Source organism: Cohnella mopanensis (assembly GCF_022352055.1).
GTDB classification, from domain to species: domain Bacteria; phylum Bacillota; class Bacilli; order Paenibacillales; family Paenibacillaceae; genus Cohnella; species Cohnella mopanensis.
On record NZ_JAKRWM010000001.1, the window covers coordinates 516,620 to 631,962 of the forward strand.

The 115,343-nt window shown below is 49.7% G+C and carries 95 protein-coding genes (2 of these 95 running past the window's edge); 75 read left to right on the forward strand and 20 right to left on the reverse strand.

From position 1 onward, the window contains the following. Positions 1-27: the beginning of a pyridoxal phosphate-dependent aminotransferase gene (locus tag L3D05_RS02415; protein ID WP_239614256.1), read on the reverse strand. Its footprint begins 1,149 nt before the window's first position; 27 of the gene's 1,176 nt are visible here — the first part of the coding sequence; its start codon is at positions 25-27; its stop codon lies off the left edge, out of view. Positions 28-258: 231 nt separating this feature from the next. Between L3D05_RS02415 and L3D05_RS02420 the strand changes: the two genes are divergently transcribed. Next, the gene (locus L3D05_RS02420) at positions 259-1,056 is read left to right on the forward strand and encodes a carbon-nitrogen family hydrolase (RefSeq protein WP_239614257.1); all 798 of its coding nucleotides are present in this window, start codon (positions 259-261) and stop codon (positions 1,054-1,056) included. 1,041 nt (positions 1,057-2,097) lie between these two features. On the opposite strand, the gene L3D05_RS02425 is transcribed toward L3D05_RS02420, so the two are convergent. Further along, positions 2,098-3,000: a LysR family transcriptional regulator gene (locus L3D05_RS02425; protein ID WP_239614259.1), complete on the reverse strand. Its 903-nt coding sequence runs from the start codon at positions 2,998-3,000 to the stop codon at positions 2,098-2,100. 147 nt (positions 3,001-3,147) lie between these two features. Between L3D05_RS02425 and leuC the strand changes: the two genes are divergently transcribed. From leuC to gyrA, 13 genes are all read left to right on the forward strand, one after another. Continuing rightward, positions 3,148-4,569: a 3-isopropylmalate dehydratase large subunit gene (leuC, locus tag L3D05_RS02430; RefSeq protein ID WP_239614260.1), complete on the forward strand. Its 1,422-nt coding sequence runs from the start codon at positions 3,148-3,150 to the stop codon at positions 4,567-4,569. A 63-nt stretch (positions 4,570-4,632) separates the two neighbouring features. Continuing rightward, positions 4,633-5,235, forward strand: coding sequence for a 3-isopropylmalate dehydratase small subunit (gene leuD / locus L3D05_RS02435; RefSeq protein ID WP_239614262.1), 603 nt, complete (start codon positions 4,633-4,635; stop codon positions 5,233-5,235). Between the two features lie 204 nt (positions 5,236-5,439). Continuing rightward, positions 5,440-6,927, forward strand: coding sequence for an N-acetylmuramoyl-L-alanine amidase family protein (locus tag L3D05_RS02440; protein WP_239614263.1), 1,488 nt, complete (start codon positions 5,440-5,442; stop codon positions 6,925-6,927). 61 nt (positions 6,928-6,988) lie between these two features. Further along, complete coding sequence (locus L3D05_RS02445) at positions 6,989-9,697, forward strand: S-layer homology domain-containing protein (RefSeq protein ID WP_239614265.1); 2,709 nt, start codon at positions 6,989-6,991, stop codon at positions 9,695-9,697. 142 nt (positions 9,698-9,839) lie between these two features. Next, on the forward strand, positions 9,840-10,508 hold the full coding sequence (nth, locus tag L3D05_RS02450; protein ID WP_239614741.1) for an endonuclease III: 669 nt from the start codon (positions 9,840-9,842) through the stop codon (positions 10,506-10,508). Continuing rightward, positions 10,505-14,227 (forward strand): dynamin family protein, encoded by a 3,723-nt coding sequence (locus L3D05_RS02455; protein ID WP_239614267.1) that lies wholly within the window; start codon positions 10,505-10,507, stop codon positions 14,225-14,227. The genes nth and L3D05_RS02455 overlap by 4 nt, the downstream gene beginning before the upstream one ends. A 258-nt stretch (positions 14,228-14,485) precedes the next feature. Continuing rightward, on the forward strand, positions 14,486-16,300 hold the full coding sequence (locus L3D05_RS02460) for an ABC transporter ATP-binding protein (RefSeq protein WP_239614268.1): 1,815 nt from the start codon (positions 14,486-14,488) through the stop codon (positions 16,298-16,300). Then, positions 16,297-18,096, forward strand: a complete 1,800-nt coding sequence (locus L3D05_RS02465) for an ABC transporter ATP-binding protein (RefSeq protein ID WP_239614270.1) — start codon at positions 16,297-16,299, stop codon at positions 18,094-18,096. The genes L3D05_RS02460 and L3D05_RS02465 overlap by 4 nt, the downstream gene beginning before the upstream one ends. A gap of 204 nt (positions 18,097-18,300) precedes the next feature. Then, positions 18,301-19,116, forward strand: a complete 816-nt coding sequence (locus tag L3D05_RS02470; RefSeq protein ID WP_239614271.1) for a GDSL-type esterase/lipase family protein — start codon at positions 18,301-18,303, stop codon at positions 19,114-19,116. Between the two features lie 23 nt (positions 19,117-19,139). Next, complete coding sequence (locus L3D05_RS02475) at positions 19,140-20,105, forward strand: ABC transporter ATP-binding protein (protein WP_239614273.1); 966 nt, start codon at positions 19,140-19,142, stop codon at positions 20,103-20,105. Next, on the forward strand, positions 20,098-21,087 hold the full coding sequence (locus tag L3D05_RS02480) for an ABC transporter permease (RefSeq protein ID WP_239614274.1): 990 nt from the start codon (positions 20,098-20,100) through the stop codon (positions 21,085-21,087). Before L3D05_RS02475 ends, L3D05_RS02480 begins: the two co-directional genes overlap by 8 nt. 58 nt (positions 21,088-21,145) lie before the next feature. Next, positions 21,146-23,119: a DNA topoisomerase IV subunit B gene (gene parE / locus L3D05_RS02485; RefSeq protein ID WP_239614276.1), complete on the forward strand. Its 1,974-nt coding sequence runs from the start codon at positions 21,146-21,148 to the stop codon at positions 23,117-23,119. Positions 23,120-23,404: 285 nt separating this feature from the next. Then, positions 23,405-25,888 carry a DNA gyrase subunit A gene (gene gyrA / locus L3D05_RS02490; protein ID WP_239614278.1) on the forward strand — a complete coding sequence of 828 codons (2,484 nt, stop codon included), beginning with the start codon at positions 23,405-23,407 and terminating at the stop codon, positions 25,886-25,888. 5 nt (positions 25,889-25,893) lie between these two features. Here the strand turns inward: gyrA and L3D05_RS02495 are convergent, their stop codons facing one another. Further along, positions 25,894-26,070 carry a hypothetical protein gene (locus L3D05_RS02495; RefSeq protein WP_239614279.1) on the reverse strand — a complete coding sequence of 59 codons (177 nt, stop codon included), beginning with the start codon at positions 26,068-26,070 and terminating at the stop codon, positions 25,894-25,896. A gap of 197 nt (positions 26,071-26,267) precedes the next feature. Between L3D05_RS02495 and L3D05_RS02500 the strand changes: the two genes are divergently transcribed. After that, a complete protein-coding gene (locus tag L3D05_RS02500) occupies positions 26,268-26,774 on the forward strand; it encodes a MarR family winged helix-turn-helix transcriptional regulator (protein ID WP_369417929.1) in 507 nt (168 codons plus the stop codon). Positions 26,775-26,831: 57 nt separating this feature from the next. Here L3D05_RS02500 and L3D05_RS02505 read toward each other — a convergent pair whose 3' ends face one another. The 3 genes from L3D05_RS02505 to L3D05_RS02515 are packed head-to-tail and all read right to left on the reverse strand — an operon-like array spanning position 26,832 to position 29,764. Further along, entirely contained in the window at positions 26,832-28,127 is a 1,296-nt protein-coding gene (locus L3D05_RS02505; RefSeq protein ID WP_239614281.1) for a CapA family protein, read from the reverse strand. Beyond that, positions 28,127-28,996: a class I SAM-dependent methyltransferase gene (locus L3D05_RS02510; protein ID WP_239614742.1), complete on the reverse strand. Its 870-nt coding sequence runs from the start codon at positions 28,994-28,996 to the stop codon at positions 28,127-28,129. Before L3D05_RS02510 ends, L3D05_RS02505 begins: the two co-directional genes overlap by 1 nt. Positions 28,997-29,020: 24 nt before the next feature. After that, on the reverse strand, positions 29,021-29,764 hold the full coding sequence (locus tag L3D05_RS02515) for a response regulator transcription factor (protein ID WP_239614282.1): 744 nt from the start codon (positions 29,762-29,764) through the stop codon (positions 29,021-29,023). A gap of 138 nt (positions 29,765-29,902) precedes the next feature. Here L3D05_RS02515 and L3D05_RS02520 point away from each other — a divergent pair, with 138 nt between their 5' ends. After that, the gene (locus tag L3D05_RS02520; RefSeq protein ID WP_239614284.1) at positions 29,903-32,005 is read left to right on the forward strand and encodes a sensor histidine kinase; all 2,103 of its coding nucleotides are present in this window, start codon (positions 29,903-29,905) and stop codon (positions 32,003-32,005) included. A gap of 10 nt (positions 32,006-32,015) precedes the next feature. On the opposite strand, the gene L3D05_RS02525 is transcribed toward L3D05_RS02520, so the two are convergent. Then, positions 32,016-32,363: a helix-turn-helix domain-containing protein gene (locus L3D05_RS02525; protein ID WP_239614285.1), complete on the reverse strand. Its 348-nt coding sequence runs from the start codon at positions 32,361-32,363 to the stop codon at positions 32,016-32,018. 209 nt (positions 32,364-32,572) lie between these two features. On the opposite strand from L3D05_RS02525, the gene L3D05_RS02530 reads away from it, so the two are divergent. Further along, positions 32,573-32,839, forward strand: a complete 267-nt coding sequence (locus L3D05_RS02530; RefSeq protein WP_239614287.1) for a hypothetical protein — start codon at positions 32,573-32,575, stop codon at positions 32,837-32,839. Positions 32,840-32,921: 82 nt separating this feature from the next. On the opposite strand, the gene L3D05_RS02535 is transcribed toward L3D05_RS02530, so the two are convergent. Together L3D05_RS02535 and L3D05_RS02540 are read right to left on the reverse strand one after the other, a co-directional pair. After that, entirely contained in the window at positions 32,922-33,230 is a 309-nt protein-coding gene (locus tag L3D05_RS02535; RefSeq protein ID WP_239614288.1) for a Dabb family protein, read from the reverse strand. Positions 33,231-33,282: 52 nt separating this feature from the next. Next, on the reverse strand, positions 33,283-36,105 hold the full coding sequence (locus L3D05_RS02540) for a glycoside hydrolase family 3 protein (protein WP_239614290.1): 2,823 nt from the start codon (positions 36,103-36,105) through the stop codon (positions 33,283-33,285). Positions 36,106-36,299: 194 nt separating this feature from the next. On the opposite strand from L3D05_RS02540, the gene L3D05_RS02545 reads away from it, so the two are divergent. The 7 genes from L3D05_RS02545 to L3D05_RS02575 all read left to right on the forward strand — a co-directional run bounded on the left by L3D05_RS02545 (position 36,300) and on the right by L3D05_RS02575 (position 47,352). Continuing rightward, positions 36,300-38,084: a sensor histidine kinase gene (locus L3D05_RS02545; protein WP_369417930.1), complete on the forward strand. Its 1,785-nt coding sequence runs from the start codon at positions 36,300-36,302 to the stop codon at positions 38,082-38,084. After that, positions 38,077-39,615, forward strand: coding sequence for a response regulator transcription factor (locus L3D05_RS02550; protein ID WP_239614291.1), 1,539 nt, complete (start codon positions 38,077-38,079; stop codon positions 39,613-39,615). Before L3D05_RS02545 ends, L3D05_RS02550 begins: the two co-directional genes overlap by 8 nt. Positions 39,616-39,818: 203 nt before the next feature. Next, the gene (locus L3D05_RS02555) at positions 39,819-40,775 is read left to right on the forward strand and encodes an ABC transporter permease (protein WP_239614293.1); all 957 of its coding nucleotides are present in this window, start codon (positions 39,819-39,821) and stop codon (positions 40,773-40,775) included. A 28-nt stretch (positions 40,776-40,803) separates the two neighbouring features. Then, the gene (locus L3D05_RS02560) at positions 40,804-41,694 is read left to right on the forward strand and encodes a carbohydrate ABC transporter permease (RefSeq protein WP_239614744.1); all 891 of its coding nucleotides are present in this window, start codon (positions 40,804-40,806) and stop codon (positions 41,692-41,694) included. An 88-nt stretch (positions 41,695-41,782) separates the two neighbouring features. Further along, entirely contained in the window at positions 41,783-43,513 is a 1,731-nt protein-coding gene (locus L3D05_RS02565; protein ID WP_239614295.1) for an ABC transporter substrate-binding protein, read from the forward strand. A gap of 76 nt (positions 43,514-43,589) precedes the next feature. Further along, positions 43,590-45,956, forward strand: coding sequence for a glycoside hydrolase family 95 protein (locus L3D05_RS02570; protein ID WP_239614296.1), 2,367 nt, complete (start codon positions 43,590-43,592; stop codon positions 45,954-45,956). A 151-nt stretch (positions 45,957-46,107) separates the two neighbouring features. Further along, positions 46,108-47,352 carry a serpin family protein gene (locus L3D05_RS02575; protein WP_239614298.1) on the forward strand — a complete coding sequence of 415 codons (1,245 nt, stop codon included), beginning with the start codon at positions 46,108-46,110 and terminating at the stop codon, positions 47,350-47,352. Positions 47,353-47,374: 22 nt separating this feature from the next. Here the strand turns inward: L3D05_RS02575 and L3D05_RS02580 are convergent, their stop codons facing one another. Further along, positions 47,375-48,259, reverse strand: coding sequence for a LysR family transcriptional regulator (locus L3D05_RS02580; RefSeq protein ID WP_239614300.1), 885 nt, complete (start codon positions 48,257-48,259; stop codon positions 47,375-47,377). A 107-nt stretch (positions 48,260-48,366) separates the two neighbouring features. On the opposite strand from L3D05_RS02580, the gene L3D05_RS02585 reads away from it, so the two are divergent. Both L3D05_RS02585 and L3D05_RS02590 read left to right on the forward strand, forming a co-directional pair. Beyond that, complete coding sequence (locus L3D05_RS02585; protein ID WP_239614301.1) at positions 48,367-48,738, forward strand: CidA/LrgA family protein; 372 nt, start codon at positions 48,367-48,369, stop codon at positions 48,736-48,738. After that, a complete protein-coding gene (locus L3D05_RS02590) occupies positions 48,738-49,412 on the forward strand; it encodes an LrgB family protein (RefSeq protein ID WP_239614303.1) in 675 nt (224 codons plus the stop codon). Before L3D05_RS02585 ends, L3D05_RS02590 begins: the two co-directional genes overlap by 1 nt. A gap of 73 nt (positions 49,413-49,485) precedes the next feature. On the opposite strand, the gene L3D05_RS02595 is transcribed toward L3D05_RS02590, so the two are convergent. Next, a complete protein-coding gene (locus L3D05_RS02595; protein ID WP_239614304.1) occupies positions 49,486-50,118 on the reverse strand; it encodes a hypothetical protein in 633 nt (210 codons plus the stop codon). 161 nt (positions 50,119-50,279) lie between these two features. Between L3D05_RS02595 and L3D05_RS02600 the strand changes: the two genes are divergently transcribed. From L3D05_RS02600 to L3D05_RS02610, 3 genes are all read left to right on the forward strand, one after another. Next, entirely contained in the window at positions 50,280-50,990 is a 711-nt protein-coding gene (locus L3D05_RS02600; RefSeq protein WP_239614306.1) for a response regulator transcription factor, read from the forward strand. A gap of 1 nt (position 50,991) precedes the next feature. Then, positions 50,992-52,413 carry a sensor histidine kinase gene (locus L3D05_RS02605; RefSeq protein WP_239614308.1) on the forward strand — a complete coding sequence of 474 codons (1,422 nt, stop codon included), beginning with the start codon at positions 50,992-50,994 and terminating at the stop codon, positions 52,411-52,413. A gap of 187 nt (positions 52,414-52,600) precedes the next feature. Beyond that, complete coding sequence (locus tag L3D05_RS02610) at positions 52,601-54,022, forward strand: ankyrin repeat domain-containing protein (protein WP_239614310.1); 1,422 nt, start codon at positions 52,601-52,603, stop codon at positions 54,020-54,022. Positions 54,023-54,063: 41 nt separating this feature from the next. Here L3D05_RS02610 and L3D05_RS02615 read toward each other — a convergent pair whose 3' ends face one another. After that, entirely contained in the window at positions 54,064-54,786 is a 723-nt protein-coding gene (locus L3D05_RS02615) for a Crp/Fnr family transcriptional regulator (protein ID WP_239614311.1), read from the reverse strand. Positions 54,787-54,956: 170 nt separating this feature from the next. On the opposite strand from L3D05_RS02615, the gene L3D05_RS02620 reads away from it, so the two are divergent. After that, a complete protein-coding gene (locus L3D05_RS02620; RefSeq protein WP_239614313.1) occupies positions 54,957-56,474 on the forward strand; it encodes a DHA2 family efflux MFS transporter permease subunit in 1,518 nt (505 codons plus the stop codon). 68 nt (positions 56,475-56,542) lie between these two features. Further along, on the forward strand, positions 56,543-57,136 hold the full coding sequence (locus L3D05_RS02625) for an acyl-CoA-like ligand-binding transcription factor (RefSeq protein WP_239614314.1): 594 nt from the start codon (positions 56,543-56,545) through the stop codon (positions 57,134-57,136). A gap of 63 nt (positions 57,137-57,199) precedes the next feature. Here L3D05_RS02625 and L3D05_RS02630 read toward each other — a convergent pair whose 3' ends face one another. After that, positions 57,200-57,613, reverse strand: a complete 414-nt coding sequence (locus L3D05_RS02630) for a VOC family protein (RefSeq protein WP_239614316.1) — start codon at positions 57,611-57,613, stop codon at positions 57,200-57,202. Between the two features lie 294 nt (positions 57,614-57,907). On the opposite strand from L3D05_RS02630, the gene L3D05_RS02635 reads away from it, so the two are divergent. The 7 genes from L3D05_RS02635 (at position 57,908) to L3D05_RS02665 (ending at position 68,439) form a co-directional block, all read left to right on the forward strand. Next, positions 57,908-59,362: a sensor domain-containing protein gene (locus tag L3D05_RS02635; protein WP_239614317.1), complete on the forward strand. Its 1,455-nt coding sequence runs from the start codon at positions 57,908-57,910 to the stop codon at positions 59,360-59,362. A 211-nt stretch (positions 59,363-59,573) separates the two neighbouring features. Further along, on the forward strand, positions 59,574-61,262 hold the full coding sequence (locus L3D05_RS02640) for a methyl-accepting chemotaxis protein (RefSeq protein WP_239614319.1): 1,689 nt from the start codon (positions 59,574-59,576) through the stop codon (positions 61,260-61,262). Between the two features lie 28 nt (positions 61,263-61,290). Further along, complete coding sequence (locus L3D05_RS02645; RefSeq protein ID WP_239614320.1) at positions 61,291-62,271, forward strand: aldo/keto reductase; 981 nt, start codon at positions 61,291-61,293, stop codon at positions 62,269-62,271. A gap of 302 nt (positions 62,272-62,573) precedes the next feature. Continuing rightward, complete coding sequence (locus L3D05_RS02650; RefSeq protein ID WP_239614322.1) at positions 62,574-63,497, forward strand: ABC transporter permease; 924 nt, start codon at positions 62,574-62,576, stop codon at positions 63,495-63,497. 12 nt (positions 63,498-63,509) lie between these two features. Continuing rightward, complete coding sequence (locus tag L3D05_RS02655; RefSeq protein ID WP_239614323.1) at positions 63,510-64,403, forward strand: carbohydrate ABC transporter permease; 894 nt, start codon at positions 63,510-63,512, stop codon at positions 64,401-64,403. 76 nt (positions 64,404-64,479) lie between these two features. After that, the gene (locus tag L3D05_RS02660) at positions 64,480-66,075 is read left to right on the forward strand and encodes an extracellular solute-binding protein (RefSeq protein WP_239614325.1); all 1,596 of its coding nucleotides are present in this window, start codon (positions 64,480-64,482) and stop codon (positions 66,073-66,075) included. A 114-nt stretch (positions 66,076-66,189) separates the two neighbouring features. Then, the gene (locus L3D05_RS02665; protein WP_239614326.1) at positions 66,190-68,439 is read left to right on the forward strand and encodes an AraC family transcriptional regulator; all 2,250 of its coding nucleotides are present in this window, start codon (positions 66,190-66,192) and stop codon (positions 68,437-68,439) included. Between the two features lie 48 nt (positions 68,440-68,487). Here the strand turns inward: L3D05_RS02665 and L3D05_RS02670 are convergent, their stop codons facing one another. Continuing rightward, on the reverse strand, positions 68,488-68,766 hold the full coding sequence (locus L3D05_RS02670; RefSeq protein ID WP_239614328.1) for a DUF2653 family protein: 279 nt from the start codon (positions 68,764-68,766) through the stop codon (positions 68,488-68,490). 6 nt (positions 68,767-68,772) lie between these two features. After that, positions 68,773-69,204, reverse strand: coding sequence for a hypothetical protein (locus L3D05_RS02675; RefSeq protein ID WP_239614329.1), 432 nt, complete (start codon positions 69,202-69,204; stop codon positions 68,773-68,775). Between the two features lie 154 nt (positions 69,205-69,358). Between L3D05_RS02675 and L3D05_RS02680 the strand changes: the two genes are divergently transcribed. Then, complete coding sequence (locus L3D05_RS02680; protein ID WP_239614331.1) at positions 69,359-69,919, forward strand: DUF309 domain-containing protein; 561 nt, start codon at positions 69,359-69,361, stop codon at positions 69,917-69,919. On the opposite strand, the gene L3D05_RS02685 is transcribed toward L3D05_RS02680, so the two are convergent. Together L3D05_RS02685 and L3D05_RS02690 are read right to left on the reverse strand one after the other, a co-directional pair. Further along, positions 69,882-70,442 carry a beta-class carbonic anhydrase gene (locus tag L3D05_RS02685; protein ID WP_439647930.1) on the reverse strand — a complete coding sequence of 187 codons (561 nt, stop codon included), beginning with the start codon at positions 70,440-70,442 and terminating at the stop codon, positions 69,882-69,884. The two genes, L3D05_RS02680 and L3D05_RS02685, sit on opposite strands and share 38 nt — an antisense overlap. A 42-nt stretch (positions 70,443-70,484) precedes the next feature. Then, on the reverse strand, positions 70,485-70,826 hold the full coding sequence (locus L3D05_RS02690) for an iron-sulfur cluster biosynthesis family protein (protein ID WP_239614334.1): 342 nt from the start codon (positions 70,824-70,826) through the stop codon (positions 70,485-70,487). A 124-nt stretch (positions 70,827-70,950) separates the two neighbouring features. Here L3D05_RS02690 and L3D05_RS02695 point away from each other — a divergent pair, with 124 nt between their 5' ends. The 19 genes from L3D05_RS02695 (at position 70,951) to glnA (ending at position 94,945) form a co-directional block, all read left to right on the forward strand. Beyond that, positions 70,951-72,477, forward strand: a complete 1,527-nt coding sequence (locus L3D05_RS02695; RefSeq protein ID WP_239614335.1) for a carboxypeptidase M32 — start codon at positions 70,951-70,953, stop codon at positions 72,475-72,477. Between the two features lie 33 nt (positions 72,478-72,510). After that, entirely contained in the window at positions 72,511-73,488 is a 978-nt protein-coding gene (locus L3D05_RS02700; RefSeq protein WP_239614337.1) for an aromatic acid exporter family protein, read from the forward strand. A 142-nt stretch (positions 73,489-73,630) separates the two neighbouring features. Further along, a complete protein-coding gene (locus L3D05_RS02705; protein WP_239614338.1) occupies positions 73,631-74,194 on the forward strand; it encodes an outer spore coat protein CotE in 564 nt (187 codons plus the stop codon). A 189-nt stretch (positions 74,195-74,383) separates the two neighbouring features. Next, on the forward strand, positions 74,384-75,808 hold the full coding sequence (locus L3D05_RS02710) for a putative amidoligase domain-containing protein (protein ID WP_239614340.1): 1,425 nt from the start codon (positions 74,384-74,386) through the stop codon (positions 75,806-75,808). 107 nt (positions 75,809-75,915) lie between these two features. Further along, a complete protein-coding gene (gene fni, locus L3D05_RS02715) occupies positions 75,916-76,974 on the forward strand; it encodes a type 2 isopentenyl-diphosphate Delta-isomerase (RefSeq protein ID WP_239614342.1) in 1,059 nt (352 codons plus the stop codon). A 128-nt stretch (positions 76,975-77,102) separates the two neighbouring features. Beyond that, positions 77,103-79,781: a DNA mismatch repair protein MutS gene (gene mutS / locus L3D05_RS02720; protein ID WP_239614343.1), complete on the forward strand. Its 2,679-nt coding sequence runs from the start codon at positions 77,103-77,105 to the stop codon at positions 79,779-79,781. Beyond that, positions 79,781-81,202, forward strand: a complete 1,422-nt coding sequence (locus tag L3D05_RS02725; RefSeq protein WP_239614345.1) for a S41 family peptidase — start codon at positions 79,781-79,783, stop codon at positions 81,200-81,202. Before mutS ends, L3D05_RS02725 begins: the two co-directional genes overlap by 1 nt. Before the next feature lie 19 nt (positions 81,203-81,221). Next, positions 81,222-83,201 carry a DNA mismatch repair endonuclease MutL gene (gene mutL, locus L3D05_RS02730; protein WP_239614346.1) on the forward strand — a complete coding sequence of 660 codons (1,980 nt, stop codon included), beginning with the start codon at positions 81,222-81,224 and terminating at the stop codon, positions 83,199-83,201. Beyond that, complete coding sequence (locus L3D05_RS02735; RefSeq protein WP_239614348.1) at positions 83,198-83,974, forward strand: class I SAM-dependent methyltransferase; 777 nt, start codon at positions 83,198-83,200, stop codon at positions 83,972-83,974. The genes mutL and L3D05_RS02735 overlap by 4 nt, the downstream gene beginning before the upstream one ends. After that, positions 83,967-84,956, forward strand: a complete 990-nt coding sequence (miaA, locus tag L3D05_RS02740) for a tRNA (adenosine(37)-N6)-dimethylallyltransferase MiaA (protein WP_239614349.1) — start codon at positions 83,967-83,969, stop codon at positions 84,954-84,956. Before L3D05_RS02735 ends, miaA begins: the two co-directional genes overlap by 8 nt. Before the next feature lie 28 nt (positions 84,957-84,984). Next, a complete protein-coding gene (gene hfq / locus L3D05_RS02745) occupies positions 84,985-85,227 on the forward strand; it encodes an RNA chaperone Hfq (protein WP_041065833.1) in 243 nt (80 codons plus the stop codon). 203 nt (positions 85,228-85,430) lie between these two features. Beyond that, entirely contained in the window at positions 85,431-87,938 is a 2,508-nt protein-coding gene (locus L3D05_RS02750; protein ID WP_239614351.1) for a transglycosylase domain-containing protein, read from the forward strand. A 191-nt stretch (positions 87,939-88,129) separates the two neighbouring features. Then, positions 88,130-88,690: a ribonuclease FAU-1 family protein gene (locus L3D05_RS02755; protein WP_239614353.1), complete on the forward strand. Its 561-nt coding sequence runs from the start codon at positions 88,130-88,132 to the stop codon at positions 88,688-88,690. After that, a complete protein-coding gene (locus L3D05_RS02760; protein WP_239614354.1) occupies positions 88,690-89,358 on the forward strand; it encodes a YdcF family protein in 669 nt (222 codons plus the stop codon). Before L3D05_RS02755 ends, L3D05_RS02760 begins: the two co-directional genes overlap by 1 nt. Positions 89,359-89,432: 74 nt before the next feature. Next, a complete protein-coding gene (locus L3D05_RS02765; protein WP_239614356.1) occupies positions 89,433-90,413 on the forward strand; it encodes an AAA family ATPase in 981 nt (326 codons plus the stop codon). 60 nt (positions 90,414-90,473) lie between these two features. Continuing rightward, positions 90,474-91,763, forward strand: a complete 1,290-nt coding sequence (hflX, locus tag L3D05_RS02770) for a GTPase HflX (protein ID WP_239614357.1) — start codon at positions 90,474-90,476, stop codon at positions 91,761-91,763. A 36-nt stretch (positions 91,764-91,799) separates the two neighbouring features. Further along, complete coding sequence (locus L3D05_RS02775; RefSeq protein WP_239614359.1) at positions 91,800-93,068, forward strand: methionine gamma-lyase family protein; 1,269 nt, start codon at positions 91,800-91,802, stop codon at positions 93,066-93,068. 103 nt (positions 93,069-93,171) lie between these two features. Next, entirely contained in the window at positions 93,172-93,585 is a 414-nt protein-coding gene (locus L3D05_RS02780) for a MerR family transcriptional regulator (RefSeq protein WP_169278832.1), read from the forward strand. A 31-nt stretch (positions 93,586-93,616) separates the two neighbouring features. Next, positions 93,617-94,945, forward strand: a complete 1,329-nt coding sequence (gene glnA / locus L3D05_RS02785) for a type I glutamate--ammonia ligase (protein ID WP_239614360.1) — start codon at positions 93,617-93,619, stop codon at positions 94,943-94,945. A gap of 735 nt (positions 94,946-95,680) precedes the next feature. On the opposite strand, the gene lexA is transcribed toward glnA, so the two are convergent. Then, positions 95,681-96,304, reverse strand: coding sequence for a transcriptional repressor LexA (lexA, locus tag L3D05_RS02790; protein WP_239614362.1), 624 nt, complete (start codon positions 96,302-96,304; stop codon positions 95,681-95,683). A gap of 160 nt (positions 96,305-96,464) precedes the next feature. Between lexA and L3D05_RS02795 the strand changes: the two genes are divergently transcribed. The 4 genes from L3D05_RS02795 to L3D05_RS02810 all read left to right on the forward strand — a co-directional run bounded on the left by L3D05_RS02795 (position 96,465) and on the right by L3D05_RS02810 (position 98,539). After that, positions 96,465-96,878 (forward strand): LysM peptidoglycan-binding domain-containing protein, encoded by a 414-nt coding sequence (locus tag L3D05_RS02795; protein ID WP_239614364.1) that lies wholly within the window; start codon positions 96,465-96,467, stop codon positions 96,876-96,878. A gap of 123 nt (positions 96,879-97,001) precedes the next feature. Further along, positions 97,002-97,199, forward strand: a complete 198-nt coding sequence (locus L3D05_RS02800) for a DUF896 domain-containing protein (protein ID WP_239614365.1) — start codon at positions 97,002-97,004, stop codon at positions 97,197-97,199. Positions 97,200-97,213: 14 nt separating this feature from the next. After that, the gene (locus tag L3D05_RS02805; protein WP_239614366.1) at positions 97,214-97,732 is read left to right on the forward strand and encodes a hypothetical protein; all 519 of its coding nucleotides are present in this window, start codon (positions 97,214-97,216) and stop codon (positions 97,730-97,732) included. Between the two features lie 12 nt (positions 97,733-97,744). Beyond that, positions 97,745-98,539, forward strand: coding sequence for an HAD family hydrolase (locus L3D05_RS02810; protein ID WP_239614368.1), 795 nt, complete (start codon positions 97,745-97,747; stop codon positions 98,537-98,539). Between the two features lie 107 nt (positions 98,540-98,646). Here L3D05_RS02810 and L3D05_RS02815 read toward each other — a convergent pair whose 3' ends face one another. Next, positions 98,647-99,186, reverse strand: coding sequence for a cupin domain-containing protein (locus L3D05_RS02815; protein ID WP_239614369.1), 540 nt, complete (start codon positions 99,184-99,186; stop codon positions 98,647-98,649). 144 nt (positions 99,187-99,330) lie between these two features. Between L3D05_RS02815 and metH the strand changes: the two genes are divergently transcribed. Further along, on the forward strand, positions 99,331-102,786 hold the full coding sequence (metH, locus tag L3D05_RS02820) for a methionine synthase (protein WP_255807194.1): 3,456 nt from the start codon (positions 99,331-99,333) through the stop codon (positions 102,784-102,786). A gap of 82 nt (positions 102,787-102,868) precedes the next feature. Here metH and tlp read toward each other — a convergent pair whose 3' ends face one another. Next, positions 102,869-103,090 carry a small acid-soluble spore protein Tlp gene (tlp, locus tag L3D05_RS02825; RefSeq protein WP_239614371.1) on the reverse strand — a complete coding sequence of 74 codons (222 nt, stop codon included), beginning with the start codon at positions 103,088-103,090 and terminating at the stop codon, positions 102,869-102,871. A 184-nt stretch (positions 103,091-103,274) separates the two neighbouring features. Between tlp and L3D05_RS02830 the strand changes: the two genes are divergently transcribed. The 12 genes from L3D05_RS02830 to chrA all read left to right on the forward strand — a co-directional run. Further along, positions 103,275-104,246 (forward strand): metal-dependent hydrolase, encoded by a 972-nt coding sequence (locus L3D05_RS02830; protein WP_239614373.1) that lies wholly within the window; start codon positions 103,275-103,277, stop codon positions 104,244-104,246. 291 nt (positions 104,247-104,537) lie between these two features. Further along, on the forward strand, positions 104,538-106,823 hold the full coding sequence (locus L3D05_RS02835) for a DEAD/DEAH box helicase (RefSeq protein WP_305037395.1): 2,286 nt from the start codon (positions 104,538-104,540) through the stop codon (positions 106,821-106,823). After that, positions 106,820-108,130 carry a ribonuclease H-like domain-containing protein gene (locus L3D05_RS02840; protein WP_239614375.1) on the forward strand — a complete coding sequence of 437 codons (1,311 nt, stop codon included), beginning with the start codon at positions 106,820-106,822 and terminating at the stop codon, positions 108,128-108,130. Before L3D05_RS02835 ends, L3D05_RS02840 begins: the two co-directional genes overlap by 4 nt. Positions 108,131-108,139: 9 nt before the next feature. Then, positions 108,140-108,991, forward strand: coding sequence for an HAD-IIA family hydrolase (locus L3D05_RS02845; RefSeq protein ID WP_239614376.1), 852 nt, complete (start codon positions 108,140-108,142; stop codon positions 108,989-108,991). A 54-nt stretch (positions 108,992-109,045) separates the two neighbouring features. Continuing rightward, on the forward strand, positions 109,046-109,864 hold the full coding sequence (mutM, locus tag L3D05_RS02850; protein ID WP_239614378.1) for a bifunctional DNA-formamidopyrimidine glycosylase/DNA-(apurinic or apyrimidinic site) lyase: 819 nt from the start codon (positions 109,046-109,048) through the stop codon (positions 109,862-109,864). Then, positions 109,865-110,713, forward strand: a complete 849-nt coding sequence (locus tag L3D05_RS02855) for a deoxyribonuclease IV (RefSeq protein WP_369417931.1) — start codon at positions 109,865-109,867, stop codon at positions 110,711-110,713. It abuts the gene before it with no gap. A gap of 1 nt (position 110,714) precedes the next feature. Next, positions 110,715-111,053, forward strand: a complete 339-nt coding sequence (locus L3D05_RS02860; RefSeq protein ID WP_369417940.1) for a cyclic-phosphate processing receiver domain-containing protein — start codon at positions 110,715-110,717, stop codon at positions 111,051-111,053. Then, positions 111,046-111,366, forward strand: coding sequence for a thioredoxin family protein (locus L3D05_RS02865; RefSeq protein ID WP_239614382.1), 321 nt, complete (start codon positions 111,046-111,048; stop codon positions 111,364-111,366). Before L3D05_RS02860 ends, L3D05_RS02865 begins: the two co-directional genes overlap by 8 nt. Beyond that, positions 111,363-112,142 carry an ABC transporter ATP-binding protein gene (locus L3D05_RS02870; RefSeq protein WP_239614383.1) on the forward strand — a complete coding sequence of 260 codons (780 nt, stop codon included), beginning with the start codon at positions 111,363-111,365 and terminating at the stop codon, positions 112,140-112,142. Before L3D05_RS02865 ends, L3D05_RS02870 begins: the two co-directional genes overlap by 4 nt. Beyond that, positions 112,139-113,161 (forward strand): SAM-dependent methyltransferase, encoded by a 1,023-nt coding sequence (locus L3D05_RS02875; RefSeq protein WP_239614385.1) that lies wholly within the window; start codon positions 112,139-112,141, stop codon positions 113,159-113,161. The genes L3D05_RS02870 and L3D05_RS02875 overlap by 4 nt, the downstream gene beginning before the upstream one ends. Positions 113,162-113,267: 106 nt before the next feature. Next, entirely contained in the window at positions 113,268-114,887 is a 1,620-nt protein-coding gene (locus L3D05_RS02880) for a serine/threonine protein kinase (protein WP_239614386.1), read from the forward strand. Positions 114,888-114,995: 108 nt separating this feature from the next. Continuing rightward, positions 114,996-115,343, forward strand: partial view of a chromate efflux transporter gene (gene chrA, locus L3D05_RS02885; RefSeq protein WP_239614388.1) — the 5' end (the start) only. It continues 834 nt past the right edge of the window; the window shows 348 of its 1,182 coding nt (coding positions 1-348); its start codon is at positions 114,996-114,998; its stop codon lies off the right edge, out of view.

A 115,343-nucleotide genomic window follows, 5' to 3' on the forward strand; every position in this document is an offset into this window, starting at 1 on the left:
CTTAGCTGGCGAAATGTTAAAGGTCATGCTAAATCGTCACGCTCCGTCATGCAAATAGTAGGATAGGATGAATGTAGCATAATGAAACTCGCTCGGCAACGGAGGTAAGGGTCATTTTGCGAAAATTCGGGGTTAAGGGATAGGAATTGTTAAAGATATGTTCTATCATTGCCTGAATAATCGCTATGCAGTACGATGGATAACAATAGAGAAACAATTTAAGCGATAAGTAAAACTGGAACATTGGAGTGGTAGAACATGACAGCCCCATTGAGATTAGCTATCGTACAAATGAATATCGAAGCCGGAAATCCGGATGCCAACTTTGCGAAAATGAAATCCAAGCTGGAGGAAGCAGCGGCGCTATCTCCTAAACCTGATCTGATTATGTTCCCTGAAATGTGGAACACCGGGTATGCATTAACCGAAATCATGTCTTTAGCCGACCCAGACGGTTCCCGAACGAAAGAAGCGGTCTCGAATTTTTGCCGCGAACACCGAGTGAATGTGCTGGCCGGTTCGATCGCTCAATTACGGGGAGAAGCGGTAACGAATACGATTCATATTTTTGACCGGGATGGATCGATAATCGCGGAATACAGCAAAATCCATCTGTTCCAACTGATGAACGAACACTTGCATCTCGAAGCGGGCGACGCGTTAGGCAACTTCGAACTGGAAGGGACTCCGGCAGCGGCGATGATCTGTTATGACATCCGATTCCCTGAGTTAGCCCGCAAGCTGGCGCTAGGCGGCGCCAAAATTTTGTTCGTCCCCGCGGAATGGCCTCATCCTCGGTTGCATCATTGGAGAACGCTGTTGCAAGCTAGGGCTATCGAAAATCAAATGTACGTCATTTCCTGCAACACGGTGGGAGAGAGCGGAGGGAGTAACTTCTTCGGACACTCCATGGTTATCGATCCGTGGGGAGAAGTGATCGCCGAAGCAGCGGAAGAAGAAACGATTCTGACGGCGGATATCAATCTTGCGCTAGTTGACGAAGTCCGTGGCCGTATTCCCGTATTCGCTGACCGCAGACCTTCGTTGTATGAGTAATTCGGTAGTGGATTCATCTGTACGTGAGTAATCGTACGAGAACGATATATGAGCAACTATAAGTGTTGACGAATAGCGGTGCCGAGCACCGCTATTTTGTTTGGATGCAGGAGAGAGCTGGGTCACTATTCCGAATAAACTAGCCCTCTGCACGAATAGTGCCGCCACGCGGTTCTAATTCGCATAAACTAACCTCCGGACCAAAAATATTGCCGCCACGCGGTTCTAATTCTCATAAACTAACCTCCGGACCACGAATAGTGCCGCCACACGGCTCTAATCCGCCTAAACTAACTTCCGGACCACGAATAGTGCCGTCACGCGGCCCTAATTCGCAAAACCTAACCTTCGTACCACGAATAGTGCCGCCACTCGGCTCTAATCCGCCTAAACTAGCTTCCGGACCACGAATAGTGCCGGCACGCGGCCCTAATTCGCAAAAACTAACCTACGAACCACGAATAGTGCCGCCACACGGCTCTAATCCGCCTAAACTAGCTTCCGGACCACGAATAGTGCCGGCACGCGGCCCTAATTCGCAAAAACTAACCTTCGAACCACGAATAGTGCCGCCACACGGCTCTAATCCGCCTAAACTAGCTTCCGGACCACGAATAGTGCCGTCACGCGGCCCTAATTCGCAAAAACTAACCTTCGAACCACGAATAGTGCCGCCACGCGGTTCTAATTCGCAAAAACTAACCTTCGGACCACGAATAGTGCCGCCACGCGGTTCTAATTCGCAAAAACTAACCTTCGGACCACGAATAGTGCCGCCACACGGCTCTAATTCGCAAAAACTAACCTCCAGACCACGAATAGTGCTGCCACGCGGTTCTAATTCGCAAAAACTAACCTCCGGACCACGAATAGAGCCGCCACGCGGCTCTAATTCGCATAAACCAACCTCCGGTCCACGAATAGAGCCGCCACACGGTACTAATCCGCCGAAATAAGCTCGCTGATCACGAATAGTGCCGACATATGGCGCACTGTGGGTGATACTCTAATTTATCGTTTAAACTCCACAGTTCCATCCACTCACTGAATACTTTTCAAAGTATCGCGAAAAGTCGATATGAACGCTTCGGCGGCATTGGACAAGTACCTGCCTTTGCGATAGGCGATCACTAGCGTACGGGTTGGTTTTCCTTCCAGCTTCAAATAAACGGGAGCACGGCCTTGCCAGTCATTGCGTGTGACCATCTTGGGCAGGAACGCAATTCCCATCCCAGCGGCGACAAGCGATTGCACGGTTTCGATATTGCCGCTTTCGAATACGACGCGCGGATCGAACCCTGCGGATTGGCACAGATCATGGGCTATGGCCCGGAAGCCCTGGCCCTTCTTCAAGAGGACGAACGGTTCATCGCGCAGCATCGTTACCGGAATAACAGCATCCTTATATTCCGGTTCGGCGAGCGGATGATCGGGAGGGACGGCGAGGCAGATCCCTTCTTCAAGAATCGGGAGATAAGCGAGCGACGGCTCGACGAGCGGAAGGGACAATAAACTTACGTCGGTTCCGCCGTTCGCGGTCAATTGCTCCAGCCGTTTCGTCGACTCTTCGATCAGAACGATTTCGATATTCGGATAAGCTTCGCGAAAGACAGGGAGGACGTGCGGCAAAATGTGAGAGCCGGTCATAGGCAGGCTGCCGACGACTAACCGCCCTTTGCGCATCTCGGCGATATCTTCCATTTCCCTGCGGAGCTGATCGGCCATGTCCACGATTTGTTGAGCTTTTTCCACGAACACGGAGCCCGCATAAGTCAACTCGACTGAGTTCGTGCTTCTTTTGAACAAGAGTACGCCTAATTCTTTTTCCAGCTTGGACAATTGTTGGCTTAAGGACGGCTGGGCAATATGCAGCTTTTCGGCAGCGCGCGAGAAGTTTCTTTCCGTTGCGATCTGTATCGTATACAGCAATTGGCGAAATTCCATCACCATAACCTCTTTTCATATAACGGTATCTTGTCAGACTTCATAGTCTGGAACTATTAACCTTATAGATATTATATCTTGGAACAATGAAAGAAGAAATGTTAAGATAAGCTCATATTAAGAAGTCCTATTGGGGTGAACAGAGACATGAGTAAACAAACAATGTTCGAGAAAATTTGGAACAACCACGTCATCGTCGCTGAACAAGGAAAGCCTAGCATCCTTTACATCGACCTTCACTTGGTTCACGAAGTAACTTCTCCACAAGCATTCGAAGGCTTGCGGTTGTCCGGACGCAAAGTAAGACGTCCTGAGCTGACATTCGCGACAATGGATCACAACGTTCCTACGAAAGACCGCTTCAACATCTCCGACCCGATCTCCAAGCAGCAGGTAGATACTTTGACGACCAACTGCCAAGAGTTCGGAGTTAAACTGTACGACCTGAACACGATCGATCAAGGCGTCGTTCACGTTATGGGACCTGAGCTGGGCTTGACTCATCCAGGCAAAACGATCGTTTGCGGCGACAGCCATACTTCCACTCACGGCGCTTTCGGCGCTTTGGCGTTCGGTATCGGAACGAGCGAAGTCGAACACGTTCTCGCAACGCAATGTTTGCAACAATCCAAAGCGAAAACGATGATCATTCGCTTTAACGGCAAACGCAAGCCGGGCATTACCGCGAAAGACATGATTCTCGGTCTGATCGCGAAGTACGGCACGGATTTCGGAACGGGTTATGTTATGGAATACACGGGTGAAGCGATTCGTACCCTCACGATGGAAGAGCGGATGACGGTCTGTAACATGTCCATCGAAGCCGGCGCTCGCGCAGGCTTGATCGCTCCGGACGAAACGACTTTCGAATACTTGCGCGGTCGCGAATACGCTCCTCAAGGCGCGGCATTCGACGCAGCCGTTGAACAATGGAAAGCTCTTGTTACGGACGAAGGCGCGGAATTCGACTCCGTAATCGACTTCGACGTCGATTCCCTGATTCCTCAAGTGACTTGGGGCACGAGCCCTGGCATGGGAACGGGCATTACTTCCACTGTTCCGGTACCTGAGAATCTTCCTACGGAGAACGAGCGCAAAGCAGCTGCAAGCGCTCTGGAATACATGGATCTGAAACCGGGCACTCCGATGACGGATATCGAGATCGACTACGTCTTTATCGGCTCTTGCACGAACGGACGCATCGAGGACTTGAGAGCGGCGGCTTCCGTAGCGCGCGGACACAAAGTCAGCTCGAACGTAACGGCAATCGTCGTTCCTGGTTCCGGTCGCGTTAAAATCCAAGCGGAAAAAGAAGGCTTGGACAAAGTGTTCACCGAAGCAGGTTTCGAATGGCGCGAAGCGGGCTGTAGCATGTGCTTGGCGATGAACCCGGACGTTCTTAAGCCAGGCCAACGTTGCGCATCGACGTCCAACCGTAACTTCGAAGGCCGTCAAGGCCGTGGTGGGCGCACGCATCTCGTTTCGCCGGAAATGGCAGCGGCAGCTGCGGTTCAAGGCCGTTTCGTAGATGTTCGCACATGGGATTTCAAATCCGAAGTGAAGGCGTAACATGCCTACCGAGCGCAACTAACGTTGCGGACTAGCGGTAGCATTTTGAGGAGGAACTACAACATGGAAGCTTTTGTTAAATTAAACGGACTAGTCGCCCCTGTCGACCGGGTTAACGTAGATACGGATGCTATCATTCCTAAACAATTTTTGAAAAGAATCGAAAGAAGCGGTTTCGGCCAGTTCCTGTTCTTCGAGTGGAGATGGGACGAACAAGGCAATGTCATTCCCGAGTTCAATCTCAACAAGCCTCGTTATCAAGGCGCTTCCGTCTTGATTTCCCGCGCTAACTTCGGTTGCGGATCTTCCCGTGAGCATGCTCCTTGGGCGATTATGGACTACGGTTTCCGTTGTATCATCGCTCCGTCGTTCGCGGACATTTTCTACAACAACTGCTTTAAGAACGGCATTCTGCCGATCAAGCTGAGCGAAGAGCAAGTGGACGATCTGTTCAAGCGTACGGAAGCGAAAGAGGGCTACACGCTTAACGTGGATCTGGAGAACAAAGTCATTACGGATAACGATGGCCTTAACATCGCGTTCGATCTTGACGAGCATCGCCGCCAATTTTTGCTGCAAGGATTGGACGATATCGGTCTGACGCTTCAGCATGAATCAGCGATTACGGCATATGAAACGAAACGCGCTGCAGCCGCTAACGCGTAATCCAATAACCTGTAATAAATTGCCGTATTCGGCAGATGGAAAGGCCTTTTGTCTCCGATTCGGCAAATTTCGGGACAATGGGTCTTTTTTTCCTCTATTTCGCAACTTTTATTCCTCCGATGCGTCTAATGATTCGTGGACAAGCCACTAATACGTACATAACTCGGCAACGTTCGCAAATCTTTTTTTACATCGAGGTGAAGCATGAAGAAGTGGTTAGTCTTGTTGTTCGTCGTCATTGGCATGCTGTTCCTAAGTGCTGGCATCGTAAGCGCCGCTAAAACAGAAGCGCTGATTCCAAAGCTGATTCTGGACGGCAAAGCTTTAGAGCCCCCAGTTCCCCCGGTAGTTGTAGGTCAGACGGTTATGATTCCCGTAAGGATCGCAACCTCCAATCTGGGGTACAAGGTGGATTACGACAATAAGAAGAAGCAGGTTACGGTATCGAGCGGTTCCAAGCAATTGGTCATGACATTGGATCAGAAAACGGCTTACCTCGATAACAAACCGACGGAAATGGTAAGGGCGCCCCTGTTAGTATCCCAAAACATACTTATTCCTCTTAGATTTCTAGGCGACTCTTTAGGCGTCCAAGTTTTCTGGGATAATCAAATTAAATCGGCTTTTCTTTTTTCATCGGGAAATGCGGGTAACGGAAACACCGAACAACCCAAACCTACCGATCCGCCGGATGGTGGATTAATTGGCATTGTAGACCCGGAAGAGGGGAATTCCTCGGAAGGCGTTACGGATGGTGGAGGAACGGAAATTCCGCCAACGACGACGGTTCCGCCGGTCATCACCGGCAATCTGCTAGAGGTTCGCTACGAGACCGACGTGGTCGTGCTGAAGTACGATGGCATGATCTCGCCGAACGCTTTTAAGTTGGACAACCCTAAGCGGATAGTCGTTGATATCCCGAATGCTCAATATTCAGACGTTTTTGTGCCAGCCGTCGATCTCACCACGGTGAGCCAAGGCGTGTTTGAAGTAGCGGGACACGAAGCTCTGCAGAAGGTTCGATACTCTTTGTTCGGATCGGCCAAATCGCCACGAATCGTGTTAGACCTTGCTCAGAATTGGGATTACGAGCTAGTTAACGATGCATATGCTAGCGAGCTAAGAATCCTGCTTAAGAAACCGGTAACGGACAAGTCGGTCTACACGGTAGTATTAGATGCGGGGCATGGCGGCTCGGATCCGGGAGCTATTAGCTTGACCAAACGGCCCGAGAAAGACTTTAATCTATCCGTCATTCTCAAAGTCAGAGATATACTTGCAAGAGACGAGAGAATCAAGCTAGTCTTGACGCGTTCCGACGATTCGTTCCCGACGCTTGATTCCAGGTCGGAACTCGCGAATGCCGTACAAGCAGATCTGTTCGTATCGGTGCATGCCAATAGTTATACCGCTGCTACGAATGGTACCGAAACGTATTATACCCGCGAGGAGAGCAAGGAGTTTGCGAATCTCATGCACTCCGTGTTCGCTCCGTCAACCGGGCTTAAAGACAACGGCGTTCGGAATAAAAGCTTAAGCGTTACTAGGAAGACGACGATGCCGGCGATTTTGCTGGAAGTCGGATATCTATCCAGTAAGATCGACGAGCCGAAATTGTGGACGAACGAGCTTCAAGACCGCGTTGCTCAAGCCATTGCTACAGGCATTAAGCTTCAGTTGAAATTATCTTAAATCATCCGGCCCCTACGGGGGCCGGTATATGTGTATCTAGGGAGAGGGGACTATTTTGACGATGAAGAAAAAAGTTTCTAAGAGCATTACCGGTTTGTTGGCTGCATCGCTAGTATGTTCGGGAGTTTCCTTGATCCCGGCTTCAGCGTCGGCAGCTTCTCCCTTCTCGGATGTTAAACCGGGCTGGGCCGAGAAGCATATCGCGAAATTGGCTTTGCAAGGATTACTTAAGGGCGGATCCGATGGAAAGTTTAATCCGACCAAATCATTGTCTCGTCAAGAGGCGGTTATTATCGCACTGAGATTCATGGGAGTCGAACAAGAAGTCAACAAAACCGAAGCGCTTGTATTCCCTAGCGTACTCGTCATTAAGGAAGACTATAAGCCATACATAAAACTAGCATTGAAGAAAAAAATTCTGCTTATCGGCGAAGAAACGGAATTGGCGGAGAAAGAGAAGGGCAAAGAGTGGGGAAATAGTCCGGCAACGCGGGAATGGATGACGCGCTTACTCGTGAGAGCGATCGGCAAGGACGCTGAAGCCGAACTGGCGAAGGCGCAAAACACATCTTTCGGCGATGACGCTAAGATCGACGCCGGGTTGAAAGGTTACGTTAACGTTGCGGTTTCCACCGGACTCGTATCGGGTATCAACGGGAAGTTTGAACCTACCCAACAAGTATCCCGCGAAATGGCATCTACCTTGTTTAGCCGCGCAGAGGATAAAATTTCCGTCGCTTATTCCGGGCAGGTCGTCGGTACGCTGACGGCCGTCTCGTCCGATAAAATCACGTTACGCCATCCGGACGGAGTCGTTAAAGAATATAAGTTGTCTCCGACAGCGTCGATCTACGGCTACAAATCCGAAACGTCAAGCGCGATTACGACTCTGAAGCTATATACTAACGTCATTTTGATTAGTAATAGCGATGGTTCCGTCGGATATGTGGAACAAACGAGCGAATCGGCAAACGTGAAAGATTATGAGGGTACGTTAACTCTCGTGACGGAGTCTGAAAGTAAACTGACTTTCTTGATCAATAACGACTATAAGCCGTTTAATTATGACGCCAAAAACCCGCCGACGATTAAAGACGTTAACGGACAGGTATTGACCATCAGTCAGTTGCCGCTTAACGTTCCGGTTAAATTTACGGTAGAGTCGCCAGCGAACGTAGACGGAAAAATTCTGTCCTTAACCGTGAACCAGTCCGTTACGAACAAAACGGGTGCAGGTACCGTAGCGGCATGGAATGCGGCTGGTCTCTCGCTGCAAGTGAAGGATGCAGCAGGCAAGACGGATACTTATCCCGTAGCGTCGACTGCGACGCTTAAGCATAGCGATGCCAACTTGACGCTTGATCAACTCGTAGTCGGAGACGCGATCACGTACGAGGTCAAGAACGGCACGGTAACGAGCATGGTCGTCACGAAAAAAGTACAGCCTCCGATTACGGGCGTTGTTAGCTTAATTGATAAAGTGGGGAAAACGATTCAGTACACTGTGAACAATAAGCTCGCAGCGGAATATTTGGCGGATAACGTCACAGTTCAAATCGAAGGATTGCCCAACGTAACCTTGGATGACCTCTTTAAGGGGGACACCATATCGATGACAATGAACGATAGCGGCAAAGTTTCCGTTATTTCTGTTACGGGCAGATCGGTTAGTTTCTTGAACGGAGCTACCGTTACTTCCAATGGGATTACAGAAGATCTCTTAGTCGTAACCAGCACGGATAACGTTAGGAAACCACTGCTCATCAACGAGTCTACGCGCTTTGACCTGAACGGCGTGAAAATCACGCAAAAAGAAGCAGCCCAGTACATTACCAAAGGGAAAAAGATTAATGTCGGGTATACGGGTTCGAATGCGGCTTATGTATCCATCGTTTCGCAATACGTTGGAACGGTAGTGGAAAATAATACGACAGCGAGAACGCTAAAAATTTCCCTGGATAATGCGAATACGGTTACTCTTCCTTATTCTAATTTCTATCCTACTGTGGAAATTTACGGACAAAACAACCCGTCTTTCTTGGATGTCCATGCGGGAGACAAGATTACCGCGGTTATGGATTATTTGACGCAAGAGCAGATCGTCTCGGTTCTCGTGCAGAAATCCGTACAATTTGATCTCGTATCGGCTGATGTCGCGACTAACAAATTGCGTGCAAAACGCGCGGACGGCGTCATCGAGGAATGGAACATGAATTTGTCTACGTTGATCACGCTCCAAGACGAGAATGGGACTTCCATCAGCCTTAGCGCGCTCAACCAATCGAACGCGAACATACTGAACGTCACTTTCAAAGGGAAATCGCCGCAAAAAATAAAAGCTACGGCCACGACATACGGAAGAGTATCCAGCGTTAATTCTTCGGCATCTTCGCTGGACATCGTGATCAATAGCGGTGCGACGATCACCAAATCGTTCACGACTGCTCCGATCATTAAGAAGGACAACGCTACTCTGAATTCATTAGCTTCGGTTCAGCCAGAAGATCGTGTGGAAATACGCTTAGACGAGAATGACCGTCCGGTCATTCAGATCATTCCGGCGCTGCGTAAAACGATCCAACTTACGGATAGCAATCAGAAATTCGTCTATATCTTTATAGACACGTTCGGTGAGACGAATAAATACTCGGTAGATCCGAAAGCTTACATTCATCAAGGTTCCAAGACATTGACTTTGTCCGACCTGAAGAGAGATGATGCAGTTTCGCTGTACATTCTTAGAGGGAATGTAATCGAGATTTCCAAGTAAGTAAGACAGAACCGTATAATGGCTTCATCTCGGTACCCTAGTCTACAAGGCTAGGGTGCTTTTTATGGACGGCGTGCATATTGCCGACAAACCGAACTTCCGGTACACTTGTTATGAATTTCATATTCCCGAAGGAGTGCCTATGAACGCCGTAACGATAAGGCAAGTGCTGAATACGATCGCCGAGATGTTCCCGGATGCGCATTGCGAGCTGAACCACCGCAATCCGTTCGAGCTGACGATCGCCGTCCTGCTATCCGCCCAATGCACGGATGAAACCGTCAATAAGGTGACGGCTTCTTTATTTGATAAATATCGAACTCCGCAAGACTACTTGGAAGTACCGCTGGAAGAGTTGGAGAACGACATTCGCAGAATCGGACTTTTCCGAAATAAAGCGGCAAATATCCAGAAGTTATGCAGGCTCGTTATCGATAAGCACAACGGAGAGATTCCCCGTACGCACGAGGAACTAACCGAGCTGCCTGGCGTTGGCCGGAAGACGGCTAACGTCGTGATGTCCAACGCATTCGATGTGCCCGCCATCGCGGTGGATACGCATGTTGAACGCGTTTCGAAACGGCTAGACATCGCAAAGCTGGATGACTCCGTGCTTGAAGTCGAGAAGAAGCTCATGCGCAAGGTTCCGCGCGAAGAGTGGACGATAACGCACCATAGGTTAATTTTCTTTGGTAGGTATCACTGTAAGGCCCAAAATCCGAAATGCGATCTATGTCCGATCTTAGAGCATTGCAAAGAAGGGAAGTCCCGTATGAAGGCGGCTTTGAAAAAAAGGAGCGTAACCTCGTGAGTCATAACGGCATCAGTGCTCCAGTACCGACAGCATCATTTAATGATCAGCAATCATCCGAAATTGCTTTATTTCGAAATTCCCTTACAAAGATGTCTGAACGGGTATCCGTCAACAATGACCCCGTACAAGCCGAGAAGTTCAATGAGCTTTCCGAGAAACTAAAGCTCGGTCGAATGACGGTCGCTTTCTGCGGCCATTTTTCCGCGGGGAAATCAACATTGGTCAACACGCTTTGCGGAGCTTCGTTACTTCCGGCATCGCCGATTCCAACCAGCGCGAACGTCGTCACGGTCGTGAACGGCGAGCCTTATGCGGAGACGGTTTTCCGCGATTCCAACGGTACGGCCTTTCCGTCGCGGACAATCCCTGTCGATCGTCTGCATGATTTCGCCGTGGATGGCGAAGGCGTTACGTCGATCCACGTTTCTTACCCCATCCCGTTACTCGGTGAACGGATGGCGATCGTGGATACGCCGGGCGTCGATTCGACGGACGGAGCGCATCGAGCGGCTACGGAATCAGCGCTGCACTTGGCGGACGTCGTTTTCTACGTTACCGATTACAACCATGTCCAATCCGAGGTTAATTTCCGCTTTTTGCGCAGTATGGCGAGATGGGGCAAACCGACGTACTTGATCGTGAATCAGATCGATAAACATCGCGAAGATCAGATTTCGTTTATGGAGTTCCGGGATAGTCTAGGGCAAGCTCTGAGCAATTGGGATATTCAACCCGCGGCTACGTTGTTCTTGTCCTTAAGAGAACCGGATCATCCCCTCTCCCAGTGGGAGCAATTACTGCAATTGGTTAGAGACCTTCAACCTTTGGCGACACCGCTCATGCTGAGAAGCGCCGATCGATCCGCGCATCATCTTGCGGAGCAATACCGAGAGACGCTGCATTCCCATAACCAGAGCCTTAGAGAATCGTTACAGCGTGAACTTGGCGACAATGGAGAAGAGGAACAGCGGTCCGCTTTAAGAAGCTCTCTTGATCAGAGTATCACCGAGCTCGAGTCTACAGGCGAGAGACGCAGGCATCGCGTTAGAACGGAATTGGAGAAGCTGCTGAACAATGCCAATCTAACGCCGGCCGAAACCCGCGAGAAAGCGCGAGAAGTGCTTGTCGCGATGCAACAGGGCTTCAAAGCGGGCTGGCTCGCCGGCGCGGCGAAGACAGAGGCTGAAAGATCAGCCCGATTAGAGCGGCTTGCGGACGACTTTAACCGTCAAGTATCGGCACACGTAACCGGGCATCTGATCGACATCTTGCGGAAGGAAGCCGAACAATCCGGTTTGCAAGGCGAAGAGCTCGAGTCCTCGATCGCGGCTTGCTTCAAGCCGATTAGTTCAGGCTGGCTGCGGGATCTCGTGAAGCCGGGCGCAGGCGCGGAAGGCCAAGCGACTTTGCACTATTCCGCCGAAATCAGCACGGAGCTCAAATCGGAATATCGCAAATCGGCGTTGCTGTGGATTGATGATCTACAGCTTAGATTTCAAGCGGATATCAACGGAGAAATAGATGATCTTCGCAAGCAACTTGACGATTTGTCCGCAAAGGATGCAATTGCTAATAAAATGACGTTGCTTGAGCAGGAAGAAAAGGCAGAGGAGCAAAGCTTGGTTGCATTGCTGCCGGCTGCCGGCTATGCAGATCTGGAATTGCCTTCCCCGGATGCGGTATCCGCGGATAAGATCAGCAGCGTCGCTAACACTGCCTTGCAACAACCGATAACCGAACAACCATCACATAGCAGTACGACGACCGTTAACGAGCTTGGCAAGGCGGCTACGGAGCCGGAGGAGCATGCGGGTACACTCGGAACTCCTAAAGGCGCTGCAGATATGCTCGAGCGTTCGGCGGCGTTACTGACGAAGGTGCCTGCATTACGCAGCATTGCCGATAGCTTGCAGGCTAAAGCGGAGCGGTTCAAGAATAGAAACTTCACGATCGCATTGTTCGGAGCGTTCAGCGCGGGCAAATCGTCTTTCGCCAACGCACTCGTAGGTAAGTCCGCTCTGCCGGTATCCCCGAATCCGACGACGGCAACGATTAACCGGATCGTTGCACCGACTGCCGAGCATGCGGACGGTACCGCGCTCGTCACGATGAAATCGCTGGACGGCTTCGTGGAAGATATTCGCCATTCTCTCGGGCGAATTGGGGTCGGGAAAGATAAATTGGCTGCGGCAGGGACGGACGTTCCGAAGCTGCTATCGCTCAAGGATCCAATCTCCGCTAGTGAGCTGCATCCGCGCGGGAGGCCTCATTTGGCGTTCCTGACCGCGGCAGCTAAGGGCTGGAGTGAATATGGCCAACTGCTCGGACAGAAGCTTGCCGTGCTAGAAGCGGAGTACCGAAAATTCGCTGCGGAAGAGCAGGCATCTTGCTTCGTTGCGGAGATCGACCTGTTCGTCGACTCTCCGATTACCCGAAGCGGCGCCGTGCTCGTGGATACGCCCGGAGCGGATTCCATTAATGCCCGCCATACCGGTGTTGCGTTCCAATATATCAAGAACGCGGATGCGGTATTGTTCGTGACCTATTACAACCATGCGTTTACGGAAGCGGATCGGGAGTTCCTGAACCAGCTTGGAAGCGTGAAGGACGTATTCGAGCTCGATAAAATGTTCTTTATCATTAACGCCGCTGATCTCGCTTCCTCCGAAGCCGAATTAGATGCGGTACGCGAGCATGTAGGGAAGCAACTGCTCAAGCACGGCATACGTAAGCCAAGGCTGTTTGCGGTGTCCAGTTTGCAAGGTTTGCGGGCAAAGCAATCCCATGACGCGGAATCGTTGAAAGTTTCAGGCGTTCAAGCTTTCGAGCATTCTTTCCGGTCTTTCTCCGAGGAAGAGCTTGGCGGTCTGGCACTCGCATCTGCCAACAAGGAATTAGATCGCGTCGATAAGCTGCTGGACAGCTGGCTGCAATCCGCTAACGAAGATGCGGCTACTAGAGAATCGAAGGCGGTGCGTCTTCGGGAACAAGCGCAGCGCTGGCAAAACGAAGGCGCGGAGAACGTTCCGGCAGCGACGGTTCAGCCTTTGCATCAGGAAATCGGCGAACAAATATACCATTTGCGCCAAAGGCTTAAATTCAGGTTCAAGGAGCATTTTCAGTCGGCTTTTCACCCCTCCGTGCTACAAGACGACGGCCGAGATTTGAAGAAGCTGCTCCTAGCCTGCGGAGATGATCTCAAACGTTCGTTAAGCGAGGATCTGCTGCAAGAGCTTAGAGCAGCGGGACTGCGCTTGGAAGGGACGATTCATGCGCTCGCGGAGAAAGCGCTAGGCGCGTTATCAGGCTTAGCGGATATGGAACGGGAAGGATTCTCGCCAGAGTCTTCGGAACGAAGCCAATTGGAGCTTCCTATGCCGGTTGTATTCGCGAACGGACCGTATTTCGAAACGAAACAGCTATGGAACGCTTTCCGTTCTCCTAAGCATTTCTTCGAGAAGGAAGGATCCGTATCTCTTAGGGAACAACTTAACGAAGACCTCTTCAAAGAGATGGATATAGAGCTTGATGCTCTGCGGTTGAGTTGGAATAGTAATGCTGAGAAGGCGTTACAGGAGGCGGTACGGGTCACATCGCTTCACTGGTCGGAGCAGTTGGCTGCGTTCGCGCTGAGCATGAGCCAATCGCTTCGGGAACCCGGCGAGGAACGGATCTTGGCGGATTTGCAAGAACAGTGGCGGAAAATCAGGCATTAACCAGCGTTATCGGCTCTCTTCTATCTTAAACCGGATAGAAGGGGGCCTTTTCTTTGTTTGCCTTACATTTCCTCCCGTAACCTTATCAAATGGGGGATATACGGTATGAATAACGAAGATTTCGGAGAATTCCGATGGAATCATTGCGCTCTTCCCACTATTCTCCAAAGTAATGCCGAATAGGACCGCATAGCGCGTTTGCCGGGGGATTGCGATTAAGCTACACTGCCGTAGAAAGCAGCGAGAGGAGGACCATTATTGGATATCTTTAGGGCATTGAAATCGTATTACTGGCAAGATAAAGGTTTTCTATGGGGGTCCGTAGTTGGGCTTGCAATCGCAACCGCACTCGGATTGGTGTATCCTCTGCTGCTCAAAACGCTGATCGACGACATGATCGTACCCGGCAAGTATGAGGGAGTTCTTCAATTGTCGCTCGTAGCGGTGGGCATTATTATCGTGAAAGCCGGATTTCAGTACGTACACGGCTTCAGCGGAGGGCGGCTCGGGAACAGGCTTGCTTATCGGCTTCGCAATGGATGTTACGAGAAGCTGCAGCAGTTATCGTTCTCCTTTTATGACAAAGCTAGGACAGGGGATCTGATGTCGCGCTTGACCGCCGATATCGAGGGCATGCGGAACTTTATAGGTTTCGGTTTCGCGCAATTGCTGAACACGGGGTTTCTGCTCATTTTCGGCTTTATGATGATGTTCTTCATCGATTGGAAACTAACGGTGATGACGTTCGCGATGATTCCAGTACTCGCTTACGTAGCCATTCGGTTCGAACAGAATATCCATCCGGTATTCCGTTCTATTCGTTCAGCCGTAGGCCGACTGACGGTTCGTGTTCAAGAGAACATCACCGGGGTTAGAACCGTGAAATCTTTCGCGCGCGAGCCATTCGAAATCAACAAATTCGTGAAAGAAAACGTAGACTATCGCGACAATCATTTACAGTTAGCGGTCGTGTGGGCGAAATATTTTCCGGTAATCGAATTTATCGCCAACTTAAGCGTTGCGGCTTTGCTTCTTGTCGGAGGATGGCGGGTTATCGACGGTTCATTGTCTTTGGGAGATTTGGTCGCGCTTTCAGGGATGCTTGGCCTTATTGTCGCGCCGCTCTGGACGCTCGGGTTTCAGATTAACAACTACACGCAGTCGAAAGCTTCAGGAGAGCGGCTGTTAGAGCTGCTGAACCAACCGATTTCCGTGAAAAATACGAAAAACAGCTTAGAGCTGGATACGAATGCCGTGCAAGGCCATATTCGATTCGAGGACGTAAGCTTCCGTTATACGAATCGGGACGAACTGCCGTCCGCGTTGCTTGGGTTTAATCTCGACGCTCCGGCAGGGGCGGTTATCGGCTTGCTGGGAGGTACGGGGTCGGGTAAGTCGACCGCGGTCGGATTGCTGCTTAGAGCGTATGACGTAGGCGAAGGTTCGGTTACATTGGATGGCGTCGATGTTCGGCACATTGAGCTGGCGAGCTTGCGCAGCCAAATCTCGATCGTCTTCCAAGAGTCGTTCCTCTTCTCGACGACGATCAAAGAGAATATCAGTTACGGGTTTCCCGATGCGACTCAAGAGGAGATCGAAGAAGCCGCGCGGTTAGCGCAGGCGGACGGATTTATCCGTGAGCTTCCTCTTGGATACGACACGATCGTCGGCGAGAGGGGAATGGGGCTATCCGGAGGCCAGAAGCAGCGGATCGCGATTGCTAGGGCATTGCTGGGCAAACCGAAAATTCTTATCCTCGACGACGCGACAAGCGCATTGGATATGGAAACGGAGAATGAAATCCAAACCGCTATCCGTCAAGTTATGGTCGGTCGCACCGTATTCATGATCGCGCATCGGATATCGACGCTTCGCCGAGCGGATGAGATCGTCGTTCTGGATCGCGGTCATACGATCCAACGCGGCACTCATGAGCGGTTAATCCGTCAACCGGGCTTATATCGGGAAACGTACAGGATCCAATATGCGGATCGGCCAGATGAATTGGATCAATCATCGCATGCCTCCGAGATTACACTCGTTAAATCAGCCGAAAGGCGGGTGACGGGATGAGCCGCAAATTCGTCTATCAAGACGATGAATTGATCGAAAAACCTTTTAACTGGAAACAAGTCGGAAGATTAGTCGGATTCGTAACGCCCTATAAGTCCGCGGTAACACGAGTCGTGTTCGTCATGACGGTGTTCGGGATGTTATCCCGTCTAGCGATTCCGTTCCTCATGAGCATGGCCATCGATAAAGCGATCCATCCGAAGGACGGGAATAGCAGCACAAGCTTGTTGGTTAGCCTTGTCGCAGCAATGCTAATCATGTATGGAATGCGCTGGTGGGCCCAAAAGTACACGATCCAGAAAACGAATGAAATCGGCCAGAAGGTTATTTTCGACTTGAGAGCGGCGTTGTTCCGCCATATCCAATCGTTGTCGTTCCGTTTCTTCGATAAGCGACCTGCCGGGTCCGTACTCGTGAGAGTCACGAACGACGTGAATTCGTTACAGGACATGTTCACTAACGGCGTCGTTAACTCCGCCATCGATATCGTTCAATTGATCGGAATCACGATTATTCTTCTGGTCATGGAACCGAAGCTAGGTCTTGCCATCATGATTACCGTTCCATTAATGTTCATCATTTCGTCGGCGTTGCGCAAAAAAATCCGGATGGCTTGGCAAATTGTCCGTATTAAGCAGTCCAGGATCAATTCCCATCTTAATGAGAGCATTCAGGGAATTCGCGTCACGCAAGCCTATGCTCAGGAGAAGGAAAACATCGCTTTCTTCGACGGCATGAACAAAAGCAACATCCGTTCGTGGAATACGGCTTCGGCGCTGAATCAGCTGTTCGGACCGGTTATCGAAATCACTTCCGCAGTGGGTACATTGATCTTGCTGCTATACGGAACGTATTTAATCCAATCGGGAGCGATGACCGTAGGTGTCCTAGTTGCTTTCATTACATATGTGGGCAGCTTCTGGGAACCGATTACGAGACTAGGCAATATGTACTCCCAGCTGTTAATCTCGATGTCTTCGGCAGAACGGATTTTCGAGTTCATGGATGAAAAACCGGCCGTGCCGGAGAAAGATGGCGCGGTGAAGTTATCTAATCTAAACGGAGACGTTAAACTAGAAGGCGTTACGTTCGGGTACGAGTCGGATCGCCCGGCGCTTCGCGGAGTCGACCTGGAAGTGAAAGCCGGTTTGTCGGTCGCGCTCGTCGGACATACCGGTTCGGGCAAAAGCACGATCGTGAACTTGCTGTGCCGGTTCTACGATACGGTAGAAGGACGCGTGCTGCTTGATGGCATTGACGTGAAAGACGCCACAATCGAGAGCTTGCGCTCCCAGATCGGCATCGTGCTGCAGGACACGTTTATTTTCTCTGGTTCGATTAGAGATAATATTCGATACGGCCGTCCAGATGCAACGGATGCGGAAGTAGAAGCGGCGGCGCGTTCCGTCCGCGCTCACGAATTTATCGTTGATTTGCCTAACGGGTACGATACGGAAGTAGAAGAGCGCGGCAATGCGCTTTCCGTTGGTCAGCGTCAATTGCTAAGCTTCGCGAGGGCGCTCCTAGCGAATCCGAGAATTCTCGTGTTGGATGAAGCGACGGCCAGCATCGATACCGAAACGGAACTGAGAATTCAAGAGGCGCTGTCAACGCTGTTACAAGGACGCACTTCCTTCATCGTAGCTCACCGACTGTCCACGATTCGGCATTCCGATCTTATCGTCGTATTGGATCATGGCGAGATCGTAGACCAAGGAAGCCACGACGAATTAATGAAACGTCCCGGCCATTATCGGAATTTGGTCGACGCGCAGTACAGGTACTTATCCGCTTAATCATAGAAGTTGCTCGGAAGTTCCTTTCGAGCAACTTCTTTTTTTATAGTAGGAGATTTGAAAAATGACGACAGAACCGTTATCGTGGAAATCAGTAGAAAAAACGATTGGTGTAAATTGGTTGGAGCAGTAGCGAGGGTTAGTCGGAAAAACCGAGTAATACGAGCATGGAGAGGCGAAAGTCTGAGGATCGGAGGGGACCTGATGAAATCTTCGTGGTTGTGGCGGTTATTAAGTTGGTCTACGTTCGTTTGCTTATTGGTGATGATTACGGGGTTCGGCTGGGCTCTGAAGGATACTTGGTTCCCTAATAAGGGGCTGGAATTGCCTCAGGCGTCCACTAAGCCGGAAGTAGCGACGGGCGGAGATTGGAGCGCCAAAAAGGAGCTGTACGTCGCAGCGCTTGGTGATTCCCTAACGAAAGGAACGGGGGACTCGACGGGAGAAGGTTATGTCACGAGAGTTATCGATCAATTATCGAAACAATTGGACAAGCCGGTCTACTTAGTGAACAATATGGCGATTAACGGCCAAAGGGCGGATCAGCTCGTGAACCGATTGGACGAGGTTGGCTATAAGAACGCAATCGGGAAAGCGGACATTATTCTCATGACGATCGGCGGCAACGATTTGTTCCAAATCGCCCAGAACGGGGGCTCTTTGGCGGAAGGCGGAGATCTGTCCCCGGAGCTTTTGTCGAAGCGATTACCAGAGGCGGAGCCTCGGCTAAAAGCCGTATTTGACAAGCTTCGGGAGCTTAATCCAACCGCGCGTATTATTTACGTCGGGTTATATAATGCGTTCTATGATCTTCCGGAAATGATTTCAATAAGCCAGCACGTAGCGGAATGGAATGATTATGCGTTCTCTTTGGCGAAAGCGGATGGCAACGCAACCGTCGTTCCGACCTATGATTTGTTCGAATTCAGCTTGAAGAAGTATTTGTCGTCGGATCACTTTCATCCTAACGCTCAAGGCTACACCCGAATATCGGACAGAATCGTGCAGGCTTTGCAGTAAATCGAAGGGAGAGTGGCTAAGCGATGGAGGCAAGAACCAAAGAAATCATATTGTCCGTTCAGGGACTAAAGAAAACGATCGGACGAAAACCGATTATACACCAGGTTTCGTTCGACGTTTATGCGGGGGAGATTTTCGGATTTTTGGGTCCGAACGGATCAGGCAAAACGACGACGATACGGATGCTGGTCGATTTAATCAAACCTTCGGCGGGCAAAATCGTCATTTGCGGGGACAATGTCGGTACGCACCCGGAAAAGGCGCTTTCCCACATTGGTTGTATCGTCGAAAATCCGGAAATGTACGGTTACATGACCGGGTGGGAAAACCTTGAGCATTTTGCACGCATGCAAGCGGGAATTACGATAGACAGAATTACGGAAGTCGTCGAGATCGTCGGGCTTGATCAGAGAATTCACGATAAAGTCAAAACGTATTCCCTAGGCATGAGACAGCGGTTGGGCATTGCCCAAGCGTTGCTAGGCAGGCCGAAGCTGCTCATTCTAGATGAACCGACGAACGGCTTGGATCCGAAGGGAATCAAGGAGCTGCGGGAATTTATCCGCAAGCTGGCGGAGAGTGGTATGAGCCTCTTTATCTCGAGTCACTTGCTGAGCGAAATTCAGCTCATGTGCGATCGGGTTGCGATTATAGCCCATGGGGAAGTGATCGCCGTCGGGGAAGTCGAGGAGTTGGTGTCGCAGGCAGGCACCTATACGATATGGCAAGTAGGGGATACGACCGAGGTGAAGCGGATGTTATCGGGTCAACAGGACGTTCAACTGATTCCCGATAACGAGCATCGAATAGACGAATCGATATTGTCTGGCCTTCATCATCCGATAATAACGATCATGGACGAGGACAAAATCAGTGAATGGGTTAGCCGGTTCGTATCGGCGGGAATTGCCATTCATTCCGTCCAACGCGTCGCGCCTTCCTTGGAGGAACTATTCTTGAAGCTGACGGAGGGAGAGAAAATTGGCTAATTTGCTAGCTTTAATCCAGAACGAGACGCTAAAAGTATGGAAGAAGAAACGGTTTGCGGTCGTTGTGCTGATCCTGCTCATTCTAATTCCGATCTTCGTCTATGCGAATTTGAAAATCGCCCAGAACAGCGCCGATAAATTTCACGCGGATTGGCGATCGGAGCTGCAAAGCCGAATTACGGATAATACCAATGCCTTAAGCAGCGATAGAATTCCGGAAGAATGGAAACAGTGGCGCAAAGCGCTTGTGCAGCAATTGCAATATTATCTCGATCACGATATTAATCCGGAATCGCCGAATGCCGTCACTTTCACCCGTCGATTCATGGACAATGCGGTTAGTTTGTTTGTACCTTTGATGGTTCTCGCCATCGCGTCGGATCTCGTTTCCTCGGAACGGTCGAGCGGGACGATCAAGATGCTGCTCACGAGGCCGGTTCGAAGATGGAGAATCTTGTTCGCCAAGCTGGCAGCTCTGACGTTGTACGTATCGCTTATTATGTTCACGACCGTATTGCTCTGTTATCTGATCTCCGGCCTTGTATTCGGCTATAAGGGTTGGGGAGAGCCGGTGTTCGTCGGATTCCAGGTGCAAGGGGCGGACGTGGATACGAGCGGGGTTCATGCGGTAACGCAAGGCGTATATTTACTCATGCAGGCCGGACTGATTTGGTTTTCCGCCATGGTCGTAGCCATAATCGCTTTGATGGTATCCGTTCTCGTTCGCAGCACGGCGGCGAGCTTCGTTACGATGATGGCGACGATTATCGCAGGGACGATATTGTCGAATATGGCTTCATCTTGGCAGAGCGCAAAGTATTTGTTCAACGTAAATCTGGAATTGTCGTCCTATTTAAGAGGCACTCCACCTCCGATTGAGGGCATGACGCTAGGGTTTTCGCTAGCAATATTAGGGATTTGGGCCGTCGCCGCACTCATCGTTTCATTCACTGTCTTTACGAAGCAAGACATCTTGAATTAGAATAAACGGTAGTGCGTTTGCATTTGCAGGCGCAAGAGAGAAGCAAGGAGGTCCATTCGTGACCGAACAAATCGATCTTTTTACTGAAAGCGCGGCTACCGCGGGCAGCGAATATAACGCGGATGATATTCAGATTCTGGAAGGCTTAACCGCGGTCCGCAAAAGACCGGGCATGTACATCGGGAGCACGACGGCATCGGGTTTGCATCATCTGCTGTGGGAAATTGTCGATAACGCGGTCGATGAGCATCTGGCTAGATTTTGCTCGCGCATCGACGTTACCGTTCATTCCGACAATTCCGTTACGGTTGTCGATAACGGACGGGGAATTCCGACGGGCATGCACAAGAGCGGCATCCCCACACCGCAAGTCGTATATACGATCCTGCACGCAGGGGGTAAATTCGGAGGCGGAGGATATAAGAAATCCGGGGGATTGCACGGGGTAGGAGCTTCCGTAACGAACGCCTTGTCCGAATGGTTGGAAGTTGAGATATACCGAGACGGTAAAATACATAAGATGAGATTCGAAACGTGGGTCGACGACAGAGGAATAGAGCACGTCGGAGAACCCGTTACCGGACTCGAAGTGACCGGCAACACGAACCGCACCGGTACGAAGGTTACCTTCAAACCCGATCCTAAAGTATTCCATGGCCACGTCAGCATGAGCTACGATACTTTATCGGAACGATTGCAGGAAATCGCGTTCTTGAACTCCGGCCTTAAGGTCAACATCAAAGACGAGCGCAGCGGTAAATCCGATACGTACCATTACGAAGGCGGGGCGCGCCAATTCGTTGAATTTCTTAACGAGGAGAAATCCGTCCTGCATGAGGTTATCCATTTCACGTCGGAGAAGGACGAGATCGAAGTCGAAATCGCCTTGCAGTATAACGACGGGTATACCGAGACGCTGGCTTCTTTCGTTAACTCGATTCCTACTCGCGGAGGCGGAACGCACGAGACGGGCTTCAAGACGGCGTATACACGGGTGATGAACGAGTACGCTCGCAAAACGGGTCAGTTGAAGGAAAAAGAAAAAAACCTCGAAGGAAATGATCTTCGCGAAGGTTTAATGGCCGTTATCAATATTAAAATGTCGGAAGTGGAATTCGTCGGTCAGACGAAGGATCAACTCGGCAGCGCTTCAGCGCGCGGCGCGGTAGACGCGATCGTCACCGACAAGATGGCCGTCTTCCTGGAGGAAAATCCTCAGGTGGGCCAGTTATTGATTCGTAAATCGGTTCAAGCATCCAAAGCCCGCGAAGCAGCTCGCAAAGCCCGCGAAGAGATTCGCAGCGGCAAGAAGCGGAGCGAGAGCGCGAGCCTGGGCGGCAAGCTGTCTCCCGCGCAGTCCAAGGATAGCTCGCGCAACGAGCTGTTCATCGTAGAAGGAGACTCCGCGGGCGGTTCGGCCAAGCAAGGAAGGGATTCCAAATATCAAGCGATTTTGCCGCTGAAGGGCAAACCGATGAATCCCGAGAAGTCCAAGCTTGTGGACATCTTGAAGAACGATGAGTACAAGGCAATTATCGCGGCTATTGGCGCAGGCATAGGCTCGGAATTCGATGTGGAAGAATGCAACTATTCCAAGATCATCATTATGACGGACGCGGATACGGATGGCGCTCATATACAAGTGTTGCTTCTGACTTTCTTCTACCGTTATATGAAACCGTTAATCGATGCTGGTAAGGTGTTCATCGCCCAGCCTCCGTTGTACAAGCTTACGAGAAAATCCGGAAAGCTTGAGACGGTAAGATATGCGTGGACCGATGACCAACTGAACAACTACTTGAAAGAAATCGGCAAAGGCGCGGAGCTTCAGCGTTACAAAGGTCTCGGAGAGATGAATCCGGATCAGTTGTGGGAAACGACGATGAATTACGAAACCCGCACTTTCCTGCAGGTTCAGATCGAAGACGCCGCCAAAGCGGAGCGCCGAGTCTCGACGCTAATGGGTGACAAAGTCGACCCTCGCAAGCGTTGGATTATCGAGAACGTGGATTTCACGGAGTACGAGGAGTAAATCTAATCGAATGGAATAGGATCAACGGGTATTACGAAAAAGGTTGCCCCTTCCACCGCTACTGTACCCCACAAAGTGACGATGATGCTAACGAAGCTAATTCCGATTACTTTGCGGGGACCCCAGAACTCATCGAGTTTGCCTTTATCGGACTAAGTGGTAGCAACTCGATTTTAAAGGCGGCCGTAAACTTTCCAGGGGCAATCCTTTTCCTTCATACCGCGACCTATTCTTTTCGAAATGATTTACAAATCGTATCCATAAAACACTAGGAGGCACAAAGAAGTGAGCAGCCTACTTGAGCAGTTTTTACCGGCTTTTCTGGAGGAGGTCGTAGGCGACCGCTTCGGACGCTATTCTAAATATATTATTCAGGACCGCGCGATTCCCGACGTACGCGATGGATTGAAGCCTGTTCAGCGGCGGATTCTGTACGCGATGTACGATTCGGGCAATACGCCGGACAAGCCGTACCGCAAGTCGGCCAAGACGGTCGGAGACGTCATGGGTAACTATCATCCTCACGGAGATTCTTCAATCTACGAAGGGATGGTCCGGATGGCCCAGCCATGGAAAATGGCGCATATGCTAGTCGACGGCCATGGCAACTGGGGCTCGATGGACGATGATCCGCCGGCGGCTATGCGTTACACGGAAGCAAGGTTATCTACGATCGCTATGGAATTATTGCGCGACATCGAGAAAAGGACCGTTCTTTTTAAGGACAATTTCGATAATACGACCAAAGAACCCGTTGTCCTTCCAGCTCGATATCCGAATTTACTTGTTAATGGAGTGTCGGGTATTTCGGCTGGTTTTGCCACGGAAATTCCTACGCATAATTTGCGCGAGATCATTGATGCTTGCGTAGCCTTGATGAGCAAACCGGATATGACCGTTCAAGAGTTGATGGAAATCGTCAAAGGGCCCGATTTTCCAACCGGTGGCTTGATCATGGGCGGGGATGGAATTCGCGAAGCCTACGAAACCGGCAAAGGGAAAATCTATATTCGCTCTAAAACCGCTATCGAAGACATGCGAGGCGGCAAGCAGCAAATCGTGATCACGGAAATCCCTTACCAAATCGTCAAGTCCAAGCTCGTGAACGCCATCGATAACCTTCGTATGGAGAAAAAAGTCGAAGGGATCGCCGAAGTCAGGGACGAGAGCGGGCGTAATGGACTCCGTATTGTCGTAGAACTGAAGAAAGACGTCGACGCCGAAGGCATCTTAGCCTTTTTGCTCAAGAAGACGGACCTTCAGACTGCCTACAACTTCAACATGGTCGCTATTGTAAACAAGGCGCCGCGGCAGCTTGGAATCAAACAGATTCTAGAAGCCTACGTCGAGCATCAGAAGGAAGTCGTCACGCATCGTACCCAGTATGATCTGGAGAAGGCCGAAGATCGCGCTCACGTCCTGGAAGGGCTCGTTAAAGCGTTGAATTTGCTGGATCAGATTATCGAGACGATCAAAGCTTCGAAGAACCGGATGGATGCGCAGAACAATTTGGTTGCCAAATTCGGCTTCTCGGAGCGTCAAGCGGATGCGATCCTGACGTTGCAATTGTACCGTTTGACGAATTTGGAGATTACGCAGCTCGAGAAAGAGCACGCAGATACGCTGAAGAAGATCGCCCAATTGAGAGCGATCCTCGATAGTCCGCGCAAGCTGATGAATGTCATTAAGGATGAATTGACGGAAATTCGCGACAAGTACGGCATTGATCGTCGTTCCGTCATTCAGGGCGAAGTCGAAGAAATTAAAGTGAACCTTGAGGTAACGGTTCCGGCGGAAGAAGTATTGATTACCTTAAGCCGCGAAGGGTACATCAAGCGGACCAGCTTGCTTTCCTTCACTCGTTCGGGAGGCGAGCTCGGCAGCGCGGGGGTTAAAGAGGGCGATATCATTCGCTGGAGCATGAACATGAATACGCTCGATCCGTTGCTGCTATTCACGCAGAAAGGTTATTACTTTTTGCTGCCGGTTCATCTCATTCCCGAGTTCAAGTGGAAGGATACCGGGACGGCTATCGTAAACCTGCTTCCGCTAGCGAAGGATGATCGGATCGTCGGACTCATAACGGCTAAGTCGGCAGATCTAACGCCTTCAACTACGGAAGCTGCAACAGATGCTAATACGGCGCCTACGCTTGTGTTCGTCACCAAGCGCGGCCAAGTGAAGAGGACGCCGCTCGTCGATTATGCAACCTCGCGCAGCATGGCAATAGCCGCATGCAAAGTAGCGGACGGCGACGAGATCGTTAAGGTGTTCCGTTCCGACCAACCTGACGACCTTCTGCTTGTGACGGAACAAGGGATGAGCATTCGCTTTAACCTAGATGACGTCAGCTTGCAAGGCAGAGTCGCAGGTGGAGTTCGCGGAATCACGCTTAAAGATGGCGATCAATTGGCCGATGCGATTCCCGTCGCCGGCGATGAAGGAGAAATTCTCGTCTTATCCGATTACGGATATGCGAAGCGTTCACTTCTTCTCGATTATCCGCAACAAGGAAGAGGCGGCAAAGGCATTCAAACGTTTGAGTTCAAGGAAGGCAAACGCGTTCGTCCGAACGGTACGCGGCTGATTTCCGTATTCCATGTGAAAGAAGCGGTTAGCCTGCTCGCCTTAACAGCTAGTGGATCGGTTTCGGAGATCGTCTCCGAGAACGCACCGATAGATGATCGCAAAGGCCAAGGCAAGCTCATGACGGCCGTTGATCGTGGAGACGTTCTTACGGAAGCCTTCAGGAAGCCATTGACCACATAATTGGTTCAGTCATAGGGCCCATCGTCGGGCTCGGTGCGGTCAATCCACCTCAATAAGAGATCCAACACGATCCACAATGGCACCGGTTCATTTAACCGTTCCAGCCATTGTGGATCTTCTATTAACCCGGCATCCTGCGCCATTTGGCCGATCATTTTGATTTTTTGATCCGAAGAGGTCATCAAGTCTCGCCTCCTTGTTGCGCGCGTTTCTCCGCATTTACCTATATTTCGAAACTAGTATATGTCGCCAATTGTCGCAGCGTTCGCTTTTGTGGGGATTTATGTCGTAAATATTTAATTGCGTTAATCTATCTTTCGACATAGGCTCTGAGTATAATAAAAGAGAAGGCAATGTTCGGGACGAAGGGAGCATACCTATGGATAATGCGGCGGTTTTTGTGAAAAGTTGGACGAAGCTCACGAAGGATTGGAACGCGCAGATGGAAGCGGAGTTAGCTCCGCAATTAACGGCGGGACAGCTGGAAGTTCTTGAGTTGCTGCAGGTGCATGAACCGATGAAACCATCGGATTTGCTCCCTCATTTGGAAACGACGCCGGCGGCGATCACGACGTTACTTGATCGCATGGAGCGCGGAGGGTTGGTTGAGCGGAATAGGGACGAGGGCGACCGTCGGATCGTGTGGGTGACCATGACGGCTCTAGGGCGCTCGGAAGCGGAACGAGGCTTAAGCGTGCGCAGCGCGATCGTAAACCGATCGTTGGAGCAAGTATCGAGCCATAATCGGCAGCTTCTCGTTTATTTGATCAGCAAGGTAGCCGGTACAAGGGAGTCTGTCGCTAGCGGCGAACGGAAGGTTAACATAAGCGATTCGGACTCGGACAATCAGGATAACAACGTTGAGTCCTCAGCGATCTCATCATAGGTACAATGAACGCCCCTTGCGGTTTTGCGCAGGGGGCGTTTCCAATTATGATTTCTATTATGATTTCTTGTGAAGTTGCAAGAGATGTTTATTGATACCGGAGTACAGTTGTTTGATCTTCTTGTAATCTTGATCGGTTAAAGAGGGAATGTTTTTTGAGGCTAACGCGGTTCTCATCGGGATAACCGTATAATAACGTTTTTGATTTTTCCATAAGATGTGAACCCATGTAGGTTCTTTTATGATCTTGTCCATCTGGATCGAGGATGTTCCGTCGGGCTGTTCGGTTTTGACGATATGTATTCCGAAGATCAATCCGACGTCTTTCCAGTTGCCGGTCTGGTTCGAGATGAAGTTGCCAAGAGAGTATATCGCGATTCCCCGGCGCGATTGTCCGTCTTCGCTTTCGGAAGCGGGAACGACGATCTCCTCGTAGGGCTGAACAACGTGGGGGTGAGAGCCGAGGATAATGTCTGCGCCGGCTTTCACGAGACTATGCGCTAGCTTGGTTTGTTGTTCGTTGGGCATGCGTTGATATTCAACGCCAAAGTGCAAGGAAACGGTAACGACGTCAGCACCGGCTTCGCGGAGCCGTGAGATATCCTGCTCAATGACGTCGAGATCGATTAAATTAACGGCGAAGGAGCTGTCTGCCGGGATCGGAATACCATTCGTACCGTACGTATAGGCTAGGAAACCCATTCGTATGCCGTTTCGATCCTCGATGACTAACCGCTGTTGATCGGCGGCGGAAGTAGATGTGCCAATCGGAATAAGTCCGGCTTTCCTCACGTTGGCAAGCGTTCTTTTTACGCCGGGAAAGGCCCGATCCATCGAATGGTTGTTGGCGGTAGATACGAGCTGAACACCTGCGTCGACTAACGCATCCGCTAACTCTTTCGGCGCATTGAATCGCGGGTATCCGGTTATTTTCAAATCTTTGCCGGCGATCGGCATTTCCAGATTGCCGATGACCCAATCGCCTTGTTCTAAGATCGGTTTAACTTGAGTGAACCATGGCGTTAAGTCATAACTCTTCTTGGCTTGATTGTAGTAAGCCGGCAACTGCGGCATATGAACCATAATGTCGCCTATCGCGAGCAGGGTCGCTTCACTGCGAATGGGCTCGGATGAGTGGGAAGGTGATGCTCCCGGGCTCTCTGAAGCCGTCTGTGCGGGCGTAGAGGGGAAGTTCGAATAGGTTGCTGGTTGTGCAGAACTTAGCGTTGGCGAAGGGGAGAGGGACGGACTACTCGAACAAGCTGCTAGCATAATCGCTAGCAGCCCGATACAAGTTATGGAAATTAGTCGTTTTATAGGGTTCGCCCAGCTTGGAGAGAAGCTTCGAGGCATTATACTTCGCTCTCCCAACGCCCGTATATCCCACATGGCAACGTCATCCCGCTGCGAGTAATCGGCAGTCCGATTTCTCCACAATCCAGCTTGCCGCCGAATTTACGCCGAATGGATAAGTTAAGCAGGTTATTGAGTACGGTAGGGGATAACCCTGTCGTGTAAGAATTAACGAGAACGAACAATGGCTTCTCCGAGAGAATGCCCAGGCAAGATTCCAGGAACGGGAACAGGTTTTCCTCTAATTTCCACATCTCGCCGTTCGGTCCGCGACCATATGACGGAGGGTCCATAATAATCGCTTCATATTGGCGGCCCCGGCGTTCTTCGCGTTGTACGAACTTGAATACGTCATCCGTGATGTAACGTATAGGCGCGGAGCCGAGTCCAGATAGTTCAGCGTTCTCCTTGGCCCATTGGACCATGCCTTTGGCGGCATCCACGTGGCATACCTCGGCTCCTGCCGATGCAGCGGCGACGGTAGCTCCACCGGTGTAGGCGAACAGATTGAGCACGCGAATAGGGCGGTTAGCCTCGCGAATCTTGTTCATCATCCAGCTCCAGTTGACCGCTTGCTCGGGGAACAAGCCCGTATGTTTAAAGCTGGTCGGCTTAATATGGAATTTCAAAGGGCCATAAGAGATATTCCATCTCTCGGGAAGGGCGCGTTTGTAAGTCCATTGGCCGCCGCCGCTGTGGCTGCGATGATAGTGGCCGTCCGCCTGTTTCCATTCCGAATTTTCGGATTTGAGCGGCCATATAATTTGCGGATCAGGCCGACGTAAAATGACATCGCCCCAACGTTCAAGCTTCTCGCCGTTACCGGTATCGAGTAATTCGTAATCTTGCCAATCTTGTGCCATTTGCATCATTGTTTAATCTTCCTTTTGTCGTCAAATAGGGTATTGGGGTAACGCCTCGTTGTTATTCGTCGGATTAAACCGGTATCCGAATCCGCGAACGGTTTGTATCCAACGAGGCCGGGATGGATCCAATTCCATCTTCTTTCTCAGATTGCTGATGTGCACCATGAGCGTGCGCGTATCTCCCATACTATCGGATTGCCATACGCGGCGATAAAGCTCCTCTAGCGGGAATACCCGATTCGGTTGCTTGGCGAGCACGCTTAAGAGCTCGAATTCCTTGGCGGAGAGAGAGAGGACTTCGCCCTCCAAACGCACCACAAGACTACGGAAATCGATTTCTAACCCAGGAAAACTCAGGTTGACGAGTTGATCGTCGATGCTTCTCTCGCGCGTTCTGCGTCTGCGGATATGCGCTTGAATTCTAGCCACGAGCTGGCTCGGGCTGAAAGGCTTCGTTATGTAGTCATCCCCGCCTTCGGACAATCCACGGATGATATCCTGGTCCTCCGATTTGCAGCTAAGGAACAGGATCGGAACGTCCGCGCATACGCCTAGGCGCAGCTCGCGGCAAACTTCGATCCCATCCACTCGCCCGAGATTCACGTCTAGCACGATAAGGTCGGGAACTAGAGATTCCGCAAGCTGTTTGGCATCGGCGCCGTTATCCGAAGTATGAACGGTAAATCCTTCTCGGGCTAAATACAAGGTAATCAGCTCGGTAATTTCTCTCTCGTCGTCAACAACAAGAATAGTAGCTTCCGAACTCTTCATTATTTTCCCTCCATATTGAAGAGTCTTGATGCCTTATTATAACGAAAGCGTTGACGAGTAATCAATGCACCGTTACAATGACGTTCGAATGGTTGTTAGATCGAACGGATACAGTTGATCTGGGGAGAGGGGTACGACGTGTCCCGAAACACGGAATGGGCGTTCAAACGATGGAGTAAAAGCATGGCGGGCTTGCTGCTTCTAACCGCACTATGGGCAGTCCTAGGGGGTTGTTCGGCAGCGACGCAATCGACTAAACCAATCCCTAAAGCGGAGCAAGGCATTATCGATCTTACGGAGTGGTCGTGGGACGAGGACGGTATCGTTCCATTGAACGGGCAGTGGGCATTCGTTTGGAACAATTCCATACGCGGAGAAAAGCGGGGCCCGAAAATCGGCGGTATAACTACCCTTACAGTTCCGGGAACTTGGGGCAACCTGAGGATGGGAAACGGAGAAGCTCTGAGGAATCAGGGGTACGGTATTTATCGATTGACGATAAACCACCAAATACAAGATGAATTGTTAGCCGTCCGTGTCCCGAATATCGCTACCGCGTACGACTTGTCGATTAACGGCAAAGTCGTTATGTCTCGTGGGCGGGCCGATACGGATGAGCGGAAGGCTTTCCCTTATCAATTGCCGGCGATGGTGCATTTCACCGCGTCGGGTACTCAGACCGTGCTAGAGCTTGCCGTTGCCAATTACGATCATAGGGACGGCGGTATCCGGACGGAGATCATTATCGGCAACGCAAGCCAAATCCAGAAGCTGCAAATCCGGCATGCCGCGCAGGAACTGATCATATTAGGTTGTCTGATTATGATCGGATTTTATCACCTTGGCTTGTTCATACTTCGGCGCAAAGAGGTTGCAAACATCATGTTTGCCCTGCTTTGTTTTTTCGTAGGGCTAAGGATGGGGCTTATCGGAGAAGGCTTTATCGTGCAGTGGGTTAAAGGTATGGATTGGGGAACGGCTATCCGACTGGAATATCTATCCTTCATTATGGGGGGCTGGTCTGGATTTGCGTTCTTCCAAATCATCTATCCGATAGAAATCAAACGAGTTTGGTTTAAGCTGTCGAGCGGAATAGCGGCTCTGTTGATTCTAAGCGTGTTAGTCGTTCCGCCGATTCGCTTTACTTCTTGGGTAATGGGATATCAGATTTACATCCTATTGCTAAGCGCGATAGTGTTGGTGAGCTTGGTGCTGTCTTCGCTCCGAAGGCGGGAAGGGTCCAGGTTGGCGCTAATCGGGGTAGCAGGCCTCGTCATTACGATCGTGAATGACATCCTTTTCTATAACGGTTGGTGGCGTTCGATCGATCTGTTGCCGATAGGATTGTTGTTCCTTATCGTGATGAATTCCTTCATTATTTCTTTGAGATTTTCAAGAACCTATGACCGTGCCGAACAGATGTCCGCGGAACTCATCGAATGGAATAATTCGCTCGAACAACGAATCTCGGATCGCACGGATGAGCTTCAGCATTCGTATCAGACATTGGAAGAAGCGAAGCTTGACCTCGAACGAATGGAACAATCCCGGGTTCAACTGGTCAGCAACATTTCCCATGACCTGAGAACCCCGATCACGTTGCTTCAAGGCTATCTGGAAGCGCTAAGGGACAATGTCATTTCCGAACCGACGCAACGGGAGAATACGATTAGATTGATGCTGTCGAAAGTAGAAGGTTTGAATTCGCTCATTCAGGATTTGTTCGATCTTTCGGTTCTGGAAGCTAGGAGAGTCGACCTGGCGTTGGAGAAAATTCCGCTCCCAAGCTGGAAAGACAGAATAACGGAGCAGTATGGTTTGGAAATGGAATCGAGAGGGATCGCTTTCGATTGCTCGTTAGCGACGGAATCCACGTTCGACGCGGCGGTCACGATCGATATACGCAGGATGGATCGGGTAATCGCCAACCTAGTATACAATGCGATCAAATATACGCCGAGAGGCGGGACGATTCGAATAACGATGCGCGACGATGCGGATGCATCCACAGTCGAAGTTCTCGTTACGGATAACGGAAGCGGAATCGAGCCCGATGATCTGCCTTATCTGTTCGACCGCTATTTCAAAAACGAGAAATCACGCAGTTCCGCATCGTCGGGTAGCGGTTTAGGTTTAGCCATCTCCAAGGAAATCGTGGAAATGCATGGCGGGCAAATCAGCGCGTTAAACCCCCCGGAGGGTGGCAGCGTTTTCCGGATCGTATTGCCTTTAACGAAATAAGGATAAGAGTCTATCCGCTATCGTTGACTCTGTGCTCTTGACGCATAAAGTCGGTAATCAAATTGATCGACTTCTTTCTTTGCTCATGATTCATGTGCTGAAATAGAGACAATATTTCCTTCGTATCAGGCGTCACGGATAGTTCGTTCTTTGCTTTGGATTGACTGCCGCCTATAATGAAGTCTAACGACACGTCGAAATAGGCAGCGAGTTTAATGAGAGTGTCGTAAACCGGCTGTCTATTATTGATCTCGTAGTGACTGTATGCAGAGCGAGTTATCCCGATGTGGCGGGCTACTTCTTCCTGCGAAATTTTACGGCGAAGGCGCAGTTCTCGCAGACGTTCTCCCATATTCATATTTAATATCTCCTTGACACCAGATAGAGTATCTAATAGTAATTTATGATACAAAATGTATCGTGTCAAGGGGTTAGTAAACGTTTTCTCGTTCAAATCATGAATAAATTATTGAGATTTACGTCGATATTAGGGTTGGCGTCTCTAAATAAGCGTGGTTATGTTGTAATATGAGGATACAATACGTATCTTTTTGGGAGGTGAATGTGATGAAGGTGAATATTCTTAATGCTAAGATGAGCCACAGCGAGGAGTCAGGTTATGTCGGCCATGTTCAGTTCGAAGTCGAGGAACACAAGCAGCCTTACGAGGTGACGATACAAAGCAATAACGGCAGGAATAACTGGAGCTACGCTTTGAATTTCAGCAATCAGCCGGGCAGCGAAGAGGAAATTCAAGCGGTGGATGAGCAGCTTGAAGAAGACGACTCGTTTTTCGAACAATTCGTGATCGCCGCGAACAAAGCTTTGGGCTAAGCGATTGCCACATATTCATGAAGAGGGGCTGTTCCGTAAGATCAGTGATGATCTTAACGAAACAGCCCCTGTTTGTAATCGTCTACTCCTTCGATTGATAATCGATCTCCAGGAAGTTTTCCACTTCCGTCACCCAGCGTTCGTTCACGAATTTCACGTGAAGGGGGTGGGAATTGTAGGCCTCGTAATCTGCTTCATGCGCGAACTCCATCGAAAATCCGTATGCGAATTCGTTCTTCGGACTAACTTGGCGGTACACCTTAAAGTTGCGCACGCTAGGAATAGAGGACAGAATAGATCGTCCATCTTCAATGAAGAGGTTTTCTTCCTCCGAGCCCCTAGGATGCTTCAGATTAAAAATGACAGAATGAATAAGGGTTTGGTTGTCCATAGTAGGTTCCTCCTCATAAGCTCTAATCTTTGATTATTCGATTATAGAGCTTTTACGCTTGAAATTGAAAGGATCCGATTCGAAGCGCGCCCTTGAGCACAAGATATAGGCTACCATTGTCATTCGGTAACTCGGTTTGGCAGGATACGGTTTGCCATTCGGACGACTCTCCGGAGACGGCGCAACTACCTGCGAGTTTCCCCTCAGGCCCGTCAAGGCGTATCTCGATCTCGGCATTTCCAGTGCACGTGATCCTCGCCTCGAAAGTGCGATATTCCGCCCTCAAAGCAGCATCGTCGAAACGAATCCACGCAAGCGGGGATGAAGTGACAACGCTGTCTCCGCCTTCCGTATTTTCTCCGATCACCACGCCTTCATAATCATCGTAATTGATCGCTTTTGTTGGCAATAGCAAATTCCGTGGAGGAATCGTTTCACCGAAAATCGCGATCGTACTGTTCAAACGTATGTCCGTAGAAGAGGAGCCGATCATCAACGTGCATTGACCATTTTCCAAACAAAACTTCTCTCTCGTCACGTCCCAGAATACGAGATCCGATGCATTCAATACGAATGTAACGTCAGTGGACTCACCTGCTGCCAAAGCGACCCGTTTAAAGCCCTGTAGCTGTCTTAGCGGACGCTTCACGCGGGAAGGCCCCGACCTGGTATAGAGCTGTACGACTTCCTCACCGTAGGCTTCGCCGGAATTCGTTACCCGCAATGTCGCCGTTACGCTGCCCCCTTCGGAAATGCGATCCGAATCCAACGTCAGTTCATCGTATTTGAACGTGGAGTAAGAGAGGCCATGGCCGAACGGATATAACGGCTTGCCGGCGAAGTATTGGTAAGTACGTTCACTCTTGATGATGTCGTAATCCATGAAATCGCCGAGCTGCTCAGTAGATTCGTACCAAGTCATATTCAAACGTCCTGCTGGATTGTACTGACCGAACAACACTTCGGATAAAGCGGTCCCGATCTCATGGCCCGCATGAGAGGAATAAACGACCGCCGGAATATGCTCGTTAACCCAATTGATCGCGTAAGGGTAGCTGCCAACGATGACGACGATCGTATTAGGATTCGCCGCGAACACTTCTTGAATAAGACGTTCTTGCGATTCCGCAAGCGTCAGGTCAGGACGGTCCATCGTTTCTTTGCCGTTGATAAGCGGATGATTCCCGACGAACACGACGGCAACATCCGCATCGCGGGCTGCTTCAACGGCGTCATGAATACCGTCAACGACTTTCTCGAACGTAAAGCTGTCCGCGTCTTCAGCCGAACCATCCTTAACGTTCAATTGGCCCGACTTAGGGTCAACGGTGACGGGGCGATCGTTCCAAGTCGTGATTTGCGAGTCGCCTTGACCATGCCGAACGCGAAACACTTCCTTCGTAAACCATTCCCAAATATGCTCGGAAGAAGCTGTGACTAGCGAATCGTCCGTCGTAAGGTATAAACCATTCGTTTTGGAGATCAAAGTGTGGCTGTCCCAGCCCCAATCGGACAATTCAAATATTTCCGCATCGTCGGCGGAAGGTTGGTTCGCGGCTAGTGGCTGCTTGTCTTCCTTAGTTAAAGATACATATTTGCCATTGGACGTTGACTTAAGCTTCACGTGATCGTTGCCACTGGCAAACGCAACGCTCTGCCCCTTCGCGGAAAGCCGCTTCTTGATCGCATCAAGAGGAGTTACCGCATAGGGAAGAGTACCGCTATACCAATCCCGATAAACTTTGCCCCCGAGCGGTCCGATGACAGCTACCTTCTTCAGCTTGTCCGCTTGAAGCGGAAGCGCTTTGTTCTCGTTCTTGAGCAATACAACGCTTTTCTTGGCGGCTTCAAGCGAGAGGGCGATGTGGTCGGGGTGCAGAATTTCCGATTCATCGATCGCGGCGTAAGGATTACGGGTGTCCGGATCGAATTCGCCAAGCCGGAAACGTACTCGGAACGTATTGGTGAGGGCAACGTCGAGATCCTTTTCGCAGAGCAGATTATCCGCTAGCGCATCGCGAATTGCTTGCTTGGAAATATCGTGATCGTCGGTAATGCTGTCGACTCCGGCTTTAATCGTGAGTGCGACGGCTTCCTTGTAGGTTGCTACATACTTGTGTTCGTTCACGGTGCCTAGGACGTCTCCGGCATCACTAACTACGAAGCCGTCCATGCCCCATTGTTGCTTCACGATTCGGTTAACGTCCGGATTCAAGTTAGCCGGAACGCCGTTAACGGAATTGTAGGCGGTCATCATCGATTTGGCTTGGCCTTCCTTGAACGGAATCTCAAACGCTTTCAAATAATATTCCTTCATATTTCTCGGATCGATGCTGACGGAACATTCGCCGCGGTCGATCTCGTTGTTATTGCCGATGAAGTGCTTGAGGGAGGCAACGGATTTCAAATAGAATGGATCATCGCCTTGCAAGCCGTGGATAAGGGCGGAAGATAGCTTGCCCGTTAGATGCGGATCTTCACCATAAGCTTCCTCCGTACGGCCCCACCGCGGATCGCGCTCCATATCTACGGTAGGCGCCCATAGGGTCAAACCGTTAATGGCCGGGTTTTTCTTGAAGAAAGCACGGGCTTCGTCGCTTATGACATCGCCAATTCGCTTCAGCAGTTCCGTATCCCAAGTGCAGGCAAGTCCAATGGGCTGAGGGAAGCTGGTTGCCTCTCCTAGCCATGCCATACCATGCGCGGCTTCCGTGCCATGTTTGTAAGCTTTGATTCCTAACCGCGCGACTTCGTCCTGATACTGACACATGAGATTGATTTTCTCTTCCAGCGTGAGTTGCGCGACCAAATCGTCAACTCTCTCCGCAAGCGACAAATCGGGGTTTTGGAAACGATATTCGTATTTTTCTGTCATTCTGTTCAGCTCCCATCAGTAGGCTTGAAACCGTAGATTAAACGATTTTACCATGCAAGGTTGTAACGATCATACCCGCTAAATTGGACAGAAAATCCGTTCACAATTAGTTGTTGAAGTCGTTTACAATAGAGAAAAAGTCGTATAATGAAGCTTATTACTCGGAATCGCACCATACGAAGGTGGTTATCCAATTGTTTTCCCGTGCCCTGAATAACATGAAGCTAAGGACTAAGCTGATTTTGTCCTTCGTAGCCGTCGTATTCTTGCCCGTGTTGCTCGTGGGCATTTTGCTCACGAACGAACTAAGGAATATGGCTCTTAGCAACGCGATGGAACAAACATCTGCCAACGTACAACGGGTTAAAGCCCGTACGGCGGAACTCATTAATGTCGCTTATGACAGTTCATACCGGATCGCTAACGACTCCCGCTTGGAAGCCGTATCCACCAGGCGGTACGAGTCCGTATATGAAGTTGTAGAAGCCTATAGGGAATATCAAGTGTTCAACGAGAACAAGCGGCTATATAAGGAAATATCGAATCTTAGATTTTACATGGACAATCCTACGATGCTGGATAACTGGGAATTCATTCAACCCGAAGAGGATATTAAAAACTCCGATTGGTATCAGAAGACATTAGCTAGTACGAACGGCAAGGTTAGCTGGTATTTTCTTGACGACGAAAGGTATAATCGCAAATATTTAAGCTTAGTCCGCAAAGTCAATTTCGTGGAGAAGAACACGAGCGGTATTCTGGTCATTAACGTTAACATGAACATGCTGAACTCTATCCTGAGGCAGGAATCGTTCGAAACAATGATCGTCGACGAGAGCAATACGATCGTCGCGGCGAATCGTTCCGATCGCGTAGGCAACACGTTAGCTGATATATCCTTCGAACGGGACGTCATCACGGAACAGGGCGGCTCCTTCGAAGCGAACGTCGACGGCAAAGCTTCGCGGATCTTAATCGAGCCGTTGGTTCCGGAAGACAGCTTGAATTCCTTGCGGATCATATCCGTGTTTTCCATCGACACGATCGTTAAGGATGCCAACCGTATCAACGTGCTGGCGATGATTATCATCTCGATCAGTTTGGCGATCACGATATTCCTTATCTATGGGGTATCGACCATTTTGTCGAAACGAATGCTCAGGCTCAGTAAGCATATTACGAAGGTGGCGACGGGGAATCTCGATATCATGCTCGAGATAGACGGCAGAGACGAGATCGGCCAACTGTCAAGACAGTTTAATTCCATGGTGACAAGTATAAATGGGTTAGTCGCTGAAGTGGAAGAGACGCATAAGCAGAACAACATGCTCGAATCGAAACAGAACGAAATCAAGCTTAAGATGATGGCTAGCCAGATTAATCCACACTTTTTGTTCAACGCGTTGGAATCCATTCGCATGAAAGCCCACTTGAAGGGGGAGAAGGAAATCTCCCAGGTCGTTCGATTGCTCGGAAAGCTTATGCGCCGCAACCTGGAGGTAGGAACGGGCAAGACGGCGTTGACCGATGAACTCGATATCGTACGTTGTTACCTGGATATACAGAAATTCCGTTATGAGGATAGATTGCAATATTCGCTCCGCTTGGATCCGCGAGTGGAACGAGTCAGCATACCGCCGTTAATTATTCAACCGCTCGTCGAGAACGCCGTCATCCACGGGCTTGAGAATAAGATGGAAGGCGGAATCGTGCATGTACAGGTTGAGTTGATCGGTGATAAAATCCACTTCGACGTATTTGATAACGGAGCCGGTATGACCGAGGACAAAATCGCGCAGCTCTACGAGTCGTTACAAGAGTCGCAAGATGACGAGACAAACCGGATCGGGCTTAGAAACGTGCATCTTCGGTTGTTATTAACTTATGGGGAAGAACATGGGCTTAAGTTCCAAAGCGAGCCGGGCGTAGGTACGCATATCTCATTTACCATTCCATCTGGGGGCGACTTACATGTATAAAGTATTGTTAGTGGACGACGAGCCTATGATTCGAGAGGGCCTTAAAACGCTTATTCCGTGGGAAGAGTTGGGTTTTCGAGTAATCGATACGGCTGTTAATGGGCAAGACGCGTTGCAAAAATGCGGTCAGATCGTTCCGGATTTAATGATTGCCGATATCCGAATGCCCGGCATGAACGGGTTGGAACTGATCAAAACCGTAAGAACGATGAGTTCGAACATGCACATTCTGATCTTAAGCGGCTATGCCGATTTCGAATACGCTAAGCAAGCGATCGTTCACCGGATTGACGGTTACTTGCTGAAGCCCGTCGATGAGGATGAATTAGCCGAGTATTTACTGAAATTGCGCGAGCAATTGGATATGGAATACGCCTCCCAAGATCAATACCCGGAAGTTAGAACGTTGGAATGGGATAGCGCCGTTCAAGATTTGCTATTGGGCGACGTGAGTCTTTCATCGGGTTATGCCGAGTTAGAGAGGCGATTTCCGTGGAGTTGTTACGAGGTAGTACTCATCAAGCATTTGCCTAACGGTGAAACGCAAACCGTACTTCCTGCGATGATCAAGAACAAACTAAAAGAAACGTTTGATGAGCAGGAAAGAGGCATCGCATTTTCATTGGAACCGTATATCGGAATCGTTGTGAAAGACGGGCTTAAGGACGAGCAGAAACTAAATAGCGTATATCATGACATCTTGGCAGCCAGCAAGGAGCATAACTTGGATTTTTTTGCGGTGTCGGGGGGCGAGGTGTTTAGCTGGTCCGACATCGCGATCTCTTATCGGAGAGCGCTTGAACTGATGAAGAATAAATTTTTCTTGGACAGCGGCTCCATTACCCAATCTTCCAATCCTTATCCCATTTTCATACCCGCCGCCGAGCAGAATCAGAATTTGGATGAATTGTTCGGCGCGGCAACAGAAACTTTATATTTGGCGCTTGAGATCGGTAACCTTCCCGCCTCGAGACAACTGATCCAGAATACAGCCGAAGTCATGTATCGCTGCGGCTGCAAGGAAGATGAAATCAAAACCCGGTTCGTTCAGATGTTCTCGACGATTCTGGACAAGCTTACCCATAACCGATCGGAAATGCATAGCTTGGAAATTCGGGCGGGTTTATTAGAAAGCTACAAGGAAACTCGGTATATGGGATTAATCGAGCGCTTGGCCGCTATCGCGGAGGGGATGGCCAATTCGATGGAAAATTCCGGTACGGACAAGCAGATTAAGCGAATGATCGACGTCATTCACCGAAATTACGGGGAAAATCTGAAGCTGGAGAAGCTCGCCGAGTTGTTCAACTATAATAGCGCTTATCTCGGGAAGCTGTTCAGGCAGGCGACGGGAGAGCACTTCAATACTTATCTGGACAAAGTTAGGATCGAGCAAGCCAAAACGCTGCTGGAACAAGGCTTGAAAGTTTATCAAGTGGCGGAGAAAGTCGGATATGCAAACGTCGATTATTTCCATACGAAATTTCGTAAATACGTGGGAACTTCACCGACCGGTTATAAAAAAATGTGATAGTCCCGACAATGAAACGCGTGGTTTCCAACTAAGGAACCACGCGTTTCATTTTTTTACTGAAATCAGGGTCATTTGTTAAGAGATGTAAAATGAACTGTATGCGGTTACACTAATTTTCACATGATTTTATGCCAAATCCTTTGGGTAGTAGGAGGCGCAGCTGTTCCGATATGATAAATACATGAAGCAGGAGGGATTCCATGAAAGCGGTCGCAGCACCCTTAACCAACAAAGAGAAACCACGTAAAAGCCGGTTCTGGACAACGTTCATCCGTAACAAGTATTTGTACATGATGTCGTTGCCTTTCGTCATCTGGGTATTTATATTCAGCTACTACCCGCTATGGGGATGGACGATGGCTTTCCAGAAATATAAGCCAGGGAAATCGTTCGGAGAACAGAAGTGGGTGGGATTAGAGCATTTCCGCTATTTGTTCAATGATGATACTTTCTATCTGGTTTTACGAAATACACTCGCGATGAGTTTCATGGGCATTATTGCCGGATTTGCCATTCCGATCATTTTCGCCATAATGCTAAATGAAATTCGCCATATGGCATTCAAAAGGTTCGCTCAGACCGTATCGTATTTACCTCACTTCGTGTCATGGGTCGTCGTTGCGGGGATCGTCACGAAGTTGCTTTCCGCGGAAAACGGTGCAGTTAACGAATTTCTAATGTGGCTAGGCATAATTAGCGAACCGATTCAATTCATGGCCAAGGGAGAATGGTTCTGGGGAATCGTAACCGTATCCGACGTCTGGAAGGAAACCGGTTGGAACACGATCATCTATCTGGCTGCGATTGCCGGAATCGGACCCGAGTTGTATGAAGCCGCTAAAGTGGATGGGGCAAGCCGCCTTCGCCAAATATGGCATATTACATTGCCGGGTATTCGTACGACGATCATCATTTTGCTCATTATGTCGATCGGCCATCTTATCAGTATCGGCTTCGAAAAACAATTTTTGCTCGGCAACAACTTGGTGGGGGATTACTCCAAAGTACTTGACTTGTATTCATTAGAATACGGTTTGCAGATGAGCCGCTATTCCTTTGGTACGGCAATCAATATGTTCAACTCAGTAGTCAGCTTGATTCTACTGTTCAGCGCGAACGGGTTGTTCAAGAAATTCACGAAAGAAAGCATCATGTAACGGAGGTGGCAGAGTGACAACCAATCAAATGTTGAACCGATCTTCGAAGTCAGACAAAATTTTCAACGTTGCGGTATATGTCTTCGTCATCCTCGCGACAATTGCGACATTATATCCGTTTTTGAACGTACTTGCTTTATCGCTTAATGATTCGACGGACAGCGTACGCGGAGGAATTACGATCTTCCCACGCCATTTTACGTTAAAGAATTACGATGTCATCTTCTCCTTTTCGGGTTTGATAACTGGATTCAAAATTTCTATTCTCCGGACGATCGTGGGAACGGTTCTTGGATTAATCAGCGCATCGATGCTAGCATACACGCTTAGCCGCCCGGACTTTCAGGCAAGACGGTTCGTATCCGTGTACTTGGCTTTAACGATGTATATTTCCGGAGGATTGATTCCGGTCTATCTCCTCATTAAAGACTTACACATGATGAATACTTTTGCCGTATATGTTCTCCCTGGATTGGTTTCCGCATTTAACGTGTTTATTATCCGCTCCTTCATGGACGGGATTCCCTATGCCTTGCAAGAATCCGCGAAGCTTGACGGCGCTAACGATTTTACGATTTACTGGCGCGTCGTCCTTCCGATGACGAAACCAGCATTAGCGACCATTGCTTTGTTCCTTGCGGTAACCCAGTGGAATTCCTGGTTCGATACGTACCTATACAACGGATCGAACGAATCTCTTACGACGTTGCAGTTCGAACTGATGAAGGTGCTGCAAAGTACGACAAGCGGCAATGGAGATTACCGAAATACGAACATGACGCAAGTGATGTCCAGCGTGTCGCCGGAATCGGTTAAGATGGCGATTACGATTGTCGTTACCCTTCCGATTCTTCTCGTATATCCGTTCTTGCAGCGTTATTTCGTCAAAGGCATGACCTTGGGAGCGGTAAAAGGTTAATTCGTTTCCCGACAGGTCGCATGATGTTTGGTTATAATGGGGTAACCCGTTATCACATAGGCTTCATCTAAATATAGGAGGGTTAAGCATGATTAAAACGCGTAAGTGGTCGGGCATCGCACTGACAACCGCACTCGTCGCCGGCTTATTGGCCGGTTGCAGCGGCAAAAACAACAATGACAACCAAGGTGCAAGTCCAAGCGGTACAAGCAGTTCTAGCAGCACGGCATCGGCAAGCGCATCGCCTGAGACGTTAAAACCTCTTAATTTCTCTTTCTACAGCGAGGATCCAAGTCCGAACTGGACGAATATGCAAGACGATGTGGGTAAAGTCATTACCGAAAAAACGGGAATTACGCTTGATGCTGAATTCGCGGTCGGCGATCCGGTCCAAAAATCGGCCCTAATTGCTGCAAGCGGCGAATACCCGGATCTCATCAGCGCGAAGAACAGCATCAATAAATTCGTTGACGCGGGTGCGGTACTGGACCTGACGGACTTGATCGAGCAACATGCTCCTAACCTCAAGAAATTGTACGAAGGCCAAATGAGCCGTTTACGTTATAGCAATGAAGATAAATCGATCTATGTCATTCCGACATACGCTTTGATAAACAATACGCCGTTCAAGGCAGAGGGCGGATTCGAACTGCAACACCGTGTCGTGAAAGAATTGGGATATCCTAAAATTCGCACGGTAGCCGATTTCGAGAAAGCGATCAAAGATTACCTTGCCCTTCACCCGAAAGACGAGAATGGCAACCCAAATATCGGTTTGACTCTTAACGCGGATGACTGGCATATGTACATTTCCGTTACGAATCCTGCGTTCTATACGACGGGCGGAGCGGATGATGGCGAGTTCAACATCAATGTGGATACGCAAGAAGTGACTTACCATTTCCGTCGTCCGGAGGAGAAAGAATACTTCCGTTGGCTGAACCACATGAACGCAGAAGGGCTTCTTGACAAACAAAGCTTCGTGCAAAAGTACGACCAATACAAAGCGAAAATCGCAACAGGCCGCGTACTCGGTTTGATCGATCAACAGTGGGACTACGATGACGGCGAAAAAGCTCTTAAAGCTGAAGGCAAATTCGATCAAGGCTACGGTCACTATCCGGTTACGATGACGGAAGATACGAAGGATACTTCGTACTGGCCGACTGGCTTCATGGCTGGTTACGGTATCGCAATTTCCAAAGACAATCCGGATCCTGTCCGTGCGATTAAATTCTTGGACTTCTTGGCATCCGAAGAAGGTCAAGTGCTAGTCAACTGGGGGATTGAAGGTAAGCACTACAAAATCGAGAACGGTACTCGCGTAATTCCGAAAGAGGTTAACAACCGTAAAATCAATGACGCAACGAACTTCCAAAAAGAAACCGGTATCGGTCACTACCAAAATATGACTCCGCGTTATGGAAACGGTGTTAAAGATTCTACTGGCAACTACTTCACAACGGACAACCCGGCTCAAATCATCGAAGGCTATAACGATGTAGAGAAAGAAGTTCTTGCTGCTTACGGCGCACAAACATGGATCGATCTGTTTCCTAAAGAAAGTGAATTCAAAGTTCGTCCTTGGGGCGCGGCTTGGAACATTCCGATTCCAGGAGACAGCGAAACCACGATCATCGAGAACAAGCTGAAAGACATCACTTGGAAACGCATTCCTGAAGCCATCTTGGCTAAACCGGAAGATTTTGATAAAATCTGGGATGCGTACATGAAGGATCTCGATAAAGCAAACGTAACTAAAGCGGAAGACCTTCGTGAAGCATTAGTTAAAGAACGCGTAGCATTGTGGAGCGAGTAATCCCGCGCAGTTGCGAATGAAGAGAAGAGAGCCCGGCATTGCCCGGGCTCTCTTTCCCATTAGAAAGGAATGAGGAATGATGGTTCCATCCGGCAGGAAAGATTGGAAGCTGTGGTACGCTCAGCCGGCTTCCGTATGGGAAGAAGCATTGCCGATCGGCAATGGCCGATTGGGGGGCATGATCTTCGGTGGGACGGATGTCGAGCAAATCGCGCTTAACGAGGATACATTATGGGCCGGATTTCCTCGGGATACGATCAATTACGAGGCACGTCGGAACTTGCAACGCGCGCGGACGTTAATCTTCGAAGGTAACAACATTGAAGCTCAGAAGCTTATCGATGCTAAAATGCTAGGTCAGGATTGCCAGCCCTATTTGCCGTTAGGTAACGTTATTTTAACTAAAGCTTACGCAGGAAACGTTGAGAAGTCTTCGATCGAGCAATACCGGCGAGAACTGAGTCTGGCTGACGGAATAGCGACCGTATCTTACCGTTCGGATGGGAATACGGTGCAAGGGGAGTATTATGCAAGCGTCCCCGATCAAATGATTTGTATTCGCTACATAGCTCAAGAAGGGAAATTGAATTACGATATTGCTTTAGATTCTCCGTTGCGCTATACGACAAGATCCGAGGGGAATTCGCTTGTCATGTCGGGACGGGCACCGAGCCATATTTCGGATAACTACACAGGAGATCATCCTGCGCCGATTCTGTACGAGGAAGGACTTGGCTTGCCGTATGAAGCCCGGTTGCAAGTAGAAACAGATGGTGTAGTGATCGCGGGAGATGGCAAGCTTGAAGTGAGGAACGCGACACAACTGACCCTCATGATAGCTGCCGCGACTGGATTTGTGGATTATCGCTCTTTACCGGATGAAAGCGGGTTGTCGGACAGGTGTAAGGTGGTATTATCAGCCGCCGGAACGCTGGGTTATGAACAATTGAGGCTACGCCACACGGAAGAGCATATGAAGCTGTTCAATCGTATGGATCTTCAGCTCGGTTCAAGCCAGAGTGAGGACTGCGATGATCAGCCAACGGATGTACGGTTGTTTGCCTACAAGGATAAGAAAAACGATCTTGCATTAGAAGCTTTGTATTTCCATTATGGCCGATATCTGCTCATGGCCAGCTCCAGACCGGGCACGCAACCGGCTAATCTTCAAGGGATATGGAACCCGCTCGTCCAACCGCCGTGGAACAGCGATTACACGGTTAACATTAATACGCAGATGAACTATTGGCTTGCCGAAGCCGGTAATTTGAGCGAATGTCATGAGCCGTTGTTCGATATGTTAGAGGATCTGAGCGCAAGCGGGAAGCGTACGGCGGAAATCCATTACGGTTGCCGGGGCTGGGCGGTAAACCATAACGTAGACTTGTGGAGAATGTCTACTCCTACGGGAGGAAGCGCGTGCTGGGCATACTGGCCTTTAGGCGGAGCATGGATGGTTCGGCATCTGTGGGAACGTTATTTGTTCGAAGGAGATGTCACTTTCCTGCGAGAACGTGCCTATCCGTTAATGAAAGGCGCGGCCTTGTTTTGTTTGGACTGGTTAGTGGAAGGACCGGACGGAGCATTGGTGACGAATCCTTCTACTTCGCCCGAGAATTCGTTCCTAACGGCAGATGGACAATCATGCAACGTCACGCATGGCTCTACGATGGACATTGCGATCAGTCGCGAGTTGTTCTCGTCATGCTTAGAAGCTATTCGGATTCTAGACGTGGATAAGGAGCTACGGGTTGAATTGCTCGAAGCGATCGATAAGCTGCCGGATTACAAGATCGGTAAATACGGACAGATCCAAGAATGGTACATGGATTACGAAGAAGCGGAGCCGGGACATCGGCATATATCGCATCTATACGGTCTCCATCCCGGGGATCAGATCCATGAAGGGAAGCCGGAACTGTTCAAGGCGGCCGTGGTTACTTTGGAAAGACGATTGACCAATGGCGGCGGACATACCGGATGGAGCTGCGCTTGGTTAATTAACCAATTCGCTCGCCTGAAAGACGCAGAGCAAGCGTATGGCAGCGTGCAAACCTTATTGACTCATTCCACTTATCCTAATTTATTCGATGCCCATCCGCCGTTTCAGATAGATGGGAACTTCGGAGGCGCTGCAGGCATTCTTGAGATGTTGGTGCAAAGTCATCTCGGTACCATCGAACTGCTGCCTGCCTTGCCTCAAGCTTGGGAAGCGGGGCGGATACGCGGAATAAAAGCAAGAGGCGGATTCACGATCAACATGGAGTGGCGAAATGGAGCATTAGTTGAGGCCGTATTGCTAAGTGAGAAGGGCGGCAAATGCAACATCTGTTATGGGAAATCTGACATTATCATCTCGTCAGAGCTAGGATCGTCCGTTGAAGTCGACAATGGGACGTTCGAAGCGATCGCAGGAGTCAACTACACGGTTCGGATTCAATAATTTAGGGTACTTATGCTAATAAAGAGAAGCTAGCCGATAGGGTCGTATTAGACCGAAGGCTGGCTTCTTTTTGTCTATTGTGGAACATAATGGACGGATTGCTCGTTATAAGTGTAACTCATCTTAAAGTATGGATATAGGGGGCATTTCAATGAAACTTAAAGGAGCAGTAGCGATCGTTGTCGCGGCGCTGCTAGTGGTCGGTTGCGGTAAAGAGAAGGATAAGCAAGATATCCCTAAGCCTTTCAATTCGCCGTTGAGCAGCGTGGACAAGCGCTTAGTCGAAGCGTCGAATGCTTTCGGTTTCCGAATGCTGCAGGATATATCGAAATCGAAACCGGAAACCAATCGGTTTGTGTCTCCTATAAGCATTTCCACGGCTTTAGCTCTTGTATACAATGGCGCAGCCGGTGAATCGAAGGAAGCGATGGGAAAGGCGATGGGGATAAACGAATTCAAATTGGATGATCTCAATAACGGATATCGTGATCTGATACATCGGTTGCGAAGGTCGGATGACGGTGGAAACGAGTTGTCCGTCGCTAATTCTCTATGGATGAGAGAAGGGAAAACGTTCCATGATTCCTTCGTTCAACGAGCCAAGGACAACTATAATGCGGAGGCTACGGAACTTGATTTTAAAAGCCCCAATGCCGTCCAGAAAATGAACGAATGGGTAGAGCAACATACGAACGGGAAAATAACGGATATCGTGAAGGACATCGATGCCGAGGCGATGTTATTCGTTGTGAACGCCGTTTATTTTCAAGGAGCATGGTCGGAGCCCTTTCAACCGGGAATCACGAAGAAAGCCGACTTCTACAGCGCGAAGGACCAATCCTTTTCCGTAGATATGATGGCGAGAGGAGGGCACTTCGAGTATTTCGCCAATTCCGACTACGAGGCGATTAAATTGCCGTTCGGCAAAGACGAGTCCGCTTTCATGACCGTGTTCCTGCCAAGCGAAAGAACGGGGCTCAGTCAACTTCAAGAGAAATTAGCGCGTGATCCGAAGCTCGTCTCAATGCCGTTTGAAGTACGGCAAGGCAGCATCGAATTGCCTAAAGTAAAGTTCGAATATCAAATTGAACTTAACGACGCATTGAAATCGCTTGGAATGGAAGAAGCGTTCGATCAGACCCATGGGAATTTTTCGTTGATGGCGCCGGAACCCCCGAATTTATATATCGGCAGCGTCAAGCATAAAACCTTTCTGGACATGAACGAACAAGGAACGGTCGCAGCCGCTGCGACTGTCGTAGAAATGTTGGCTGGAGCGGCACAGCCGGAAGATCCGTTCCGGATGACGGTGAATCGGCCGTTTCTGCTCACGATAACGGATAAAGAGACAGGTTGCATCTTGTTCATCGGTACGGTAACGGATCCGACTGGATGACGTTGCGCCAATTAGATTGACATTAAGTCTTAAAGCGTTCTCGCGTGAATGAGATCCATTCCTTTGCTGCCAAAGACAAATAACCTTCGCGTTTCCACGCCATGGCAAGCTGCCATGGAATAACAGGGTTCGCGAGCGGCAATACGCGGACTTTATTCGGATCGAGAGACCTGCATATCGTGTCGGGAAGCATGGAGATGCCAAGGCGTTCCGCTACCATCTCCCCGATAAAATCCCATTGCGAGCTTTCGTAAACGATATGCGGGTCGAAGCCTTTTTCCTTACACTCGTTAATGATACGCGCATGGAGAGCGAATTCATTATTGAATAGGATGAAGCTTTCCAGCGCCAGGTCGGCAAGCTCGATTTCGTTTCGAGATGCAAGCGGATGTTCCGGATGCAAGATCACGTTCATCCGTTCTTTAACGAGCTGAAACGAATCGAATATGCCCTCGTCTACAGGCCATAACACGACGCCCGCATCGAGCAAACCTTCCGCGATATTTTCTTCGATTTTTCTCGCTCCATCTTCCACAAGCGTAATCGAGATTCCCGGATAACGATCTTGAAAGCTCTTAATAACGGCTGGGAAAAAACGCGCACCCGCCATAGGAGGCATTCCAATGCGAATGCTTCCTTTCTTTAAATAAGCGAGATCATTAATTTCAGCTTGCATGTTATCGAACATTCGCAAAATCGGACCGGAATATTCGAATAGGGTCCGGCCAGTCTCGGTCAGCACCACTTGCTTACGATCCCGCTTGAATAATTCGGCGTTTAACTCTAGTTCCAAGTTCTTAATTGTTTTACTGATCGTAGGCTGCGTAAGATGAAGGGCGTCCGCCGCCTTCGTAAAGCTGTTGCTACGTACGATTTCCGAGATGATTTGTAAATGTCGGATGTCCAAACTCGCTCAGCTCCATAGACAGATGGAATGAAAACCATGAAACATATTCATTTTACCCATGATTAATCTGTCTGTATACTTGTTGAAGAAGGAAGCGAGGAGACATCATGAAGAAACTGCTAAAAACGATCTTGCAAATCATAGCCTTCATAGGGATTGCCCAAATATCGGATGTTATCGTCCAATGGGCGCATTTGCCCATCTCCGGCAGCATTGTCGGCATAGCGATCACTTTTGCTTTGCTTCAGCTGAAAGTGATCCGCGTAGAATGGCTAGAATCAGGGTCCAAGTGGCTGATTGGTGAAATGTTATTGTTTTTCATTCCGGCAATCGTAGGCATCATTAATTATAGGAGCTTGGTACTGCACAGCGGGTTATGGATAACGATTACGATCATCTGCAGTACGATCGCCGTCATGTTATGCGCGGGGTTAGTCGTACAACGACTTGGAAGACGGAACAAGGAGGTCGTCTCCTAATGGAAGGATTGTTCTGGTTAGTGTGTACGATCGCCGTCTATTGGGGAGCCAAAAGATTATACAGAAGGGTGCCTAAAGTTTATTTAACGCCGCTTCTCGTAACCCCCGTCTTGATCATCGCTTTGATCGAGATCGGTGGAGTTTCGTTCGATACTTATGACAGTGGATCAGGCTATCTCACTAAGCTGGTCGAACCGGCTACGATCGCGCTTGCCGTCACTCTCTATAAACACTTGGACGTGCTCAAGAAAAATGCCGTGGCCATTTGCTCGGGCGTTATTTGCGGAGCCGTCGTTTCTATAGTGACATCGGTTGAAATGTCGCACTTATTCGGTTTAGGCACGGCGATCACGGATAGTCTTGCCCCTCGCTCCGCGACGACGCCAATCGCGATTGCGGTATCTCGCTCTATCGGAGGGGTCCCTACGATTACTGCCGTTGCAACGATGATAACGGGGCTGCTAGGTTTGGTCATGGGTCCTTACTTGGTCAAATGGTTCAACATTCGAAGTTCGGTGGCTAGAGGAGTATTGTTCGGCACTAGCGCTCACTCCGCCGGGATCAGCAAAGCTCTCGAATACGATGCCGTCTCAGGTTCGGTAGCGGGAATCGCCATGATGCTTACTGCGTTCATTACACTGGCGGTTGCACCCTGGTTGATGTCTTGGATTTGATAGGGGCGCGCATCATGAGATTGTTCGCAAAACAAGGACGTAGCAGAATGAGACCTTCTGCTACGTCCTTGTTTTATTTTTGTCCAGCCTGCAAGTCTAAGGTCTGTTGTTTATAAGCCTGGTGAAGATTGGCGAGCGCTTCCTTGATTGTAGCTGCATTTTCGGATTGGACGGCTTCGTCTAACGCAATATTCGCTTGGAAGAAGCCATTGCCCGTAATCGATAATCCAGCTACGCTAGTTACAGCTATGTTTAGAACGCCTTCGCTTTGCTTCAAGTCAGTAGATCGGATGGCAATGGATTCAAGTTGCGTCGCCGGGATGGACTCGACGGCTTTCAAGGGAATCGCTTCTACTGAATCAACTGAGCGGACAGTCGTTTCGAACTTCGCGACATTCTCCGACAATGCTTTTTCATAGGCGGCTAGCGTGAATTTCCAATCGGTTACCGTATCTGGCGCGTACTTCGTAGCGACCTCCAGCGGATCGATGATCTTAGTTGCGGATACGGTTGCGATTTCGTTAGAAGGTGTCATTGCGCTAATTTCCGTAACTAAGGCGAAAGGGGAATGGACCTGCTCCATCTTAGTTACATATTGCTTGACCATGGGGCCGGTAGCGGCGCTTGCGAAATAGGACGGAGTGGCAACGGCGGAAATTAACAAGGTGGATAGGGCGATACGTTTAGCTAGAAAGGCATGTTTCATCTTTAACAGCTCCTATTGGGTTTGGATTGGCTTACAGGACTCATAATATAGCCCAACGATGGCACAACGTTGGTGGAATTGTGGAAAAACGATGGCAAGCCCCAGCTTGGCTCGCACGGTTGTTATAATGGGAATAAGTTTGTTAAGCCGGAGGATAAACCATGAATGACTATTTAATTGCCGTCGTTGACGACGACCGGAATATACGCGAGTTAGTCGAAGCTTATTTGAAAAAAGAAAATTATCGTACCGTCGGGTTGGAAAGCGCAGAGGAAGCATTACAACAGTGGAAAAGCGATCCGCCGGACATGTGGGTGTTGGACGTGATGTTGCCGGGAATGGACGGTTACGAGTTCTGCAGAACCATCCGCAGCGAAGCCGAAGTGCCGATCATCATGATTTCCGCACGGGATAACGAAGTCGACAAGATCCTCGGATTGGAGCTTGGAAGTGACGATTATATGGTTAAGCCCTTCAGCCCTCGCGAACTGGTCGCCCGAGTAAAGCGCCATCTCCAACGATGGTACAAATCTAGGGCATCGGACGACGTTGCCCAAGATTCGCAATCATCGATGCGCATCGAAGTCGGACGACTTCAGTTGCTGCTTGAAGAGAGACGCGTCATCTGGAGCGGGGAAGAAGTCGAAGCAACGAGCAAGGAGTTCGCGCTGCTACGAATGTTCGCCGAGAGACCGAATCGAGCGTTCACCCGGGACGAGATTCTAATCTTAGTCTGGGGCGACGATTATTTCGGCAGCGATAGAGCGGTAGATCATCTGGTGAAGAGGTTACGCAAAAAAATAGACCAGCTTCCGATCGAATCTGTGTGGGGACATGGCTATCGATTACGAAGCGAGGGAGGCGAACTGTAACATGAAATTGGCTCATCAGATCAATTTGGCTTTCGGTATCCTGATCGCTCTCGTCATCGCGGTTACCGCAATCATAAACCACTACGTTCTATTGGATCATTTCGTCGGGGCGCAGAAAGAAGAAATGCAGGAGATCGGACAGGAAATGACGGCACAGCTTCAGTCCGTTCAGCTAGAGAAAGCGGAGATCGGTGTAGCCAACACCGTACAGGCTCTTCAACCCGTAATGATTAAGAATGTCGCAGCGATGATCACGGATGACAAAGGAAACGTCGTTTACGGCACGGCTCCTACCGCAATGGCATCGGTTGCTTCGACAAAGTCGTTCCAGATGACGGCTCCGATTAGCGTACAACAGACGACGATCGGTGTACGCAAGATGATTGAAGGTAAAGATGATAGGTTCGTCGTCTCTGCGACGGCCATACCGCAAGGGACTCTGACTTTATATACGCCTATGGGCAAGATTAAGTCGATCGAACAAGCTTTGCTAGGCCGATTGCTAATCGTGCTGTGCGTCTCGGGGGCGCTGGTCTATTTGATAAGCTTGCTGATTACGAACAAACTCATTAAGCCGCTAATAAAATTAAGAGGAGAACTTAAGAAAGTGGAAAGCAGACATTTCTCCGAAGTACAGCTCGTTAAAGCGGGAGGAGAAATCGGTGCGGTTGCACAAACCGTATACGACCTTGCGGGAGAACTGGAGAGGTACAACCGCGTTCAGAAGCAATTTTTCCAGAATGCTTCGCATGAATTGAAAACTCCCTTGATGTCGATCGCCGGCTATGCGGAAGGAATTCGGGACGGCGTGTTCGAAGCCGAAGGGGCAAGAAAAGGCTTAGAGGTAATCTTGAGCGAAAGCGGAAGATTGAAGAACATCGTCACGGAAATGACGTTGCTTGCGAAATTGGACAGCGAAGAGGATATAATCCAGATAACCGAAGTGGACATAAGAGAATTATTAACGGAAACAAGCGAACGAGTTAATCCTTTACTTGTCCAAAGAGGCTTAAAGCTGCGGATTCGGAATGAAGAGTTGCATAATGAACCGATTCTAATCCGAGCCGACCGCGATAAAATCTCGCAAGCGTTGCTTAATGTCGTGTCGAACGCTACCCGATATGCTAAAGAACAAATCGATATAGAATTAACATGTGATCACGACGATGCACGGATAGCGATATCCGATGACGGAGCGGGATTTCCAACCGCGTTGCTGCCGTATTTGTTCCATAGGTTCGTTAAAGGCAAGGACGGAGAATCCGGGCTAGGGCTGGCCATCTCGCGAGCGATCGTGGAGAGATGCCAAGGCCGGATTCAGGCAAGCAATCGCAAAGAAGGCGGAGCGGTTGTCACATTGACTTTACCGCTCGAAGGTAAGAAGAGAGCTTGGAATGTGAGAAACATGAATAAAGCAGTGTAGTAAAGGACCGACTTCGCTTAAATGCGAGGTGGGTCCTTTGATCATTATCGACGTTCAATTCATGTGCCCATTCACGATAACCAGATAATCCCATGACAAATATCGACAATCGGTGATAAGATTCAATAGGTAAATACTACCGGAAATAAATAACATCGATGATATTGAGATGGCTTCGGAGGACAACATGAGCGAGCAGGAATTGGAGTTGCAAAATTCAAACGTCGAAAATATAGATGAGCGAGAACGGAGCGAAGAAGACAGGACCGAGGAAGAAGTTGCTGCATACGTCGGCAGTAAAGCCAATGTGTATCTGATAAAGTGGAATCACGGCAGTATGTGGAACTGGTCGGCTTTCTTCATGGGCGTCTATTGGATGTTATATCGTAAAATGTATATGTTCACAACGTTCGTGCTGTTTGGGTTTTCGATCGTAACTACGGGTATTTATCAAGTCATGAGCATGCTGGAATTCCCGATGGAAGACTATCCTTTGACATTTATGATCGTCGTATATGCGATCTTCAAGCTAAGCGTTGGCGTGATCGGCGATTCGCTCTATCAAGTTCACGTTTCCCGCAAACTGGCGAAGCTGAGTCATGAAACGGACAACATATCTAAACAGGAGCTTACGAGAAAGGGAGGTACTCATACCGTATTTCCTAGTATTGTGCTGTCTCTTCAGTTAGTGTGCTACATTGTTGTTTTGATCGACGAGGATATGCTAAAGTTCAAAGCGCAATCCAATTCATTAGAAACAACAGAAGCATCTGAATTCGCGATCCGAAAAGGCAGTATGGCTGAAATGGCGACTGCGATCACGGGTTCCAATTGGGAAGATAAAGTCGGCTATCAGCGTCTAGTCGAATTTAGCCGTTGGATTCTCGAGGAGTGGCGGGGACAGGGAGCGGATATTGAATTACTTGGAAACGATCGGACGGCAGAGGCCGAGCTTTGGGCTCAGATGGCGTTGGAATATTTTGACGAGCCAGGAAACCGGGATAATACGTTAGTTGATGCGATGAGATGGATCGCGGATATATGGCCGACACTGATGTCATCAAGATCAAACGAGCGGCATCCGGAGTCCGCAGAGGATACGGGTAAAGTTGCGCAGCATGAGAATAAACAAACGTCGACACTTGAAAGTAAATTAATTGAAGCGGTTATCTATGACGAGGAAGCGCATGTAAAACAATTGCTGGCGGAAGGGGCAAACCCTGACGCACGCGATGAATATGGGCAAACCGCCTTAATGTTAAGCGGATACTACAATCATCCCGGTATCATGAAGCTGCTTCTAGCCGCTAATGCCGATGCGACATTAAGCAAGGACGACGAAGGAGGCAATGCGCTGCTCTACGCCGTGAGCGATAGCCTCAATATCAACGGAGAAATCAACAAGTCGGAAGCGGATGTCGTTGCCATGGTGAAGCTACTGCTCCAATCCGGCAGCGATCCGAATAGCCGTTATACTTCAGGACTGTTAGAGGGTCAAACCGCGTTAATGGAAGCGGCACGTTCGTATCCGCAAGCGGCTGAACTATTGCTACAAGCAGGTGCTGAGCCGAACGTAAAGGATCAGAACGGAAACATTCCATCGGAATAGCGAAACACATATTTGCCAGGCGACAAGAAGATTATCGCCAACTAAATCCGGCACAGCTCTTTCGGGCATTGCTCGCATCTGCATAGGTTCTTCAAGTAATCTAAATTTTTAATCGTAATGGTTCCGTCGCGCACGGAAATTACATCGGCTTTTTTTAACTCGCTGAGCATCCGATTAACGCTTTCGCGGGCACAGCCGATGTAATCTCCTAATTCGGTGTTCGTCAGTTTGAGAGAAATATGTAACCCGTTATTATCGACTAAACCGTAGCTATTGGACAAACGGATTAAAGTCGAACAAAGCGCTCCCTGCTTCCCGTACATCATCAGATCGCGCATCCTCGTTTGGGTCAGCCTCTGCATATAACCCATCCAATTCATAAATTCGATAGATAATTCCCCGTATTGCCACAGTAAAATCTCCAGATCGTTCTTTTGAATAATTCCGATTTCACATTTTTCAACCGTTAAAGCGGTAAATTGATGCTTGGGCTCTTCAAAAGGTTCCAGCTGTCCGAATAAATCGCCCTCATGATAGAGCGACATGATGTATTCTTTTCCTTCTTCGCTGAACTTCGTTACCTTGACTCTTCCGGAGTAGAGAAAAAACAGTTTGTCGGCAACATCGCCTTCATGAAAAATCGCTATGTCCGAGTTGAATTTATGCGGATGCATAATTTGTTTCAGCTTTTCCAGACTCCCTTTCGAGAAGCAGAAGGAATTCCGGACAAGACAGGCCTTAGGCAATGCGCGAACGGATTCCATATGAGGCACCTCCTTCACCATTAATGCCAGTATAACAAGGCTCTCGCGAAGGAAGTGTGATTTGCGTCACATTTAATATTATGACACTAAATATAATTTGACAGTGACTATCAAAATGAATATACTTCCATTATATCGGTCGACTACGACCGCGAAAGGTGGAGGTTCAAATGCTAAATTCAAATTCGCGAAAATGGTGGGTGCTCGGCGCGCTCAGCTTCGGTCTTCTAGCCGTCTCATTGGATTTGACGATTCTCAACGTCGCATTGCCCACTCTAGCATCCGACTTGGATGCTTCGACAAGCTCGCTTCAATGGATTGTCGATTCTTACACTCTTGTCCTGGCCGCGCTGCTGCTTCCAGCAGGAATGCTCGGAGACAGATTCGGTCGCAAGAAGTTTCTGCTCGCGGCATTAGTCGTATTCGGCGTCGCCTCTGTTGGGTGCGCCTTCTCCGATTCCTCGATGACTTTGATCGCGATGCGCTGTTTTCTCGGTTTAGGGGCTGCGTTTATTATGCCTTTGTCAATGGCGGTACTTCCGGTACTCTTCGAGGGAGCGGAGCGTACGAAGGCGATGATGCTATGGACGATGGCAAATATGTTCGGAATCCCTCTCGGTCCGATTTTAGGCGGATGGCTACTCAAGCATTACGATTGGGGATCCGTTTTCTTGATTAACTTGCCGTTCGCCGCCGTTGCGATTATTGCAGTAGCTTGGTTATTGCCTGAATCTCGAAGCGCAGTTCGAACGAGCTTTGACGGAACTGGAATCGTAACATCCAGCTTAGGGTTAATCGGTATAACTTATGGAGTAATCCGCGCCGGAGAGCACGGATGGTCCGATCCGCTTGCATTAGGAGCAATCGTCATTGGCTTTCTGCTTGTATTATCCTTCGTGCTATGGCAACGCCGAACGTCACATCCTCTTATCGATCTGACTCTATTTCGTTCGGCGCGTTTCACGTGGGGCGCCGTGCTGGCAACGATCGCGACCTTTGCCATCTTCGGTCTTCTGTTTGCAACACCCCTTTACTTCCAAATTATCCAGGGGGCGGATTCGTTATCGACCGGTTTGCGTCTGCTTCCGTTGATCGGTGGATTGATCGTCGGGGCCAAAATAGCGCAAAGCCTCATATCCGGTTCCGGAGCCAAAGTCATTGCAGCGATAGGATTCGGCGTAATCGCGGTCGGTTTGGTAATTGGAGCAATGACCGGAGTAGATAGCGGGTATGGTTACGCCGCGATATGGATTACGATAACGGGGTTTGGACTAGGAATGGTCATGCCGACTTCGATGGACGCCGCGCTTGGAGAACTATCCGCCGAAAGAAGCGGCATAGGATCCGCGCTTATTATGGTGATGCGCCAAGTCGGCGGAGCGTTCGGCGTTGCCTTGCTGGGTACCGCGCTTAACTCCACGTATCGATCCCAGTTGGATCTGGGCGGCGTTTCGGATTCCGTCGCCGAAACCGTCCGTCAGAGCGTAGTAATGGGATCGATGATCGCAGATCGAATGTCTTCGGATTCTCTGCGGCTAACCGTGCATCAATCGTTTGTTCAAGGAATGGATATCCTTCTTATCATTTGCGGCGGATTTGCTATTGCGGGCTTGGTTCTTACCATATTGTTCCTACCTCGAACATCCGATGCGCATCCGTCTAAGCAAGCGGTTAAGCTCGACCTATAACGTTGCCCATACCTCCCAAAAAGGGTAAACTGATAGGGAACATAAAAGAGTAACCGGGAGGCACGCGCGTGTTAACAGACGATCAGCCTAAGATCGGGCTTCGCGAGCGGAAAAAGATAAAGACTCGGGAAACGATCCAGCAGAACGCCATTCAACTTTTTCGCGAGCAAGGATATCAAGAGACGACGATCGAGCAGATCGCCGAACGCTCGGAAATATCCCCCAGCACTCTATTCCGTTATTTTCCGACGAAGGAAGCACTCGTGTTGAGCGACGAATTCGATCCGTTACTCATTGAATATTTTCGAAAGCAGCCACGGCAGTTAACTCCGATACAAGCTTTCCGCCAAACGATCAAAGATGCAGCGGGTCATATTTCAACGAGTCAACGTCGGGCCATTAGAGAACGGATGGAATTGATCATGTCGATCCCGGAGTTACGGGGAGCTAATATGAGCCAAACTTCTGAAACTTTGGTTATGATTGCTGGATTGATCGCGGAGCGAGAAGGGAAGTCGAGTAGCGATCTTGCGGAACTTGCGCTTGCTGGGGCTATCGTAGGGGCGGTACTAGGGGCACACATGTATTGCGTTCAGCATCCCGAAGCGGATTATATCGATGTGATCGAACAAATAGTAGCGAAGCTGGATGATGGATTCTGAACAGCGGATTCAACAAAAAACTACGACCCTAAAGGGATCGTAGTTTTTTGTCTTCAGTAGTAATCAAGCCTCGTAATTGAATTGCCAGGTAATCCCGAACTTATCTGTTATACTGCCATAACATTTGCTCCAAAATGTTTCTTGAAGCTCCATGCCGACCTTACCGCCTTCTTTTAATCGATGAAAGGCGGTTTGAACTTCTTCCAAGCTGTTACTTACTATGGATAGACTAATATTGTTACCTGTAATGAATGGCATGCCGGGGAACACATCGGAGAACATGACATTACTTCCGCTAATATTAAGTCGCGCATGCATAATTAAATTTTTGGCTTCTTCGGGAAGTTCGAATCGGGGGTCCGGCGGATGATCGCCAAAAGTCATAAAGGGAGGCTTACCCGTTCCGAAAACTTGCGCGTAATACTCGACTGCTTCACGACAATTTCCATTGAAATTCAAATAGACGTCGACAGACATTTGCCTCGCTCCTTCGCCAGATATTTGGAATGCTCCACATCATTATAGGGATTTTTATTCGATTTATACAAACCTTCGATTATTGAATTTGCACCGTTATTTTATAAATAGATCACATTAAATAGAATAATACGTTAGAATGGATGGGGATATCTAAGGAATAAATCGGCAATTCCCTATCCATGGAATGATAGAAAGCGAAGTGGTAGCTTGAGCGTAATGGAAGTGATCGTTCCTATATTTACTCATTTAGTACCGATACTCTTTTTTGTATATATGGGCATTGAAGTACTGATGCGTAACTCGAAAAAGGTCGAGCATCGTCTGGTGAGCCTTACTTCGTTATGCTTTTTGCTGTTGTTCATGGAAGAATACGTAAGAAACCAGCTCCCTTTGGACTATAGCCCGGAGCTAGCCGCGAAATGGTTCAGCACGATAGGGATTTTGATTCCCGGGATTGGCTTTCATTTATTCATAAAGCTATCAAACTTAGACAAGAAGCTGCCGCGATTTGTATACCCGTATTTATTTTATTTACCTGTTCTGTTCGTTCTCGTCAATCTATTCACCAACGATAAAATGATATCCGCGAATGAATTTTATCATGAAGGCTTATGGAAACTGCCTGTATATAACAAACCTTATTACATAGCGATGACGGCAAGTATCGTTAATAATTTGTTATATTTGATTCCGCTTATGAAAGTCAGAGCCAACGCCAAGACGAGAGAGCTTAGGGAAATCTATCATCAATTGATCTTTGGCGTCCTCATATCCGCAACCTGGTTTACCGTGTTCGGGTTGATTGATTTCGGAAGCAGCTTACCGCCTTATCCTTATTTGTACGGCGGCGTGTTATGGTGTTTCTTCCTCCGTCAGACGATGAAGAAATACGATTTCCTCAATTTCGTCGACAAGCGGTACGAGAAAATGTTTAACCTGAACCCCGCGGCGATCTTGCTCCTAGACCATCAAGGAAATATAAAAGAAGCCAATCCAAGTGCCAAGCAATTGTTCGATCGCTTTCGACTCGATTATGCTGAATTTTATGCTTTGATTAGCGAAGAGATAAGACAGCGAATTCATAATTTAGAAGCGATAAGCCATGTGGAGATGACGCTCCATAATGGAGATCATCGATTGGACGTTCTAATAGACGGCGATTATTTAATGGTAGAGTACCAGCCTTACATTATTCTCATTTTGCGCGATATTACGAAGCAGAAGGAAGATCAAAGAGAAATTACGTTTCTTGCCTATCATGACCCTCTGACGAGGCTTCCTAATCGCAGATACTTCTATGACAACTTAGAATCGGCGATCCAAGAGGCTGGAAATCTACAACATAAACTTGCCGTCGTTCTGATCGACCTTGATTACTTTAAAGAAATTAATGATAAATACGGACACCAATTCGGAGATCAAGTATTAATGCACGTGGCCAACAGGATTCAAGAAACGATTGCCCCTGATGGGATGGCAGCGAGATTGGGAGGGGATGAATTTGTGTTCTTTATTCCTTCGGTTACCTCGATGCTGCAGGTTGAAAGTATGATTCATCATCTGCAAAATTCATTGGAGCAACATGAGCTCTTGCATGCGCAACATCCGATTTCCCTGAGTATGAGCATCGGTGCGAGCCTCTTCCCGGACAATGGGAAGGATGGGGATGCTTTGCTTAATAGCGCGGACAAGGCGATGTATAAGGTTAAACACAAAGGTAAAAATGCTTATCATATATTAACTTGAATAGCATTGTTGCAGCAGGTTGTTATAAGGATCTGATGACGACAGCACCGATAGGGTCATCGTAACTGCTTAGGTAATGGGAATAAATACAATTCAAAGTTCGACCATTATTTAACATAATAAGTATATTTTTATTGGAGATTTTTTTGTAGCCCTTCTATGATGAGTTCATGCATATTTTTACCAACGCGCATACATCAGGGGGAGAGTCATGAGATCGGTAAGGACGAAGTTACTTGGATCGTTTTTAATCGTGTTTATTTTTGTCGTCGTGCTTGGAGTCAACGGCTTAACGCAAATTAAGAAAATGGGGGATTTTACGAAGGACGTCACAACGAATTGGTTGGTCGGTATCGAAGTAATCAATCAAGTGAACATGAACATCGAGCAATTTTTAGGGAATTACTACCAAACGTTAAACGTGAAAGATCCCGAGCAAATGAAGAAAATAGATGAGTCGAACAATACGCTTATTGCCTCTATTGAAAGCGGTATTTTGAAATATGGAGACACTGTAGGAGATGGAGACAGGGAGGCCTATGGGACCCTTAATGAAGCATGGGGACGTTTTCAGAATGGCCTCGCCGTATCGAAGTCGACTACGGCAAGCAAGGAAGAACTTGCTCAAGCGACAAAGGATGTGGGACAGGCTTTTACGGATCTAAGAGGATCGGTAAATGCTTTGATTACATATAATCACGATGGCGCTGTTCAAAGCCAGACGGATAGCGATAACATCTACACGAAAACATCGTCGGCACTATTTTATCTGGGTATCGCCATTTTGCTCGTTATCGGATTATTGGCATGGGCACTGATCGTGAACTTGACTAGGCCTTTAAGAGCAACAACGAATTTAATGAATCGAATTTCCATGGGCGATCTTAAAGTAGATCCTCTCGTGATCAACCGGAAGGACGAATTCGGGGTCATGATGGAATCCGTGAATAGAACGTTGGCCAACCTGCAATTGTCGGTCAAACAAATGCAAGAAGCTTCCACTTCGGTAGCGAATGCATCCGCTCAACTGTATGCCAGCTCCGAACAAAACTCCGAAGCGGCAAGACACGTATCGGAATCGATCGGACAAGTGGCCATCGGATCCGAGGATCAGGCAAATACGGCAACCGAATGCGGTCGCGTCATTGACGAGATGGCAGACGGCGTTCAGCGAATCGCGGAGACGACAGGCGAGGTTTCGGAATTGTCTCAGAACGCTGCGACTCGCGCGAACGTAGGATTAGAGCGTATCGAAGATGTAACGGATAGAATGCATAGGGTGTACCAATCCGTTGAACGCTCCAGCGATACGATCGGCAAGCTGGAGGAGCAATCCCAGCAGATTAGCGAGATTTCCGCATTAATAAGCGATATCGCCGCACGTACGAATTTGTTGGCTCTGAATGCCGCGATAGAAGCTGCTCGCGCCGGAGAACACGGCAAAGGCTTTGCGGTCGTAGCCGGGGAAGTTCGCAAACTGGCTTCCCAGAGCGATGAGTCTTCCCAAGGCATTATCGAACTAATAGCTTCTATTCAGCTAGACACGGTTAGCGCGGCTGCCACGATGAAGAAAAGCCTTGCCGAAGTTCAAGAAGGTGTCGTAGCGGTTGAGCATGCCGAGCAAGCCTTCAAGGAAATCGTCGTATCGACCGGCGAAGTTTCCAGTCGAGTTCAGGAAGCGGCAGCGGCAGCGGAGCAACTTGCGGCAAGCTCAGAGGAAGTCGCGGCGTCGATCGCGAATATGGGACATATCGCGAGGCAAACTGCCGGAATGTCGCAGCAGGTCGCGGCAACAACGGAAGAACAATTGGCTTCCAGCGAAGAGATGACTAACTCCTCTCAGACTTTGTCGGGAATAGCTAAAGATCTTAAGACAATCGTAAGTAAATTCACGGTTTAATTAAACAACGAAAGGCGTGAAAGAAGTCATGAAGTATAGTTCATTAGGAAGATCCGGTCTCAAAGTAAGCAAGCTTTGTTTGGGTACGATGAACTTCGGCGTGGATACGGACGAGAAAGAGTCGTTCCGCATTATGGATGCCGCATTGGATGCAGGCATCAACTTCTTTGATACCGCGAATATTTACGGTTGGGGCGAGAATGCCGGAAGAACGGAAGAAATTATCGGGCGCTGGTTCGCGCAAGGCGGAGGACGCCGGGAAAAAGTCGTGTTGGCCACCAAGTTCTACGGAGATATGAGCGACTCTACGGACGGTCCCAACACGGATCCCGGATTATCCTCGTATAAGCTGCGCCGCCATCTCGAGGGCTCGCTTAGACGGTTGCAGACCGATCATATCGAACTATATCAGATGCATCACGTTGATCGCCAAGTTTCTTGGGATGAATTATGGGAAGCCTTCCGCGTCGTGCTGAATCAAGGCAAGATCGGATATGTCGGCTCTAGTAATTTTGCCGGACGAGACTTAGTTAAAGCCCAGTATGAGGCCAAGTCTAACCGAATGCTGGGATTGGTTAGTGAGCAGCACAAGTATAGCTTGTTATGCAGGCTACCTGAACTAGAAGTATTGCCTGCCGCGGAAGAGCTTGGCATCGGTGTAATCGCATGGAGCCCGCTAGACGGCGGATTGCTTAGCGGACATGCCTTGAAGCCGATCGAAGGCTCCAAGAGAGCGAACAACCCGGAACGAGTGGAGAAGCATCGCGAACAGCTTCTTGCGTTCGAAGCGCTATGCCGAGAGATCGGAGAACAAGAAGCGAACGTTGCATTGGCTTGGACGTTGGTACAGCCTTCTATGACCGCACCGATTATTGGGCCGAGAACGCTTGAACAATTACAAACGGCACTACGCGTTGTAGATATCTCGTTAGATGAGTCTACGCTTAACAGATTAGACGAAATTTTCCCCGGCCCCGGAGGTTCAGCCCCTAAAGCCTACGCATGGTAATGTTTAGATTAGATTAACAGCTCATATTAAAGGCGATTTCTATCCGATTATCGATCGGTGAGAAATCGTCTTTTTATTATGCGTACATTTTTCACAAATATCGAAAATGTTCACTATGAAATCCATTGATTTGTTCATCTTTTACGCAATGTTGCTCTACCCCGAAGACAAGGTGCGACCTTAGACTGAGGTCATGCCATCCAGTTGAGCAGAACGCTTTCCACAAGGGAGGAACAGCCTTTCAATCCGACTGAACAATTAACAGTTCACACGAGTGAACAAAGAGGGGGACCCTACTTCTTATGCCGACTAGAAAAACATTTATTCGCGAACTGATCACTAATCGGATTTTGTTTATAATGCTGCTCCCAACGATCGTATTCTTCCTTATTAACTCTTACGTCCCAATGGTGGGAATTTACTATGCGTTTACTCGATTCGATTTCAATACAAGCCTGTTTAATAGCCAATTCGTTTGGTTCGACAATTTCGAATTTTTATGGAAATCAGGCATCCTAACGAAGCTAACTTTGAACACGCTCGGTTATAATCTCGCTTTTATCTTGTTCGGTAATATTCTCGCCATTATATCCGCGGTTCTGTTAAGCGAATTGAAGTTGAAATGGTTCAAGAAGCTGGCTCAATCGATCATGTTCTTACCTTACTTCATTTCCTTCGTCATTCTTAGCGTCATCGTCTATAACTTGTTCGGTTACGAGAACGGTTTTCTCAATACCTTCCTGAAATCATTCGGCTTGGAACCCGTGGACGTATACAATACGCCTTGGTTATGGGTCATACTCGTTGTCGTCTTTTATATATGGAAAAACTTAGGATACAGCATGATTATTTATTTGGCGGCGATTACGGGAATAAGCGAGGAGTATTACGAAGCGGCGAAAATCGATGGAGCCAATATTTTTCAGCGAACGTGGTACGTAACGATTCCTATGCTGAAGACGACATTCATCGTACTTTTGCTATTCGCTCTGGGGAGCATCATGAAGGGGCAATTCGATCTGTTTTATCAATTGATCGGCAACAATGGAGTTCTATATAACGCGACTGATATTCTCGACACATACGTTTACCGCTCGCTTAAAGTGACCTTCGATATCGGAATGGCAAGTTCAGCAGGGTTGTATCAATCGTTGTTCGGATTCGTGCTTGTCATGACAGTCAACTCTATCATTCGTAAAGTAAACGAAGATTACGCCTTGTTCTAAGGGGGGACGAACTTGAAGATCAAAGAGGATAAATATACGGGATTGTTCCATACCATTGCGTTTGCGGTAATCATCTTAGCCGCGGCAGCTTGCCTATTTCCCTTCCTATTAGTCATTTCCGCTTCATTTACCCAGAATGAATCGATAGTGAAGGACGGCTTTCATCTTATTCCCAAAGTTTTTTCTCTTGAGGGCTATCGCTTAGTGTTTCGCTTTCCCGAACATATTCTGCGCGCTTATGGGGTTACGGCATACACGACTATCGTCGGAACGCTGCTAGGATTGCTGTTCATTACGATGGCAGGTTACGTTCTGCAACGCAGAGATTTCAAATACCGCAACGGATTTTCCTTCTTCATTTATTTCACGACGCTTTTCGGTGGGGGGCTGGTGCCGTGGTATATCCTCCTGACTAAGCATCTTCAACTGACGGATACTTACACGGTGCTTATTTTTCCGGGATTAATGACTCCGTTTCTAATCATACTGATGAAAAATTTCGTCCGTTCCGCAGTACCGGAGGAAATCATCGAATCCGCTAAAATCGACGGAGCAAACGATTTCAAAATCTACTACCGGATCGTACTTCAATTGTCGATGCCCGGCATAGCAACCGTCGGACTGTTTTTGGCGCTGGCCTACTGGAACGATTGGTTTCTTTCATCGCTTTTCATTAACGATCAAGATATGTACCAGCTCCAGTTTTATCTCTACAACGTAATCAACACGATTCAGTTTGTTAACCAACTGGGAGCGGGTACGGGCATATCCCTAGGCGGAGACATTCCGACGGAATCGACCAAGATGGCCATGGCCATTATTGCAACCGGACCTATCGTGTTCCTCTATCCATTTGTGCAGCGCTACTTCGTGAAAGGTTTGACGATCGGGGCCGTAAAAGGCTAGAACCTAGGTTAATACCGTAGAGGAATTAGTGTCCTCTACGGCTAACATATTAAACACACGCAAAGGGAGGATTCAAATGAAGAAGAAAGGCAAGCTCTTATCATCGGTACTAGCCAGCTTTATGATCGTGTCCGCGCTCGCGGGTTGTAGTGGCAACGACGGAAATAAAGCAAGTCCTAGCGATTCCGCGGCAAGTAAAGCTGCGCCGTCCGAATCCGCTTCGGCTTCCTCGGCCTCAAACGAAACAGGACTTGATACATCCAAGAAGGTCGAGCTTCAGTTCTATATGCTCGGGGACGCGCCAAAGGATTTACCCGCCATTCAAAGCGAGATTAACAAGATGGCGTTAGAAGATCTGAATGCGACCGTTAAATTCAACTTTACTTCTTGGACCGATTGGGACCAGAAGTACAAGCTCCTCCTGTCTTCCGGCCAACCGGTAGACCTGATCTTTACGGCGGATTGGACCCAATACCAATCCTATGCGAAGAGCGGTGCCTTCCTCCCGCTAGATGATCTTCTTCCGGCAGCGGCGCCCAAGCTCCAAGCATTCGTGCCTCAAGACATGTGGGATGCGGTCAGAATCGAAGGGAAAATCTATACCGTTCCCGCTACTTACAAGGAATACGTAAACAACGGCTTCGTCTATCGCGAAGATCTTCGCGAGAAGTACAATCTACCAGTACCTAAAGACATTACCAGCTTTGAAGCTTATCTTGACGGGATCAAGGCAAACGAGCCCGGCATCCAACCGCTTTCGATGAATTCGGACGTCAGACAGAACCTGATGGACGTTTTCCGGGAAGTCAATGACGATACGATCGGCGGACCGCTTCCTTACGGAATCGGGATTAAATACAATAAACCGGGCGAGTTTTATTCCTATTGGGGTTCTGACGAGCAGAAGAAAGACCTCGAAACGGTTCAGCGCTGGCAACAAAAAGGATTTTTCGCCAAAAACGTCCTGAACGTCAAAGACACGCTGCAAGATCCGATTACAAGCGGCAAAGCCGCTGCGATTCTAGGAGATAATCCGACCCGTTACAACGATACGATGAGTAAAATGCAGTCCACCCATCCGGATTGGAAGCTGGGCTACACTCCATACGCGGAATCTAGAGGATTTGCAACGCCGGTACATCCGATCCATAACGGATTTGCCATTCCGCAAAGCAGTAAAAACCCCGAGAGAGCGCTTGCCTTCTACGAGAAGATGGTTACGGACAAACGATATAATCAATTAACGCAATACGGTATCGAAGGGAAGAACTATACAGTAGAAGACGGATACTATAAAATGGTTGGCGACAACACGTCTAACGGCTTCTTGCGCGAAGGCATGCAGGGCTGGGCATGGAGAAACCCTGAATTCATGTTGTTCGATAAGAGCTACGATGGGGTAAAAGCGATATTCGATAAGCTCGATGCCATTGCCAAACCGGATTTGTTCACGGGATTCGTCGAGGATTACTCCTCCTATCAGCCTGAGAGAGCGGCCCTAGAACAAGTCGAGAAGCAGTACTTCTATCCTTTGTATGCCGGTCTTGTTAAAGACATTGACGAAGGGATTAAGACCGCCATGGACAAGGCGAATAATGCCGGACTCCAGAAAATACAAGCTTCATACAAGCAGCAGTGGTTGGATTACGTAGCGAAGAACGGAATTAAATAAGGCATGAGGAACGTTCAGTAATAGAAGTGCCGAGTTCCTAAGCGACGCTTAGGGGCTCGGCGTTTTGTCCAATTGACTACAGGGTGAAACGTAAATGAATTGGAGGTGGACGGTATGCGCCTTATGAAAGCTAGGGAGGGCAACGGGATATACGGCAAGCTGTTGCTCAGCATCGTTTTGTGTACGGCTTTGACGCTGACCGTTTCCTCTACGGTTTTAATCTTGTTTTTTAATCGGATCGTGCTCAATCAAGCTTACGAATCAGATCTAGACAACTTAACGTTAACGAGCCGTGAAGTGCTTAACATGACAGAAAGCGCTCAATCGCTTACTTTTCAAATTTATCGGAATATCAATGTCATGAAGCTTTTGTTTTATTCGAATCCGAATATTTACGATACGATTGGTGCGATGGGGGAGTTGTCCAATTATTTGAACTCCATGCCGTATATCGAATCGATTTACGTATATAATCCTAAGTCATCCAACGTTTATATCGCATCCAATACTGGGCAGAACGGCGTTCTTACCAAAAATGAACTCACCGACAAAGATATCTTGGATCTACTTGACCATTATAAGGATTACAAACCGTTCAGTCCCGTACCGCGGACGTACAAAATCGGGGATTCCGCAGATGAGATTAAAAGCGTTTACACTTACTTATGTTACGACGCAATAGGCGCCAAGGGCGGTGTTAACTCCGCTATTATCGTGAACATCTCGGCGGAATGGATTAATAAGGATATCGGAAACCGCAATACCGCCGATGCGGGACAATCTTATATTATCGATAATCGCGGAATGCTGTTGAACGGGGAGGAATTACGGCCAGCCATTTCCGACTCCATTCTCGGGACCGTTCTGGGCACGGAAGAAGCAGGGTTTCGAATTAAGAAAGTCGGTGGGGAAAAGTCTTTCATATCCTATACCAAACCGGATTCTTTGGAATGGAGATACGTTCGCGTGACACCTTATCATTTAATTACGAAAAAGGTGAACGAGATCTTATGGACAACCATCTGGATCGCTGTCGGAATAGTCGTCGCGGGGCTATTCAGCTCCTGGTACCTATCCCGCAGGCTCTATGTTCCTTACGGAAATTTAGCTAATCGAATGCATATGCTTGAGAACGAAAAAAGAAACAATTTATATACGATACGCCAACAGTTTTTACGGAGCCTCGTTCAAGGAACCGAAGCCATCAATATCAAATCGCTTCGCTCCAAAATGACCGAATGGGGAATAACCGTTGATTTTCACAAAAAATACAGGCTTATCTTGTTGAGAATCGACGGTTTTCGTGAATTCACAGAACAGAAGGGCACGGATCTACGGGTGTATAAGTACGCTATGATGAACATCGGCTCTGAGCTTGCCGTGCAATCCTTTTCAGTTGAGACCGTCGAGCTGGAAGAGGATCGCGTATTGCTTATCGTAGGCGAATCGTCCAATGCGGATATCGAGAACGAAGGGTATCTTCATTCCTTGCTGCTCCAGATCCGGCAAGCGGTGCTTGAGCATTTGAAGATCGGAATATCGATGTCGTACTCTCCCATTCAAGACCAAGTATTGCAATTGCATTCCTCTTTCAAGCATGCGAACGAGGCATCCAACCATCGCTTTTTTTCCGGCCATGGGGCTATCATACGTGTTAAGGATATCGAATTGATGAGTGCGGAGAATTATGTATTTCCGGTAGATAAGGAGAAAAAACTAGTAGATTTAATGATGGCAGGCAGGATGGAAGAGGCAAAGGCTATTTGCCGAAGCATGGTTAGTGATACTAGCGCTTATCCGCTTCGCGTAGCGCAATCTGCCGTAACCCGTCTTACCATTACGATCAATAACGTCATTCATACGTTTCAGAAAAATCGGATCATGGATACCGAAACCGGTAAGGAGTTATCGATTCCACCAATTGAGCAATTCGAAACGATTTGGGAGCTTGATAGGTTCTTCGACAAAATATTCGATGATCTGCATGAGAAGCTAGATGGCAAACGCAGCATGAAACAGGAGGAATTAATTCGGAGGATCAACGAAACCATAGACATAAATTTTGCTGACCCTAACCTCAGCATTAACGGGATTGCCGACGAATTTGATATTTCTCCAAGTTATTTGGGCAAGATTTACAAGCAATTTACCATGAATGCTTTGCTTGACGTCATCAATAGAGTCAGAATCGAGAAGTCAGCGGAGCTGTTGCGATATACGGACAAACCGATAGCCGAGATTGCCGACAAATCGGGATTTACTAACTCATCGTATTATTACAGAATGTTCAAAAGGCATTACGGATTAACGCCCACCGACTTCCGTAAAAGCGTGGGAATTAATAAACAGGACCGGCATGGTTAGCCGACAACAAAACCCCGCATCGGTTGACCCGATGCGGGGTTTATGACGTTACTGGCTAATATCCGCCCAAATCTCGTCTTCGACATCCAGCTGGATTTGCGAAGGGTAGACGCGTTGCCCGAACTCTTGGAGCACGTAACGCATGATGGCTTCCTTGATGTTAGCCTCGATTAGGAAGCGGCTGCGTCCTTGAACCCAAACTTCGGCACTGAAGCCTTGTTCCTCATCATAGAGCAACTCTACTTCAACGGACTCGACGGGAATCTCATGCCGCTCCGCCAGGTGAAGGCAAACGGCATTGACGATCTGATCCATTGTTAGTCGCATGATCGGTTACCAACGGCGCTGGTTAGGATTCTGCGACTGCCTGCGGCGTTTAATCGCATCGTAGATCCCCCTGAACACCATGAATAAGACGAACAACGCGGCTACGTTAACGAGCAATCCGATCATGTTGCCGAAAAATCCGGAACCGAACATGCCGCCGAACAACAATCCTGCCAGACCGCCGATCATTAGGCCTTTCATGAAGCTGCCCCCGCTGAAAAATCCGGGTTTCTTATTCGTACCGGCTGAAGCCGTTGTAGAAGATTTATTTGTAGTGGAGCTCTTGCTCACACTATCCTGAGATTGAGCTGGTGTTTTGTTGAACGATTTTTTACCTGAGCTAAACGATCTTGGTCTTGCATCCGCACTGTCGGCCGGAACTGCGACGGCAACGGTGAATGCGAATAAGCTAAGCACGAGCAATGCTTTTTTCCACATGGTGTTGGTTCCTCCTGCGATGGTTGTAATAGTTTACGATAGTTTCATACGTAGGATGGACATAGAAGGTTTCAAATAAGATAGGGATGCCAGCTAGTGAATTATGGGTTATGCTTGAAATGAAAGCTGAAGAGAGAAAAAGAGGAGTAAGACGATGACGAAGATGATTACGTATCCCATCGAATATATTAGATATTTAGCGGAGTATAACGGATCCCGGGACTATTTCGAGTGCCATGAAATTATGGAGGAATATTGGAAGGAAAATCCCGATTCGGAGTATGTTACCTGTTGGCTTGTTCTTATACGCATTTCGGTTTGTCTGTATCATGCACGTCGCGGGAATTGGACAGGAGCGATTAAGCTTATGGGCAAAGCGGCGGGGGAAGCGAGTGCGGAGCAGTTCGACCGATTGGGGATGGATGGGAAAGAGCTTGTCGCCAAACTAAGGCAAGCAGCAAAACGCTGGACAGAGCCAGACGTTACTTATGAAGATATTGAATTGCCTATTCGCGATGAAAGCTTGCGCGAAACCGCGCAACGTCTATGTCGTAAACTCGGTTATAAGTGGGGCACTCCCGGCCTGGAAGCAGGAGACGAGATCATTCACCGGCATTTGACAAGAGACCGAAGCGAAGTCACGCAAGCTAGGGCTGAATCCGCAAAGCTCAAAGCGCTTAGTCGTGGATTTGTAGATATTGATAGCCGTCCGTGACCATCTCGAGCTCTCCCGTATCCGGATGAATAATCAACCCGTGCACGGGCGTGCCGGGCGGGAGCAGAGGGTGGTTGCGCACGATATCGACGCTGTTCTCGACGCTCTCCCTGACGCTGTCGAAGCCCGTTAGCCAACGATTGAGGTTAATGCCCGAATGGCGCAGCGTGTGGATGACATGCTGTTCTACTCCGCGAGCTTCCATATGTGCCACGACGTTGTTCGGGTCGATTCCGGTCATGCCGCATTCATGATGGCCAATGATAAATACTTCATTGGCGTTAAGTTCATATAATGCGACAAGGATACTCCGCATAATATTGCCGAATGGGGAAGTTAAAATTGCGCCGGCGTTTTTGATGATTTTGGCATCGCCGTTCTTTAGGTTCATCGCTTTTGGGAGCAGTTCCGTTAATCGAGCATCCATGCAAGTTACGATAACTACGCGCTTGTCGGGAAATTTGGTCGACGTCAAATATTCTTCGTATGCTTTACTTTCCACGAAATCTTTGTTGTAAGCCATGATCTGATCTTTAATCCGCAAAGCCATTCCCTCCAGTTTAATCTAGATCGCGGCGTCCGCCGTGCGTTTGTCTTCCAGCTTCAATCGGTTGCTATAGATCTGCCCATCGCTTGCTAACTGGAAAGCACGCTTGTCCGGCAGGTATGTCACGCGCATCTGTTCATCGAAAAAGACTTCGTGACGCTTCTCGTAGCTTACGTTGAAGTGGTTGCTTTCCGCATGCAAATCGTCGGAATCCGGCGCAAGTACCGCCCAGAACGTCGCGACACCGTTCATAGAACAGCCGCAGCCCTCGGAATCGGATACAAGTTTCCAAGTCGTGGCGTCTGTGCCGAATCTAGCTTGTACTTCTAGTATGGCTTGTTCGCTCCAATGTATTTTCATCCCAACACTCCTTTCTCCATGAAGCTCGTTAAACCTGTTATTTTTTAACTTAGTAAGTTGATTATAAATTTTGCTGAGGGTATGATCAAGTTGACAATATCCATTAAAGGAAGGTCGTGAACCCATGAGTACAGCGGACACGGCGACATTATCGCCATTGCAGCGCTTTCGCGAACGAATCAATCAAATCAAACAATACGAAGAAATATTAGGTGTCGTCTATTGGGATATGAGGACGGGCGCACCGCGCAAAGGGATTGAGCTGCGGTCGGAAGCGGTAGGCGCGCTTTCTTCCGAATCGTTTAAGCTATCCACATCCGATGAGATGGGAGAATTGCTTGCAAAACTCAACGAACCGGAACTGCAAGCGGAATTAAGCGAAATCGACCGTCGGCTCGTAGCGGAAACATCCAAGGAATACGAACGAAACCGGAAAATACCTCCCGAGCTATATCGTGAGTACGTCGTTCTGACTTCTCAAGCCGAATCCGCATGGGAAGAAGCCAAGGAAAATAACGATTTCGCAGGTTTTGTTCCTTATTTGGAGAAAATCATTGCGATTAACCGCCAATTTATCGAGCTTTGGGGCGTTAAGACGACTCCATACGATACGTTATTGGATATGTACGAACCGGGCCTTACGACAGTCGAATTGGATCGATTGTTCGGAGAGCTCAGGGCTCGTCTCGTTCCGTTAGCGGAACAGATCGCGAACTCCAGCAATAAACCTAATACTTCATTCTTGGAAGGAACATTCGACAAAGAGGCGCAGAAGAAGTTCAGCAAGCTTATCTTGAAGGACATGGGATACGATTTCGAAGCCGGCAGGCTCGATGAGAGCGTCCATCCGTTCGCGACGGGGTTAAGCATCGGCGACGTGAGAATTACAACGCGTTATTTGCCGGACGATATTACCAGCGCGCTGTTCGGAACGATTCATGAAGGCGGTCATGCCTTATACGAACAAAATATTAATCCCGAGCTTGCTCGCACGACGTTGAGCACGGGGACGTCGATGGGCATTCACGAGTCGCAATCCCGGTTGTGGGAAAATATTGTCGGACGCAGCCTCGGCTTCTGGACTCGATATTTGCCGGATTTGAAAGAACATTTCCCGGGCCAACTGGATGGCGTTACGGCGGAAGAGTTCTACAGAGGGATCAACGTTGTGCAACCATCGCTCATTCGGATCGAAGCGGATGAACTGACGTATAATCTTCATATCATGATTCGGTATGAGATCGAGAAAATGCTGTTCAACGAAAATTTGAATCCGCGCGACTTGCCTGAAGTGTGGAACAAAAAATATTCCGAAGCGCTCGGCATAACGCCGGACAATGATTCGGAAGGCGTACTGCAGGACGTTCATTGGTCGGGAGGCGCTTTCGGTTATTTTCCTTCCTATTCGCTTGGTAACATGTACGGGGCCCAGATGATGGATGTTGCCCGTAGAAAGCTTCCTCATCTGGATGATCAAATTGCCGCGGGGCAGCTGCTACCGCTTAAAGAGTGGTTGACGGAGCAAGTATACCAATACGGCAAACTGCTGCAGCCCGCGGAGATTATCGAGAGAATTAGCGGCAAGCCGTTGCAATCGTCCTATTTGTGCGATTACTTGGAAAACAAATATCGGGAAATCTATCGCCTGTAATGAAATAGCGATGTTAGTGGGCTGAGGTAAAAGATGCTAATGGGATTTCGTGTCATCAAAACCGCTGCAGCCACTTTGGCAGCCATCGGAACAGCCATCTTAATCGGAACGGACAACCCGCTAGCGGCTGGGCTGCTAGCGATTCTTGGAGTGGATACGACGCGATGGCGAGGCCTGCGAACCGTATTCGCCCGATTTACGGCGGCTGTTCTCAGCTTACTGCTTGCTTCCGTTCTGTTTGCGGCTATCGGCTTTCATATTTGGGTATTATCCGTATACATTCTCATTGCGTTTCCGTTATTTTCCCGTTTCGGTTTGAAAGACGGACTGGTCACGGGAGCCGTAGTCGTTTTTCATCTCTTCGCTAAAGCGGAAGTAACCGTAAACGCGCTCGTAACGGAAGTGGAATTGCTTGCCATCGGATTAGGTTGGGCTACGCTGTTTAACCTTTTGTATATGCCCAAGTATTACGGGAAGCTGAAAGAGCTGAGGGAGATTACGGAAGCGGGGTTCTCGGACATCTTTCGCCATCTGGCTATCCATTTGCGCAATCCGGATTCGGTATGGGCGGGGGAGGAATTTCTGGCGACGGGCACGGCGATCGAGCAAGGGCTGGAAGTGTCCCAGCGAGCGCGCGAAAATCGGCTAATCCCGCAGGATGAGCCTTGGCAACTGTACTTTAACATGCGGCGCCAGCAACTTGAATCCGTTCAATTAATGATGGAATCCGTGGCATTCGTGTCCCGGCACGTCCCGCAAGCGGAATTAATCGCGCTGCTGTTCGACAGGCTGATGGAGGACGTTAAATCGGATTTTTACGAAGGCGAAACGGAACGTATGCTCGGCGAGTTGGATAATAGTTTTCGAACAATGCCGTTGCCGGTTACGAGAGAAGAATTCGAGATACGGTCTACGCTATTCTATCTTTCCCGTGAATTACGGCGTTATTTGGGTATTGCGAGCCGCGAGAAAAAACAAAAGTCAACTTCTGCCCATGCGATCATACAATGAAAAGTAAAGTCTATCTCGGCTTCATCCGGTTATATCGATGCCGGGAAACGGTTGCGGGTTGCATGAACACATTTTTGTCACTCTAGACGAATGTCCTGCATAGACTTTAAGTGACTTGATCGTATGGAGGAGGTCTACTGAAATGGCTATTGCGGATAAACGGCTGCAGCGCAGGGAAATCATCACGAAGGCGGTTTGCGGCAAAGGCCGTAAGTTCTCGACGATTACCCACACCGTAACGCCGCCGCACCACCCGACCAGCATACTGGGCGCGTGGATTATCAATCATCAGTATGAAGCGGTGAAATCAGGGGACGGAATCGAAGTCATCGGGTCTTACGATATTAACATCTGGTATTCGTACAACAAAAACTCGCAAACCGATGTCGCGAAGGAAACGATCTCTTATGTTGAGCTCGTTCCCCTCTCGTACGTAGATCCGAAGCATCGCTCTTCCACGGAAGAAGTTTCTGCGGAGGCAACGCAGGAGCCTAATTGCGTGGAAGCGACGATCAGTTCCAATGGTTCAGCCGTGCTCATCCGCGTCGAACGGGAATTCGCCGTGGAGATGGTTGCGGAAACGAAGGTGTGTGTCGTAGTAGATCCGAATGGATTCGACGACGACGGGAAAGACGTCGACTTCGGCCTTGGTGATGATGGAGATTTCGAGGATCTCGATTCCGATTTACTGGAAGACGATTTGTAATCGGTTCGATCATCGGCCGGTACTTAAGTCTATGCAGAAGCGGAACATTAGTCGAGGGCGGATGCCCTGTCGGAACAACAGGATAAGCCTGATTGTAGCAGTGGCACACATAGGGAAGGGTCATTCGGCTTCGGCGTTTATGCGCCGCCTGCGGGACGGCCCTTCCCATGTTTCATAGGGGGGCGCCGCATGGAGGAGCAAGATGGGACTGTGTGGTTATACGGCGGCAGGGAAAGTAAGCCTATGGGCGTATGGGAGCAACTTGAATTGCCCGTCCTACGCGATCTCACCTCTGCGAAACCGAACGATTGCGTCATGATGGTTTCTGAGAAGGAACGGGGCGCCAAGGTTACTTCCACGCAGAAATCCCCTTGGCTAATGAATCAGACGGCAGCGTATGTTAATGCTTTATCGAGAAACGAGATGGAACGCCGTCTTCGACGGGAAGGCGTACCTGCCAGCCTAGTCGGGGCCGATAGTAGCGGAACGCCCATCACTGTAGTCGTGTGGGGACACAGCGCGATTGAGATGAGGCGGTCAAACCCGAGTATGAATTTATTTAATGAAGTTAAATATAGCATCAATTCTTGGGATAAAATGTTTATCGCAAAAGAACATCCTTTGTGGAAACCGGCGGAAAGAATGGCCGCGAGGGCGATTTATTTGCTTGGCCTCGACTATGGACGGGTCGATCTTATATTGTCCGAGAAGGGGAAGCTCTTAGTTACGGGAGTGACTTCTGAATTGAAGCCGATAAGCGAAGCTTCCGTTATTCGATTAAGAGACGCGGTCCGAGGGTTCGCAACAGCATGGGCTGCGGAAGTTTCCGAAGGGGTAACGGCCAAGCTTGGCGCCGATCCGGAATTCGTGATGCTATCCCGGGATGGGCGTGTCGTGCCGGCCTCGAGGTATTTTACGCCGGAAGGGGATGCCGGATGCGATTCCGTGAGGATAAGAGGAGAGAAACGCTGGCCGTTGGTGGAATTAAGGCCTAGGCCGACGGTTGATCCGCAGCATTTGACGGCGGACTTGCGACGATTGCTATTCGTTGCTAACGATAGAACGGCTGGAGCTTCTCTCATTTGGAGAGCGGGTGCGTTGCCGGTTCCCGGATTGCCGCTTGGGGGGCACGTGCATTTGAGCGGAGCGACGCTGACGAGCGAACGATTGCGCGCGCTCGATAACGCGGTCGCTTTGCCGCTTCGCTTGCTTGAACCGGTCGAAGCCGCACGCAGGCGTCCCCGTTACGGCTCGCTCGGCGACGTGAGAAGCCAGCCCTATGGCGGGTTCGAATATCGCACGCCTCCGAGCTGGCTTGTTTCCCCGCGTCTGGCGTTTGGGACGTTCGCGCTGGCCAAGCTAGCCGCCGAGCATTCGCGCGAGCTTGCCTCCGACCGTCCATTAGATGAAGAACGCTATAGGGAAGCGTTCTACGCCGGGGACAGGGAGCTACTGTTAATGGCTGCGGCAAGAGTACATCGGTCGATCATGAGAACATCAACCTACGCGGCCCATAAGGAGCCGATCGATTTCCTGTTCGAAGCGATCGCGCGCGGCCGCAGTTGGGATGAAGTCGGCGATTTTCGGCTGAAGTGGCATATCCCGACGTCTTAAACTTGGAGGCTCACAAGCATTAAGCAACATGACCGCAGCTTCCGCCTAAAGTTGGACATGCTTTAATCAAATGATTTTCCAGCACGAATGTTATGGGGGCTATAGCAATGAAGAATACGGAACCAAATCCGGACGCAGAACCGGATATCTCACTTAGGAAAAGGGAGCATATTGAAATATGCCTGCATGAGGACGTGGAAGGCCGAGGCGAGGGAAACGGATTCGATCGGTATAATTTCCGCCATCAGGCTCTCCCGGAACTTGATTTTCGGCAGATCGATACTTCTACAAAGTTTCTATCGCGCAATATGAAGGTTCCGCTAATGATCAGTTCGATGACGGGTGGAACCGACGAAGCCGGACGAATAAACGTGCGCCTGGCGGAAATAGCCGAAGATAGAGGATGGGCTATGGGATTAGGCTCTTTAAGATCAGCTATAGAGTTTCCTCGATCGGCGGCAAGTTTTCAAGTCCGGCAATACGCGCCGAATGTTCCGCTGATTGCTAATCTCGGTGCCGTTCAATTGAACTATCATTATGGAATTGCGGAATGCCGGCAAGTCGTCGAGATGACGGAAGCGGATGCGCTCGTCTTGCATCTCAATGGGCTCCAAGAGCTATTCCAGAATGAAGGGGACATGAATTTCAGCGGATTGCTGGCCAAGATTGAGCGGTTATGCGGAGAGGCGGACTTTCCGGTCGGCGTGAAGGAAGTCGGGTGGGGTATCGACGGTGATACCGCGAGAGCATTGGAGGAAGCGGGCGTTGCATTCATCGACGTAGCCGGCGCGGGAGGCACTTCATGGATCGAAGTGGAGAAATATCGGTCAAAGGACCCCATTAAGAGAGAAGCAGCCAAAGCGTTCGAGGATTGGGGGATACCGACGGCACAATGTATCGAGGAGGCAAGAGAGAGATCTCCCGATGTTGTCTTGATCGGGAGCGGTGGCATGATGAACGGCGTGGATGCGGCGAAAGCGTTGGCGCTGGGTGCAAATCTAGTCTCGTTCGGCAGAGCATTGTTGGCATCTGCGCTACATTCTTCCGATCAACTCGCGGAATTGTTCGCGAGGGTGGAATTTGAACTCAAAGCATCGATGTTCGGCATTGGCGCGGCGAATTTGCAACGGCTTCGTGAAACGAATCGGCTTATTAAGCAACGATAGGTCCGTGAGCTCCATAGCAAGGAGCTGTCGATTGTATCTTTTTGGCCAAATCTGTCCCGGCACATTTCATTTTTGTTATAATGAGATTGAAATTGCTAGGCACTGCTTATGGAATCAGGAGGAAGACCATGGCTGGATATACCCCCATGATGGAGCAATATTTATCGGTTAAGGCGACGGCTAAGGATGCTCTGCTGTTTTTTCGCCTTGGCGATTTCTATGAAATGTTTTTCGAGGATGCGATAACCGCATCGCGGGAATTGGAAATTACGCTAACGGGTCGCGGAGCGGGGCAAGAGGAAAGGATTCCGATGTGCGGCGTGCCGCACCATGCGGCTGAAGGATACATAGCTAGATTGATTGAAAAAGGATATAAGGTAGCCGTCTGCGAGCAAGTGGAGGATCCGGCTAGCACGAAGGGAGTCGTTAAGCGGGAGATCGTTCGGATCGTTACGCCGGGTACGGTTATGGATTCGAAAATGCTAGGCGACGCATCGAACAATTTTATCGTCGGAGCTGCGCAGCAAGACGGCCGCGTCGGAATCGCCGCGTGCGATCTGACGACAGGCGAGCTGTACGTCACTTCATTCGCCGAATCGCGTGAAGCGGTTAAGAACGTGATGAACGTATACAGGCCATCGGAAGCGGTAGGAGACGAAGCTTCGATCGCCGCGATCAACGCCGATCTTAATCCGACCTCCCGCAGCTTGCTGACTACCGTAAGGGAACAATTCGACCTGACGAGACTAGCGGGCCAATTTCCAGATGAGCCGTGGAGCACCCATGAAGCGGTACGCCAGCAGGCGGTCTCGCGGCTGATTTCTTATCTGGACGAGACCCAGAAGCGTTCGCTTACCCATCTTCGGGCGGTCAAAGCGTACGACTCCGAAGCTTACATGTCGCTAGACGCCTTCACGAGACGCAACTTGGAACTGACCGAAACCGTTCGCGACCGTTCGCGCAAAGGCTCGTTGCTGTCGCTACTCGATCGGACAAGGACGGCGATGGGCGCTCGCTTGCTGAAGCGCTGGATTGACCAGCCCTTGCTGAACCGCGAAGAAGCGGAGCGCAGGCTGGACGCCGTGGAAGCACTGAATCGGGATTGGATTAAGCGTAAGGAGCTCCGGGATGAACTGGGCGAAGTTTACGACTTGGAACGTCTTGCGGGAAGAATCGCATACGGAACTGCCAACGCGCGGGATTTGAACGCCCTGAAAAATTCCTTGAATCGCATTCCCTCGATTCAAGCGTTATGCCAAAGCCTTGATACATCTCCGTTGAACGCGTTAGCGGATCGTATGGACGCTTGCGCCGATATTGCGGGCGCGATTGAACGGGCTATCGCGGACGAGCCTCCCGTGACGTTGAAGGATGGAGGGATCATCCGTCCCGGCTACGATAAGAAGCTCGACGAGCTCCGCGAAGCGAGCCAGAACGGCAAGCAATGGATTGCCGAGTTGGAACGTAGGGAAAGGGAAGCGACGGGCATCAAATCTTTGAAAATCGGCTTTAACAAAGTGTTCGGCTACTATTTGGAAGTGACTCGCGCCAATCTGATCAACCTTCCCGAAGGGAGATACGAGCGGAAGCAGACGCTTGCCAACGCCGAGAGATATGTGACTCCCGAGCTTAAGGAGAAGGAAGCGTTAATCCTTGAAGCGGAAGATCGGATGTTCGATCTGGAGTACGAAAGCTTCATTGCCTTGCGGGACAGCATTGCTAGCCAGATGGCGAGATTGCAACGGTTGGCAGAAAGCGTCGCAGCGCTGGATGTTCTACAGTCATTCGCGGAAGCGAGCGCGGAGCGTAGATATACGCGCCCAACCTGGACGGATGGCGAAGGTTACGATCTAACGATTGAAGAAGGCAGGCATCCGGTCGTCGAATCGGTGAACGAGAACGGCGTGTTCATCGCCAACGGAACCTCGTTAACCGCATCGGGTGGATCCATTCTTCTTATCACGGGACCGAATATGGCAGGTAAGAGTACTTACATGCGCCAAGTCGCGATGATCGCCCTAATGGCGCAAATCGGCTGTTTCGTTCCGGCTCGCCGCGCCGTGCTGCCGTTTGTCGATCGCATATTCACCCGAATCGGCGCTGCGGATGATTTGGTCGGCGGTCAAAGCACGTTCATGGTCGAAATGAAAGATATTCAAGTCATGACGGAACAGGCAACCGCAAGAAGCCTAATCATCATCGACGAGCTGGGGCGAGGGACTTCGACGGACGAAGGTATGGCGATCGCCCAATCGGTTATCGAGTACGTTCATGACCATATCGGCTGCAAAGCGCTCGTATCCACCCATTTTCACGAGCTTGCGCACTTGGAGAACTCGTTGTCTGGCTTGCGTAACGGATGTATGGCCGTCAAGGAAAGCGCTGATGGCGTAACCTTCTTGCGTAAACTGGTGCCGGGAGCTGCGGATTCCAGCTATGGAATATACTGCGCTCAACTTGCCGGATTGCCGGAAACGATCGTATCGCGTGCTTATACTTTGTTGAACGATCATAGCACTGCTGATCAGGTTGTTACTCCGAAAAGCGATATGGTCAAGGAAACGGCCGCAACGTTATCGGAGCCGGAGACAAGACGCGATACCCTACCTGCTGCTCAGACCGTTGACATCGTGCAGATGTCTTTATTCCCGGATGCGACTCCTGTTGCTAAACCGGCAAAATCGTCCGCGAACGATAAGCTATTAGAGAAGCTAAGGAAGCTTGACGTCATGAGAATGACACCTATGCAAGCGTTGGAATGGTTAAACGACGCGAGGAATCAATTGGCGGAAAGCGGGGATCAATGATGAATTTAATCAAAAAAATGCGCCTGACATTAGTATTACTTCTCACAATGGCAATGCTACTCGTCGGAGCGCCCGTCGCATTAGGGGCAACCGAAGACCAGATAGAAGAAGTTCGGAGCTTGCTAGAGCAGTATCACCTAAGCAAACCGGAAGATACGGCTCTGACCAACAAGGAAATGGAAGACATGGTCGACTCTCTTCATGATCCTTACACGAAATATTTCGACGACGATCAGTGGAACTCATTCAATTCATCGTTGGAACAAACGTTCGTAGGCGTCGGAATTGTCATGATCGAAGAGAGAGGCGTCGTCTACGTGGAGGATGTTATTCCCGATAGCCCGGCGGAAAAAGCAGGTATTTTGCCTGGGGACGAACTAGTTGGCGCTGACGCCAAATCGTTCAAGGGCAAAACGACGCTGGAAATTCAAAGTGAGCTTCGCGGCAAGGAAGGCACGGTCGTTAATTTGAGCGTATCTAGAGGGGGTAAAACCCTTAAATTTAAAGTGACGCGCAAATCGGTCCAACTTCCGGTCGTCACGACGAAGATGCTGGACAAAGGCGTCGGATACTTGGCCTTGTCCGGATTCACCCTCGAAGCCGGCAAAGTGTTCAAGCAGAAACTTGAGGAGCTTGAGAAAAACGGATTGACGTCCTTGGTGCTTGATCTGCGGGACAATGGAGGCGGGTATGTGAATGCGGCCCAGGAAATTGCCGGATTATTCGTAAAGGAAGGCATACTTGCCCACATGCGCGATCGGGAAGGCGTCGATCAACCGCTTGATATTAGCGGTTCAACCAAACCCTACTCCGTCGTCGTTCTCGTTAACGGAAACTCGGCAAGCGCCTCCGAATTGCTATCCGGCGCATTGCAGGATTACGGAGTCGCCAAGCTTGTCGGAACGAAAACATACGGTAAAGGTGTCGTTCAATCCCTAATTCCGGTCAAAAGCGGCGGTATGCTCAAAGTGACCATTCAAGAGTACTATACACCGACCGGACGCAAGGTAGACAAAGTCGGATTGACGCCGGATTTGGTCGTTAACGGCGTTGCCGAGCAGCTCATCGGCGCTTACCGGCTTGCGGGCGGACAGAAGCTTACCGTCACTTCCGGCAAAGGCGTATTGACGATCAACGGGGTTCGTATGGCGCAACCAGGCGCGGCATGGCAGGAAAATAACGTGTGGTACGTTAATTTGAAGCTGGCGTCGGCTTTAATCGGTGCTAAGCTTACCTATAATTCGAAGAGCCATACGTATACGCTGACGAAAGGCACTCAAGTTCAAACGTTTACAACGAACGATTCGCACTTGAGAATCAAAGAAGGACAAACCAACATCGACGTCAGACTATTGAAAAAATGGTTTGCCGGCTTCACGTATTCCGCAGGAACGGACACGATTAAGCTGATGGCGGGCTAATAGGAAGGAGTGAGTCGGCATGGGAATCATTCGCCCCCTCGACGAACATTTGGCGAATCAGATCGCGGCCGGCGAAGTGGTCGAACGGCCAGCCTCCGTTCTGAAAGAATTGATCGAGAACGCCGTGGACGCTGGCGCGACGCGGATTGACGTATCGGCGGAAGAAGGCGGCCTCCATCTGTTGAGGGTCGCGGACGATGGAAACGGCATTCAGCCCGATGACATCCTCCTTGCTTTTCAACGCCATGCGACGAGTAAAATTTCGACGGGCAAGGATTTGTTCCACATCGCCACCCTCGGTTTCCGGGGGGAAGCGTTGCCGAGTATTGCCGCCGTGGCCAAGGTCAAATGCGTTAGCTCGATTGATGATAGCGGTTTAGGACGATTACTGGAAATCGAGGGCGGTGCCATACTTGCCAATCGGGACACGAACGCTCCGAAGGGTACGGAAATGGTCGTTAAGGATTTATTCTATAACACGCCGGCCAGACTCAAGTATATGAAGACCATCCAAACGGAGCTCGGTCATCTGTCCGATGTCGTTTATCGGCAAGCGCTCGCCCGGCCGGATATCGCCTTTACCTTTTCGCATAACGGGAACTTGCTATTGCGTACGCCTGGAACCGGGGATCTTCGCCAAGTGGTTGCTGCCATCTACGGAACGGCTTCGGCGAAAGCCATGCTTGAAGTGAAGGACGAAAGCCCAGACTATACGATCGTTGGGTTGACAGCATTGCCGATTGAAACGCGTGCAAACCGAAATGCGCTAACCGTCCTCGTTAACGGGCGCTACGTGCGTAGTCAAGCGGTCGTACAACCGCTCATGCAGGCGTATCATACTTTGTTGCCGCTCCATCGCTATCCGCTCACGGTACTTGATCTGAAAATGCACCCTACTCTCGTAGACGTCAACGTGCATCCGGCCAAACTTGAGGTCAGGTTCAGCAAAGAGAACGAGCTTCGATCATTCGTAGAGAGCGCGATCAAGAAGGCGCTTAGCTCGGAAGCCTATATTCCATCCGGTGCGGCCGTTCGAACGCCCAAAACGAATACTTGGGTGCAAGATCAGATCCGGTTTCAAGTACCCGCCAGCCATCCGCCGGAAGAGGAACTTGCCGCAGCAGCGCAATCGAGCGCGGCAATAACGGAAGACATTTCGACATCGATATTCGAACAGTCAACGTCCAATCCTTTCGTGGCCGAGCAAAAGGCGCGATATGAGGGTACGACGTCGGGTTTCGATAATCAATCTTTCTCCGCTAAGAGCGGACCGGCTGCTTCGAGCGGACGCCCGAACTATAGTACGGAGCGAGCCTCTTCGATGCCTTGGTCGGATAAGCCCGTCCCGGAGAAGATTCCCGAGCAAGTATGGGAGCGCGCATTCGCACAGCCAGATCGTAAGCCGCAAGCTCCAACATTTCCCGAGTTGAGCTGGGTCGGACAGTTGCACGGCACATACATCGTGGCCCAGAATCCGACCGGCTTGTATTTAATCGATCAGCATGCTGCCCATGAACGAATTCACTATGAATTTTATTATGATAAATTCGGAAAGCCCGAGGAAGCGAGCCAAGAGCTGCTGCTGCCTGTTACACTAGAGTTCGCGCCCGATGAATGCTCCGTTCTCCGGGGGAGGTTGGCCGCTTTTGAAAGCGCCGGCGTATATATGGAGGATTTCGGTGGCAATACCTTTATCATCCGCGCGGTTCCCCATTGGTTCCCGAGCGGCGATGAAGCCGCCATCGTTCGCGAAATGGCGGAATGGGTCATTCTAGAACGCAGTGTGGATTTGCATGTTCTTAGGGAGAAGGCGGCGATCATGTGCTCCTGCAAAGCATCGATCAAAGCAAATCAAGCATTGACGAGAGAATCGGGCGAGAAGCTGCTCGAACGTCTGTCCGCTTGCCGTCAGCCGTTTACTTGCCCGCATGGGCGACCGATCGTTGTAAGCTTCAGCACGTACGAGCTTGAGAAAATGTTTAAGCGGGTGACATCTTGATCGTTACGACATCGGAACAACCTTCCGCGGATACCCTCAACCAAGCGGTCAAGCTGGCTTCCGAGCTGAATGCAGACTTTGTTCCCCGTTCCAACAAAACGATCCGCGCTTTGTACTCGAGTTGGGCGACGGACGAAATTATCGTCGTCAGTCCGCGTGAAGTTCGGCTTATGCTGGAAGGGCAACAACCCTTTTATTTTCACCCAAGCATGGCACTTGTGAGGCTCAAGAGACTCATGACAGGCGGTAATGACACGCTGTTAACCGTGTCCGGCGCAACGCAAGGAGATACGGTGCTCGATTGTACGGCTGGCCTTTGCTCCGACTCGCTCGTATTCAGCTACGCTGTAGGGGGACAGGGGCAAGTCATTGCATTGGAAGCATCGAAAGCGTTGCATGTGGTCGTAAGGGAAGGACTGCAAATTTACGAAACGGGAATAGCGAATGTGGATCAAGCGATGCGGGCGATACGGACCGTTCATGCATTGCATCAAGAGTATTTGACCGCAATGGAGGACGATAGCGTCGACATCGTCTATTTCGACCCGATGTTCGAGCGGCCGGTTACGACCTCCAGTTCGATGATTCCGCTTCGTTCGCAAGCGCTGAGAGAGTCCTTGTCCGGCGAAGCCGTTCGGGAGGCATTTCGCGTCGCCCGCAAGAAAGTCGTGCTTAAAGATCATCGCGATAGCGGCCAATTCGAACGGCTCGGCTTCCGCCTAGCCCGAGTATCCGCGTCGTCGGTAGCATACGGAGTGATAGACATTGAATAACGTAACGGATGACAATCGTCCTCCGCTGCTCGTATTGGTCGGACCGACAGCGGTCGGCAAAACCGCGCTGAGCCTTCAGCTAGCCCATGCTTTGAATGCGGAAATCATTAGCGGCGATTCGATGCAAGTGTATCGTCGCATGGATATCGGTACGGCCAAGCTTATGCCAGAGCATCGGGAGGAAATCCCGCACCATCTCATCGACATTTGCGAGCCCGAGCATCCTTTCTCCGTATCGGAGTTTCAAAGCTTATGCACCCAGAAAATTCAGGACATTCATAGCAGAGGCCGGATACCTTTTATCGTCGGGGGGACGGGATTATATGTGGAGTCGGTGTGTTACGGGTTTCAATTCCAGGACATTGGCGCGGACGAATCGTTCAGGATAGAGATGAGAAATTTCGCGCACGAGCAAGGTGCTCAAGCGTTACACGATCGGTTGAATGCGATCGATCCGATCTCTGCGGCTAAGCTTCATCCGAACGATGAAGGCAGGGTAATCCGAGCGCTCGAAGTGTTCCATCTGACGGGAAAGCCGCTTTCCGAATCGCAGGATCAGAAACGCGGAGACGACAAGAAGTCTCCCTATCGCTTATGTATTATTGGGTTAACGATGGACCGTGCGGAACTGTACGGCCGGATCGAGCATCGAGTCGACGACATGATTGCGGATGGCTTGGTGGAAGAAGTTCGTTCACTGCTGCAGTTGGGCGTTCCAAGGGATTCCGTATCGATGCGAGGCCTAGGATACAAAGAGATCGCGGCATATCTAGCTGGAGAAACAAACTTCGAGGATGCCGTCGCGATATTGAAGCGGGACACGAGGCATTTCGCCAAGAGGCAGCTCAGTTGGTTTCGCCACATGAAAGCTCTAGAATGGGTCGATGTTGGCGAAGCCGCAAAAAACAACGATCTTTTCCCGCGAATTTGTGCTATAATAGCAGGAAAGTTTATGATTGATATTGAATATATTTGTTCATAAATATGAGTGACGATGGGGGGGACGGCCAATGAACAAGTCCATTAACATCCAAGATACATTTCTTAATCAACTTCGCAAAGACAGCATTCCGGTCACTGTTTATTTGACCAACGGGTTTCAAATTCGCGGCGTTGTCCGCGCCTTTGACAACTTCACCATCGTAATCGATAGCGAGGGACGCCAGCAAATGGTTTATAAACATGCGATCAGCACGTTTATGCCGCAGCGTAACGTATCTCTCATGCAGCAAGAAAGCGGATCTGATAACTAATCCGGAAGCCTGCGGGCAAAGGGTTCGTGAAACTTTTCCAAGATAACATGCGTCTAACACAATAGGCCGGAACTTGAGCAACCCCTCACCGGGTTGTTCTTTCTTTATGCGTAAGTCGCGCAGGCTACGGGTGAAGTCGTGTATGTTGGGTAAATTAGAGATAAAAAGAGACAAGAGAGAACGGGATAGAAGGGGAGAATAAGATGAACCAAACTGAAGCTCATGGCCAATCTGGCTCAATGGGAAGAAGCTCCAACAACGTAAGGGCTAAAGGGAAAGGAAAGGGTAAAGGCCCTAAAGGCCCGCGCAAAGGCAGGAAGAAGGCTGCGCTGATCTGGCTGTTCTTCGTAGCATTGTTCGCAGTCGTCTGCGCAGTAGTCGGGTACTTGCTGATCATCTTGAACGGAGAACGCATTCTTAACGCGAATATCAATAAATTGAACTTGGATCAAGCTTCTATTATTATCGACAGGGATAATAACGAAGTCGCTAAGCTATACGTTGCGGAAGGTAATCGCGAATTCGTTCCGTTCGGGCAAATTCCGAAGCTCCTACAGGACGCTTTCGTGGCGACAGAGGATAAACGCTTCTATGAACATAGCGGCGTAGACCTACTCGGCATCGGTCGGGCACTGGTCAAAGACGTCATTGCAAGGAGCGCCGTAGAAGGCGCAAGTACGATTACGCAACAACTGGCCAAAAACTTATTCTTGAACGCCGACAAAACGGTTTTCCGTAAAGGGACGGAGGCATCTATCGCTCTAGCTCTTGAACAGCAGAAGAGCAAGCAGGAGATTCTCGAGCTTTACTTAAACCGGATTTATTTCGGCAAAGGACAATATGGCGTTAAGACGGCTGCGAAATTTTATTTCGGCGTATCCGATCTTGAGAAGCTGGAATTGTGGCAAATGGCTACATTAGCCGGTATCCCTAAGGCTCCAGGCGTGTATAATCCAATTTCTAATCCGGAGAAATCGATGGAGCGTCGGGCAGTTGTCTTGAAGCTGATGTTCGATCAAGGACTCATTACGGAACAAGAGAAGGAAGCGGCTGCTAAAGTCGTGTACGAAGGGACGGCAACGACCGGGAAGAAAAACACGAAGTATTTGACCTATATTGATTATGTCGTAGACGAAGCGGTAGAAAGAACCGGCTTGAGCGAGGAAGAATTGCGCAGTGCCGGATATACGATTACGACGACAATCAATACGAAGGCCCAGCTCGCGATGGAGAAGGAATTCGCGAACAACGATCGTTTCGAGAAAAGCGTAGACGATAGGCCTGTTCAAGGGGCGATGGTCATCATGGATCAACATGACGGCTCTCTAATCGCGATGGTCGGAGGCAGGGATTACGAGACTCAGGGGATGAATCGGGTAACTCAACAACGGCAACCGGGCTCATCATTCAAACCCATAATCGACTATGGTCCTGCGATCGAGACGGGAGATTACTTCCCTTGGTCGACAGTCCAAGACGTCAAGCAATGTTACGGCGATTACTGTCCTTCCAATTCCAACAAGAACCAGTACTTGGGCGCCATTCCGATGAAGCAGGCCATCAAGGAATCGCGAAACGTATCCGCGGTATGGCTGCTGAATGAAATCGGAATTAAAACAGGGTTATCCTTCGCAGAGAATTTGGGCATTAAGCTACAAAAAGAAGATCGCAACCTTTCCGTTGCTCTTGGAGGACTGTACCGCGGGGTGACTCCGCTTGAGATGGCAAGAGCATACGGGGCGTTCGCCAATGGCGGGAAGCTGCAAGATGCTCACAGCATCTTAGAGATTAAGAACAACAAAGGCGATATCGTGTATTCTTTTAATCCGTCCAAAGCTAAGCAAGTGATGAAAGATACGACGTCCTATTACGTTACCGAGATGCTGAAGGGCGTCACGCAGCAAGGCGGAACCGGCGTTAGGGCAAACATTAGCGGCCGTACGGTAGCAGGGAAGACCGGAACGACGCAAGCGGGAATTCCGAATTACAAGACGAGTAAAAACCGTGACGTATGGTTCGTCGGATACACGCCGGAGTGGACCGCGGCAGTATGGTTCGGATATGACAAAACCGATAAGGAGCATCTGCTCAAGCAGAGCAGCGGTCAAGCAGCCGCCATGTTCTCGGCAGTCATGTCCAAAGCTCTCGAAGGCGTGAAACGCCAAAGCTTCCCGGTACCATCGAGCCTGCAACAGGAAGAGAAGATTCCCGGAGTGAGCGGACTGATGGCCTCTTATTCGCCGGAGCAAGTAACGGTTGAGTTAATGTGGGCACCGGTCGAAGGCAAAGATATCACGTACAAGGTCTACCGCAAAGCAAACGGAGAAGCCGAGTTCAGACTTCTAGCCGAGGTGGGGGGGACGAACTACGACGATCTCACGGTATCACCCGATCAGACATTCAGTTATTACGTTACCGCTTATCAAGCGAGCAAAAAGCTGGAAAGCGCGCCATCCGAGCAAGTCACGGTGACGGCCACGTCCGATTTGGGAGGTTCGCCACCGCCGGGAGAGGAAGAAGGCGGAGAAGGAGAACCCGGCGGATCTTCCCAGCCGCCGATCGAGATCGAGGTGCCGGGAGAATCTCCATCGCCTAGTCCGTCACCTACGCCGACGGAAACTCCGTCGTTGCCTCCAACGGAGTCGCCAACACCTAGCGAGAACGCGGGGACATCTCCGGAGGACATTCCGGTACAAAATCCTTTACCGTAATGGATGAACGAATACGTATCGAGCAGCAGCTGAACCCAGTAGGGTTCAGCTGCTTTGCGTTCTGTAACGATTACCGGGCGTTGGTCAACTGGTTCGCGCAGGCAAGTTGTGGTAAGCTTTGAGTATATGGAGCTGTCGTAGAGACGGCGAGGATTACACACTATCGTTGGACGGACGGAAAGGAATAGCTTATGAAACGTAAATTTTCGGATCGAGCCAATTGGCGGCGGATACTTAAGAAAAGCTACGCTTGTATCCCGATGGAAGAACCTCATTTCAGAGGGTTCGTCACCCTATATCGAATCCATGAGCTGAGAGATCCATTATGGAAAGAATATAATGGCCGCAGAATGTGCCTAGCGGATCGCGGCTATTTGTGGATGCAGCATTTTCCGCGCGGCGAGCATTTCGTCGTCACGACGATGTTCGATGACAAAGGACAGGTCGTGCAGTGGTACATCGATATTTGCAAAATCCAAGGCTTGACGGATCAGCAGGTACCTTGGTTCGATGATCTCTTCTTGGACATCGTCGTTCTGCCGACGGGCGAGAAGCTTCTGCTTGACGAGGATGAGCTGGAGGAAGCGCTTGATGAGGGACAGATCACTCCACGCGATTCAGCTATGGCGCAGAAAACGGCCGGACGATTAATGGAGCTAATCAACCAAAATAAATTTCCGTATTTCGACCTAAGCTTAACGCATAGGAAGCTGTTACTTGACAAGCTGGGGTGGGAGAAAGGAACCGTCTAATGAGTGGATTTCCCAGAGGAAAAGGTTATGCCACATCATTGATCTATTCAGTGCCTAGGCAGCGTCCAAGGTGGCGGAAAGCCGCGATGTGGCTAGTCTCGATCGGCTTGATCGCACTAATTGCATGGTGTTCGACTTTATATTATTGGATTTCCCGATTCGAGGGCACGCCGGCCCCAGGTACTCCTATCCATGCGGACGTGGGAATCGTTCTGGGCGCGACTTTATGGAATAATGAGCCAAGCCCGGGACTACGGGAGAGGCTGGATCACGCGCTTTCGTTATATCGTTCGGGATCTTTCAAGAATTTCATCGTCACCGGGGGCTTGGATAGCAATGGGGCGACGCTCACCGAGGCTGAAGGAATGCGCAATTACTTGATCGCGCAGGGAGTACCGGAGTCCAATATTTTAATGGATTCGCTATCCCGTAGTACGTACGAGAATTTGATTTTCGCGCAAGACATCATGGATCGGCAAGAATGGCAAACCGCGGTAATCGTAACTCATGATTATCATGGATCTAGAGCCGCTGATATCGCCAAGACGGTTGGGTTCAACCCCGTGCAAGTGAGCGTTATGAAATCCAAGGTGTTAAAAATGTCCTATCACGAAACCCGCGAGATATTAGCCTATACGAAATGGCTCGCAACGAAGCTCTTCCTATGACTAGGGATCGGACGAACGGAATACATTGGTATTGCGGCATATTCGTCGACTCAAAACCTATGGGGTGAAGCTTGATGAACGCTAAAGCGAGCACGTCGGACGTAAGGGAAGCTTCTGCCGCACAGAAGAGGCCGTCCCGGCAAATTAACGTGATTTTGCGCAACTCGGAACACGATGCAGCCGGGCACGCGCATGCGGCGGAAATCGCGGGGAACGCAAAGTCGTTGCCTCACCAAGGTCCATGGGCGGAATGGCAAAAGGAACTTGATCGAATGATCGGGCTGGATAACGTGAAAGAGCTCGTATACGAAATCTATGCTTTGTTGCAGATTATGCAGTATCGTCAAGAAGCTAACCTGCAAGCCCATGCACACGTTTACCATATGATTTTCAAAGGAAATCCCGGAACGGGTAAGACGACAGTCGCGAGACTGTTGGCGAAGTTGTTCCAAAGCATGGGGCTGCTGGCGAAGGGACATTTCGTCGAGGTAGAACGGGCAGACCTTGTCGGAGAATACATCGGACATACGGCCCAGAAAACGAGGGAATTGGTTAAAAAGTCGCTCGGAGGGGTATTGTTCGTAGACGAAGCCTATAGCTTGGCGCGCGGCGGCGAGAAGGATTTCGGTAAAGAAGCCATCGATACGCTTGTCAAAGCGATGGAGGATTATAAAAATCAGTTCGTGCTCATTCTAGCCGGATATACGTTGGAGATCGAAGCCTTCTTGTTGACGAACCCTGGGCTGCCCTCGCGTTTCCCGATTCAGATGGAGTTTCCCGATTATACCGTTGACCAGCTAGTGCAAATCGCCGAGGGCATGACGAAAGAAAGAGAATACACGATGTTGCCGCAAACGCTGTTTAAGCTGCGTCAGCTGCTCGTTCAGGAAAAGACGGAATCCGTATACGATTTCAGCAACGCGAGGTATGTCCGCAACGTCTTGGAGCGGGCCATACGTTATCAAGCGGTAAGGCTGTTATCCCATTATCCGGCTAGCTCGCCCGGACGGTCGGAGCTCATGGCTCTTCGCCCTGAAGACATTCGCAGCTTATGATAGAAGTTGTTGCCTGACTTCTTGAACGCTAATTGCCGGCAACGAGAAAGAGGGTTGTACATGAGACAAAATACATATGACACGGGAGCCGGGGAGCAGGAAAAAGCATTGCTCGTTAGTCTTGTGACCGACAATGTCAGAAGATCGGGCGCCGATCCGCAACATTCTATAGAAGAACTCGCATCTCTGGCCGATACGGCCGGCGTCGAGGTTATCGATTCCATCATGCAAAATCTGGACGTGCCGGACAAAAGATATTTCGTCGGCAAAGGCAAAGCGCAAGAAATCCGCACGCTTGCCGAACAGACAGGCGCGACTACCGCGATCTTCGATCAAGAGCTTTCCGGTGCGCAAGTGAGAAACCTTGAAGAAGTTCTAGATATGAAAATCATCGATCGCACTCAGCTTATTTTGGATATTTTCGCGGGGCGCGCCAAAACAAGGGAAGGTATTTTACAGGTGGAGCTCGCGCAGCTGTCGTATTTGCTTCCAAGGTTATCGGGACACGGCAAAAATCTGTCTCGGCTTGGTGGAGGGATCGGCACGAGAGGACCGGGAGAAACGAAGCTGGAGACGGACCGCAGACATATCCGCGACCGGATTACCGAGCTTAAGCGTCAATTAGAGACGGTTACCGCCCATCGTAATCTGCACCGTGAGCGCCGGCGTAAAGTCGGCGCGGTTCAGGTCGCGCTCGTCGGCTATACGAACGCGGGCAAATCGACTTTGCTTAGACAATTGACGGAGGCCGACGTATTAGCGGAAGATAAGCTGTTCGCCACCTTGGATCCGACTTCTCGCAACTTGATTTTGCCGAGCGGCAAAGAGATCATCTTAACGGATACGGTTGGATTCATTCAGAACCTTCCGCATGATCTTGTCGCAGCTTTCCGCGCTACCTTGGAGGAAGCTGGCGAAGCCGATCTCCTGTTACATGTCGTCGATGCGTCGTCCCAGATGCGCGTTCGCCAGCAGAAGGTCGTGGAAGAGGTGCTGCAGGAGCTGGGAGCGGGCGGCAAACCAACGCTTATCGTTTATAACAAGATTGATCTAAGCTCGGAAGAAGCTTTATCGATGTTAACTGGCGGGCAGGACACGATTCGCGTGAATGCTTTCGTCGAACAAGATATGACTCATCTAAGAGAGGCGATCGAGGATCGGATTCTCGGCGAAGTGGCTGAATTCCGTATTCCGGCCTCCCGTGGAGATTTAGCGGCTTTGGCATACCGAGTTGGCGAAGTCGTCGAGCAAGACACGGACGAGGACTTCCTGGTTCTTTCCGTTAGGCTGAACCCGGCCGACATGGAAAAGTCGGGACGAGCGCTCGAGCCTTACCGGGCATCGGAATAAATTGAAGTTGTCGTATACAATGAAAGGGAGAACAGGATGCAGGACCACATACACGCAGAGTTTGAACAGCAATGGGAACAATGGTCGGAAGAAGCCGAAGAGCAAGTTGCTCCGAGGTTTCGCCTCCAAGATCGAATCGTAGAGAGCAACCAAGGGAAGGTTATTCGGGCCTTCCAGAAACATAGAGTGAGCGATTTCCATTTCGCCGCGTCGACCGGTTACGGATATAACGACAGCGGCCGGGAAGTTCTAGACCTTGTGTACGCAGATGTATTCGGAGCGGAATCGGCTATCGTGAGACCGCACCTTGTATCGGGAACGCACACGATCTCGGCAGCTTTGTTCGGCTGTTTGCGGCCAGGGGACGAGCTTCTGTTCGTGACGGGACGGCCATACGATACGTTACATAAAGTTATCGGCAAACCGGGCGATGGGCTAGGCTCGTTGGCGGATTGGGGCGTCGTAACGAAAATCGTGCCGCTGCTGGCGGACGGAAGCGTGGATTGGGACGGGGTATCGGAAGCAGTGTCTGAGCGGACGAAAGTGTTTGCGATACAGCGTTCTAGAGGGTACGACTGGAGACCTTCCTTTACCGTGGAACAGATCGGAGATATGGTAACGCGGATTAAAGCATTGCGGCCCGAAGGTATCGTATTCGTGGACAATTGTTATGGAGAGTTTACGGAAGAGAAGGAGCCCACCGAAGTTGGCGTGGATTTAATTGCCGGTTCTCTCATTAAGAATCCCGGGGGCGGACTCGCGGCAAGCGGAGGCTACATCGCCGGTAAGCAACGTTTGGTCGAACTCGCCGCTTATCGCATGACGGCGCCCGGTATCGGGGGAGAAGTCGGAGCGATGCTCGGCACGACGCGTTCCATCTATCAGGGGTTGTTCTTGGCGCCCTTGCTAGTAGGACAAGCGGTTAAAGGGAGTATTTTCGCATCGGCGATCTTCGCTAAGCTTGGCTTCGAAACCCATCCTCGGTGGGACGATCCGCGAACGGACCTCATACAAGCAATCCGGTTCGCGGATGCGGATCAGCTCGTCCATTTCGTTCAATCGATTCAGAAAGCGGCCGCGGTTGACGCTCACGTCGTTCCTGAACCGTGGGACATGCCCGGCTATGAACATCCCGTCATCATGGCTGCCGGAACGTTCATTCAGGGAGGGAGCTTGGAGTTGTCGGCCGACGCTCCGGTTCGCGAACCGTATATCGCCTATATGCAGGGCGGGCTTACTTACGCGCATGTGAAGTTTGCCGTTAAACAAGCGCTTACGGAGTTTCGGAAACGCGGATATTTGTGAGTTTCGCCGCCGGAAACCTTACATTCCTTGACACGTTTTGGGGTCGAGGGTACAATGTAAGTGATTTCAATAACAACAAGTATAGTTGGAAGGTTGGTATGACATGGGCGACGAGATTCGCAGGAATATGGCGTTGTTTCCGATTGGCATCGTAATGAAGCTGACCGACCTGACCGCCCGCCAAATTCGATACTATGAGCAGCATGAATTAATTCAGCCGGCTCGTACGGACGGTAACCAACGTTTATTTTCTTTCAATGATGTGGAAAGATTAATGGAAATCAAATCATTGATCGAGAAGGGCGTTAACATTGCAGGAATCAAACAAGTGATGAACCCGGTCGGACAGGACGAGAACGATGGAACGATCATCAACGAGGTTTCTGAGGTAAAGAGACGCGAGATGAGCGATTCCCAGCTTCACCGGATGCTCAAGCAGCAGCTGATGACAGGTAAACGGCCTGGTCAGGTGTCTTTGATTCAAGGCGAGTTATCCCGTTTTTTCAAAAACAAATAAGACTAAATATGAAGCACTCTAGGAGGCTGTCATGACTTATACCCGTGAGGACATTACTCGGATCGCCAAAGAACAGAACGTTCGATTCATTCGTTTGCAGTTTACGGATTTGCTCGGATCGATCAAGAACGTGGAAATTCCGTTCAGTCAATTGGAGAAGGCTCTCGATAACAAAATGATGTTCGATGGTTCTTCGATCGAAGGGTATGTTCGCATCGAGGAATCGGACATGTACCTATATCCCGATCTAAGCACGTGGGTTGTATTCCCTTGGGTTACCGAGAATAAAGTCGCGCGACTGATCTGCGACATCTATATGCCGGATGGTACTCCGTTCGCAGGAGATCCGCGTGGTATTCTGAAACGCGCTTTGCAAGAAGCGGAAGAAATGGGCTTCTCGACTATGAACGTTGGGCCAGAGCCGGAATTTTTCCTGTTCCAGACAGACGATAAGGGAAATCCTACGATGGAGCTTAATGACCAAGGCGGTTACTTTGACTTGGCTCCTACGGATCTTGGCGAGAATTGCCGCCGTGATATCGTTCTTATGCTGGAAGAAATGGGCTTCGAGATCGAAGCTTCGCACCATGAAGTCGCGCCTGGACAACACGAGATCGACTTTAAATATGCTCCAGCGATTAAAGCGGCCGATCAGATTCAAACGTTTAAGCTCGTCGTTAAGACGATTGCGCGTCAGCATGGCTTGCACGCGACATTCATGCCGAAGCCGTTGTTCGGCATGAACGGTTCGGGCATGCACTGCCACCAATCTCTGTTTCGCGGCAGCGAGAACGCATTCTACGATGCGAATGACAAGCTTGGCTTAAGTAACATTGCCCGTCACTATATGGCCGGTATTTTACGTCATGCTCGCGGTATCGCGGCCATTTCTAACCCGACCGTTAACTCTTACAAACGTCTCGTGCCTGGATACGAAGCGCCATGTTACGTTGCATGGTCCGCAAGTAACCGCAGTCCGATGATCCGGATTCCGGCGTCTCGCGGTTTGAGCACTCGCATCGAAGTCCGGAATCCAGATCCGGCTGCGAACCCGTATTTGACGCTTGCAGTTATGTTGAAAGCGGGCCTAGACGGCATTAACAACAAGTTGCCGATCCCGGCTCCTGTCGATCGCAACATCTACGTGATGAGCGAGGAAGAACGCCAAGACGCGGGAATCCCAAGCTTGCCGATCAACTTGAAAGAAGCTCTCGCCGAATTGTTGCGCGACGATATCATTTGCGATGCGCTTGGTGATCACGCTCTTAGCCACTTCTACGAACTGAAAGAAATCGAGTGGGATATGTACCGGACGCAAGTCCACCAATGGGAACGCGATCAGTATCTGACAATGTACTAAACTCAATCCCCTTCTGCGCTTCGGTGCTGAAGGGTTTTTTCTTTTTATGATGTAACCCCGCAACCCCGCAACCCCGAACACTTTTAAGTTACTTTTTGCTTGAAACGCAAGGAGCACCCGATTTCGCACAGCGAAGGCACTTTTTTGGCCTTGAAACGCAAGGAGCACCCGTCTTCGCACAGTGAAGGTACAATTTTGGCCTTGAAACGCAAGGAGCCCCCGATTTCTCAAAGCATAGGCGCTTTTTTGGCCTTGATATGCAAAGAAACCACGATTTCGCATAGCGAAGGTACTTTATTGGCCTTAAAACGCAAGGAGCACCCGATTTCGCACAGCGAAGGTACATTTTTGGCCTTGATATGCAAAGAGACCACGATTTCGCATAGCGAAGGTACTTTTTTGGCTTTGAAACGCAAGGAGCCCCCAATTTCGCACAGGGAAGGCACTTTTTTGGCCTTTGAGCGTCTAAAGTATCTCGATTCGAGGTCATGAAGACAAATTAAAAACAATGTAATTAATCTATATTGAGTTAATTTGTTTTTCCTATTTACGAAAGATTGATTGTGCTGAATCTAATGGGAAAGTAGTAGTTACTGTTGTAATTGCGAACTGAGGCTAACGAAGAGTAACGTTGATTTGGCACCGACGGGAGCATGTAAACTAAAAAGAGGCTGCCTCCATAGGTCAACAATCTGACCTACTGAGACAGCCCCTCTTTGTCGTGCGAAGTTAAAGTTACATGAATGAGCGAATTAATCCGATGACCTTGCCAAGGATGCTTACGTTAGGTAAACGAATAGGCTCCATGCTTGAGTTCTCAGGTTGCAACCGAATATGATCTTTTTCTTTGTAGAAGGTTTTGACCGTTGCTTCGTTTTCTTCCGTCATCGCGACCACAATATCACCGTTCATTGCGGTAGGCTGCTGACGTACGATGACGTAATCGCCGTTATGGATTCCAGCTTCGATCATACTGTCACCAGCGACGGAAAGCATGAAGACGGGTTGATCGCCGACCATGTTAATAGGTAAAGGATAGTATTCTTCGATGTTCTCCGTAGCCGTAATAGGTAACCCTGCGGTTACTTTACCTAGTAAGGGAATCGGGCGAACGGAGGATGAGATTCTGTAAATAGAATCCTCTTCGTCTCCTAGAATTTCTATCGCGCGTGGTTTAGTTGGATCGCGGCGGATTAAGCCTTTCTTCTCAAGACGGTCTAAATGACCGTGAACGGTGGAACTGGAAGCAAGACCGACGGCTTCCCCAATCTCGCGTACGGAAGGAGGATAACCCTTCTCGCGGACTTCGTTCTTAATGAATTCGAGTATGGAATTCTGGCGATTGGACATCTTCGACACGCCAAACCCTCCCTATGTATTAGCTCATGATGACAAATTATAACACAGAACTCGAGTTCGTACAAACATTCGTTCTACAGAACAAACGTTCCGAAAATCGTTGACATGAACATATGTTCGTGTTACGATAACACCAGAACAAATGTTTGGGGTGAACTTAATGGTGCATTCATGGGTATCGGTTGGCTCAGCTTCCACATCTTCGGTACGAACGTCCGCTCGTACATATGCTCTTACTAAGTCGGGACGCGATGTGAAGAAGCGTGCTTTATCGGTTACTAATTGGAAGTTTGCCAGAGGCGTTTTCTTTTTGTTCGCATTCCTGATCCTATTTAGCGGCTTTACGCTCTATCATACATTCGCTTCTTCCAATGAAGTTACTCCCGCATCCGGGGAGGAGTTCGTTATCTCCGTAGACAGCGGGGATTCGCTTTGGCAGATTGCTAAGAGCTATAAGAAAGACTCGATGGATACGCGATACGCTGTTCATGAAATAACGGAGAGGAATGGTCTGATCTCATCCGAGGTTACCGTAGGCCAGGCATTAATTATTCCCGCTGAGATTTTGCAATAACCACTATTTAACATCACTTCCAGACCGGATGATTCCGGTCTTTATTTGTGTTTCTGCTCTTCTTGACAACGTATCTGTGAAAATGGCAAAGTAGAGTAGTTATGAAAGGAGAGTGAGACAGTTATGGAAATGGATAAATTGATTAACAGAATTAATGAATTATCCCGTAAAAATAAAACCGAAGGTTTGAACGAAAGCGAACTTGAAGAACGCGATCTTCTCCGTCGGCAATATATTTCAATCTTCAAGCAAAATTTCCGTCAGGAGTTGGATCGCATAGAAATCGTGGACGAGCCTGGCGAACCGACAATTAAGCATTAATAAGGAGGAAGTTTATGTCCCGCTCATGGGAACGGATGGTAGAGAAAAACTCTAAACAAATTAACAAGCGTCGCAAGAAGGAAGGCAAGAAAGGGATTACCGCGAATGCACCGCAAATTGATCGTTTTCGCGGACGCAATTACATTGTGCCGGTGTTATTGATCATGTTGATTCTTTTGTATATCACTCTTGCCCAGCCATGGTCCGATCAATTCATGCAAGACCCGACGCTATTCTGGGTAACGATAGCTTGTTACGTTGTCCTAGCGTTTTTCTATTACATGCGTCGGCCTTACTTGGCCGTTAGTCGGGACACGCTTGAAACGCGCAAATTCACAGGCTACAAAACACTGCGTCCTACTGAAATTCGTAAAATTACGATTCAACCCGGATATGTTATCGTGGAATCCGTGAAAGGCGCGAATTGGGTTTTCTCGAAGTTAATGAACCGTTACCCAATCTCACAGATGGAAGAAAGACTGAGGACGTTCACTGAATTGCATAAGATCGATTGGGAAGTTAAAAAGAAGTGAGGAGTAGTGACAATGTCGGTCAAGGCTGTTCTGTTTGATTTGGATGATACGTTATTATGGGACGACCGGAGCGTAAGCGAAGCGTTCAAGGATACATGCAAGCTGGCTGCGGAAGCGACCGGGCTTCATGAGGAGGAGCTTGAAGCGTCCGTTCGCCGTGAAGCTAGAGCGCTCTACGAAACGTACGAAACGTACGGATTTACGCAGATGATCGGGATTAACCCATTCGAAGCGTTGTGGGGGAAATTCGAGCGCGGCGAACATCCGATGTTCCGCAAGCTGCAGCAATTGGCTCCGGAATACCGCGTGAATGCTTGGACGAGAGGACTTGCCGCACTTGGCGTCGATAATCCGGAACTAGGCGAGAAATTGGCGGAGTGGTTCCCGGCTCAACGCCGTAGTTTGAAATACGTATACGAAGAAACGTTTGCCGTATTGGACGAGCTTAAAGGCAAGTACAAGCTACTGCTCCTAACAAACGGATCGCCGGATCTGCAACAGGAGAAGTTGGACGGCATGCCCGATCTTATCCCTTACTTCGATTCTATCGTCATTTCAGGCAACTTCGGCGAAGGCAAGCCGTCACCGAAACTGTTCGCGCACGCGATGGAACAGATCGGCATTACGGCTGAGGAAGGCATCATGGTCGGGGATAAATTGACGACCGATATTCTTGGAGCGAATCGGGTCGGAATGACATCCGTGTGGATTAATCGCCATGGCGCCGTTCGCAACGATGAGATCATCCCGTCCTACGAGATTAAGTCTCTGACCGACCTTAAAGAACTTCTTCAAAAAATAGGGTAATTGAGTACAGTCTTCCATCTGCGGGTGGAGGCAATACATAAGAAAAAAACGAAGGAGCACTCCCTATAAGGGCGGGGCTCCTTCGTCTTGCGTAAGGGTTTCCGTTATTACTTGACGAAAGCAGGGTCTTCGAAAGGATCCGCGATCCAACCTGCCGGCTCGATGAAGAGACGAACCGCGACGATAGCTTTGTTATCCATTAGAGTAAAGAAGTGAGGCTGGCCTTCCGGAACGGAGATGACGTCTCCAACGGTAAGCTCTACATCGAAATAGCCGGTTTGTTCGTCGCCTTTAATGATGAAAATACCGCGTCCAGCCGTAATCGCACGTACTTCGTCCTCTGTGTGAGTGTGCACTTGCTCGAACTTTTTCAGAATTTCAGGCAAATTTGGCGTATCTTCGGAAAGAGCAACGATATCCCAAACTTTGTAACCGCGTCTGCCGGCGATTTCACGAATCTCTTCGTCATAAGTGGAAAGGATCGTGTTTTTGTCTTCGTCCGTCAGGGAAAACTTATTTTGAAGCTGACTTGGAAGCTTAGTTGCGTCCCAGTGCTCGTATAGAACATTTTGTTTGGTCAGAAATTCAAGTACTTGATCTTCATTTTCAATACGTTCGTTCGTATTGCGAATGCGAATTTGTGCCATAGTTAATTCCTCTTTTCCCAATATGAATTAATGCCTTTATTATAGTCCAATTCCCTAGCTATGTCGATGAGCATCTTTTCGTTCATGGAGGATTCTGTTAGTATAGAGTTTAATGATTTGACAGACAGGGGAAGCGACCTAATTATGACTTTAACGCAAAATAAACCGTCTCTGCAAGAGGCATTAAAATCGAGAATATTGTTTTTAGATGGCGCTATGGGAACGATGATCCAGCAAGCGAATTTGACTGCGGACGATTTCGGCAGCGAAGACTTGGACGGCTGCAACGAACTCCTTGTTCTCACTCGTCCGGATGTGATCTCCGGCATACATGAAGCATATTTGGAAGCAGGCTCGGATATTATCGAAACGAATACGTTCGGCTCAACGGCCGTCGTTCTTGCCGAATATGATATCCCGGAGAAAGCAAGGGAAATCAATCTTGCCGCAGCTAGGTTAGCCCGTGCGGCATGCGATAAATATTCCACGCCCGACAAACCTAGGTTCGTCGCGGGTGCGCTTGGTCCAACGACTAAGACGCTTTCCGTTACGGGCGGCGTTACGTTCGACCAATTGATCGCCGATTACCAAGATCAAGTCGTAGCGCTTATCGAAGGCGGAGTCGATTGTATATTAATCGAGACTTGCCAAGATACATTAAACGTTAAAGCCGCGAGTATTGGCGTTCGTCAAGCCTTCAAGCAAATGGGCCAAGAGCTGCCTATCATGATCAGCGGTACGATTGAGCCGATGGGAACTACGCTTGCCGGACAAAACATTGAATCCTTCTATATTTCTCTAGAGCATTTGAATCCGATCTCGATTGGGCTGAACTGCGCAACGGGTCCGGAATTCATGCGCGACCATATTCGGACGTTATCCGGAATCGCGAAATCAGCGGTTAGCTGTTACCCGAATGCCGGATTGCCGGATGAGAACGGGAACTACCACGAGTCCCCCGATTCATTAGCGAAGAAAATGAGAGGTTTCGCCGAACAGGGCTGGCTTAACGTTGCGGGTGGTTGCTGCGGAACGACTCCGGCTCATATTGCGGCAATGGCCGAAGCGATGAAGGATTTGCCACCGCGTACAATCGAAGGCGAGCATCCGCCCGCTGTATCCGGTATCGAAACGGTGTATATCGAGAACGACAACCGTCCCTACATGGTCGGCGAGCGCACGAATGTACTCGGATCCCGTAAATTCAAACGGTTGATCGCGGAAGGCAAATACGAGGAAGCATCGGAAATCGCCAGAGCCCAAGTGAAGACCGGGGCCCACGTTATCGATATTTGCCTACAGGACCCGGACCGCGAAGAATCGATCGACATGAAGCAGTTTCTAGATTTCGCTACGAAAAAAGTAAAAGTGCCTTTTATGGTCGATACGACGGATGCAGCCGTCATTGACATGTCTTTGAAATATATTCAAGGTAAATCGATAATTAACTCCATGAACCTTGAAGATGGCGAGGAGAAATTCGAGAAGATCGTTCCGATTCTGCATCGCTATGGAGCTGCTGTCGTCGTAGGTACGATAGACGAGAGAGGGCAAGCGATCTCCCGGGAAGATAAGAGAGATGTCGCTATTCGTTCCCATGACTTGCTCATCAACAAATACGGGCTTAAATCGGAGGACTTGATTTTCGATCCGCTCGTATTCCCTGTCGGAACGGGAGACGAGCAGTATATCGGGTCGGCTAAGGAAACGATCGAAGGGATTCGATTGATTAAAGCCGCGTTGCCGAAATGTCAGACGATTCTCGGAATTAGTAACATCTCTTTCGGTTTGCCGGAAGCAGGACGTGAAGTATTGAATTCCGTCTTCCTCTATGAATGTACGAAGGCGGGATTGGATTATGCCATCGTCAACACGGAGAAGCTGGAGAGATACGCATCCATTCCGGAGCACGAACGGAGACTTTCCGAAGAGCTGTTGTACAATACGAACGATGAAACTTTAGCCGCATTCGTGGCCGCTTTCCGCGATAAGAAAGTCGAGAAGAAAGTTAAAGTCGATAATCTTACGCTTGAAGAGCGTCTCTCCAATTACGTCGTCGAAGGAAGCAAAGAAGGGCTTGCTCCCGATTTGGATGAAGCGTTGGGCAAATATGCGCCTTTGGACATTATCAACGGGCCTTTGATGGCCGGTATGTCGGAGGTAGGCCGCTTATTTAACAATAACGAGCTGATCGTAGCGGAAGTATTGCAAAGTGCGGAGGTCATGAAGGCTTCCGTAGCTCAATTGGAACCGCATATGGAGAAGGCGGATGCGGCTGTCAAAGGCAAAATCATGCTCGCAACGGTCAAAGGCGACGTCCATGACATCGGCAAAAATCTCGTCGAGATCATTTTGTCCAACAACGGCTACAAAATCATTAACCTAGGGATCAAGGTACCGCCGGATCAAATCATCGAAGCGGCTCGCAGGGAAAATCCCGATGCGATCGGGCTATCCGGATTACTCGTTAAATCGGCACAGCAGATGGTCATCACGGCACAGGATTTGCGCAGTGCAGGCATTGATGCTCCGATTCTCGTTGGCGGAGCGGCGTTAACCCGCAAGTTCACGAAAAACCGTATCGCACCGGAATATGACGGAGTCGTCTTATACGCGAAGGATGCGATGGATGGTCTTGATATTGCCAACAAGTTGAGCGATCCGGGTCATCGCGCTCGCATCATCGAAGAACACTGGGCCGCACAAGCGAAACTGGCGGAAGAAGCCGAACAACCGGCTAAAGTTCTTCCGGAATTGACGAGAGCGCGCCGTTCTAACATTTCACCGGATGCGCCTGTATTCACTCCGCCGGATTATGAACGGCATGTGCTCAGAGACTACCCTATGTCCCATGTCCTTCCCTATGTGAATATGCAGATGCTGCTCGGCCACCATCTAGGCTTGAAAGGCAACGTGGATGAGCTGATTGCCGCTGGGGACGAAAGAACCGTGAACTTGAAAGAAACGGTTGACGACATCATGAAGCAATCTCAGTCGCAAGGTTGGTTAAATCCGCAAGCGATGTATCGTTTCTTCCCGGCTCAGTCCGATGGCAACGACATTGTCATCTATGATCCAGAGGATGTAACCCGCGTGTTGAAGCGGTTTACGTTCCCTCGCCAGCAGGTTGAACCGTTCCTCTGTCTGTCGGACTTCTTGAAATCCGTCGAGAGCGGAATAATGGATAGCGTCGGTTTCCTCGTCGTAACGGCGGGTCAAGGCGCGCGCGAGCAAGGGGAGAAGTGGAAGGATAGCGGAGATTATTTACGCTCACATGCGTTGCTTGCTACCGCGCTGGAAGTCGCGGAAGGCCTAGCGGAACGAGTTCACCATATTATGCGGGATAGCTGGGGCTTCCCAGACCCTGCGGATATGACGATGAAGAAACGTTTCGGCGCTAGGTATCAAGGCATACGGGTATCATTCGGTTATCCGGCTTGCCCGGATTTGGAGGATCAAGCTCCGTTGTTCGAGCTTATGCGTCCCGAAGATATCGGAGTTCATCTGACCGAAGGCTTCATGATGGAACCGGAAGCATCCGTATCCGCTATGGTATTCTCACATCCGGAAGCGCAGTACTTTAACGTCGAAAAGGTATAACATAACGCAAAATCCCCGAATGAGCCCATTACGGCGCTCATTCGGGGATTTTACTATGTTTAATGTTCTTTAGCGATGCGTGCTACGTATTGGCGTTCTTCTCATCTTCAATCTCGCTGTTCATGCTTTGAATCGCATTACGCCGTCCTTCATTTTTGGCGGTCAGCACTTCCGCTTCCTGCGGGTTGAGTTCTTCAGAATGCTCATCCAAATAATGTTCGGATTCCTCTAAATTATCTTTCGTGTTCTGAACGGCTTCTTGAAGCTTGGCGACGTTGTCCGAGCGGTCGTCTGGTTTGGCCATCTGTAATCACTCCTTCGTCATAATGAGGCTGCTTGCCCGTCGACTAGTATGGTTCAAAGCTGTCCTCGCTATTCGCGACCTATGGGAATGACGCGACAATAATCAAAAGCATTCATTAGGATAATCTGTCGTTAACAGTCCTTTGTTATGTTAAAGGTAACGTTAACGAGAGGGGCAATGACGATTGGATACCGGTTCTCACTTGTTATTCGGGACCACGTTGGCAGGTCTTGCATTGTACAGTCCCGAAGTTGCGTCAGATCCTAAGCTGGGGGCAGCGGTATTGACCGTCACGCTCGTCGGCTCGCATGCTCCCGATTTGGATTCGATCCTGCGGATCAAGAGCGAGGATGCTTATCTTAAAAATCACAGAGGGTTAAGCCACTCTATACCCGCTTGGTTTCTATGGGCTGGCGCAATCGGCGGGATTGCGTCATGGGCATGGGGAGAAGGGAACCATTTATTGTTATTATTTTGCTTTGCTTTCGCGGCAGTCGCGCTACACGTATTGTTCGATTGGACGAATGCCTACGGCGTACAATTTATGCGTCCTTATCGCAAGGAATGGCTGCATCTGGATGCTCTCTGTTTAACGGATCCCTTGCTGGTTGTCGTTCATGCCTCGTCAGCTGTTATGATAGTCTTTAATGGAATTGGGCCAATATCGAGGTGGGCGTGCACGATCGCTTGGGGTTTGACGCTTATCTATATCGCTTGGAGAATCGTCCATCACGAAGTTGTGTTACGAAGAGTCAGAAGAAGGTACCGTCGTTGGCGCGCAGTACATGTTCTTCCTGGGCTTTGGTGGTTTCGGTGGCAATATGTCGTCCAGACGGACAAGGGTTACGAGATGGGCATCATCGCCGGAAGAAGGTGGCTGCCTTGCAAGCATCTTCCCTTGAGTAAGCATCACGATTGCGTTGAAGCAACGCGTAAAGTCGATGTGGTTAGAACGTTACGAGGGTTCGCGAAACGCGAATACGTAAGCTGGTCGGTTGAACCGGATGGCAGTTACTTGGTTACGTGGACCGATTTACGATTTTGGCGGGAAAAAGATTGGCCTTACCGTGCCGAAGTCAGATTAGACGATCAATTCAACGTTATGAATGAACGGATCGGCTGGTACAAGAAAGCATGGGAAGCCCCGTACGTTTAACCTTATTGAGAAATGCGAACCGCCCTTCGATTAGGCTCCTTTGAGAGCAGCTATCGAAGGGTGGTTCGTTATTTATGCTATGTTAATGGGTTATAGCCAAGAGAAATAAATAGTTTCCCGGGAAAGCGCAGGAGCCGACACGAATTGTCGCAATGGGCTCTAAAGATGCGAATAGGGGGGATATTTAATGCTTGCGGCATTCTCGTTTGTCGAAAATCGGTTTGAGTCTCCCGTTGCTGTACGAACATGTATTCTGTACAATAAGGATATTATGAATTTAGGAGAATGGCCATGAATCCGTGGACGGAAAAAACGGAGTCGGTGGAGGAGTGGCTCGGGCTGCTGCGAAGCCGACAGGAGCTAATGGAAAACGTAACCTACTGGCATACCCAGCCCGCGAAGCCTTCGCGTTCCGTTCCAATGCCGGAACGGGTGCATCCGAAGCTAGCTGAAGCATTGCAACAGAAGGGCATTACGCAATTATATACGCATCAAGCCGCATCGTTCCAAGCCGTTGCCGACGGTCATCACGTCGTAACCGTTACGCCGACCGCATCGGGCAAAACGCTCTGCTACAATCTGCCTGTCATCCAGAAGCTGTTGGAGGATGATAGCGCCAGAGCCCTCTATCTGTTTCCGACGAAAGCGTTGGCGCAAGATCAAGTGGCCGAGCTTCAAGAGCTGGCTAATCTGATGGAAGCCGATATTAAGACGCACACCTATGACGGCGATACGCCTCCTACCGTGCGCCAAGCGATCCGCAACGCCGGCCATATCGTGGTCACGAATCCCGATATGCTGCACTCGGCGATATTGCCGCACCATACGAAATGGGTTAAGCTATTCGAAAACATCAGGTACATTATTATAGATGAGTTGCATGCCTATCGCGGCGTGTTCGGAAGCCATGTCGCCAACGTAATCCGAAGGTTGAAACGGATTTGCCGTTTCTATGGCAGCGAACCGCAGTTTCTATGCGCTTCGGCGACGATACGTAACCCGCAAGAGCATGCGGAACGGCTGATTGGAGAGCCTGTCGCGCTTGTGGACGACAATGGCGCTCCGACGGGTGAGAAGCATCTCGTCTTCTATAATCCGCCGGTTGTGAACAAGCAACTTGGTATTCGGAGAAGCAGCGTGCTCGAATCGCAGAAGCTGGCGGCTATGCTGCTTAAGAGTGGTATTCAGACGATCGTGTTCGCCCGAAGCAGGGTGAGAGTCGAAATTTTGCTTACGTATCTTCAGGAGAATATCAAACACGAGCTAGGCAAGAAGTCCATAAGAGGATATCGCGGAGGGTATTTGCCTAAGCTGCGCAGGGAAATCGAGCGCGGCCTGCGCAATGGAGAAATACGCGGCGTCGTTAGCACGAACGCGCTGGAGCTAGGCATCGATATCGGCCAGCTGCAAGCATGCGTTCTGAACGGTTATCCGGGAACGATTGCCAGCACGTGGCAGCAATCCGGGCGGGCGGGCCGCAGGCAAGGAAGCTCCGTTACTTTCCTCGTCGCCAGCAGCAATCCGCTTGATCAATATTTAATTCAGAATCCGGATTATTTTCTCGGCCGTCCGCCGGAAGAAGCTCGAATCCATCCCGATAATCTGCTCATTCTTTTAGATCACTTGAAGTGCGCCGCTTACGAGCTGCCTTTCGAGGAAGGGGACGTTTTCGGCGGCGAGAAGCTGACGGATCTTCTAGAGTTTCTGGCCGAGGAGAAGGTGCTGCACCGGGTAGGAAGCCGGTGGTATTGGATGGAGCAGGCATTCCCTGCCCACAACATCTCGCTTCGCTCGGCAGCTCAGGAAAATTTCGTGATCATCGACCAGACCGAAGGTCATCGCGTTATAGGCGAAGTAGACCGGTTCAGCGCTCCGACGCTTATACACGAAGAAGCGATTTACTTGCACGAAGGGGTACAATACCAAGTAGAGAAGCTGGATTATCCGGAGAAAAAGGCATACGTCAGAGAAGTGAACGTGGACTACTTTACGGACGCGAATCTGGCGGTTGAGCTGAAGGTGCTTCACGTTGACCTGGAATCGACCTCGGGACCGTTGGAGCGTCAGTTCGGCGAAGTAACGGTTATGGCCAAGCCAACGATTTTCAAGAAAATCCGCTTAAGAACCCATGAGAATATCGGCTCGGGACCGATCCATCTTCCGGAAGAGATTTTGCATACGAGCGGGTATTGGTTCTCCTTCTCGGAGGAGCAATCAGGCAAGCGGAGCGCGAATGATATGCAGATGGCTTTGTTGGGGCTCGCCAACGTCCTTATCCATCTGGCTCCACTGCATCTGATGTGCGATCCGCTCGATATACGCGTCGTTCCTCAGGTGAAGGCGCTGCATACGAAGCGGCCTACTATTTACTTCTACGACCGTTATCCCGGAGGAATCGGCCTTAGCCAAAGGCTTTACGAGAAACATGATGAGCTGTTGGAAGAAGCTCAAAGGCTCATTCGCGGTTGCGGCTGTTTAAGCGGTTGCCCGGCATGCGTTGGACCGATCGAAGAGGTAGGGCTGCTCGGCAAAGATTTGGCATTATCTCTACTACAAGGGATGAGTGAGCGATCATGAGCGGGTTACGGGAAAGGCTGGGGCGTCTGCGTTCGAGCTCGGCGGAAGCTCCGACGACTGATGAAACTACGTCATCGCTGGATTTATCGGCTACCCCGGAAATCCCCAACTTGTCGCCTGAATTTATAGAGATCGGGGTACGGCTCATCGACAACGAGTCGGGCCAGTTCCTTCTCCGAAGGGTGGAGTATCCGTTCCCTTACCGGCACGGACGATATGACTTGGCCGATATGCTGACATGCGCTTCGCATTTGCATCCGATTGCAACGCGTCAGAACCGGCAAAGCCCGGTCGATGCGATCGATCCTTACCGGTTGCTGTTTCTAGATACGGAGACGACCGGACTCGGCGTCGGCACGGGTAACGTTCCGTTCATGATCGGATTCGGTTATTATACCGAGACAGCTTTTGTCGTCGAACAGACGCTTATTCGGCATCCCGGCGAAGAAAGAGCGATGCTCACGTATTTGTTGGGACATATGAAGGACAAGACGCACTTAGTCACTTATAATGGAAGAACGTTCGATTGGCCCGTTCTCGTCAACCGGTTCATTCTGAACGGATGGAGACAAAGCGGACAAGAGCCGGGACATCTCGATTTTCTTCATCCTTCGAGGGCTTTATGGCGGAATACGTTGCCGTCTTGCCGTCTTAGCATGGTTGAAGAAGCCAGGCTAGGCATTCAGAGAGGCGAAGATGTTCCAGGATCTTTGGCTCCGGCATTATATTTCCAGTACTTGGCCGATGGCAATGCTACCCATCTGCACGGCGTATACACCCATAATGAGAAGGATATCTTGACGTTAGCATCGCTGTGCGTTCATTTCGGGTTTCTTTTAAGCGGCGGCATCGACTTGCGTTCACGCGAGGGAATCGAAGGCGAAGAGTTATTTCGGACGGCATGTTGGCTGGAACAGCATCACAACCTAGAAGCCGCGGAACGGTTGTTCGTTCAACTGAACGAGATGGAGGATATCGCGGACAGCGGAGGCTGGAGCTTGGCCTTGGCCGCTCGCTACAAGCGCGCGGGACAGCATGAGCGAGCATTGCCTCTATGGAGAAGGGCTGCGGAGAAAGCCGAAAGCTCGTCGCTACCGAAGTTGGATGCCCATATAGAGCTGGCCATCTATTACGAACATCGGGATAAGCAACCGTTAACGGCATTAATATATGCGGAGAAAGCATTGGAATTAGCATATCGCAGGGCAAAGTTTATTAGCGATGCAGCAAAGCGTAAGGATGAGAAGGAAACTCTTCAGCACAGGGTAACAAGGCTGAAGAATAAAGTGACGCGCGAAAGGAAGTAAGATCACACCATGAATTCTTTTCTTCATCAGAATAAGGAATACCAAGCGCCGGAAGCGCTTCTGTTCGATCTTGACGGAACCTTGTACCGTGGCAACGAGCCGATTCCGGGAGCGGATCGTTTGATATCCGGATTGCAGAGTAGCGGTGTTCCCTGTTTGTTCGTAACGAACAATTCCACGCGGACAAGCTCGGAAGTCGCAGAGCATCTAAAGCTTATGGGAATTCCCGCGAAAGAAGAAGCAATCGTCACATCCGCTTTGGCGGCCGCCTATTATGTACAGAAGCATTATCCCGGTGCCGATACTTATGTAATAGGGGAAAATGGGTTGCGAGCAGCGCTAACGGAAGCCGGGCTAGTTATCTTAGAGGAACACGATACCGACCGGCGTGCCGCGATCGTCGTTCAGGGGTTAGATCGTAAGCTAACGTACGATCGAATCACTACCGCCGTGAAGTATATACTCGATGGAGCCGCATTCGTGCAGACGAACCCGGATCGACTGTTGCCGGTTGACGGAGGATTTCTTCCCGGGGCGGGCAGTCTCGGAGCGATGCTGCAAGCGGCAACGGGAATCGAGCCGATCGTTATCGGCAAACCTTCGACGATACTCATGGACTATTCCTTGCAAATTTCCGGCACGACCCCGGACAGGTCATGGGTCATTGGGGATAATCCTTATACCGACTTGGCGGCGGCTCGCAATGCCGGATGTCCTTCGATCTTAGTCTTGACAGGACTATGCACGGCGGATAATTGGCAAGAGCACTGCGCGGCGGCGGAAGTTTCTCCGGACGCGGTATGCGAAGGACCGGAGCAACTGGAACGGCTGTTGAACGAGTTATGGATATCGAAATCCTGAACAATCGCGCTTAAGCACCAACGGAGCACACATGAGCAGAAGGGAAGAAATCAAATGCCGGAATTACCGGAAATGGAGCATTATCGCTCTCAACTATCGCAGCTGCTATGCGGACAGAAGATCATAGGCGTAACCGTCAATCGAGAAGCGACCATCAATGAGCCGGTTGATGAATTTAAATCCGGCTTAATTGACCGAAGTATTCTCTTCGTGGAACGCAAAGGCAAGCATTTGCTGTTTCATCTGGACGACGGTCGTCGCTTGCATCTTCATCTTATGCTTGGAGGATGGCTTGCTTATGGCGAACAGGGTCCGAAGAAGGATAGCCATTTTCAGGTCATATTAGCTTTCGACAACGGTTCATCGCTTTATTTCGGCGGATTGCGTCTTGGCTACCTGCACCGGATTACCGCCAAAGCGGCTATCGAGCAGTTAAAAGAGCTAGGCCCCGATCCGTTCGATCCGCGCTTGACGCTTGAAGCTTTCAAGAAACGGCTCACTAGCAAAAAAGGAAAGCTGAAGACGACGCTAACGGATCAACGGTTTCTAGCGGGCATCGGGAACTGTTATAGCGACGAAATTTGTTTCGATGCGAAGATTCACCCTGCCTTGTCGTCAAATGAATTGGATGATGAGCAGCTTGAACGGCTCTATGGCTCGATGCGCAAAGTGTTAATGGAGGCGAAGGAAGCGGGAGGTTACATGGAACATCCTCTTACGCCCGACGATAAGCTAACTGGCGGTTACAATGAACGTTGCCGCGTCTATGATCGGAAAGACGAGCCATGTGATGACTGCGGTACGGAAATCAAGCTGGAGACGTTAACGGGCCGCAAGATGTTCTTCTGTCCTCATTGTCAGCCGCAGTCCTAGATGATGAGAGCAGGAAGCCACGTAAGCACGAGACGAGGGTTTAGCAAAGCGGCTGAATACGCGGTATCCATAGGCGGAAGCGCCTTTCAGTATTTTCCAAAAAATCCGCGCACGCTTGCTCCTAAAGCGTTTAACCAATCCGACGCCCAGAAATGCGCGAGTTGGTGCAGGATGAAAGATATCCGCTCTATCGCCCACGGGCCGTATCTCGTAAACCCGGCTTCGGAAGGCGAAGCGGCTCAATCGATGGCGTTATGTACGCTCAACGATTTAGATATCGCCGAAGCTTGCGGATCGATCGGGGTCGTCGTTCATTTCGGCCATTACAAGGGGAATGATCCGTTACAAGGTTATCGGAATATCATACAATGGATCAATAGCGTGACTAAGCAATGGCACGGCAATGCCCTCATTTTGTTGGAAAACCAAGCCGGAGATCACGGATCGATGGGGACGGCGCCGGAAGAATTAGTGCAGATTCGTTCGTTAATCGATCAACCGGAGAAAGTCGGATTCTGTCTCGATACGTGCCACCTGTTCGCTAGCGGAGAATGGAGGCCGGGAGAGTGGTTATCGTTCGCGGAGCGAGCGAGAAAGCTTCGCTTCTGGGATCATGTTCGGGCGATCCACTTGAATGATTCCCGTTATCCTTCCGGCTCGCGCAAGGATCGGCATGCTGCGATTGCCGAGGGTTGGATCGGACGCGATGGGTTTATAGAATTATTAGCAACGCCAGAGTTGAGCGATGTTCCCTTCGTCTTGGAAACGCCGACAGACATAGAGGGGACTCATCGGAATCAGCTTATGCTCGTGCAGCAATTGTCGGGGGAGGCGAAACCATTTGATTAACGTGTACTTAGATGACGTGCGGCCGTGTCCGCGCGGATTCGTCGTAGCCCGTTCGGCGGAAGAATGCTTGTTGCTTCTGTCCGTCAGCGACGTCGATCTGTTATCGCTCGATTTCGAGTTAGGCATGGGTGAGCCTAATGGCCTTGCCGTCGTCCGCGGAATTATCGTAAGCGGCAAATTTCCGAAAGAAATTTACGTACATTCGTCTAGCCAAATGGGGCGTGCCCAGATGGTGCAAGAGTTAAGGGCGGCAGATCCGAAAGGCGTCATTATCCATGACGGACCGATGCCGTCTTCGGTACTGGAAGCGATCGCGGCTGGAGAGCAACGGAATGCGTGAGTGGGATTCCAACGATTGGAAGAGAGAGTGGACCTTCACACCAGCCCCTTTCGCTTTATTCGTTCACACGCCTTTATGCGGCACATGTCTAGCGGCAAAACGCATGTTAGCAGTGGCGACGGAAATCGTGCCGGAGGTGCAAGTAATGTCGGCGAACATTAATGTCATGCCCGACTTGGCGCAGACGTTCCAGATCGAGAGCGTGCCTTGCCTGTTGATGAAACGAAATGACGGTTCATGGATGAAACAATATCGGTTCCCCTCCGTCACGGAGCTGGTGGAACAGTTAAGGGAAGAGAGGGATAAAGTATGATTCATTTACAAGGCTTAACTTACCGTAGGGGAGAACGGGAAATTCTTCGCGGAGTCGATTTGAAGGTAAATCCTGGGGAACATTGGACGTTACTAGGACGCAATGGTTGCGGCAAATCCACGATTTTGGAGATGATAACGGGTTATTTATTCCCGACATCCGGTAAGGTTGATGTACTAGGCAATCGTTATGGACAAGTCGACGTTCGTGAAATTCGTAAGCAAATCGGATACATAAGTCCATCGTTGATCGAAAAAATGACGTTACGGGATCCACTATGGGAGATCGTCGCGAGCGGAGCGTTCGCTTATTTGCGTTTCTACGAGGAAGTAGCGGATGAAGTTCGGGAGAGAGCTTACGGTGAACTTGAGCGTGTAGGCTTGCGTTCGCTTGCGGAGCAACCGTTCGGTACGTTATCTCAGGGAGAGCGTAAGAAAGCTTTGTTAGCGCGCACGATGATGGCTTCTCCTCAATTGCTTATTCTTGACGAGCCTTGCGCGGGGTTGGATTTATACGAACGCGAGAAGTTTCTTTATGCTTTATCCGAGTTAACGGGCAACAATTTGTCCATGCTGTACGTAACGCATCATATCGAAGAAATTATTCCGTTATTTACTCATGTTGCGTTAATGGCGCAAGGCCAGCTTGTTGCGACAGGACATAAACGGGATGTTCTTACGCCGGACAAACTGCAAGAGGCCTACGATCTTCCAATCGAGATCAAATGGAAGGATGACCGGCCTTGGATTGAAGTCGGGAAGGTGGCAGGACGATGAAAACGTATGTCGGTACAGCTAATCCCGGATTTTCCCCCTACGCCATGGACGAGCTGCGCAGGCGCATCCAAGGGACGAAATTATCGGGTCTTGCGCCTGGAGAAACGTTTTCCTTCACGAGCGGAGATGTCGACGCGGATCAGTTGATTACCGATCTTCGGCGTAAAGAGCCGATTTTCCTCAGACATTTTTTCCCGATCGATGCGGAAGTCGACGTATCTGGAAACATAGAGGATACAGCTGAAGCGTTGAAGGCTTACGCAAGGACATTGGGAGAACGAGTGAAGGGTAAGAAAGTCGCGATTCAAGTACGTAAGGAGCAGAACAGCCCCTTCCCTTATTCCTCAGCCGAAGGCAGGGACATTATCGTTCCCGATATACTTGAATTAGGCGGAGAAGCGGTAGCCCGCGAGGCGGATTGGATCCTTTCGGTCTATGCGACGAAGAAGAAGCTGTATATGGGTTTTTCATTGCCTCGGGACAATCTGTCGGATTGGCCGGGAGGAGCCGTTCGATTCCGCAAGGATGAAAGCCTCATTTCTCGTGCGGCATTTAAGCTGCTGGAAGCTGAGCGGGAGTTCGATTTGCCTTTGAATCGTTTCTCGAATGCTCTCGACTTAGGCGCCGCACCCGGAGGATGGACCTCCGTCCTTCTGGATAGAGGGTTAAGGGTAACTGCCGTAGATCCTGCTGAAATGGATCCGTCACTGGAGCTGCACCCGAATTTACGCCATATTCGGAGAAATGCGGCGGATGTATCCTTCGCTCCAGGTAGTTTCGATCTTCTCGTATGCGACATGAGCTGGGATCCGTATCACACTTGCCGGATCGTCTCCGAGCTTGCGCAAACGATGTCGGCCGGGGCCTCGGGGATCATAACGCTTAAGCTGATGTACCGTAAACCGCTCCAGAGCATTCAAGAGCTCATGGAGGATTATAGCCATGAATTCGACATTCGCAAAGTAAAACAGTTGTTTCATAATCGGGAAGAAGTTACAATGTGGGTGAAGAGAAAATAAACTCCGAATCGGGAAAGCATCCCGCATCCGGGCGAAGTCTTGCGTATGCAAGGCTCCGTTCCGTGGTGCGGTTTTTTTATTTTACTCATAGAAGAGGGGAATTAAAATGCAGGAACAACGCCAAGATGGCCTTATGCTCGCACCGGGTCAGTTATACGGGGAACGGTATCGTATCGTTATGCCGATCGGCAAGGGAGGGATGGGGCGCGTCTATTTAGCGGAGGATATTCGTCTCGGCGGGAAAACGCGAGCATTGAAGCTAACCCGCCCTCTTCAGGATGAGCGAATGAGTTTCCTTCCGGAAGCGCAATTGTTGAGCGAGCTAGACCACCCGCATCTTCCGGCGATCGTGGATTATTATCCTCCTAATGAAGAGGGCGTTGCTTGTATCGTGATGGATTATATCGCGGGAGATACGTTAGCAGAAAGATGGGAGCGATTCGGGTTTCGGTTACCTTTTCCATTCGTGCTGGGTGTACTTACGGAGCTATGCGAAGTTCTCGTTTATTTGCATGCGCAGACGCCAGCCATCGTATTTCGCGATCTAAAACCTGCTAACGTGCTGTTAGATCGGCATAATAAAGCGATGCTCGTCGATTTCGGAATTGCCCGAAGATATCGGGACGATGTTCAATTCGATACGTTACAGCTCGGAACGCCAGGTTTCGCGGCCCCAGAACAGTTAAGAGGGGATCAATCGGACGGCCGTACCGATCTGTACGGCATTGGTGCGCTTGCCTATTTTCTATTAACCGGAGGACAATTCGCGATCCGCCATCGGGGGGAATTGAAGCGGGTGCTTCAGGAGGATGTTCCCTCGGAGTTTATTTTCTTATTAGAACGATTACTCGCCAGCCAACCGGCCGCCCGGCCGCAATCGGCAACAGAGCTGTATGGCGATTTCATCGCGATCCATCAGCAGATTAATGACCATCCTTTGTCCCAACGGCAGTTACATAGTCTGATCCTCGATCCCTATCAAGCGCATGAATACGGAAACCAGGACCGTACGATCGTGATCGGCATCGCATCCGCTTATCCCGGCGCGGGGGCAACCTTTGCTTCGCTAGCCCTTTCTTCGGCGTTGTCCGGAATAGGGATACCCCACGCGTTGGTGGAGTGTCCGGGCAACGATTCCGAGCTATACACACTCCTTAACGGAGCGAGAAAAATGCCCAGAGGCGCCGTTTATGCACATGCGAACGGACTTCAAGCTACGGCTCCGGCTTGGCGAAACGGCAAAGCGGCATATTATCCGCTAGATCCGAATGAATTCGGAACACAACCGCCGGAGACGGCTTTTGCCAGTTGGCTTCGCAAGCTCGGAGCACCAATCGTTCTGTTAGACCTATCCAGCAATTGGGGACAAACGCATATTAGGGACTGGCTAACTAGAGCTGTGGATCATCTCATAATGGTTGCGGATTGTTATCCCGCGAAATGGTCCGGCCGAAGGCAAGCATCTTGCATGGAATTGCTCCAACTAGCCCTGCAACGCAATATTAAGAATAGTTGGATTGCCAATCGCGATCAACCTTTTGCCGATAGGAAGCAATGGCTTTCCTTGTTTCCTGTAAAACCGGACGTATACTTGCCCGATCTCGGAGGTCCGACTATGCTTCATTCGCTCTGGAGAGGAGAAGGAATAACGTCTGAGCCCCATGCGCAGCAGACAGTACACCAGGCTTTTCAACGCTGGATCGACTCTTACGCCAAGAGTCGTTAAGGGAAGACGTGTTTCCGATAATTCCTTCTTTTCGACGGATTTTCCAAGCCTTTGACAGTCATGATACAATGTAGACGGGAGAAAGCGTTAAATAGGGGAGAAATCAGAGTGTCGGGCAATCGGTTGCGATGGCTGGAAGTAGGATTAACGGCATTAAAGCTTGGAATGACATCGTTCGGAGGACCGGTAGCCCATATCGGATATTTTCGACAGCAATATGTTGTTCGCAAGAAATGGCTGTCCGAACAATCATTCGGTGATATGGTAGCGCTATGTCAGTTTCTTCCTGGGCCGGCTAGCAGTCAACTAGGCATCGCTATCGGCATTCAACGTGCCGGGCTTCTGGGCGGATTGTTCGCTTGGTTAGGATTTACCCTTCCATCCGCGTTGCTGCTCATTGCTTTTGCCTTTGGATTGCAGTGGGGAGGTATCGTAGACTCCGGTTGGTTAGCGGGC

What these genes read in the sequence shown, in the direction of transcription:
- L3D05_RS02420 (WP_239614257.1), top strand. Translation starts at nt 259, where the DNA reads ATGACAGCCCCATTGAGATTAGCTATCGTACAAATGAATATCGAAGCC.
- L3D05_RS02425 (WP_239614259.1), bottom strand. Translation starts at nt 3,000, where the DNA reads ATGGAATTTCGCCAATTGCTGTATACGATACAGATCGCAACGGAAAGA.
- leuC (WP_239614260.1), top strand. Translation starts at nt 3,148, where the DNA reads ATGAGTAAACAAACAATGTTCGAGAAAATTTGGAACAACCACGTCATC.
- leuD (WP_239614262.1), top strand. Translation starts at nt 4,633, where the DNA reads ATGGAAGCTTTTGTTAAATTAAACGGACTAGTCGCCCCTGTCGACCGG.
- L3D05_RS02440 (WP_239614263.1), top strand. Translation starts at nt 5,440, where the DNA reads ATGAAGAAGTGGTTAGTCTTGTTGTTCGTCGTCATTGGCATGCTGTTC.
- L3D05_RS02445 (WP_239614265.1), top strand. Translation starts at nt 6,989, where the DNA reads ATGAAGAAAAAAGTTTCTAAGAGCATTACCGGTTTGTTGGCTGCATCG.
- nth (WP_239614741.1), top strand. Translation starts at nt 9,840, where the DNA reads ATGAACGCCGTAACGATAAGGCAAGTGCTGAATACGATCGCCGAGATG.
- L3D05_RS02465 (WP_239614270.1), top strand. Translation starts at nt 16,297, where the DNA reads ATGAGCCGCAAATTCGTCTATCAAGACGATGAATTGATCGAAAAACCT.
- L3D05_RS02470 (WP_239614271.1), top strand. Translation starts at nt 18,301, where the DNA reads ATGAAATCTTCGTGGTTGTGGCGGTTATTAAGTTGGTCTACGTTCGTT.
- L3D05_RS02475 (WP_239614273.1), top strand. Translation starts at nt 19,140, where the DNA reads ATGGAGGCAAGAACCAAAGAAATCATATTGTCCGTTCAGGGACTAAAG.
- L3D05_RS02495 (WP_239614279.1), bottom strand. Translation starts at nt 26,070, where the DNA reads ATGACCTCTTCGGATCAAAAAATCAAAATGATCGGCCAAATGGCGCAG.
- L3D05_RS02500 (WP_369417929.1), top strand. Translation starts at nt 26,268, where the DNA reads ATGGATAATGCGGCGGTTTTTGTGAAAAGTTGGACGAAGCTCACGAAG.
- L3D05_RS02505 (WP_239614281.1), bottom strand. Translation starts at nt 28,127, where the DNA reads ATGCCTCGAAGCTTCTCTCCAAGCTGGGCGAACCCTATAAAACGACTA.
- L3D05_RS02510 (WP_239614742.1), bottom strand. Translation starts at nt 28,996, where the DNA reads ATGCAAATGGCACAAGATTGGCAAGATTACGAATTACTCGATACCGGT.
- L3D05_RS02515 (WP_239614282.1), bottom strand. Translation starts at nt 29,764, where the DNA reads ATGAAGAGTTCGGAAGCTACTATTCTTGTTGTTGACGACGAGAGAGAA.
- L3D05_RS02525 (WP_239614285.1), bottom strand. Translation starts at nt 32,363, where the DNA reads ATGAATATGGGAGAACGTCTGCGAGAACTGCGCCTTCGCCGTAAAATT.
- L3D05_RS02530 (WP_239614287.1), top strand. Translation starts at nt 32,573, where the DNA reads ATGAAGGTGAATATTCTTAATGCTAAGATGAGCCACAGCGAGGAGTCA.
- L3D05_RS02535 (WP_239614288.1), bottom strand. Translation starts at nt 33,230, where the DNA reads ATGGACAACCAAACCCTTATTCATTCTGTCATTTTTAATCTGAAGCAT.
- L3D05_RS02540 (WP_239614290.1), bottom strand. Translation starts at nt 36,105, where the DNA reads ATGACAGAAAAATACGAATATCGTTTCCAAAACCCCGATTTGTCGCTT.
- L3D05_RS02550 (WP_239614291.1), top strand. Translation starts at nt 38,077, where the DNA reads ATGTATAAAGTATTGTTAGTGGACGACGAGCCTATGATTCGAGAGGGC.
- L3D05_RS02555 (WP_239614293.1), top strand. Translation starts at nt 39,819, where the DNA reads ATGAAAGCGGTCGCAGCACCCTTAACCAACAAAGAGAAACCACGTAAA.
- L3D05_RS02560 (WP_239614744.1), top strand. Translation starts at nt 40,804, where the DNA reads ATGTTGAACCGATCTTCGAAGTCAGACAAAATTTTCAACGTTGCGGTA.
- L3D05_RS02565 (WP_239614295.1), top strand. Translation starts at nt 41,783, where the DNA reads ATGATTAAAACGCGTAAGTGGTCGGGCATCGCACTGACAACCGCACTC.
- L3D05_RS02570 (WP_239614296.1), top strand. Translation starts at nt 43,590, where the DNA reads ATGATGGTTCCATCCGGCAGGAAAGATTGGAAGCTGTGGTACGCTCAG.
- L3D05_RS02575 (WP_239614298.1), top strand. Translation starts at nt 46,108, where the DNA reads ATGAAACTTAAAGGAGCAGTAGCGATCGTTGTCGCGGCGCTGCTAGTG.
- L3D05_RS02585 (WP_239614301.1), top strand. Translation starts at nt 48,367, where the DNA reads ATGAAGAAACTGCTAAAAACGATCTTGCAAATCATAGCCTTCATAGGG.
- L3D05_RS02590 (WP_239614303.1), top strand. Translation starts at nt 48,738, where the DNA reads ATGGAAGGATTGTTCTGGTTAGTGTGTACGATCGCCGTCTATTGGGGA.
- L3D05_RS02595 (WP_239614304.1), bottom strand. Translation starts at nt 50,118, where the DNA reads ATGAAACATGCCTTTCTAGCTAAACGTATCGCCCTATCCACCTTGTTA.
- L3D05_RS02600 (WP_239614306.1), top strand. Translation starts at nt 50,280, where the DNA reads ATGAATGACTATTTAATTGCCGTCGTTGACGACGACCGGAATATACGC.
- L3D05_RS02605 (WP_239614308.1), top strand. Translation starts at nt 50,992, where the DNA reads ATGAAATTGGCTCATCAGATCAATTTGGCTTTCGGTATCCTGATCGCT.
- L3D05_RS02610 (WP_239614310.1), top strand. Translation starts at nt 52,601, where the DNA reads ATGAGCGAGCAGGAATTGGAGTTGCAAAATTCAAACGTCGAAAATATA.
- L3D05_RS02615 (WP_239614311.1), bottom strand. Translation starts at nt 54,786, where the DNA reads ATGGAATCCGTTCGCGCATTGCCTAAGGCCTGTCTTGTCCGGAATTCC.
- L3D05_RS02620 (WP_239614313.1), top strand. Translation starts at nt 54,957, where the DNA reads ATGCTAAATTCAAATTCGCGAAAATGGTGGGTGCTCGGCGCGCTCAGC.
- L3D05_RS02630 (WP_239614316.1), bottom strand. Translation starts at nt 57,613, where the DNA reads ATGTCTGTCGACGTCTATTTGAATTTCAATGGAAATTGTCGTGAAGCA.
- L3D05_RS02635 (WP_239614317.1), top strand. Translation starts at nt 57,908, where the DNA reads ATGCGTAACTCGAAAAAGGTCGAGCATCGTCTGGTGAGCCTTACTTCG.
- L3D05_RS02640 (WP_239614319.1), top strand. Translation starts at nt 59,574, where the DNA reads ATGAGATCGGTAAGGACGAAGTTACTTGGATCGTTTTTAATCGTGTTT.
- L3D05_RS02645 (WP_239614320.1), top strand. Translation starts at nt 61,291, where the DNA reads ATGAAGTATAGTTCATTAGGAAGATCCGGTCTCAAAGTAAGCAAGCTT.
- L3D05_RS02650 (WP_239614322.1), top strand. Translation starts at nt 62,574, where the DNA reads ATGCCGACTAGAAAAACATTTATTCGCGAACTGATCACTAATCGGATT.
- L3D05_RS02660 (WP_239614325.1), top strand. Translation starts at nt 64,480, where the DNA reads ATGAAGAAGAAAGGCAAGCTCTTATCATCGGTACTAGCCAGCTTTATG.
- L3D05_RS02665 (WP_239614326.1), top strand. Translation starts at nt 66,190, where the DNA reads ATGCGCCTTATGAAAGCTAGGGAGGGCAACGGGATATACGGCAAGCTG.
- L3D05_RS02670 (WP_239614328.1), bottom strand. Translation starts at nt 68,766, where the DNA reads ATGCGACTAACAATGGATCAGATCGTCAATGCCGTTTGCCTTCACCTG.
- L3D05_RS02675 (WP_239614329.1), bottom strand. Translation starts at nt 69,204, where the DNA reads ATGTGGAAAAAAGCATTGCTCGTGCTTAGCTTATTCGCATTCACCGTT.
- L3D05_RS02680 (WP_239614331.1), top strand. Translation starts at nt 69,359, where the DNA reads ATGACGAAGATGATTACGTATCCCATCGAATATATTAGATATTTAGCG.
- L3D05_RS02685 (WP_439647930.1), bottom strand. Translation starts at nt 70,442, where the DNA reads ATGGCTTACAACAAAGATTTCGTGGAAAGTAAAGCATACGAAGAATAT.
- L3D05_RS02690 (WP_239614334.1), bottom strand. Translation starts at nt 70,826, where the DNA reads ATGAAAATACATTGGAGCGAACAAGCCATACTAGAAGTACAAGCTAGA.
- L3D05_RS02695 (WP_239614335.1), top strand. Translation starts at nt 70,951, where the DNA reads ATGAGTACAGCGGACACGGCGACATTATCGCCATTGCAGCGCTTTCGC.
- L3D05_RS02700 (WP_239614337.1), top strand. Translation starts at nt 72,511, where the DNA reads ATGCTAATGGGATTTCGTGTCATCAAAACCGCTGCAGCCACTTTGGCA.
- L3D05_RS02705 (WP_239614338.1), top strand. Translation starts at nt 73,631, where the DNA reads ATGGCTATTGCGGATAAACGGCTGCAGCGCAGGGAAATCATCACGAAG.
- L3D05_RS02710 (WP_239614340.1), top strand. Translation starts at nt 74,384, where the DNA reads ATGGAGGAGCAAGATGGGACTGTGTGGTTATACGGCGGCAGGGAAAGT.
- fni (WP_239614342.1), top strand. Translation starts at nt 75,916, where the DNA reads ATGAAGAATACGGAACCAAATCCGGACGCAGAACCGGATATCTCACTT.
- mutS (WP_239614343.1), top strand. Translation starts at nt 77,103, where the DNA reads ATGGCTGGATATACCCCCATGATGGAGCAATATTTATCGGTTAAGGCG.
- L3D05_RS02725 (WP_239614345.1), top strand. Translation starts at nt 79,781, where the DNA reads ATGAATTTAATCAAAAAAATGCGCCTGACATTAGTATTACTTCTCACA.
- mutL (WP_239614346.1), top strand. Translation starts at nt 81,222, where the DNA reads ATGGGAATCATTCGCCCCCTCGACGAACATTTGGCGAATCAGATCGCG.
- hfq (WP_041065833.1), top strand. Translation starts at nt 84,985, where the DNA reads ATGAACAAGTCCATTAACATCCAAGATACATTTCTTAATCAACTTCGC.
- L3D05_RS02750 (WP_239614351.1), top strand. Translation starts at nt 85,431, where the DNA reads ATGAACCAAACTGAAGCTCATGGCCAATCTGGCTCAATGGGAAGAAGC.
- L3D05_RS02755 (WP_239614353.1), top strand. Translation starts at nt 88,130, where the DNA reads ATGAAACGTAAATTTTCGGATCGAGCCAATTGGCGGCGGATACTTAAG.
- L3D05_RS02760 (WP_239614354.1), top strand. Translation starts at nt 88,690, where the DNA reads ATGAGTGGATTTCCCAGAGGAAAAGGTTATGCCACATCATTGATCTAT.
- L3D05_RS02765 (WP_239614356.1), top strand. Translation starts at nt 89,433, where the DNA reads ATGAACGCTAAAGCGAGCACGTCGGACGTAAGGGAAGCTTCTGCCGCA.
- hflX (WP_239614357.1), top strand. Translation starts at nt 90,474, where the DNA reads ATGAGACAAAATACATATGACACGGGAGCCGGGGAGCAGGAAAAAGCA.
- L3D05_RS02775 (WP_239614359.1), top strand. Translation starts at nt 91,800, where the DNA reads ATGCAGGACCACATACACGCAGAGTTTGAACAGCAATGGGAACAATGG.
- L3D05_RS02780 (WP_169278832.1), top strand. Translation starts at nt 93,172, where the DNA reads ATGGGCGACGAGATTCGCAGGAATATGGCGTTGTTTCCGATTGGCATC.
- glnA (WP_239614360.1), top strand. Translation starts at nt 93,617, where the DNA reads ATGACTTATACCCGTGAGGACATTACTCGGATCGCCAAAGAACAGAAC.
- L3D05_RS02795 (WP_239614364.1), top strand. Translation starts at nt 96,465, where the DNA reads ATGGTGCATTCATGGGTATCGGTTGGCTCAGCTTCCACATCTTCGGTA.
- L3D05_RS02800 (WP_239614365.1), top strand. Translation starts at nt 97,002, where the DNA reads ATGGAAATGGATAAATTGATTAACAGAATTAATGAATTATCCCGTAAA.
- L3D05_RS02805 (WP_239614366.1), top strand. Translation starts at nt 97,214, where the DNA reads ATGTCCCGCTCATGGGAACGGATGGTAGAGAAAAACTCTAAACAAATT.
- L3D05_RS02810 (WP_239614368.1), top strand. Translation starts at nt 97,745, where the DNA reads ATGTCGGTCAAGGCTGTTCTGTTTGATTTGGATGATACGTTATTATGG.
- L3D05_RS02815 (WP_239614369.1), bottom strand. Translation starts at nt 99,186, where the DNA reads ATGGCACAAATTCGCATTCGCAATACGAACGAACGTATTGAAAATGAA.
- metH (WP_255807194.1), top strand. Translation starts at nt 99,331, where the DNA reads ATGACTTTAACGCAAAATAAACCGTCTCTGCAAGAGGCATTAAAATCG.
- tlp (WP_239614371.1), bottom strand. Translation starts at nt 103,090, where the DNA reads ATGGCCAAACCAGACGACCGCTCGGACAACGTCGCCAAGCTTCAAGAA.
- L3D05_RS02835 (WP_305037395.1), top strand. Translation starts at nt 104,538, where the DNA reads ATGAATCCGTGGACGGAAAAAACGGAGTCGGTGGAGGAGTGGCTCGGG.
- L3D05_RS02840 (WP_239614375.1), top strand. Translation starts at nt 106,820, where the DNA reads ATGAGCGGGTTACGGGAAAGGCTGGGGCGTCTGCGTTCGAGCTCGGCG.
- L3D05_RS02845 (WP_239614376.1), top strand. Translation starts at nt 108,140, where the DNA reads ATGAATTCTTTTCTTCATCAGAATAAGGAATACCAAGCGCCGGAAGCG.
- mutM (WP_239614378.1), top strand. Translation starts at nt 109,046, where the DNA reads ATGCCGGAATTACCGGAAATGGAGCATTATCGCTCTCAACTATCGCAG.
- L3D05_RS02855 (WP_369417931.1), top strand. Translation starts at nt 109,865, where the DNA reads ATGATGAGAGCAGGAAGCCACGTAAGCACGAGACGAGGGTTTAGCAAA.
- L3D05_RS02865 (WP_239614382.1), top strand. Translation starts at nt 111,046, where the DNA reads ATGCGTGAGTGGGATTCCAACGATTGGAAGAGAGAGTGGACCTTCACA.
- L3D05_RS02870 (WP_239614383.1), top strand. Translation starts at nt 111,363, where the DNA reads ATGATTCATTTACAAGGCTTAACTTACCGTAGGGGAGAACGGGAAATT.
- L3D05_RS02875 (WP_239614385.1), top strand. Translation starts at nt 112,139, where the DNA reads ATGAAAACGTATGTCGGTACAGCTAATCCCGGATTTTCCCCCTACGCC.
- L3D05_RS02880 (WP_239614386.1), top strand. Translation starts at nt 113,268, where the DNA reads ATGCAGGAACAACGCCAAGATGGCCTTATGCTCGCACCGGGTCAGTTA.